The sequence below is a fragment of the Rhodanobacter sp. FW106-PBR-R2A-1-15 genome, from assembly GCF_058789735.1.
Genome location: NZ_JBYTEM010000003.1, coordinates 115,819 through 199,150, shown reverse-complemented (window position 1 = coordinate 199,150; position 83,332 = coordinate 115,819). Strand labels below are relative to the sequence as shown.

Below are 83,332 nucleotides of genomic sequence, written 5' to 3'. Positions count from 1 at the left end.
CCCGGCCCGGTCACCCCGTGCAGGTCGATGTTGTGCGGCATCTTGCTGTCCGGCGCGTTCTTCAGGTGGAACTCCACGGTGTCGCCCTGGCGCACGCGGATGAAGCTGCCCGGCACGGTGCCGCCGAAGGTCCAGAACGTGTAGCTGACGCCTTCGGAGATCGGCATCTCCTTCTCCACCACCTCCAGCTCGACGATCACCTTGGCCGGATGGTTGCGGTTGACCGGCGGCGGCACGTGCGGCGGACTGGTCAGCACGGCGTGGATCGGCTCGCCCTGCGGCGGACCGAAGTCGCCATGGGTGGCGGCGATCGCGGCGGGGCTGGGGCTGGCGTCAGCCTCCCCCACCGGCGATACCGCGGACGGCTTGCCGGAGCAGCCGGCAAGCGCCAACGCGCCTGCCGCGGCAAGAACAAGGAACAACGAACGTGACATGGGTGTCTCCCTGTGGTTTCTGCGCGCAGAGCCTAGGGAGGCGTCGCGAATCGCGCTTGACATATGTCATCCCTGCCGATGGAAAACGGCTACTGCGTCAAGCCGCCACAGCCGCCGCGGAGACGCTCACTGCGGCAGCAGATTCTTGCCGATCGCGCACAGCCTTTCGGGGTCGCGCAACACCATTTCGCGCCCCTCCAGTTCGATCAGGCCCTGCTGGCGGAACCGGCTGAGCACGCGGCTCACCGTCTCGGCCGCCAGCCGCAGGTAGTTGGCGATGTCGCCGCGCGACATGCTGAGATGGAAGCGCGTGCCGGAGAAGCCGCGTTCCTTGTAGCGCGCGGCCAGGTCGGTGAGGAAAGCAGCCATGCGCACGTCGGCATTGTGGTCGCCGGCCAGCAGGGTGGCCATGCCCAGCTCCTTGCTGATCAGCCGGAACAGCCGCTGCTGCACCGCCGGCATGCGCGTGGCCAGCGCGCTCATCGCGGGGAACGAGAAGCGGCAGAAATACGCAGTATCCAGCGCCATCGCATCGCACGGGAACCGATCCGGGTAGATCGCGTTGAGGCCGATCACCTCGCCGGGCAGGTAGAAGCCGAGCACCTGCTCGCGCCCGGCGGGATCGACCATGCTGGTCTTCACCGTGCCGGCGCGCACCGCGAAGATCGAGCGGAACGGATCGCCGGTACGGAAAATGTGCTCACCGGCATGGAATGGCCCGACGTGTTCGACCAGGCAATGCAGCTCGACCAGCTCCGGCTTGCCGTAACCTTCGGCGATGCACGCGCCGGAGAACGCACAGGTGCGGCAGAAGTGCGTCTCGTCGCCGTCGTCGGCGATCGGGCTGGGCGGTTCGGGCAGGCGGCCTGCCGGATGATTGCGGCGCATGGGGAACCTGTGGGGATCGCGCGTGGGGGCTCGGGCGTGATGGCGTCAGGTTGCAGCCATCACGTCAACATGAGGCGGAATATATCGCGATGATACGCAACGGCGGCGATTGCGGTGGCGATTGCCACGGGGCATGACGTCGCAGCAACGTCTACGCCCGGTTTTGCCGGCCCCGGAAAGAACAAGGGCCGGCATCACTGCCGGCCCCTGGCTTGCATCTGGCGCCCGAAGTTGGACTCGAACCAACGACCCCCTGATTAACAGTCAAGTGCTCTAACCGGCTGAGCTATTCGGGCGGGAGCTGCGTAGTTTGCTGAGCACCCGGCGAACTGTCAAGCCGCGCCGGACCGTCGCCGCGCTTCGTCAGGCGCTCAGCACCCGGTAGCACGGCACGTATGCGGTACCGCCGGGAAGCTTCATGCGGTGCTGGTCGACAAAGGCCTGCAGCAGCTTGTCCAGCGCCCGCATGATGTCCGCGTCGCCGTCGATGGCGAACGGGCCGTGCTGCTCGATCGCCTGTATGCCCTCTTCCTTCACGTTGCCGGCGACGATGCCGGAAAACGCCCGGCGCAGGTCGGCCGCCAGCTCGTGCCGCGGACGCTCGTGGTGAATCTGCAGTGCGCGCATCGCCTCGTGGGTCGGGCGGAACGGCTGCTGGAACTCCAGCGGAATCCGCAGCGCCCAGTTGAAGAAGAATGCATCCTTGGTGTCGAGCCGGTTGTGGCGCACTTTCTCCAGGCCCTTGATCATCATGCGCGCCACCGTTTCCGGGTCGTCCACGACGATCTGGTAATGCCGGGCCACCCCGTCGCCCAGGCTGAGCCGCAGAAAGCGGTCAATCTGCTCGAAATAGGCGGCCGACTGGCGCGGACCGGTGAAGATCAGCGGGAACGGCGTGCTGGCGTTGTCCGGGTGCAGCAGGATGCCGAGCAGGTAGAGGATCTCCTCGGCCGTGCCGACGCCACCGGGGAACACGATGATGCCGTGGCCCAGACGCACGAACGCCTCCAGCCGCTTCTCGATGTCCGGCATGATCACCAGGTGGTTGACGATCGGGTTCGGCGACTCGGCCGCGATGATGCCCGGCTCGGTGATGCCGATATAGCGGTTGTGCCGGCGCCGCTGCTTGGCGTGCGAGATGGTGGCGCCCTTCATCGGCCCCTTCATCGCGCCCGGGCCGCAGCCGGTGCAGATGTCCAGCCCGCGCAGGCCGAGCTGGTAGCCGACCAGCTTGGTGTAGTCGTACTCCTCGCGCGAGATCGAATGGCCGCCCCAGCACACCACCAGGTTCGGATCGACCTGCGGCTTGAGGATGCGCGCGTTGCGCAGGATCTCGAACACGCTCTGGGTCAGCGCAGCGGACGCGTCCAGGTCGAAGCCGATCTGTTCCAGCTGGGTCGACACGTACACGATGTCGCGCACCACCGCGACCAGCAGCTCGTTGATGCCGCGGATGATCTGGCCGTCCACGAACGCCTGCGCCGGCGCGTTGGACAGCTCGATCTTCATGCCGCGATCCTGCTGCAGCACCTGGATGTCGAAATCCGGGTACTGCTCCAGGATCGCGCGCGGGTCGTCGCTGACGTTGCCGGAGGTCAGCACCGCCAGTGCGCAACGCCGCAGCAGCACGTGCAGGCCCGAGCCGCTGGCACCGCGCAGGCGCGCCACTTCGTTGCGGGAAAGGACGTCCAGGCCGCCGATCGGCGAGATGCGGGCGCTGACGGTGCTGGTGGTACCGGAAGGATCGGCGTAACGGGTGTTCATCGAGTCTCCATAGTTCTTGCGCCATGCCCCGCTTTCCGCAGAGCCGGTCGCGTAGCTTCAGGCCATACGCCGAACAGGGTCAAGTGGTAGTCCCAAGTCCGCGCATTCGCACCGGCCAGAAAAAAGCCGGTGCCCTCGCGGGCACCGGCTGATCGCTTTCGGATCGAATCCTGAAGTCAGGATCAGAAGGTGTAGCGAAGAGTCAGCATGGCCGACCAGCGCGAGACGACACGGGTCGGGTTGCTGCCGGCGTCATAGCGGATCAGCTGCTGCGGCTGGTAGTTGCCGCTCTTGTCGGTCGGCAGGGAGTAGATGTACTGACCCTGCGCGTTGACGCCGTCATAACCGGCCAGCGTGCGCGTGTTGTACTGCGTGTTGACCGTCTGCCCCCATTTCTTGTCGAGCAGGTTCAGGAAGTTGTACACGTCCAGCCGTACCACGCCCTTGTTGCCCTTGAAGAGACCCGGGATCTCCTGCGAGAAGCTCATGTCGAGCTGGTTCACCCAGCCATAATGATCGCCATTGCGAGAGGCAATCTGGCCCCGATGCGCATTGAGGTACTTGTTGCCGGAGACGAAATCCTGGAACTGCTGGATCAGCTGGGGCGAAGCCTTGCCGTAGCTGACCTTCGAATCGCCGATCGTCGGGATATAGATCGGATCCTGGTAGAAGATGCCGTCGCCGTTGGCATCGCCGGAGAAGATCCAGCTGTAGGGCAAGCCGCTGTGGCCGCTGTAGAAGGCCGACACTGAGGTCTTGTAGTCACCGAAGAACGCGTGCTGCCAGGTCAGCGAGGCCTTCACCGTCCTGGCGGTGTTCCGGTCGGCGGTACCGGCCACTTCGTCGTTGACATTCTTGCGCACCACGTACTGGTAACCCGAGAAGGCCTGCGAGCTGTTGCCCGGGTTGACGTCCGTCGCATGAGTCATGGTGAAACTGACGTCGCCAAACCAGTTTTCCGAGAACGGCTTGGACAAGCTCAGCGTCAGGCTGTCCGACTTGCCCTTCTGGGTGTTGGTCAGCAAGGTCGATTGCCTGTCGAACGCCTTGTTGCGATTTGCGGCAGCATCCCTGCTTGACGCAGCCTGGCCCGGCCTGGCCCAGTACTGTTCGCGACCATCCGGCAACAGGCCGGTCGGAGCGCCGATATTGATCGCCTGGTAGAAGATGCCGTTGCGCACCTTGATGTGCTGCAACTCCACCGTGCCGACCATGCCCCACCACGGCAATTCGCGATCGAACGCCAGCGTGGCCTTCCAGACGCTCGGCAGCTTGAAGTTCGGGTCGATGGTATCGACCACTGCCGCCGGCTGGCTCTGCGTGCCTGTCGGAATGTTCTGGCCATAGGGGTTCGGGCTGAACGGTGCCGTCGCCGGATCGAACGAGGAGTAGCTCGCCACGGTCAGGCCGTTGTTCTGGTACGGGTTGGTCATCCACACCGTCGGCGGCACGGTCTGGAACAGGCCGACGCCGCCGCGCAGCTGCGTCATGCGCTCGGTGTCGAAGCTGTAGTTGAAGGCCAGGCGCGGCTCGACCACCTTGTTCTTGGTGCCCAGCTTGGTGTTGTTTGGGTAGCCGAAGGTCCGTTCGAAAGCCGCGTTGTACAGCGGTGCATGATTCGCATGCGGAATGTTCACGCGCACGCCGTAGGTCAGCGACAGGTTGTTGTTGACCTGCCAGGTATCCTGCAGGAACGGGCTGAACTGGCTGTAGGTCCAGGTCGCAGCCACGTCATTCAACGTGTAGCCCGGTGCCGGCTGGTACAGGTAATACGAGTCGTATTTGCCCTGGGCAAAGTTGTTCAGGCCGTAGAACGTGTAGTTGCCATGTTCGGTACGCCCGAACAGGTTGTAGATCTCGTTGCGCTGGTAGTCGATGCCGCCCTTGATCGTATGGTCGCCGAGATAGAACGTACCGGCGAGGAAGGCGGACCATTTCTTGGTGTTGATCGCGTTCTCGTGGCGATACTGGTCCTCGCCCAGATAGACAGACGGCCCCTTGCTGTTGGGCGACAGGTAGACCCTCACCTGCGGCTGGTTCAACGCGTTGCCCGCCAGTTGCTCGAACGACTGGTAGCTGATCTTCGCCTCGGTGGAGAAGTTGGGTGTCCAGTCGTCATAGAACTGCAGTGCGGCGTTCTTGGTCAGGCTGTTCTTGGTATACCAGTAGCTGCTCAGGCCAATGGTGTTGGACGAGTTGCCCTGCACGATTGGCTGGGTTTCCTTGGTGTACTGATAGGTCAGGCTCGCACGATGGTTGTCGGTGATGTTCCAGTCGATCTTGCCGAGATAGCGCTTGTCCTCCAGCGTGGTGCCACTGGCGCCAAGGCTGCCCGGCTGCAGACCCAATGCCTTGGCCGTATCGATAACCTGCTGCAGGTCGCCCGGGGAAACCCTGTTGGACGTCGACGGGCCGTTGCCCAGCGACGAGTCCAGACCATTCGCCGAATCGGCGCCGATGCCCACGGTCTTCTCCCGCTCGGCGGAGAAGAAGAAGAACAGCTTGTCCTTGATGATCGGGCCACCGACGGTCACGCCACCGGTCCAGTCCCGCTGATAGCCAGTGTAGTTGTAGCCCCGATCGCTGCTCTCCAGCCAGCCGGCGTCACCCACCATCTTGTTGGCGTTGCGGTAGGCGTAGTAGACCGACCCGTGGAACTCGTTGGTGCCAGACTTGGTCACTGCATTGATGTCGGCGCCCACCGTGTCCGACGTGACGTCGAAATTGGCGGTGGAGATGTTGTATTCACCGATTGTGTCGACCGAGATCGGCGACCCCTGGTACGGCAGGCCGTTGGCGTTGAGGCCAAACGGGTCGCCCTGGGAGATGCCGTCGACGCTGATGTTGTTGTAACGATTCGGCAGACCGGCCGCGGAGATCGAGCCGTCACCCTGATCCGTCACGTTGATGCGCGGATCGAGTCGCGCGATGTCGTCGATCGACCGGTTGCCCTGCGGCGTGGTCTCGAGCTTGCGCCCGGAGACGTTGGTCGAAAGACCCTTGTTGTCCGCCGAGAACGTCTGCGCCAAGGTCGATGCGGATACCGTCACCTCGCCAAGGTTCTTCGCCTCGGCCGTGCTCGCCGCCATCGTCAGGTTGATGGCTGAGGTCTGGCCCAGCTGCAGGTAAACGTTGTCCCGTTCGGACTGGCTCAGACCCGCCTTGGCTGCCGTGATGTCGAACGGGCCGCCTACACGCAGACCCTGTGCGGCATAGCGACCGTCGGAATCAGTCGTCACGATCTTGGTGGTACCCGACGGCACGTGCACGATTTGCACTGTGGCCCCAGTTACCGCTTGACCGTTGGCATCCACCACTCGGCCATTCACCGCGGATGAAGTCACATTTTGTGCCATAGCCGGTGCACCCGCCAGCAACGAGGCAATGGCAAACGGCAGGAGTTTGGCGCGAATTCGATTATTCATCACTTGGGTCGTCCCTCAGGCTCGCAACGAAAAAAAGACTCATGCTTGGGGTCAAGAACGCCGTCACGCCCGGCAGGTGCCAGGCGTGTACAGACGCGATGCGTAACCCCGGTTTTGGTATTGCTGCGGCCCCATGGAGCATGGACCCGCAAAAATTTCCGCTCGCTGGACCTTCCCGCCCGCGCGCTCGTTAAGCGATTTTAACGATATTGTGTGACATTTTTGTAACGGTCACACGACAACGGCGGTCATCGAATCTCCCTTGGTTGCAACGTGAATCCTTTCTGCTCAATGAGATAGAGCCAAGCTGGCGCCTTCATTGCGGCCAGGCCAGCGCCGTCGCCTATCTTGGATCATTCCCTTTTGCCGAGATAACGCGCACGTTTCGCCGGTTTCAGGTTGGCCAGGTCGAGCATCACCAGGCCGTCCACGCAGCCGGAGAAACCCGGGTCCTCGCCGAAGTCGAAGAACTGCACGCCGGCGGGTTCGACCAGATCGACATACTGGCGATACAGCACCGGCATGCTCACGCCCAGCGCGTCCAGGTGGTGTTTCAGCTTGCCCAGGCCGGCGACAGCGTCCAGCCCCTCCAGCGCCGTGCGCACCCCCTGCACCACTTCGGGCGAGACCACGAAGGGCTGGCGCGCCGCGGCCAGACCCGGTGCGCCGAAATAATGCTGATGCGCCGCGGCGATCCATTCGCGCGCCTCACGCGGCAGGCTCATCGACATGCTCACCGGGCCGAACAGATAGCGCAGCTCCGGGTGCCGCTGCAGGTACAGGCCGATGCCCTGCCACAACTGATCCAGCGCGCGCGAGCGCCAGTACGCCGGCGCAATGAAACTGCGCCCCAGTTCCAGCCCCTGCGCCAGGCGCGATTCCAGCGCTGGCGAATAGTCGAACAGACTGGAGGTGTACAGGCTGCCCATGCCGCGCTCGGCGATCAAGCGGCCGCCGTGGCCGAAGCGGTAGGCGCCGACGATGCGCAGCGCCTGCGGGTCCCACAGCACCAGGTGCTCGTAATGCGGATCGTAGGCGTCCAGGTCGCGCCGGGCGCCGGTGCCTTCGCCGACCTTGCGGAAGGTCAGTTCGCGCAGGCGGCCGATCTCGCGCATCACCGCGCTGTCGGGCGTCCCCATGAACAGCCACGCCTGCTTGCCGTCACCCAGGTCAGCCAGTTTCTCGCAGCGCGAGAGCTCCGCCGCGACCTCCGCGGCCGGCTCGGGCAAGGCCAGCGGCGCCTGGCCGCCGAACACCAGGCCGCGATGCTGGCCGACCCGGTAGACGTGCCGGCGCATCAGCTTGGCGGCCTGCTTCGGCGAGCCGCCGCTGCGCTGCGCAAGCTCCTCGGCGCTGACCAGCGCGCCGATGCTGAAACCGATCCGCCGCTTGCCGGGCGCCACCGCCTCGCGCGGCAGCATCGCTGTGCTCAGCGGCTTGGCCAGCATCGACAGGCCATAGAACATGGCCGAATTGCGCGCCGACACGTGTACCGGCAGCACCGGCGTCTTGCTGCGCAAGGACAACCGCGCGAAGCCGTCCGACCAGTGGCCGTCGCGCACGCCGCCGGGGCGCATGCGCGAGACCTCGCCGGCGGGGAACACGATCAGCGCCTCGCCATGTTCCAGCGCGCGATAGATGCCGCGCAGGCGCGAGGCGGCTCCCTTGCCGAACACGTCCACCGGCAGCAGCAACTGGCCCAGCTGCGGCACCGTCGCCAGCCAGTCGTTGCCGAGGATGCGCACGTCGCGGCGCACCGAGCCGATCAGCTGCAGCAGCGCCAGCGCGTCCTGCATGCCCAGCGGATGGTTGGCCACCGCCAGCAGCGGGCCGTCGATGGGAATGTTCTCGAGGTCGCCGGGGTTGACGTGGTGGCTGGTGCCGAGCACGTCCAGCACGCGATCGACGAAGTCGAAGCCTTCGGCACCACCGACCCGGGCCAGCACGCGGTTGAAGCCGTCTTCGTCGGCCAGCCGCCCCAGCATGCCCGCCATCGGTCGGCGCAGACGCGGGTATTGCGCCAACCAGGGCACTCGATCGACAAGGGACTGTTCGATGCTCAGCATGTCTGCCTCCTCGGGTTCCCCCCATCCTGCCGGCCTATTATGACAGCCGCACGATCATGCGAACCTTGCTCTGCGACAACAAAGCTTAAGGTCATCGTTTCAAACGCTCTCGTGCAGGAAGGCGGCCACGCCGGCCATGAACATCTGTACCGACAATGCGATCAGCAGCATGCCCATCACGCGCTCCAGCGCGGTGAGCACGCTCTCGCCGAGCCAGCGGAACAGGTAGGTGGCACTGAGCAGGATCAACGAGCTGGCCAGCCACGCCAGCAGCAGCGCGATGGTCCAGTCGGCGGTGCGGCCGGGCTGGGTGTTGGTCAGCAGCAGCAACGCGGCCATCGCCGAGGGGCCGGCCACGCCGGGAATCGCCATCGGCACGATGAACGGTTCGCCGCCGCCGGCCTTGCCGAAGATGCCGCTGCCGTCGGCCGGCGGAAACACCATGCGGATGCCGATCAGGAACAGCACGATGCCGCCGGCGATGCTGATCGACTCCTGCTTCAGCTGCAGCAGCTTGAGGATGTACTGGCCGCCGAACAGGAACACCAGCAGCACGCCCAGCGCGATCAGCAGCTCGCGCACCATCACCCGGCGCCGGCGCTTCGGCGGCACCTCCTTCAGCAGGCTCAGGAACAACGGGATGTTGCCCAGCGGGTCCATGATCAGGAACAGCAGGATGCCCGCCGACAATGTGGTCATCTGCGATTCCATCTCGACTCCCTTCTCGCTGGCAGCGCCGCAGCACCGCCGGTAAAACCATCAACCGGCCCGCAGGTCCAACACCGTGCCGCGTGCCGCGGCGCCCTGCACGCCGAGCAGGTACACCGCAGCGGCGGCGGCGGCGTCCGGCAACGGCCGCTGCAGGATGTCCTCGCCGAAATACGCCAGCTGCCGCAGCGCGGTGCGCATCGGCGCCGGCAGCATCGCATGGGTGCGCAGCGGACCGCTATCGGTCTCCTCGTGCAGGATCGCCACGAACCGTTCCAGCGCCGCCTTCGATGCGCCGTAGCCGCCCCAGTGCGCGCGCTGCAGCAGCGCGGGATCATCCAGCACGAACACCACCGCGCTGTCGGCAGCCTGGGTCAGCAGCGGCAGGCAGGCCTGGGTCAGTGCGAACGGCGCGTTCACGTTGACGTGCATCGAGCGCAACCAGGCATCGGGCTTGTGCATGCTGATCGGAGTCAGTCCGCCGAAGCTGACCGCCGCGTGCACGATGCCGTCGAGCCGGCCGAAGTCGCGTTCCAGCCCTTCGGCCAGCGTGGCGTAATCGCGCGGCGTGGCCACTTCCATGTCCAGCGGATGGATCACCGGCTCGGCCAGGCCCTCGGCCAGCATGGCGTCATACAGCTGTTCCAGCTGGCGCTTGCGCTTGCCGGTGATCACCACCGTGGCGCCGGCGCGCGACGCGGCCCGCGCCACCGCGCCGCCGAGCCCGCCGTAGGCGCCGGTGACCAGCACCACGCGATCGGCCAGGGTGTCGGCGGCCGGCTGCCAGCCCGTGGGCAGGCGCGACGTGCGCAGCGTCGTCAAGGCGCCACCCCGGCGACGTCGCAAGCCATGCGGGCCAGCTCGCCGGAGGACTTCAGGTCCTCGATGACGTCGCAGCCGCCGATCAGTTCGCCCTGGATGAACAATTGCGGAAACGTCGGCCAGTTCGAGAAGTGCGGCAGCGCCGCGCGAACCTGCGGATCGGCCAGCACGTTCACTGCATGGAACACGGCGCCGGCGTCGACCAGCGCCCTGGCCGCGCGGCTGGAGAAGCCGCACATCGGAAACTCGGGCGTGCCCTTCATGAAGAGCACGATGGGATGCTCGGCCAGCATCGACTTGATTTGCTCGTTGATGTCCATGGCTCGGTGTTTCATCTTTACAATGCAGGCAAGCCGGTATTGTATCAGTCACCCGTCGGCTGCCGTCCGCTGCGCCGACCTTTCCTCCCAGCCACCTCCAAGGAGCCCCATCATGGCGATCGAACTTCCTCCGCTGCCGTACGAAAAGAACGCACTGGAGCCGCACATCTCCGCCGAAACGCTGGAATACCACTACGGCAAGCACCACCAGGCCTACGTGACCAACCTCAACAAGCTGATCGAGGGCACCGAGTTCGCCGGTGCCCCGCTCGAGGAGATCATCCGGAAATCCTCCGGCGGTATGTTCAACAACGCCGCGCAGGTCTGGAACCACACCTTCTACTGGAATTCGATGAGCCCCCCCGCTCCTCAGGGCCGGGGCGGCGGCGCACCGAGCGGCAAGCTGGCCGACGCGATCAACAAGGCGTTCGGCTCGTTCGAGAAGTTCAAGGAGGAATTCAGCAAGTCCGCCGCCGGCAATTTCGGCTCCGGCTGGACCTGGCTGGTGCAGCGTCCGGACGGCTCGCTCGGCATCGTCAACACTTCCAATGCGGCCACCCCGATCACCGGCAGCGACAAGCCGCTGTTCACCACCGACGTGTGGGAGCATGCCTACTACATCGACTACCGCAACGCCCGCCCGAAGTACGTCGAGGCGTTCTGGAACCTGGTGAACTGGGAATTCGCGGCCGGCAACCTGGCCTGATTCTCCCCCGGCACAGACAGAAAAAACGGAGCCTGATGGCTCCGTTTTTTTGTGCCCCGCCGACCCCGCTCAACCGAGCGCGGACAACACCGGCGCCACCTGCGCCTCGCGCCCGAGCGCTGCGGCAATCGCGCCCAGCCGCGCGGCCAGTTGCCGGGCGTCCGGCGCGCACACCGTGGCATGGCCCACCTTGCGGCCAGGGCGGGCCTGCTTGCCGTAGTCGTGCCAGTGCGCGTCGACGGTGCGCAGCAGCGCGGACGCGTCGGGCAGCTCGCCGATCCAGTTGAACATGGCCGACGGGCTGCGCGCGCCGGTGTCGCCCAGCGGCAGGCCGAGCACCGCGCGCACGTGGTTTTCGAACTGGCTGGTATGCGCGCCCTCGATGGTCCAGTGGCCGGAGTTGTGCACGCGCGGCGCCATCTCGTTGCCGAGCAACTCGCCGTCCTTGACGAACAGCTCCAGCGCGAATACGCCGACGTAGCCCAGCCGCTCGGCCAACGTGCGCGCCAGCGCGGTGGCGCGCTGCTGCAACTGCCCGATGTCCGGCGCCGGTGCCAGGCTCATCGACAGCACGCCGTCGACGTGCCAGTTGCGGGTCAGCGGCCAGGTGCGGAAATCGCCGTCACGGCCGCGCACGGCAATCACCGACAACTCGCGCTCGAACGGCACCAAGGCTTCCAGGATCAGGCCATGCTTCGCCGCCTGGGCGCCCAGCGCGGCCCAGGCCGTCTCCGCATCCGTCAGCGCGTGCAGGCGGAACTGGCCCTTGCCGTCGTAGCCGAGCCGGCGCGTCTTGAGGATCGCCGGCACGCCGATCACGGCCAGCGCCTGATCCAGCTGCTGGCGCGTATCCACCGTCATGAAGTCGGGCGTGTGCAGGCCGCACTCGCGGAACAGGGTCTTCTCGGCCAGCCGGTCCTGCGCCACCGCCAGCGCCTGTGGCGCCGGCGACACCGCCACCCGTTCGGCCAGCCAGCGCGCCGTCCCGGCCGGCACGTTCTCGAAATCGAAGGTGACCACGTCGACCTGCGCGGCGAAAGCCTCCAGCGCGTCGTAGTCGGCCCAGTCGGCCACCACCAGCGGCGCAACCTGCCCCGCGCAGGCGTCGGCCACGTTGTCCACCACCAGCGTTTTTACGCCCAGTGGCGCCGCCGCCAGCGCCAGCATGCGCGCCAGCTGGCCACCGCCGAGTACGCCCAGCACGGGCTGCCGCCGATCGCTCATCGGCTCGGGTCCGGCTGTTCGAGCACGGCCTCGGTCTGGCGTGCGCGCCAATGCTCCAGCGACGTAGCCAGCGCCGGATCGTGCAGCGCCAGCACCGCGGCCGCCAGCAGGCCGGCGTTCACCGCGCCGGCCCGACCGATCGCCAGGGTGCCGACCGGAACGCCGGCCGGCATCTGCACGATCGACAGCAGCGAATCCATCCCGTTCAGCGCCTTCGACTGCACCGGCACGCCGAACACCGGCAGGCGGGTCTTCGCCGCCAGCATGCCCGGCAGGTGGGCCGCGCCGCCGGCGCCGGCGATGATCACCTGCACTCCGCGTGCCGGTGCCTGTTCGGCGTAGCTGAACAGCAGGTCCGGCGTGCGGTGGGCGGAAACCACCCGCACCTCGTGCGCCACGCCCAACTCGGTCAGCACGTTCGCCGCGTGCTGCATGGTTTCCCAGTCCGAACGCGAGCCCATCACCACGCCGACACGCGGCGCCCTGCTTGTTCCTGTCATGGCCGGGCCGTCCAAAAACGGCTATTGTAAGGGCTTTCCCCACTCCGCACATGCAAGCATGGACAAGCGTCTGCTCGATATCCTGTGCTGCCCGGTCAGCAAAATGCCCCTGCGTCCGTTGGGCAAGCGCGAGCTCGACGCGCTGAACGACGCCATCGGCGCAGGCAAGGTCGACACCGTCGCCGGCGCCGCCGTGCGCGAACGGATCGGCGAAGGCCTGATCACCACCGACCACAAGGTGATCTACCGGGTCGAGGACGGCATTCCGGTGATGCTGCCCGAGGAAGGCATCGGCACCGCCCAGCTGAACGGATTCCCCGCCGGTTGAGGCCGCACAACGCTTCCCGACGGGCGCCCGAGGCATGACACGGGCCCCCGCTTTGCCTTATCGTCAACGCCTGCGCGGCGCCTTCCCAGGTCGGATCGCGTACCAACGTTGCAGGGGTTGGCGATGAACGAAGCCAGTGATCCATCCCGAGTCATCCATCTCAGCCAGCGCCTGGACCCGGCCAGCGAGCGCGTCGGCGAGTTGCTCGCCTCTGTGCGCAACATCGCCGGCAAGCGCTTGCAGCAATGGGTCGGCAACGCCTTCGAGCACGTCGACGATGCCCTGTTCGACCTGGCCGAGAAGGCCGAGAACAACGCCGCGCAGATGCATTACTTCGACGGCATGCGCGAAGTGCGCAAGCGCCGGCCCGCGGTGGAGCGCAGCTTCCTCGGCGCGATCAACCGCCAGATCGGCGAGCTGATCCACCCGCAGCCCACGGGCAATCCGGCCTCGCCGTTCGGCACGCCCGAGCTGACGCTGGTGGCCGACAACGAGCTGGAGGAATCGCTGGCCATCACCAGCATGATCAGCAAGAACGACGCGCGCCTCGCGCGCGACCTGTTCGCGGTCAACCAGCGCCTGTCGGTGATCTGCGGCGGCCGCAAGATCGAGGATTCCAGCAACCCGGTGGCGCCGTCGATCCTGGCCCAGGCGTTCCGCCAGGCGCTGCACGAGCTCAGCGCCGACATGCGCGTCAAACTGATCATCTACAAGCTGTTCGATCGCTACGTGCTGTCCTCGCTGGAGGAGCTCTACCAGGAAATCAACACCGAGCTGGTCCGCGCCGGCGTGCTGCCGCAGCTGCGCCATGAAGCGCTGCGCGGTGATGCGACGGGCGCCGCGCAGGCAGCTGCCGAGACGGCCGGCGAGGCGACCGGCGAGATTCCCGGCGACCTGCTGCAGACCCTGCACGCGCTGTTCAGCGCGCGCCGCGGCCCGGCCACCGGCGGCAACGCCATGCATGCGATGCCGAGCGGGCCGCTGCCGTCGGCGAACGAGCTGCTGGGCGCGCTCAGCGTGCTGCAGAGCCAGATCGCCAGCGCCGGCCCGCTGCCATACGCGCAACCGGGCGATGCCGCCGCATTGAGCCGCGAGGTACTCCAGCTCAAGGGCCAGCTGCTGACCCAGCTGGGTGCGCTGCGCGGCGAGAAGCCCAGCCATGTCGCCACCATCGATGAAGACACCATCGACCTGGTCGGCATGCTGTTCGAATTCATCCTGGAAGACCGCAACCTGCCGGCCACGATGCAGGTGATGCTGGCGCGCCTGCAGATCCCGTATCTCAAGGCGGCGATTCTCGACCGCAAGCTGTTCGCGCACCGCCAGCATCCGGCGCGACGACTGCTGGATTGCCTGGCCGAGCAGGCCAAGGGCTGGTCCGAAGAATCCGACCGCGACCGTCGCCTGCACGACAAGGTGAAGTCGATCGTCGACCAGCTGCTGCACGACTTCGACGACGACATGGGCATCTTCGAACGCCTGCTGCTCGACCTGCAGCAGTTCCAGGATCTCAACAAGCGCCGCTCCGAACTGGCCGAGCAGCGTGTGGCCGAATCCACCCGCGGTCGCGAGAAGCTCGAGCAGGCGCGCCGCCGCGCCGCGCGCGAAATCCTCGACCGCGTGGGCGAGCACAGGCTGCCGCCGCTGGTGCACGGCGTGCTCGCCCGCGCCTGGGCCAACCATCTGGTGCTGACCCTGCTGCGCCAGGGCGAAAGCTCACCCGAGTTCAAGAGCGCGCTGCGCTTCGTCGACGACTTCATCGCCAGCACCAAGCCGGCGACCACGGCGGAAAGCCGGCAGGCATTGCGCCAGATGCTGCCCGGCATCGAGCGCGCGCTGCGCCAGGGCCTGGCGAACGTGGCGTTCCAGGAACAGGATATCGAGCGCCTGCTGGGCCAGTTGCACACCTATTACCGGCAGCGGCTCGGCGAAACCGTGGGCGCCACCGGGGCCGTGGCGGTCGAGGAGGATGCCGCGATGCTGGCGATCCCCGACAGCATCCAGCCGGTCATCGACCAGGGCACCACGCCGCCGGACAGCGTCGAGGAAGATCTCGCCGAAGCACCGCTGGACAGTCCGGAGTGGCACCAGGTGCAGGCGCTGCAACCGGGCACCTGGCTGGAGTTCTGCCTGCCCGACGAGGCGATGACCCGCGCCAAGCTGTCGTGGATCAGCCCGATGAGCGGTCGCTACCTGTTCGTCAACCGGCGCGGCCTGAAGGTGGCTGATTATTCGCCGCAGGAACTGACCGTGCTGATCACCGATGGCCGTGCCCGCCTGCTTGCCGCCAACGCGCTGTTCGATCGTGCGATGAGCGCGATCGTCAACAAGCTGAGCCAGCCGGATGCCCCCACGCCGCCGGCGGACGCCACCGCCGAATGATCGAAGCCTCGCCGTTTGCGGCTCCGGATGCCGCGCAGATCGCCGCCGACATCGACCTCGCCTTTGCCGAGGATCTCGGCCCGGGCGACGCCACCGCGGGGCTGCTGCCGGCCGCCGCCGGCGCCCATGCCGAACTGACCTGCCGCGACGCGGCGGTGATCGCCGGCACGGCATGGTTCGACGCCTGCTTCCGCCGCCTCGACCCCGCCGTGCGGATCGACTGGCAGGTGCGTGACGGCGAGCGGGCCGCCCCCGGCACGGTGATCTGCCGCCTGTCCGGGCATGCCCGCTCGCTGGTCACCGCCGAGCGCTCGGCGCTGAATTTCCTGCAGCTGCTGTCAGCCACTGCCACGGCGACCGCCGCGTACGTCGCCGCGGTCGCCGGCACCCCGGTGCGCGTGCTGGACACGCGCAAGACCATTCCCGGCCTGCGCGTCGCGCAGAAGTACGCGGTGCGCTGTGGCGGGGGCCACAACCAGCGCATGGGCCTGTACGACGCGGTGCTGGTCAAGGAAAACCACATCATCGCCGCCGGCGGCATCGCCGCCGCGGTACGGGCGGCGCGCCGCCTGCACCCGGACCTGCTGCTCGAAGTCGAGGTGGAGAACCTCGACGAACTGGAGCAGGCGCTGCAGGCCGGCGTGGACCGGATCATGCTGGACAATTTCGAGCCGGCGCAGATGCACGAGGCGGTGCGGCGCACCGCCGGCCGCGTGCCGCTGGAAGCCTCCGGCAACGTCGACCTGGGCACGATCGGCGAATACGCCCGCACCGGCGTGGACTTCATTTCGGTCGGTGCGCTGACCAAGCACGTGCACGCCGTCGACCTATCGCTGCGCCTGCAACTGGACTGAGAGGTTGTGTTTTTTTCGACCTCTCAGACCTCTCAGACCGGTCACGGCGAGGGCATGGCGAGGGCATGGATGCCCGAGTTGAGGCAACGCAGGAGCGGTTGCCCGACGGCCGGACATGAAACAGTCACGCCAGTGACTGTTTCATGTGAGCGAGTCCGGGCGTGTACCGGACTCGCGACAGAAGAAAACCACAGGAGGTGGTTTTCTTCACGAGCTCCGAGCCGAGCTTGCGCCCATCCGCCCGCGCCCACACACTGCAGGGATGAGCGATCTTTCCAATCTGTTGCTGCTGCTGGCGCTTGTCGCCGTGGTGGGGCTGTGGCTGAAACTCAGCACCGCGCGCGAACGCGCCGTGCGCGAAGCGCGCCAGCAATGCCAGCAACACGGCCTGCAACTGCTCGACGAAACGGTCGGCCTGCGCGCCGTGCGGCTGCGCCGGATCAACGGCTTGCGCAGGGTCGAGCGCTGCTACGGCTTCGAGGTGAGCATCGACGGCCACGACCGCGAGCCGGGCCGGCTGTGGATGATCGGCGACGCGCTCAGCAGCCTGAGCCTGCCCACCATCGAACTGCTGCCGCAGGAAGAAGCCGCGGCACGGAGCACTGCGGCCGTGTCCGGCAAGGTGGTGCCGCTGCGTCCGCGCAACCGGCTGAACTGAGTACGAGTGAAGCCCCGCCGCGCACGTTGAGCGCGGCAGCCCGTTGCTACTTGACCACGCGCAGGTGCGGCGTGCTGCGTTTCGGCTTGTCGCCACCGGCATCGGCAGCACCCGGCGCCGGCGTGGGATCGTCAGGTTCAGGAGCGGGTGGCGGCGTGTCGCCGCCCTCTTCCTCGGCCGGAAACATCATGCCCTGGCCGTTCTCCTGCGCATACAGCGCCAGCACCGCCGGCACCGGAATCTGGATCGCCTGGCTGACCCCGGAAAAGCGCGCCTCGAAGCTGATCCACTCGTTGCCGAGGTCGAGGTTCGCCACCGCGCGCATGGCCAGGTTGAGCACCACCTGGCCGTTCTTGACCACCTGCGGCGGCACCCGCACACCGGCGACGCCGGCGTCGACCAGCACGTACGGAGTCAGGTTGTTGTCGCTGATCCAGTCGTAGATCGCCCGCAGCAGGTACGGGCGGTTGGAGCTCATCGGCGCCGCTTCATTCTTGCTCATGGATTTGCCGCATCGCCTTTTCCTGATCGGTCATGCTGCGCGCAAAACCCTGACTGTGGAACAAACGCTCGCCGTAATCGACCACCGGCTTGCCCTCACGCCCCAGTTCCACGCCCAGCCACGGCAGCCGCCAGATCACCGGAGCCACCAGGCAGTCGGCCAGGCTCATCTCCGGATTGAGGAAGAATTTCGCGGCCTTGAACAGCGGCACCGAAGCCAGCAGGTGCCCGCGCAAGCGCTTGCGCGCCGCGTCCGCGGGTCGGCCGCCGGCGCGGATGATGTCCACCTCGGTCAGCCAGTCCTTTTCGATGCGCACCGCGGCCACCCGCAGGCGCGCGCGCGACTGCGGGTCGATCGGCATCAGCGGCGGGTGCGGGTAGCGCTCGTCGAGGTATTCGCAGACCACCGAGGTGTCGAACAGGGTCAGGTCGCGATCGACCAGGGTCGGCGTGCTGGCATACGGATTCAGGTCGACCAGGTCTTCCGGCGGCCGCGCCGGATCCACCAGTACCCGCTCGTAGCTGACCCCCTTGGCGGCCAGCACCAGCCGGGCGCGGTGACACTGCACGTCGTCGGCGGTGGTGTAAAGCGTCAATACGCTGCGTGAGCGGGCGCTTGGGACCATGCGCAATTCCCCATCGGTGAGACGACTGCGGCGGCTCGTGGCCGCCGCAGTCGGATAATGCCAACCAGGCTGCTCAGTGGACGTCCTTCCAGTATTCCTTCTTCAGCATGGCGGCCAGGAAGGTGAAGAACGCCAGGAACAGCAGCACCCAGACGCCGTAATGATGGCGCTGCAGGGCAGCCGGTTCGGAAGCATATTCCAGGAAGGTGGTCAGGTCACGGCTGGCCTGCTGGAACTGCGCCGGGGTCAGCTTGCCTGGCTGCGACAGCACCAGTTTCTCGACCCTGGCGTCCTCGCCCGGCTTGGCCTCGGTCATCACCGCGGTCTGCAGGCCCTGCAGCTCCCACAACGGGAACGGCATCGACGCGTTCGGGAACACCGTGTTGTTCCAGCCCACCGGGCGGTTCGGGTCCAGGTAGAACGAGTTGAGGTAGGCGTAGACCCAGTCGGCGCCCTTGGCGCGCACTTCCAGCGAGAGATCCGGCGGAGCCTTGCCGAACCACTTGGTGGCGTCGGCCTCCGGCATGTGCGAGACCACGGTCTCACCGAACTTGGCGCCGGTGAAGTTGAGGTTCTGCATCACGTCCTGTTCGGTCAGCCCCAGGTCGCTGGCGATCCGCTCGTAACGCATGTACTTCAGCGAGTGGCAGCCAACGCAGTAATTGAAGAACAGCTTGGCGCCGCGCTGCAGCGAGGCCTGGTCCTGCACGTTGGTGCCGGCATGGGGCAGGCCGCCGCCTTCCGCCGCCTGCGCCGGCGCACCGCCGACGACCAGACCGAACGCCAACGCCACCGGGAAGATGTACCGCTTCATTAGCAGCTGCCGCTTAGTCATGCGTCGTCACCCGTTCCGGAACCGGCTTGGTCTTTTCCCAGCCGTAGTATGTGTAGACCCAAAGGAATGCGAAGAACCCGAAGTAGATCAGCGTCATCACGCGGCCGAACAGGTTCTCCCAGAACGTCACATCGACATCGCCGAACCACGCCGGGATCACTTCGGCGGTAACGCCCGCGCCGACCGCGCCCAGCATGATGTACGACACCACGAACAGCCCCAGCGCCACCTTGAAGCCGGTGCCGCGGTAGCGGACCGACTTGACCTTGCCGCGGTCGACCCAGGGCAGCAGGAACAGCACCGCGATCGCACCGAACATCGCGATCACGCCCCACACGGCCGAGCCGAGGAAGGACGGAATCATGCGCACGATCGCGTAGAACGGGGTGAAGTACCACACCGGTTTGATGTGCGACGGCGTCGCCAGGTTGTTCGCCGGGATGAAGTTGTCGTGCTCGAGGAACCAGCCGCCGAAGGTCGGCGCGAAGAAGATGATGAACGCGGCGATCAGCAGGAACGCGCCCACGCCGACCAGGTCCTTCACCGTGTAGTACGGGTGGAACGGGATGCCGTCGGTCGGCTTCAACGCATCCCAGCGGTTGCCCTTGGGACCCTTCTTGATCTCCACGCCGTCCGGGTTGTTCGAACCCACCTCGTGCAGCGCGGCCAGGTGCAGCACCACCAGCAGCAGCAGCACGATCGGCAGCGCGACCACGTGCAGCGCGAAGAAGCGGTTGAGCGTGGCGTCGGCCGGCAGGAAGTCGCCCATGATCCACTCGACCAGGTCGCCGCCGACGTAGGGAATGGTGCCGAACAGCGAGATGATCACCTTGGCGCCCCAGAACGACATGTTGCCCCACGGCAGCACGTAGCCCATGAACGCCTCGGCCATCAGCACCAGGAAGATCAGCATGCCGAGCAGCCACACCAGCTCGCGCGGCTTCTTGTACGAGCCGTACATGATGCCGCGGAACATGTGCAGGAACACCACCACGAAGAACAGCGAAGCGCCGGTGGAGTGCATGTAGCGGATCAGCCAGCCCCACTCCACGTCACGCATGATGTACTCGACCGAGGCGAAGGCTCCCGCCGCGCTCGGGTTGTAGTTCATGGTGAGGAAGATGCCGGTGACGATCTGGTTGACCAGCACCAGCAGCGCCAGCGAACCGAAGTAGTACCAGAGGTTGAAGTTCTTCGGCGCGTAGTACTCGGTCATGTGCTTGCGGTACATCGGCATCATGCCGGGTGCACGCTCGGTGACCCAGTCGCCGATGCTCGTGAATACGTTGGCCATTAGCCAGCCTCCTTCGGATCCACGCCAATCTGGATGGTGCTGTCGTCGATGAAGTGGTACGGCGGCACCGGCAGGTTCTTCGGCGCCGGCACGCCGGCGTAGACGCGGCCGGCCAGGTCATAGCGCGACTTGTGGCAGGGGCAGTAGAAACCGCCCTTCCAGTCCGGGTCGAACGGCTCGGGCTTGATCTCCGGCACGAAGTCGGGCACGCAGCCCAGGTGCGTGCAGATGCCGATGACCACCAGCCATTCCGGCTTGATCGAGCGCGCTTCGTTCTGCGCGTACTTCGGCTGCTGGTCGGCGGAGCCGCCGTCGGACTTGGGGTCCACCAGGCGAGAGTCGACCATCGGCAGCGTGGCGAGCTGCGCCTTGGTGCGGTTGAGCACGAACACCGGCAGGCTGCGCCACGACACGGTGAGCATCTGCCCCGCCTCGATCTTGGCCAGCGACTGGGTGACCGGAGCACCAGCGGCCTTGGCGCGCGCGCTGGGTTCCCACGACTTGATGAAGGGCACAGCCGCCGCGACGATTCCGATGCCACCAACCACCGAGGTGGTTGCTGTCAGAAAACGACGGCGGCCATGATCGACGACTTCGTTCGCCATCAGGCTCTCCGGTACTTGCAATGCCATGCCAGGTGGGGTTTGGGACCCCGCAAAAAATCGCGTTAGTGTAGCGTCAGGCCCCGCCCCGTACAATAAACCGCATCGCGGCGAAGTCCAGCCGCCGCAACACTCGACACGATTGCCGGGACCTCTCCTTTCGACATGAAACATGCCGCCGGCACGCTCCTCTTCATCGCGCGCTTCGCCATCCTCGGACTGGCCATGGCTTTCGTGGTCGGCCTGTTCTGGCCCGGCAGCGGCGGGCGCCTGCGCGAACGTTTCGGCCTGAGGTCGGCGACACCGTCCGCCACGCCGGCCTCCCCGGGCCGCGGCCCGGTCTCCTACGCCGACGCGGTGGCGGCCGCGGCGCCCTCGGTGGTCAACATCTACGCCAACCGGATCGTCACCGAGCAGGCCGTGCGGATGTACGACAACCCGGTGCTGCAGCAACTGTTCGGGGGCCAGCCCACCACCTTCCAGCATCGCGAACAGACGCTCGGCTCCGGCGTGATCGTCAGCGCGCAGGGCCAGGGCTACGTATTGACCAACAACCACGTGATCGCACGCGCCGCCGACATCCAGGTGCTGCTGTACGACGGCCGCATCGCCAAGGCCAGCCTGGTCGGCGCCGACGAGGAATCGGACCTGGCGGTGCTGAAGATCGACGCCAGCAACCTGCCGGTGATCCACATCGCCGGACAGCCGCTGCGACCCGGCGACGTGGTGCTGGCGATCGGCAACCCGCTCGGCCTCAACCAGACCGTCACCATGGGCATCGTCAGCGCGATCGGCCGCCAACTGAACAGTTCCAGCGCCGAGGATTTCATCCAGACCGACGCGGCCATCAACCTGGGCAACTCCGGCGGCGCGCTGGTCAACGCCGAGGGCGAACTGGTCGGCATCAACACCCTGCTGATCGGCAAGGCCGCCGGTGCCGAAGGCATCGGCTTCGCCATCCCGGTCACTACCGCCAAGAAGGTGCTGGACCAGATCATCGCCACCGGCCACGTGGTGCGCGGCTGGCTCGGCGCCGACTACGCGTTCGTGCCGGTGGCCGCCAACGGCGGTCTGCCCGGGGCGGCGCGCGGCGCCCTGGTCACCATGGCCTATCCCGGCAGCCCGGCCGCGCTGGCCGGCATCCGCCCGCGCGACATCCTGCTGCGCATCGGTAGCGACGACATCCTCGACCCGACCGACCTGCGCCGGCGCGAGGCGGCGCTCAAGCCAGGCAGCACGGTGACGATCTCCGGCCTGCGCAACGGCAGCCCGTTCCATCTCGAAGTCACGCCGGTTCAGCGCCCCGCCTTGAGCGCCGGCAGCATGCCGGACAGCTGATCTTCAGCCCGGCCCGCGCGACGCCAGCGGCGGGTGGATCGCCGTGCCATAGCGCCGGCGCAAGGTGCCTACCCGCTCCACGTAGACCTGGGTCTCGGCGTACGGCGGCACACCCTTGTAGCGCTGCACCGCACCGGGACCGGCGTTGTAGGCGGCGGCGGCGAGCCGCTCGTTGCCGTCGAAGTCGCGCAACAGCAGGCTCAGGTAGCGCGCACCGCCGCGGATGTTCTGATCGGAGTTGAACGCGTCCAGCACGCCCATGTCGCTGGCCGTGCCGGGCATCAGCTGCATCAGCCCCTGCGCGCCCTTGAGCGACAGCGCGCGCGGGTTGAACGCGCTCTCGGCGTGGATGACCGCGCGCAGGAACGCCTCGTCGACGCCGTACTCGATGCTGGCGGCACGGATGGTGTCGGCATACGCGGTGAGGTTGAGCGACACGCTGCCCCAGCGGATGGTCGAATGCAGATTGCAGGCGGCACAGGTAGCGATGTAGGTGAACAGCATGGTCACCGCGCGCCCCTTGCCGCCGGCCGGCGCCAAGTTGGTGTACTCCACGCTGCCGTCCGCGCGCACGATGCGGTACACCGCACCGCGCAGGACCCGGTCGGCCGGGTTGTCCGCCGCCGGCGCGGCCGCCGGCGCTTCGCGATAGTCCCACCGGCCGGGTTTGCCGGCGGCGGCCGGAAGCTTCGCGCTGCTCACCGCCGAGCCTTGCACCGCGGCCAGCGACACCTGCTCCGCCGGGGCTTCGCCGATGCGGCGCGCGCTGGTCTCGACCGTGCCGCGCACGCCGGTCAGCGAGGTCGCCTCGGCACTGTCCGCCGCCAGGCGGCGCGCCGTGGGCGCGGCCGAGCCAGGTACCTTGTCCAGCGGCGCCCGACGGCGTGGCGCGGGCGCGGCGTAACTGCTGATCGCCTTGCAACCGCGGTAGCCGGCCTTGCTGCTGCTGAACACTGCTTCGCCGCTGACACCAGTGCACTGGTAGAGGACACCGGCCCGCACCGCCGGCCACCACAGCAAGGCACAGCCGAACGCGATCCCGCAAAGGATCGAACGTGTTGGGAAGCCCCCGGCAGGCCGATCGGCGCTTCCCCCTTGGCTTGCGACGCCGAACATGGGCGCAGTGTGCCGCCGGCGGACGCCAGCGCCAAGTGCGAACCGGCGATTCCGTGCGCCATGCAGCGTTCCGGGCGCCTGCAGGCACCGGCCACACCGCGCGCCTGCTCCGCAAGTGATTGATCCGCCATGCCGAATTGCTGGCGGCGGCGCCACCAGGAGGGTAGACTGCGCGGTTCACCGGATGGCGCGTCCGGCCTCACGAACCACGGTACCCCACGCCCATGAGCGGCAAACTTTTCATCAAGACCCACGGCTGCCAGATGAACGAGTACGACTCGGCCAAGATGGCCGACGTGCTCAAGGCTTCGCACGGGCTGGAACTGACCCAGGACGAGTCCGAGGCGGACGTGATCCTGATCAACACCTGCTCGATCCGCGAGAAGGCGCAGGAAAAAGTCTTCAGCCAGCTCGGCCGCTGGAAGCAGCACAAGAAGGACGGCAAGCCGGTGCTGATCGGCGTCGGTGGCTGCGTGGCCTCGCAGGAAGGCGAGGCGATCGTCAAGCGCGCGCCCTACGTGGATCTGGTGTTCGGTCCGCAGACGCTGCACCGGCTGCCCCAGCTGATCGAGGCTCAGCGCGCCAGCGGCAAGCCACAGGTGGACATCAGCTTCCCTGAGATCGAGAAGTTCGACTGCCTGCCCGAGCCGCGTGCCGAAGGCCCCACCGCATTCGTCTCGATCATGGAAGGCTGCTCGAAATACTGCAGCTACTGCGTGGTGCCCTACACCCGCGGCGAGGAGATCAGCCGGCCGTTCGACGACGTGCTGGTGGAAGTGGCCAAGCTCGCCGCGCAGGGCGTGCGCGAAGTGAACCTGCTGGGCCAGAACGTCAATGCCTACCGCGGCCCGACCTTCGACGGCGGCATCGCCGACCTCGCCGTGCTGATCCACGCCATCGCGCAGATCGAGGGCATCGGCCGCATCCGCTTCACCACCTCGCATCCGCTGGAGTTCTCCGACTCGCTGATCGAGGCCTACGCCAACGTGCCGCAGCTGGCGAATTTCCTGCACCTGCCGGTGCAGGCCGGCTCCGACCGCATCCTCTCGGCGATGAAGCGCGGCTACACCACGCTGGAATTCAAGCAGAAGATCCGCAAGCTGCGCGCGGTGCGGCCGGACATCTGCGTGTCGTCCGACTTCATCGTGGGCTTCCCCGGCGAGACCGACGAGGATTTCGGCAAGACCATGAAGCTGATCGACGACGTCGGCTTCGACCAGAGCTTCTCCTTCATCTTCTCCGCCCGCCCCGGTACGCCGGCGGCCAAGCTCGCCGACGACACGCCGATGGCGGTGAAGCACCAACGCCTCGAACGCCTGCAGGCCGCGATCAACGCCAACGCGAAGAAGATCAACGAGGCGATGGTCGGCAGCGTGCAGCGCGTGCTGGTGGAAAAGCCCAGCACGCGCAACCCGCACGAACTCAGCGGCCGCACCGAGAACATGCGCTACGTGAACTTCGCCGGCCACCCGCGCCTGATCAGCCAGTTCGTCGACGTGGTGATCACCGACGCGATGAGCAATTCGCTGCGCGGGCGGGTGAAAACAGCCGACGCCGCGACCGCTTGACTCCGTCCCTCGCATGCCGACGCCGCCCCCGAAAGCGGGAGTCCGGCTTGAGCTTGATGCTTCGACGAAATGGATTCCCTCTGTCGCGGGAATGACGCCCACAGGAACACGCATTCGACACGTATCCATGACCAACGGCCTCAACCAGCGCGATTTCACCCTCGACCCCGAAGACAACGCCCGGCTCGCCAACCTGTGCGGGGCGTTCGACGAGCACCTGCGCCAGGTGGAGCTGCGCCTGGGCGTGGAGATCAACCACCGCGGCAGCATCTTCCAGGTGATCGGCGAGGAGGCGCCCGTGCGCGCCGCCGAGAAGGTGCTGCGCGCGCTGTACGCCAGCACCGGGAGCGAGATGCTGACCGGTGCGCAGATCAACCTGCAGCTGGCCGAATCAGGCATCGATGCGATCACCGAGGCGGCCGTCGAAGGCGCCCAGGAGGTGGTGATCAAGGTCAAGCGCGGGGTGATCAAGGGCCGCGGCCCGAACCAGGCGCGCTACCTGCACGCGATCGCCAGCCACGACATCAACTTCGGCGTGGGCCCGGCCGGCACGGGCAAGACCTACCTGGCGGTAGCCAGCGCAGTCGAGGCGCTGGAGGCGAACCGGGTACAGCGACTGATCCTGGTGCGCCCGGCGGTCGAGGCCGGCGAGAAGCTCGGCTTCCTGCCCGGCGACCTCAGCCAGAAGGTCGACCCCTATCTGCGCCCGCTGTACGACGCGCTGTACGAGATGCTCGGCTTCGAGAAGGTGGCCAAGCTGATCGAGCGCAACGTGATCGAGATCGCCCCGCTGGCCTACATGCGCGGGCGTACCCTGAACGATTCGTACGTGATCCTCGACGAGGCACAGAACACCACCGTCGAGCAGATGAAGATGTTCCTCACCCGCATCGGCTTCGGCACGGTGGCGGTGATCACCGGCGACGTCACCCAGGTCGACCTGCCGCGCAGTACCCGTTCGGGCCTACGCCAGGCGGTCGAGGTGCTGCGCGGGGTCACCGGCATCAGCTTCACCTTCTTCACCTCGCGCGACGTGGTGCGCCACCCGCTGGTGGCGAAGATCGTGCGCGCCTACGAGGCGTTCGAGGAAGAAGCCGGGATCCGGGATTCGGGATTGGAGATTCGGGAAAAGCCGAAACCGGCAACCTGATCTTCATCGCAGCCACGGATACCCGACATGCCGCACACCGCTCTTCCGAATCCCGAATCCCGAATCCCGAATCCCGTTCTCGTCCACCTCGGCTACGCCGTGCCGCGCGCCGGCCTGCCCGCGCCGGCCAGCTTCCGCCGCTGGGTCGAGGCGGCGCTGCGCGGGGCGAAGCGGCGCAAAGGCGCCGAGCTGGCGATCCGTATCGTCGATGCCCACGAAGGCCGCGCGCTCAACCGCGATTACCGCGGCAAGGACTACGCCACCAACGTGCTGTCGTTCCCCGCCGAGCTGCCGCCCGGCGTGGCGCTGCCGCTGATCGGCGACCTGGCGATCTGCGCCCCGGTGGTGCTGCGCGAGGCCGCCGAGCAGGGCAAATCGCCGCGCGACCATTGGGCCCACCTCACCGTCCACGGCGTGCTGCACCTGCTCGGCTACGACCACACCGAGGAGGCCGAAGCCGAAGCGATGGAAGCGCTGGAAACCCGCGTCCTGGCCGGCCTCGGCATCGCCGACCCCTACGCCTGAACGCTTTGCTCCCTCCCCTGCAACGCAGGGGAGGGTCGGGGTGGGGTGCGCTTTTGATCTTCCCCGCCACCCGCCGCCACCTCCTTCCAGCCTCCCCCTGCCCGCAGGGAAAGCAGCAACAGCGCGCTTGTGCCCTGAACCGTCACGTTTTTTCCGCTAGAATCGGCCTTCCGCCCGGTTTCGGGCAGACCCCCAACGAGTAATGAGCGACGACCCTGGCAGTACCAGCGGCCCGGCCCACCGAACCTGGTGGGATCGACTGGGCCACATGTTTTCCGGCGAACCGCGCAACCGCGACGAACTGATCGAGGAACTGCGCTCCGCCCAGACCAACGGACTGCTGTCCGTGAACACCCTCACCATGGTCGAGGGTGCGATCAAGGTCACCGAACTGAGCGTGGACGATGTGATGGTGCCGCGCATGCAGATCGTGATGCTGGCCGCCGAGTCGCCGCTGCCCGATGTCCTCGCCGCCGTGGTCGAATCCGGCCACTCGCGCTTCCCGGTGCACGGCGAGGACAAGGACGAGATCCTCGGCATCCTGCTGGCCAAGGACCTGCTGAAGTACTTCGGCGCCGCCGAGCACTTCGACATCCGCGCCATCCTGCGCCCGGCCGTGCTGATCCCCGAGTCGATGCGCCTGAACGTGCTGCTGGAGGAATTCCGGCTCAGCCGCAACCACATGGCGCTGGTGGTCAACGAATACGGCGGCGTCGCCGGCCTGGTCACCATCGAGGACGTGCTGGAGCAGATCGTCGGCGAGATCGACGACGAGCACGACGACGAGGAAGAACCCGAACTGATGCATGAACAGCCCGGCGGCGACTGGCTGGTCAGCGCGCTGACCCCGATCGAGGACTTCAACGAACAGACCGGCGCCGATTTCCCCGACGAGGAATACGACACCGTCGGCGGCATGGTCACTGCCGAGTTCGGCCACCTGCCCGAGATCGGCGAGGAAGTCGCCGTCGGCGGCTACCTGTTCCACGTCACCGAAGCCGACGACCGCCGCGTGCAGGCCTTCCGCGTGGTCAAGCAGTAGCACCGCATGAAACTGGTCGGCCGCCACCTCCTGCTGCTCGCGCTGTTGCTGCTGGCCGCGCTTTCGCCCGCCCACGCCGGCATCGCCAACGCCCCCGGCGCGAACCTCGAGGTGTCGCTGGTCACCTACGGCCCTGGCGAAACCTACTGGGAACGCTTCGGCCACGACGCGATCGAGCTGCGCGACACGGTCTCCGGCGAGGCGGTCAACTTCAACTACGGCGTGTTCGACTTCAGCGAGAAGAACTTCTTCGTGAATTTCGCCCGCGGCCGCATGCATTACCTGATGGACGCGGGGCCCAGCGCGCAGGATGAGAGCTACTACGTCGAGGCCGGCCGCTCGGTCACCCGTCAGACGCTGGCGCTCGGCCCCGCGCAGGCCGCCGCGCTGCGCGACTACCTGCTGTGGAACCTGCGCCCGGAAAATGCCGGCTACGCCTACGACTACTACGTCGACAACTGCACTACCCGCGTGCGCGACGCGCTGGACAAGGCGCTGGGCGGCGTGCTGGCAACGTCATTGAAGGCGCATGCCGGCGGCATGACCTACCGCCAGCAGACCGTGCGCCTGATGAGCGCACAGCCCTGGCTGGCGCTGCTGCTCGATCTGGGTCTGGGACCGTATGCCGACCAGCCGTTGAATGCCTGGCAGGAAAGCTTCCTGCCCGAGGTGCTGCAGGCGCAGTTGCGCGAGGTGCGCGTCGACGACGGCCATGGCGCCCTGCATCCGCTGCTGCGCGACGAGCAGCTGGTCTCGCCCAACCGCCTGCAGGCGCCGCCGGCGGCCGCGCCCGACCTGCGCCCGCCGCTGGCGCTGGCCGGCCTGCTGCTGGCCGGGTTGATCGTGCTCGCCCGCCGCGGCTGGCCGACCGGTTACGCCCTGCTCGGCACGCTGTACCTGCTCGCGGCCGGCATGACCGGCCTGCTGCTGCTGGTGCTGTGGACGCTGACCACCCACCACTCGGCGTGGGCCAACGCGAACCTGCTGCTGTTCAACCCGCTCGCGTTCGTGCTGCTGCCGACACTGTGGCGCGCGCAACGCGGCCTTGCCGCCTCGCGTTTCATCGACGGCGTGATCGCGCTGCAACTGCTCGCCTGCATGGTCGCCGTGCTGCTGCACCTGCTGCCCGGCATCGCGCAGCAGAACCAGCCGTGGCTGCTGTTCGCCCTGCCGTGCTGGCTGGCGCTGGCGTGGAGCCTGCGCCGCCGCTGATGCAATTGCCGCGCCCCACCGCGCGGGGCATCATGCGTGCATGAACCCGACCACGCCGCCCGCCGCGACCCCGACCAACCTGCCGATGGTGGTCAACTGCGTCGCCTACCGCAACAACGGCACGCGGATCGGCGAGGTCACCATCGACACCATCAGCGAGGTGTTGGCCGAGCCCGACACCTTCGTCTGGGTCGGCCTGTACGAGCCGGACGAGACCTTGCTGGGCAAGATCCAGGATGAGTTCGGCCTGCACGACCTGGCGATCGAGGACGCGCACGCCGCGCACCAGCGCACCAAGCTGGAAACCTACGGCGACTCGCTGTTCCTGGTGGTGCAGACCGCGCAGCTGGTCAACGGCGAACTGGCGTTCGGCGAAACGCACATCTTCTTCGGCCCGCGCTACCTGGTCACCGTGCGCCACGGCGCCTCGCAATCCTACGCACCGGCGCGGCGCGGCTGCGAGCAAACGCCGGAACTGCTGGCGAACGGCCCCAGCTACGGGTTGTACGCCGTGCTCGACTTCATCGTCGACAACCTGCTGCCGATCGTGCGCGACTTCCGCGAGGAGGTGCAGCAGCTCGAACACGACATCTTCGGCGAAACGTACAAGAGCAGCACGGTGCGCCGGCTGTACGACATGCAACGCGACCTGATGACGCTGCGCCTGGCGGTGGCGCCGCTGCAGGACATCGTCAACCAGCTGATCCGGCTGCACCCAAACCTGATCCCCGAAGTGCTGCAGGCGTACTTCCGCGACGTCTACGACCATGCCTTCCGCGTCAACGAGGCGATCGGCGCGATGCGCGAGATGCTCACCGCGGCGATCAACGTCAACCTCTCACTGGTCAGCCTGCGCCAGAACGAGGTGATGAAGAAGCTCGCCGGCTGGGCCGCCATGCTCGCCGCGCCGACCCTGCTGACCAGCTGGTACGGCATGAACTTCACCCACATGCCCGAGCTCGCCCAGCCCTGGGCCTATCCCGGCATCATCGTGGTGGTGGGCGGCGTCGTCGGCGGCATCTACCTCGGGCTCAAGCGCGCGAAATGGCTGTAACGCGACCGGCGGTTGTCGCTGTCATGCGGAACGTCCAAGATGTCCGCCGGCCTTCCCCCGGACGCGATCATTGATGAACGACTCCCGCAGCCACATTCCCGCCGACGCCGCCGCGCCGGTGGAAACCCTCTACGAAGGCCGCTGGCTCAGCCTGCGCAAGCGCGGCCGCTGGGAATACGCCGAGCGCAACAACCCCGGCGGGGCGGTGATCATCCTGGCGGTGACGCCGTCGGACAAGGTGCTGTTCGTCGAGCAGTACCGCGTGTCGATCCTGCAGAACACCATCGAGATGCCGGCCGGCCTGGTCGGCGATCTGGCTGGTCAGGCCGACGAGAGCGCCCAGCTGGCCGCGCGGCGCGAGCTGGAGGAAGAAACCGGCTGGCGCTGCCAGCGGGTGGAGTTCGTCCATCGCGGCCCGTCGTCCTCGGGCATGAGCACCGAGATGATCACCTTCGTGCGTGCGTGGGAACTGGAAAAGGTCGGCCCCGGCGGCGGCGACGACACCGAGAACATCACCGTGCACGAGGTGCCGCGCCGCGAAGCGGGCGCCTGGCTGTTCGCGCGCGCCGCCGAAGGCTATTCGATCGACCCCAAGCTGTTCGCCGGGCTGTGGTTCATCGAGCACGCCAACGGCTGAGTGCACCGGCCGCGACGGGCAGGACCGCTCACCAGGTGCGCACGTCGACCACGCTGATGGTGAAACTGCTCATGCCGGACTGGTAGCGGAACAGCCGGCCCAGGTCGAAGTGCACGGTTTCGCCCGGGGCGATGTTGGAGGTGCCGGCCGGCCACGCCTGCTTGCTCTGGATGACGGAACCGGCATCGTCCTTGATGTCGATGCGGATCTGCGCGGCCGAGGCCGCGGCGCAGTTGTTGACCAGGTCGCCGCGCAGGCTCATCCGTGTCGACGTTCCGGTGTTGTTGACCCCGGGCTTGAAGTCCTTGACGGCGAAGTCCTTCGGAGTGCAGTTGGCCTGGGCGGCCAGCGGGGCGAACAGGAGTACCGCGGAGAGGAGGAGCGTCTTCATGAGTTTGGGGCCATCCCGATGCATGCCTTCGATGCGGGCATGGAAAAAGATCGGCACGCGGCGGGGATTCTTTAGCCGACGGCGCCGCCCGGCACCGCGGCGCGGCGGCGGGATCGCGGCATGGCGCTCAAGTTCTGCGTGGTGGTGTCGATAGAGGGTGGTTCTGTTTCCCGCGTTGCGGTTCCCCCACTGTCCGATGGAGTTCCCCCCATGAAGGCCCTCGTTGTTTCCGCCGTGTTGCTGTTCGCCCCGCTGGCTGCCCAGGCCGCCTGCGCACCTGGCGATTTCGCCATCAAGGATTTCAAGCCCGGCGTCGCGGCATCGCGCCTCAGCCTGCGCGGCGATCTGGTCAACAACTGTGCCGCGGCCTCGGCCGCGCAGATCCGCATCGAGGTCAAGGACGCCGGCGGCAAGGTGCTGCAGAGCAAGCAGGGCTGGCCGGCCGGCACCGCCAACATCGCCCCGGGCGAAACCGTGCACTTCGACCTGGGCCGGCTGTTCCGCTACCAGGCGGACATGGACAGCTACACCGTCAGCGTGGTCGACGTGCGCACCTGGTGATACTGCCGGCAGCGTGACGCAAAAAGGCTCCTTGCGGAGCCTTTTTGGTATCCGCCGCTGCGCAGCGCTCCGCGCCAGCGGGCCTTCAGTGCAGCACGAACAGCTTGTCGAAACCGGCCACGCGCAAGGTGCCACGCAGCTCGCCGGAGGCGTTGACGATGCGGATGTCGGCGCGGTCGGCGCCGGCGTGTTCGCGCAGCAGCAGCAGCATGCCGAGCGCCGAACTGTCCATGCCGGTGACCTCGCCCAGGTCGATCACGTAGCTGCGCGCGGGCTTGCCGCTGCCCAGGCAGGCGTCGTGGAAATCGCGGTGGATGCTGAAGTCGAAACGCTCGCCCAGCTGCAGGGTCAGGCAATCGAGTTCGCTGTCGTGGTGGACGATCATGTGGCAATCCTCAGAAGAGTTCGATTTCGCCGGCGTCCATGGTGTTCTGTAGCGCCGGGCCGCGCGAGCGCAGGCGCGCCTTCTCGCGCTGGATCGCCAGCCGGCTGCGCACGCGCTGGGCGCGTTCCTCCAGCGCGTCGGCCTCCAGCGAAGCGCAGGCCAGCTCCTCGATGTCGCGGGTGCATTCGGTGGTGACTTCCTGCAGCTCGGTCAGCCGGGTGCGGGTCTGGCTGATCAGCTGGCTCAGGATGTCCTCGAACTGCAGCGAACGGATGGTGGTGGAGACGTCGCTGCCGAGGCCGCGATTGATTTCCACCGCCTGGTCGGCCACCGCGCTGGTGCGCGCGTCGCTCTCGGTGACATGGGCGGTCATCGCGTCGATGCCGCCCTTGGCCGACAAGGCCACGTTGAGGTCCTGCGAGGCCATTGCGCCGATCAGCCCGCGCAGTTGCTCCATCGCCGAGCGCGCGCGCTCGACGTGGCCGCCGATCTGCTCGTTGAGCTGGTTGGAGTTGCTCGCCAGGTTGCGGATCTCGCCGGCCACCACCGCGAAGCCGCGACCGGATTCGCCGGCGCGCGCGGCCTCGATCGCGGCGTTCAGCGCCAGCAGGTTGGTCTCCTCGGCGATGGTATTGACGTTGCGCAGCAGGCCGAATACCGCGTCCATCTCCTTCGCCATGCCGTCGATGCGGTAGACGATGCGCAGGCTCTCGCGCGACATCTGCACGATCATGCCGACGAAGTGCTCCAGCAGGTCGCCGGTGCGCGCGGCGAAATCCTGCACCGACACGTCGCCGTCCTGCACCTCGATGATCTGCTTGAGCAGCGACTGCTGCAGCGCGGTCTTGCTGGACAGGCCGTCGAAGCCGCCGCCCAGCTCGGACACCGCGTCGCGCAGCAGGTCCAGGCCCTGATGCAGCTCGCGGGTGGCATGGCCGAGCTCGTCGACCAGCGCGCTGCGCACATCCTCCAGCGCCTCGCGTACCGGCTCGGCGCGCGCGCCGGCAACAGTCTGCGCAACCGGCGGCGCGGCGGGTCGTGTCGGCACGGCCCAAGCCAAGGTCAGCGCAACCACCAGCAGCGGCGCCAGCCAGGCGGGGTGCCAGGCCAGCGCCAGCAACAAGGCGACGGCGCTGGCGATCCAGCCCACAAGCTGGTGTCGGAACAACGAGGCAGGAGTGAATGACATGGTCCAGTATCCGCGGGTCAGGCGCCGCTGGCGCCGGTATGGGGTCGGCGGGCCAGCGCCAGCAGGCGTGCCGCCATGTGGTCGATCGGCTGCATCTCGGCGGCGGCATCCAACTTCCAGGCGGCGCCGGGCATGCCCCACACCACCGAACTTGGCTCGTCCTGCACCAGGGTGGCGGCGCCGGCCTGGCGCAACTCCAGCAAACCGCGTGCGCCGTCGTCGCCCATGCCGGTGAGCAGCGTGGCGATGGTGGCGGCGCCGGCGCTGGCCGCCAGCGAGCGGAACAGCACATCGACGCTGGGGCGGTGCCGGTTCACCGGCGGGCCGTCGTGCAGCCGGCACACGTACTTGGCGCCGTCCCACATCACCAGCAGGTGGTGGCTGCCGGGCGCGATGTAGGCATGGCCGGACTGGACCGGCTGGCCGTCCTGCGCCTCGCACACGCGCATCGCCGAGCAGCGGTCCATGCGCGCGGCGAACGGGCCGCTGAAGGCGGCGGGTATGTGCTGGGTCACCAGGATCGGCGGCGCGTCAGGCGGCATCGCCTCCAGCACCACACGCACCGCTTCGGTGCCGCCGGTGGAGGCGCCGATCGCGATGATCGGGCTGCCGCCGCGCGTGCCCGTGGTCTGCACGCGCGGCAGCACCGCATCGGCCGACAACCGCGGCGCCACGTCCAGCTTGCGCACCGTGGTGCGCGCGCGCGGCCTGGCCAGCGCCGCCAGCTTGACCTTGGCGCAGATCTCCTGCGCGCCGTCGCCGAAGCTGGACGCGAGGTCACTGCTCGGCTTGGCGAAGAAGTCCACCGCGCCCAGCTCCAGCGCACGCAGCGTCACGTCGGCCCCTTCCGTGGTCAGCGACGACACCATCACCACCGGCATCGGTCGCAGCCGCATCAGGTTTTCCAGGAAAGTCAGCCCGTCCATGCGCGGCATCTCGACGTCCAGGGTCAGCACGTCGGGGTTGAGTTGCTTGATCTTCTCGCGGGCGATCAGTGGGTCCGCCGCCGTGCCGACCACCTCGATGCCCGGATCGCAGGCGAGCATGGCCGACATCAGCTTGCGCACCAATGCGGAATCGTCGACTACCAGAACACGCACTCTATCCATTGCTCACCTTGCCATGCAGCCACGGCCCCGTCGCCCGCGACGGTCGCCCGGTCGATCGCCACGCCGGAACCACGGCGCTAGAACAGCTCGACCTCACCCTTTATCGGATCGTTTGCCAAACGCTTGAGGTAGCCGCGCTCGTCGGCCACCAGCGCCACGTCGTCGCTGCGGCGCAACTGGCGCACGCGGACCCGGCCGCTGTGCGGGAAGAACTGCACCTGGCGCGGGTAGACGTCGCCCAGGTCCTCCGCCGCCAGCTGCAGCCTTTCGGCCTCGATGTAGCGGTGCACGAAGTCGATGTTGCGCTGGCCCACGTCGCTCAGCTGGGCCAGCACGCGGCCACCGCCGAACACCTTCACGCGCAGGTTCGCGCGCTGGCCGCCCGCCTTCAGGATGGCGTTGATCAGCTGCTCCATCGCGTCGCTGCCATAGCGCGCCGCGCGCCCGTTGGCCGACGACCAGCTGTCGCGCTCGCCGGTGGGCTCGGGCAGCATGAAGTGGTTCATGCCGCCGACGCCGCGTTCCGCGTCGTGGATGCAGGCCGACACGCACGAACCGAGCACGGTGCTGACCAGCTCGTCGCTGCCGCTCACGTAGAACTCGCCCGGCAGCACCCGCACCACCATGCGGCCCTGGGTCGGGTCCCAGAACCGGCGCAGGTGCTCGAAGCCGGGCATGGCCTCGGGCAGCGTGGCGCTACGGCGCTCGACCGTCACTACCGGCGTCATCCGCGCTTCCGGTAGACGGTGCGGCCGATCAGCTCGAAATCGTCGTTGATGCCGTGCAGCGACTCGGAATGGCCGAGGAACAGGTAGCCGCCCGCCGGCAGCAGCGCGGCGTAGCGGCGAAACAGCTGCTGCTTGGTCGGCTGGTCGAAGTAGATCACCACGTTGCGGCAGAAGATCGCGTCGAACGGACCGCGCATGGGCCACTCGTGCAACAGGTTCAGCGGCTGCACGCTCACCAGTTCGCGCAGGCGCGGATGCACACAGGCGAAGCCTTCATATTCGCCGGCGCCGCGCAGCATCCAGCGGCGCCGGCGTTCGTCGCTGACGCCGGCCAGCCGTTCCAGCGGGTAGACGCCGTTGCGCGCGGTTTCCAGCGCCTGCGGCGACAGGTCGGTGGCGAGGATCTTCGCATCCAGGCCCGCCCCGCCATGGCGCTCCAGCGCCTCGGCCAGCACCATCGCCAGCGCGTACGGCTCCTCGCCGGTAGAACAGCCGGCGGACCAGATCCGCAGGCGGTCGCCGCTGCGGCGCTTCTGCTGCAGCCATTGCGGCAGCAATTCGTCGACCAGCAGGTCGTAATGATGCTGCTCGCGGAAGAACGAGGTCACGTTGGTGCTGATCACGCTGGCAAGGTTGTCCAGCTCGCTGTCCGGGTCGCGCCGCAACAGCTCGCAATAGGCGCCGAAGTGGTGCAGGCCCAGCGCGCGCAGCCGCCGCGCCAGGCGCCCCTGCACCAGCTGGCGCTTGTGCTCGCCCAGCGAGATGCCGCAATACTCGTGGACGAACTCGCGCAGGAAGCGGAACTCGGCATCGCCGAGCAGCACCGCGCCGCCGTCCGCCGGCACCGGATCGCCTCCGATCGCGCCGGCGACGGCGCCCATGCTCAGAATTCCTTCCAGGCGCCAGCGTCCGCCGTCTCGGCGGCGGACGCCATCCGCGGCGGCGTCTTGCGCACGGCGGCGAACACCGCCTCGGTGGCCCGGGTCACGTCCTTCGCGCGATCCTGCGGCGCGGCCTCCTTCGCGGCGCCATCGCCGGCCAGGTGGAAGAAGCCGACCTGCTGGGATAGTTCGCCGGCCTGTTCCTGCATGGCGCGGGCCGCCGCCGAGGCCTCCTCGACCAGCGCGGCGTTCTGCTGGGTCATCTCGTCCATCTGCATCACCGCGTTGTTGACCTGGTCGATACCGGCCGACTGCTCCTGGCTGGCCGCGGCGATCTCGGCCACGATGTCGGTGACCTTCTTCACGCTCTCGACGATCTCGGCCAGCGCCTTGCCGGACTGGTTGACCAGCTCCGAGCCGCTCTTCACCTTCTCCTCGCTCTCGGCGATCAGGCCCTTGATCTCCTTCGCCGCGCCGGCGCTGCGCTGCGCCAGGCTGCGCACCTCGCTGGCCACCACCGCGAAGCCGCGGCCCTGCTCGCCGGCACGCGCCGCTTCCACCGCCGCGTTCAGCGCCAGCAGGTTGGTCTGGAACGCGATCTCCTGGATCAGCCCCACGATGTCGCCGATCTTGCGGCTGGAGGCGTCGATCTCGCCCATCGCGGCAATCGCCTTGCCGGCCACCTCGCCGCCGCGCTCGGCCTGCTCGCGCGCGCCGCGGGCGAGCTGGTTGGCGTGGCTGGCGTTCTCCGCGTTCTGCTTCACGGTGGAGGTCATCTCCTCCATCGACGAGGCGGTTTCCTCCAGGCTGGAGGCCTGCTCCTGCGTGCGCTGGCTGAGGTCGTCGTTGCCACGCGCGATCTGCTGCGCGGCGCTGCTGACCGCATCGGAGCCGTGGCGCACCTCGCCCACGATCGCGCCGAGGCGCTCGTCCATGACGCGGAAGGCCTCCAGCAGCCGGCCCAGCTCATCGTGCCGCCCGACCCTGATCGCATGGCCCAGCTGGCCTTCGGAAATGGCATGCGCCACCTTCACCACATGCGCCAGCGTGCCGCTGATCGAGCGCACCAGCAAGGTCGACACCAGCAGTGCGAGCAGCAGGCCGCCAATAAGCGCGGCGAGCACCAGCAGCCGCACCACCTTGTAGCGGCCGACCTGGGTCTGGTACGTCTGCTTCACCTCGTCGCTCTGCGCCTGCGTGAGCTTGTCGAGCGTGTCCACGCGCAGCATCAGCTGCGGGCGCACCTGCATTTCCAGCAGGTCGCTGGTGCCTTCATCGGCCTGGCGCAGGGCATCGTAGATGTCCTTCAGGCCGCTCTCGTACTCCGCGTCGGTGGCGCGGTAGGCCTTGTACTTCGCCGCGATCTGCGGGCTCATCGGCAGCGCCGACAGCTGCTTGTCGATCCCGGCGACCTCCTGCTGGAGCTTCTCGGACTCCGCAACCTTCTGCCTCACCTGGTCAGGCTTCTTGATCGCCCCCGCCGCCTCGCCGAGCACGACGAAGTTCATCAGCGACCTGGCGCGCAAGGTGGCCATCAGCTGCGCCGGCACCATACCCTCCTCGTAGCTGTGGCGCAGGCCCTCGTTCTGCCATTGCATCATGCCGAGGCCGACCGCCGCGCCCGCCGCGAGCATCAGCCCGAGCAGCGCGAACGTGCCGATCAGGCGCGCCTTGACGGACAGCGTCGGCAGCCTGGTAAAACGTGCCATGAATTTCTTGATGTTCATCGTGATTCCCGGATCGGATCAGGCGGCAACTTCGACATCCCGGACGTCCGTCAGCGCGGCGTCCAGGGTTTCAACGTCTTCCGGACGCATCAGCTTCTCCACGTCCAGCAGCATCACCATGCGTTCGGCATGGGTGGCCAGGCCCTTCAGGTAGCGGGTGTCGACGATCGCGCCCATGTCGGGCACCGGCCGGATCGCCGCCATGTCGATGTCCACCACGTCGGACACCGCATCCACCACGATGCCGAACAGGCGCTCGGCCACCGCCACGACGATCATCACCGTGCTGTCGCCGTAGCTCTCACGCTCGAGCCCGAAGCGCAGGCGCAGGTCCATCACCGGCACGATCGCGCCGCGCAGGTTCAACACGCCGAGCACATAGGCGGGCGTCTGCGGAATGCGGGTGACCCGCGTCCAGCCGCGGATCTCGCGTACCGTCAGGATGTCGACGCCGTACTCCTCGCCAGCCAGGCTGAAGGTGAGCTGCTGCACGGTGGGCGCCGTGTCCGCGTTGTTTTCATGCATGGATCGTCTACCTTGTGAGGGGTGTCTGCAGGCACCCGGCCTCGATGCCTGTATCGGCCTTGCCAGGGAGGACTTGAGTACAGCGCAGTCGCCGGGCAAAACCGCTGCTGCCGGCCTCGCGGCAGCAGCGGCAGCAGCGGCAGCAGCGGCAGCAGCGGCAGCAGCGGCGGCAGCGGCAGCGGCAGCGGAAAACGGCTACGCCCAGAGCTTGTGAAGAAAACCACATCCTGTGGCTTTCCTCAGTCGCGAGTCCGGTACACGCCCGGACTCGCTCACATGCGTTGCCTCAACTCGGGCATCGGGCAACCGCTCCCTGCGTTGCCTCAACTCGGGCATCGGGCAACTGCTCCTGCGTTGCCTCAACTCGGGCATCCATGCCCTCGACATGCCCTCGCCGTGGCCGGCCTGAGCGGTTGAAAAAATCACAACCTCTCAGAACTCGGTCCAGCCGCCGGCCGCCGCGGTCGACCGGGTCGGTTCGGCCGTGCGAGTCGCCGGCTTGCGCGGCAACGCCACCACGCGCGCCGAGGCCGGCGCCGCCTGCGCGGGCTTTGCCGGCGCGCCGTCCAACCGGAAGAACCTCATCTGCCGCTGCAGTTGGCCGGCCTGCTCCTGCATCGCCCGCGCCGCCGCCGCGGCTTCCTCCACCAGCGCCGCGTTCTGCTGGGTCACTTCGTCCATCTGCATCACCGCGCGGTTCACCTGGTCGATGCCGGCCGACTGCTCGTGGCTGGCTGCCGCGATCTCCGCCACGATGTCGGTGACCTTCCTCACGCTGTCCACGATGTCCGCCAGCGCCGCACCGGACTGCTCCACCAGCGCGCTGCCGGCCTGCACCCGATCCACGCTTTCGCCGATCAGCACCTTGATTTCCTTCGCCGCCGCTGCGCTGCGCTGCGACAGGCTGCGCACCTCGCTGGCCACCACCGCGAAGCCGCGGCCCTGCTCGCCGGCGCGTGCCGCCTCCACCGCTGCGTTCAACGAGAGCAGGTTGGTCTGGAACGCAATCTCGTCGATCAGACCGACGATATCGGCGATCCGGCGGCTCGATGCGCTGATCTCGCCCATCGCCGCCACTGCCTGCGCCACCACCTGGCCGCCGCGCTCGGCCTGTTCGCGCGCGCCGTTCGCCAACTGATTGGCGTGGCTGGCGTTCTCCGCGTTCTGCCTCACGGTAGAGGTCATTTCCTCCATCGACGAGGCGGTTTCCTCCAGGCTGGAGGCCTGTTCCTGCGTGCGCTGGCTCAGGTCGTCGTTGCCCTTGGCGATCTGCTGCGCGGCACTGCTCACTGCCTGCGAGCCATGTTGCACCTGGCCCACCACCTCGATCAGTTTCAGGTGCAGCCGTTGCATCGCGTGCATCATGCTGCCCGACGCCAGCTTCACGCCCTCGGCGCCTTCCACCGACAGATTGCCGTCAGCCATGCGGCCCACCATCTTCACCGCGAATGTCGGCTCGCCGCCGATGCTGCGACGAATGCTTTGCATGGTCAACCACACCACCAGCACCACCAGCAGCGCCATCAACGCCACCCTGGCCATGCGCACTTTCATCATGTGCACGAATTGCGCATCGACCTCGTCGAGGTAGGCGCCGGCGCCAAAGTGCATGCCCCAAGGCTTGTACAACGCCGAGTAGGTGATCTTGCCCACGATCTTCTTGCTGGTGGGCTTCGGCCAGTCGTAATAGGTGACGCCGCTGCCGTCCCGAGCGTCCACTTCGCGCATCAGCTGGAAGATCGGCTTGCCATTCCGGTCCACCATGTCGCGTACGCTCTTGCCGAGCCTGTCCAGCATTATCGGATGCTCGGCCAGCGTGTAGTCGTCGCCGAAGGCGAACACGTAGCCTGCACCATCGCCCCACCGCATGTCGTGGATCTGCGCCAATGCGCGCTTCTGCGCCTCGGCCCGACTCAATTCGCCCCTGGCGGCACGTTCATCCCAGGCCGTGGCGATGGAGATCGCCGATTCCACGTTGTTTTGCAACGCCCCCTGCACGCCACGCACCAACAGATCGCGGCCCTGGAAGGTGTTCATCACAGTGAGCGCGACCAAGCCGACCAGCACCACGGCCACCACCAGCATCACCTTGATATTGAGACTCAAGCGATGAAAAAAGTCGTGCACATTGGAAAACATGCCTCCCTCCCGTTGGAGTATGCGGACCCCATGGCCTCGATTGATTTGATACCCTCCTTCACGTCGATGACGGCTCCCTGGCTGCTTGGCACAGACCGGCCGACTCCTGCGCTCAGGGCTTGTGAAGAAAACCACTTCCTGTGGTTTTCTTCCGTCGCGAGTCCAGTACACGCCCGGACTCGCTCACATGAAACAATCACTGGCGTGACTGTTTCAAGCCCGGCCATCGGGCAACCGCTCCTGCGTTGCCTCAACTCGGGCATCGGGCAACTGCTCCTGCGTTGCCTCAACTCGGGCATCCATGCCCTCGCCATGCCCTCGCCGTGGCCTCGCCGTGGCCGGCCTGAGAGGTTGAAAAATCACGACCTCTCAGGCAGCGGCCTTGCTGCGCTGTCCCAGCCGCACCACGCCGCCCACGTCGACGATCAACGCCACCGAGCCGTCGCTGAGGATGGTTGCGCCGGAGATGCCCTGCACGCGGCGGTAATGCGCATCCAGCGACTTGATCACCGCCTGCTGCTGGCCCAGCAGGTCGTCCACCAGCAGGCCCATGCGCCGGCCGGCGTCCTCGATCACCACCACGATGCCGCGTTCGATCTCGGTGACCGCGTCGGCGCAACCGAAGGCGCGGTGCAGGCGCATGATCGGCAGGTATTCCTCGCGGAAATGAAACACCTCGCCGCCGCCGGTGATCCGGCGCACCGCCTCTGGCTTGAGCCGCAGCGACTCGACGATCGAGGTCAGCGGCACGATGTAGCGCTCATCGCCCACCGCGGTCACCAGCCCGTCGATGATCGCCAGGGTCAGCGGCAGCGCGATGGTGAACACGCTGCCCTTGCCCGCTTCGCTCTTCACGCCGACGCTGCCGCCGAGATCGCGCACGTTGCGCCGTACGACGTCCATGCCGACGCCGCGGCCGGACAGGTCGGTGGCCTGCGCGGCAGTGGAGAAGCCCGGCTGGAAGATCAGCTCGGCTACCTCGGCGTCGCTGGGTTCCTGGCCGGCGCCGAGCAGCCCGCGCTGCTGCGCCTTGGCCACGATGGCGGCGCGGTTGAGCCCGGCGCCGTCGTCGCTGATCTGCACCACGATGTTGCCGCCTTCGTGGTAGGCGTTGAGCTTGAGCGTGCCGTTCTCCGGCTTGCCGGCGGCCTTGCGCTGCGCCGGCAGCTCCAGGCCGTGGTCGATCGCGTTGCGCACCAGGTGCACCAGCGGGTCGCCGATCTTTTCCAGCACCGTCTTGTCCAGCTCGGTATGTTCGCCGTGCAACTCCAGCCTGACCTGCTTGCCGAGCTTGCGCTCCAGGTCGCGCACCAGCCGCGGGAAGCGGTTGAACACCGAGCCGATCGGCAGCATGCGGATGCGCATCACGCTCTCCTGCAGCTCGCGGGTGGTGCGTTCAAGCTGCAGCAGGCCTTCGCGCAGGCGCTCCAGCTGCGACGGCCGGAAATTCTCGCCGATGTCGCTGAGCATCGACTGGGTGATCACCAGCTCGCCCATCATGTTGATCAGCGCATCGACCTTGTCGACGCCCACGCGGATCGAACTGCCTTCGCCGGAAGCGGCGCGAACGGTGGCCGTCTCGCGCGCCGGCGGCGCAGCAGCTGCGGGCACGGGTGCCGTTGCCGGCGCGGCCATCGCCAGCGGATCCGCCGCGGTCGCCGACGTCTCCCCGGGCAACGCCTCGATGGCCAGTTCGCAGTCGCCGTCGAGCCAGTCGAACACCGCGTCGACGTCGCCGCGCGCCACCGCGCCGTGCAGGCGCAGCTCCCAGCCCAGGTGGCACTGGCTGGGATCGAGCTCGGCCAGCCGCGCCGGCGCACTGTCGAGTACGAACGCGCGCCGCACCTCCAGCCGACCCAGCTGCTCCAGCTCGCGGAACAGCCGCAGCGGATCATTGCCGGTCTGCAGCAGGTGCGGCAGCGCGACGAAACGGATGTCCCAGCCGCTTGCCGATGCGACTCCGGACGCGACCGCGGCGGGCGCCGCCACCGCCTCGCCACTGGCCAGGCGCAGCAGTTCGCCGCGCAGCGCCTCGCTGTCGGCATCAGCTGCCGGCTGGCCGCCGGCGGATCGCGCCAGCATCGCGCGCAGGCAGTCGACCGAGCGTAGCAGCAGGTCGACCAGTGCCGTATCCACCGCGCGGCGCTCGCTGCGCACTTCTTCGAGCAGCGATTCGGCCACGTGGGTGAACGCGGCGACGTCGGCGAAGCCGAAGGTCGCCGCGCCGCCCTTGATCGAATGCGCCGCGCGGAAGATCGTGTGCACCAACTCGTGGTCGGTCGAACCCGAGTCCAGCGCCAGCAACGCCGCCTCCATCGCGTCGAGCCCTTCCAGGCTTTCCTCGAAGAAGGTCTTGTGGAACTGGGTCAGGTCGACCGTCGCCATCGGCGTTTCCTCAGCCCAGCACGCGCTTGACGGTGGCCAGCAGCTGTTCCGGGTCGAACGGCTTGACCAGCCAGCCGGTGGCGCCGGCCGCCTTGCCTTCCATCTTCTTCTCGGTGTGCGACTCGGTGGTCAGCATCAGGATCGGCACGCCCTTGTAGGCATCCATCGCACGCAGCTCGCGCACCATCGCGATGCCGTCCATCACCGGCATGTTGACGTCGGCCAGCACCAGGTCGAACGAGCTGCCGCGCGCGACGTCCAGCGCCAGCTGCCCGTTCTCGGCCTCGGCCACCTCGTGTCCCGCGCCGCGCAGGGTGAACGCCACCATGCCGCGCATCGAAACCGAATCGTCCACCGCAAGAATCTTTGCCATGCTGCCACCTCGTTCAGGCCGGCCCCGCGGCCGGCAGTTCCAGAATCCGCGCCAGGCCGAGCAGGCCGGCCGCCTCGTTGAAAGCCGCGCTCGCGCCACGCCACGCCAGCGCGCCGTCGCGTGACGCAAGCTCACGCCGCAGCAGCACCAGCAACTGCAGCGCCGCGGTGTCGACGCGCTCCACCGCGCTGGCGTCCAGCACCACACCGGCGCCGCGTTCGAGCGCTCCGACCAGCTCCGCCTGCAGCGCGGCCTGGGCGGCGAGGCGGCAGTCCGCGGGCAGCACCACCGCGGCCGCGCCGTCCGGCGCCGCTGGCCGCTCGTCCTGTTTCTGCGTCGCCGCTCGTTTGCCGGCCATGCCGCCGCTCCACGCGCGCTCGTTGGCGCTGACGAATTGCTTATCGGCCACCGGTGCGATCGCTTTAGGGCGCCTCGGCAACCTTCGTCACCCAGGCGAAGGCCGCCTGCAGACCCTTGCAGGACAACGGCACTGAATCCCTGCTTGCGCAGCAATGGCGAGCGAAAATGCCGGCGGCGCATCCGCCGTGCGTCCGCTGCCGACCGCGGCTCAAGTTCGGCCGCGCGCGGCCGATGTCCTGCAGGACGGACCCGATCGCCCACCGCCCCGCGCGCAGGAACCGACTTGATCATCCAACCGACCAGCCTGGCCGCCCTCACCTGGGCCGGTGCCGCCTCCGGCACCACGGCGCAAAGCTGGCACATCGGCACGGTGCTGTCGGCGCGCCCGCTGGGGGTGAATCCGCAGGGCCTGCTGGTGCTGCAGGTTGGCGCGCTCGCGGTGGAGACGGAGCTGCCCGGCGGCCAGTTGCCGGCGCAGTTCCAGGTGCGCGTGCTGAGCTTGGGCGCGCAGCCGCAACTGGAGATGCTGCCGCAGCCGGCCGACGCCACCTTCCAGCGCGTGCTGCGCGAGCGCCTGCCGCAGCAGAACGGCTACGCGCCGCTGCTCGCCACGCTGGGCACGCTGGCGCAACGACCGGTGCTGCGCCAGTTGCCGCCGGAGCTGCGCACGGCGCTGGCGCTGCTCGAGCAATCGCTGCGCACGCCGGCCGAAATCACCCGTGGCGAAGGCCTGCGCGAGGCCATCAATCGCAGCGGACTGTTTTTCGAGTCGCGCCTGGCCAGCCCGCACGGCAACCTGGCAGCGCTGGCCGAGGACGACTGGAAAGGCGCGCTGCTGCGCCTGGCCGCGCTGCTCGACCGTCGCGCGCCGGCGCCCGTGCCAGCCAACCGCAACGATGCCGCGCCGCCGATGCTGCAGCGTGGCATGCATGCGCAGCCGCGCGTGCCGCTGCCGCTGGCGCCCGCCGACGATGGCGTGGGTCCGCTGCTGGACCGCCTGCATGGCGAGGTGAAGGCGGCGCTGGCGCGGGTGGAGGTGGCCCAGCTGGACGCCAGCGCCAGCCCGCTGCCAGCCTGGATGATCGAGATTCCGCTGCAGGGCGAGGATGGCCGCGACGTGCTGCAACTGCAGCTGGAGCTCAGCATCGATCCCGCCGACGGCGGCCACGGCTGGACGCTCGGTTTCGCGCTGGACCTGCCCGCGCTGGGCCCGCTGCAGGGCGAGCTGCAACTGCGCGAACCGCGGCTGACGGTACGCCTGTGGGCCGAGCAGATGGAAACCGCGCAGCGGCTGGAACGCCAGTTCGGCCCACTGCGCCAGCGGCTGGCCGCCTGCGGCGTACTGCTCGACCAGCTGAGCTGCCAGGTCGGCCTGCCGCAACCGCCGGGCCGGCACAGCGCCGTGCTGCTGCAGGCCACCGCATGAACGCGCCGCCCTACTCGCCCCCGCGCCGAGTCAGCCTGCGGCTGGCCGGCGCCAACCAGGCCGAGACCAGGCCGATGCCGCCCGAGGCACTGGAAGCGCTGCTGGCACGCGCGCAGGTGCTGGGCCTGCCGCTGCATCACGATCCGCAGATCGCCGCATTGCTGGCTTCGCTGCGCCTGCGCGATGACGTGCCGGCGTTGCTCTACGCGGCAGCGGCCTCGGTATTGGCCGCGGTGTACGACGCGGCGGAAGAATGACCGCCCCGATCCACGTTCAGGAACCGGCCGGATGCATCTGCAGCACCAGCTTCGCCTCGTCGCGCGACAGGCCGCAGCGGCTGACCAGTTGCTCGACGTCGGCGCCTTCGCGCGCCAGCCGCTGGGCCAGTTCATAGGACTGCCGTAGCGGCGGCTGTTCGGCCCGGCCGAGCTGGCGCTCCAGCCGCCCCAGCACCGTCACCAGCATCGAGGTCGGCACGTCGGTGCAGGCGAAGCCCGCCTCGTGCGACAGCGCAGCGACGCGCCGCTGCAGCTCGCGCAACTGGCGCCCGCCATGCCACAGCAGCAACGACTGCGCCAGCGCCAACAGCAGCAGCACGGCCACGCCAAGCTCAAGCCACATGGCTGCCGCCATCGTCCGCCCGGCACAGCCGGCGCACGTCGAGCAGGGCCACGAAACCGCCCTGCCAGGCCAGCACGCCGCTGACCGGGTCGTCGTCGCGACTGGCGCGACCCGGCGGCGGCGGCGCGATGTCGATGCCGTCACTGCACAGCAGCTCGCCGACCGCATCCACGCGCAGGCCGACCCGCTGGCCCGCCTGCGACAACATCACCACGCGCACGCTTGCCGGGTTGGCCTCCGGCAGCGCCGGCAGGCCGAGCCGGCGGCGGCCGTCCATGACCGGCACGATGCGCCCGCGCAGGTGGCGTACGCCGAGCAGGTCGGCGGCGGCGCCCGGCACCGGGGTCAGGTCGCCGTCGCGGATGACTTCGCCGACCTCGTCCAGCGGCGCTGCATACAGCTGCGCGCCGATGCGGAACGACAGCCAGTGGCGGGCGGGCGGCGCGGACGCGGGGGCGGGGGCGCTCATGCTTGTGCTCCTTGGCAGGGTAAGGCATTCATCGGCTTCACTTGCTCATGCCGGCCTGGTGCGCACTGCCGGCGACCGGTGACGGCGCGGGAGTTCCCGCGGCGTCCGCCGGCGCGCGCGCGGTGGCCTGCTCGCCACTGGTGACGCGCACGGTGGGCAGCACGTCGGACGTCGGCGGCGGGTCCGCCAGGCCGGCGAGCTGGCCGACGTTCTCCGGGGCGGCGCGGTCGCGCGGCGCGGTCGGGTGGTCGCTCATCACCACCACCACCACGCGCCGGTTCTGGTTGCGGCCCTCCACGGTGGCGTTGTCGGCGATCGGGCGCGTCTCGCCCCAGCCGATGATGCCCAGTCGCGCGGGGGCGATCCCGCTGGTGGAAAACAGCCGCGCCACGCTGGCCGCGCGCGCCGCCGACAGTTCCCAGTTCGACGGGTACAGCGTGTTGCTGATCGGCATGTCGTCGGTGAAGCCTTCCACCCGCAGCGGGTTGCCGAAGCTGGCCAGGATCGCCGCCAGGTCGTGCAGCACCTCGGTGGCCGGCTCCGACAGCTGCGCCACGCCGCTGGGGAACAGGATGTCGGTGCGGATCTCGATCTCCAGCCAGTCGGGCTTGTGCCGCACCACCACCAGCTTGCGGTCGATCAGCGGCTGCAGCGCCTTGCGCACCTGGTCCTCGATGCGCCCCAGGGTTTCCGGCGGCTTCGCCTTGTGGCCCGCTTCGCGCCCGCTGCCGCCGCTGGCCGGCACCGGATGCGGCGGGATGGGCACCGCGATCGGCACGATCGACGAACCGGACTGCCCGCTCGGCGCGGCGATCGCCGGGGCGATGTTGTGCGGCCGGATCTTGGTCGGCGGCAGCGGCGCGATGGCGCGGCTGGAGCCGTTGAACGCCTCGATCAGCGACTCGGACATGACCCGGAACTTGCCCTCGTTGACCACCGAGACCGCGTACATCACCACGAAGAACGCCAGCAGCAGGGTCATCAGGTCGGCGTAGGGAATCGCCCAGGCCTCGTGGTTCTGGTGCTCCTCGTGCCGTCGCCTCCTCATGGGACATAACCCTGCAGGCGCGCCTCGATCTGCCGCGGGTTGTCGCCCTGGGCGATCGACACCAGGCCCTCGATCAGGATCTCGCGCATCCGCGTCTGTTTACTGATCAGGCCCTTCAGCCGTGCCGCCATCGGCAGCATGAACAGGTTGGCCAGCGCCACGCCATAGATGGTGGCCACGAACGCGGCGGCGATGCCGTGGCCGAGCTTGCTCGGGTCGGCCAGGTTCTGCATCACCGCCATCAGCCCCATCACCGCGCCGATGATGCCCAGCGTGGGCGAGTAGATGCCGGCCATCTCGTACACCTTGGCGCCGGCCAGGTCGATCGACTCGCGGGTTTCCAGGTCCACCTCGAGCACGCTGCGGATGGCCTCCGGCTCGCCGCCGTCGACCAGCAGCTGCAGCCCCTTGCTGACGAACGGGTCGGGCTCCGCCTCGATCTGCGGTTCCAGCCCGAGCAGGCCCTGCCGGCGCGAGATCTCGCTCCAGCCGACGATGCGGCTGATCAGGTCGCCCGGCTGGTGCTGCGGCGGCCGGTAGATCATCGAAAGCATCTTGAACGCATGCCTGAGCACCTTGCCCTGGGTCTGCACCAGCAAGGCGGCGGCGGTGCCGGCAAAGACGATCACGAACGCCGCGGCGTTCCACAGCGCACCCACGGTGGAGCCCTTCAGGATGGTGCCGAGGATGATCACCACGAAGGCCAGAATGGTGCCGATGATGCTTACCAGATCCATGCCGATCAGCCGGTCGATTGCAGTGAAGTGGAAGGTTGGTCGTCGTCACCGGCCAGGCCGGCCAGACTGGCCAGGTCCATCACCAGCGCCAGCCGGCCATCGCCGGTAACGGTGGCGCCGGCGATGCCCGGCACGCCGCCGAACAGCGGCCCCAGCGGCTTGACGATGACGTCCTCGCGACCGAGCACCTCGTGCACCAGGCAACCCAGCCGCCGGTGGCCGATGTGCAGCACCACCACGTGGCGGCCCGCCGCCGCCGGCGCCCCGGCCCAGCCGGTGAGGTCGAGCAGCGGCAGCGCGCGGCCGCGATGGCGGGCGACCAGGCGGCCGTCCAGCAGGCAGTCCTGGCCCGCGTCCAGCTCGAACACCTCCGCCACGTTGCCCAGCGGCAGCGCGAACAGCCGCGTGTCCACGCGCACCATCAGCACGCGCAGCACCGCCAGGGTCAGCGGCACGGTCAGCTCCAGTTCGCTGCCGTGGCCCAGCTGCGAGCGCACCTGCAAGGTGCCGCCGAGTTCGGCCACACGGGTCTTCACCACGTCCATGCCGACGCCGCGGCCGGAGATGTCGGACACCACCGCGGCGGTGCTGAAACCCGGGCGGAAGATCAGCTCGTAGCATTCGGCCTCGCTCAGCCGTGCGGCCTGCACGGCGTCGATCACGCCCTTCTCGACCGCCTTGCGGCGCAGGATCTCCGGGTCCATGCCGCGACCGTCGTCGCGCACCGCGATCACGATGCGCTCGCCGCGCTGGCTGGCCGACAGGCACACGCGCCCCTTGCGCGGCTTGCCGGCCCGCTCGCGCTCGGCCGGCAGCTCCACGCCGTGGTCGAGCGCATTGCGCAGCAGGTGGATCAGCGGGTCGGCCAGCGCCTCGACCAGGCCGCGGTCGAGGTCGGTGCCCTCGCCTTCCAGCACCAGTTCCACGTCCTTGCCGAGCTGGCGCGCCAGGTCGCGCACGATCCGCGGGAAGCGCTGGAACAACCGGCCCACCGGCTGCATGCGCATGCCCATCACCGCGCCCTGCAGCTCGTCGGTGACCCGATCCAGCTCGTTCGCCGCCGCGGCCAGGGCGTCGCTGCCGTGGCGCGCGGCCAGGCTGAGCAGGCGGTTGCGCAGCAGCACCAGTTCACCGGCATGGTTGACCAGGAGGTCCAGCCGCGCGGTGTCGACCCGCACGCTGTTCTCCACCGGCGCCGCGTGGTGTGCGGGCGCCGCGGCCGGGGTGGTGGTGGCGGCATTGGACGGGGTGCCGGGCGCGGCCGGCGCGGGTACGGCGACCGGCGCCGGCATCGGCGCAGCCGGCTGGCCGGGTTTGCCGTGCAGCGTATCCAGCAGGGCCTCGAACTCGTCGTCGTCGATCGTCCTCGTCGCCGACGCCGGTGGCGCGGCGGGCAACGGCGCCGGCGCAACCGCGCCCGGCGCGGCGTTGCCGTACATGCTGTCCAGCAGCGCCTCGAACTCGCTGTCGTCGATGCTGCCGCCGGCGGCGGCGACCGGCGGCGCCGGCGCAGCGACCGCCACCGGTCGGGCTTCCGGCAGCAGCGCGGCCAGCAACGCCGGCGGCGGCATCTGCAGCGGCGCGGCGGCGCCCACGGCGGCCATCATGCCGTTGAGCAGGTCCAGCGCGTGCAGCAGCGCGTCCATCTGCACGGCGCCCAGCACCAGCTTGCCGTTGCGCGCCTCGTTGAGCAAGTCCTCGGCGTGGTGGCACAGCAGCACCATCGGCTCGAGGGCGAGAAAGCCGGCGCCGCCCTTGACGGTGTGAAAGGCGCGGAACACGGCATTCAGCAGCTCGCCGTCGCCCGGCGCCGCCTCCAGCCCGACCAGCTGCTCGTCCAGGCGCTGCAGCAGTTCGCCCGCCTCGACCAGGAAGTCCTGGCGCAACTCGTTGTCCAGTTCCGCATCCATGGCCGGTGCGCTCAGAAGCCGAATTCGCTCAGCAGGCGGTCGGCATCCTCCTGACTGGACACCTTGGCCGCGCTGGCCGGCGCCTCGCTGCCGGCCAGCGCGCCGGTCAGCCGCACCAGTTCCAGCAACGAGGATTCGACCGTGCCGATGAAGCTGGCGACCTTCTTGATGCGTTGCCCGGTAAGGTCCTGCCACGACTGCGCCAGCACCATGTCGGCCAGGCCTTCGCGGCAGCTGCCGGCGAAGGCCACCGCCTCGCGCGCCAGCACCGCGGCGGCGTCGTTGCCGTTGGTCCACTCGAGCACCTGGCCGGCGTTGCGCGTCAGCGATTCGGCCTGGGGCCGCATGCGATCGGCGAAATCGAGGCTGCGGTGGGCCGCCTGCGCGCTCATCTCCAGCACGTCCTGCAGATGCTGGCGCGCGTCGGCCACGATGCCGGGCACGCCCTCCTGGGCCAGTTCGCCGCCAAGCCGGCGCACCGCGTCGTGCAGGTCGCGGGCCAGCTGGCCGAGCGCGCGGAACAGGCGCTGCTCGCGCTGGCGCACCATCACGTCCAGCGCCTGCTCGAACGCCGGGCCCTCGGGACTGTTCAGCAGATCACGCAGTTCCGGCGGCAGCATCTCGTCGATGGCAAGGGGGGAAGTGACGTTCATGCGCTGACTCCGCTGGCGGCGATCCGTTCGAAGATCTTGGTGAGCTTTTCCTTGAGCGTGACCGCGGTGAACGGCTTGACGATGTAGCCGTTCACGCCGGCCTGTGCGGCGGCGATGATCTGGTCACGGTTGTTCTCCGCGGTGACCATCAGCACCGGCAGGCATTTCAGCGCGTCCTCGCCGCGGATCGCGCGCAGCAGGTCGATGCCGGTCATGTTCGGCATGTTCCAGTCGGTCACCACCAGGTCGAACGGCTGGCTGCGCAGCATCGCCAGCGCGCTCTCGCCGTCGTCGGCCTCCTGGATCAGCGGGTTGCTGAAGCCAAGCTCGACCAGCAGGTTGCGGACGATCCGACGCATGGTGGAAAAGTCGTCCACCACCAGGATTTTCATGTTCTTGTCCAAACGCTTTCTCCACGTGCGGTACAGGCCGAGGTCCGGCCGCGGGGATTCATGGGGTTCTAAGAGCCTGTTTATGACCTCCAAGTGCTCCGCGCCGGGAACTGTTTGCGCGCAGGCCAAGGAAGAACGAGGGAGTGGACGTCCGTCCACGACCGAGTGATGACGCCGGCATGCGGGCAAACAGACCCGGCCCGAAGGGTTGCCATCGAGTGGCCGCCATGCGGCAGCGCGCGGCTTGGCCTGACAGCCAGTCAGGCGCTGCGCCACGCACTACCACCTGGCGGCCACTCGATGACAACGCGGAGTACTTGGAGGTCATAAACAGGCTCTCAGCTTCGCCACCCGGTGAGCCGGGCACGCAGCCGGATCACCGCCTGGCCGTGGATCTGGCACACGCGCGACTCGCTCACGCCGAGCACGGCGCCGATTTCCTTGAGGTTCAATTCCTGCTCGTAGTACAGCGACATCACCAGCTGCTCGCGCTCGGGCAGGCCGCCGATCGCCCCGGCCAGCGCCTCGCGCATGCCGTCGCGCTCGACGTTCTCGGCCGGCCCGAGGCTGCCTTCGTCGACCACGTCGAGCACCGTGCTTTCCTCGCCGTCGTCCGACGCAGTGAGGCTGAGCAGGCGCACGCAGGCCGCGTCGGCCAGCACCTGGTGGTACTCCTCCGCGCTGATCCCGAGCCGGCGGATCACCTCGGCGTCGTCCGCCTCGGCGCCGGTCTCGGTTTCGATCTGGCGGATCGTCTCGGCCACCTCGCGGGTCTTGCGGTGCACCGAGCGCGGGGTCCAGTCGGTGCGGCGCAATTCGTCCAGCATGGCGCCACGGATGCGGATGCCCGCATACGTCTCGAAGCTGGCCCCCTTGTCGTGGGCAAAATGGCGCGCCGCCTCCAGCAAACCGATCATTCCCGCCTGGATCAGGTCACCCACGTCGACGCTGGCCGGCAACCGCCCCATCAGGTGATAGGCGATCCTCCGCACCAGCGGCGCGTGCCGACGCACCAGTTCGTCGGCACTCTCGCGGGAGAGTTGCAGATATTCCGAAGCCACGCTCATCTCGGCATCCCACCCACCGGTGTTGTCCGGCCAGCAAAAAAAGCAATCCGGTCGAGACCTGCGCGGTCGGGCTCCACCCACTTATCGGCCGCGGTGGCCAATCGCTTGAATGCCAGTGCGGAATGGCTGGACGGCCACAGGTCGACCACCGCGCCTTGGCGGCGGATGGCCTGGCGCAGGCGCTCGTCGTGCGGCACCCAGCCGCCGAACTCGATCACCACGTCGAGGAAGCGGTCGCTGACCCGCGCCAGCTTCTGGTGCAGCGCCCGCGCGTCGCCCTCGTTGCGCACCATGTTGGCGACCATGCGGATGCGCCGCACGCCGAAGTCACGGCTGAGCACCTTGGTCAAGCCGTAGGCGTCGGTCAGCGACGCCGGCTCGTCGCACACCACCACAATCACCTCGGCGGCGGCCGCGGCGAACATCGTCACGTTGTCCGACAGGCCGGCGGCGGTATCCACCAGCAGGTATTCCGGCGGCTGCGCCAGTTCGTCGAAGGCGCGGATGATCGCCGCATGCTCGCCGCTGGAGAGCTGCGCCAGCCGACGCGCGCCGGAGCCGGCCGGCACCACGCGCAGGCCGCGCGGCGCGCTCAGCATCAACTCGTCCAGCGTGCACTCGCCGTCGAGCAGGTGGCCGATGTGGCGCGACGGCGTCAGGCCGAGCATCACGTCGACGTTGGCCAGGCCCATGTCGGCATCCAGCAGCACCACGTCGCGCCCGGCCACCGCCAGCGCCACGCCCAGGTTCACCGCCACCGTGCTTTTGCCCACGCCACCCTTGCCGCCGGCCACCGCGATCGTGCGGCAGTGCCGGCGCGCAGCAGGCGCCGCGGCCAGCAGGCTGCTGGCCTGGTGCGCGGACGGCGGCTCCGCGGCGGGCCGGCTGGTCATCGCCGCCAACATCTGCTGCAGCCCGGAAGCCTGATCCATCGCCAATACTCCGCTCATGCGCCGGCCACCGCGAAGCCGAAGCGTTCGGCCATCAGGCCGTCGTCGGGCGCCGGCAGCCTCATCGACTGCGCGGCGCGGCACACCAGCACGCGCGCATCCGCCGCGGCGATGTCCTCGGGCACGCGCTGGCCGTCGGTGGTGTACTCCAGCGGCAGCCGGTGACGGATCAGCACCGACAGCGCGCCGCCCAGCACCGGCGCCTCGTCCAGCTTGGTCAGGATGCAGGCCTGCGGTTTCAGCGGCAGGTAGGCGCGCACCGCCTCGTCCAGCGCCTGCGACTGCGCGTTCGCCGCCAGCACCAGGCAGGTGCGCAGGCCGCCGGCGTCGGCGAGGATTTCCAGTTGCTGGTTGAGCCGCGGGTCGCTGCCGGCGACGCCGGCGGTATCGATCAGCACGGTATGGCTGCCGCGCAGCATCTCCAGCACCTTGCGCAGGCTCGCCGCGTCGTAGGCCGGGTAGACCCGCGCGCCGAGCAGCCGGCCGTAGTGCTCCAGCTGCGCGGCGGCGCCGATGCGGTAGTGGTCGGTGCTGACCAGCGCCACCTGGTCGGCGCCGTGACGCATCACCGCGCGGGCGGCCAGCTTGGCGATGGTGGTGGTCTTGCCCACGCCGGTCGGCCCGACCAGCGCGACGACGCCATTGTCATCGCCGGACAGGTCGCGGCCGCTCACCGCCAGGCTGCGGCTGAGCATGCCCAGCGGCAGGTAGCGCGCCTGCTCGGCGTTGATCTGCTCGGGCAGTCCGGCCACCAGCGTGCGCGCCACGTCGGGCTCGATGCCCAGCCGGGTCATCTCGCGCAGGATCCGCGCGCGCAGCGGCTGGCACCGCTCCATGTCGTTCCAGGCCAGGCTGGACAGCTGCATCTCCAGCATCTCGCGCAGGCTGCCGAGTTCGCTGCGCAGCTGCGCGGTGTCCTGTGCCGCCTGTTCCATCAGCGGTCGCATCGCCGGCATCTCGTTGGCCGGCGCCGCCGGCAGCGGCACGGCGGCCTTGCGCTGACGCGGCGCGACCGGCGCGGCCACCTCGACGGGCGCCGCATGCACACCGGCTGCCGCCGTCTCCGTTTCGGCCGCTGCCGCCGCGATCGGCGCGCCATGCCGCACAGCCTCACGCACCAGCGATTCGTCGTAGTCAATCGCGGCGACCAGCTCGATGCCTTCGTCCAGTCGGCGGGTGGACAGGATCACCGCCTCCGGTCCCTGCTCCTCGCGCACTTCGCGCATCGCCTGGCGCATGTCCGGCGCCACGAAACGTTTGATCTTCATTGCTCGCTCCGCGAGCGGGATTCGGGATTCGGGATTCGGGATTCGCAAAAGCCGTTCGCGCCAGTTCGTAGCGCACCCGCTCTTTCCGAATCCCGAATCCCAAATCCCAAATCCCGGCTCCTAGTCATCGCCCCAAGGCCTGTACCAGTCGCACCCGGCGGTTGTCGGGCACTTCGTTGTAAGCGAGTACGTGCAGGTTTTGTGCCACGTGGCGGGTGAAGCGTGCGAGCCATGGCCGCAGCAGCGGCGCGACCAGCAGCACCGCGGGTTCGCCGCTCAACTCCTGGCGCCGCGCGGCGTCGGCCACGCTCTGCTGCAGGCGGTCGGCCAGGCCCGGTTCCACCGCGGCGCCGGCCACGCCGCCGCCGGACAGCGAGCCCAGCAGGATCTGTTCGAGCTCGGGCGCCAGCGTGATCACCGGCACTTCGGTGCCCAGCCCGGTGATCTCCTGCACGATCTGCCGGCCCAGCGCCACGCGTACGGCGGCGGTCAGAACGCCGGGATCCTGACTCTGCCCGGCGTGCTCCGCCAAGGATTCGACGATGCTGCGCATGTTGCGGATCGGCACGCGCTCGGCCAGCAGGTTCTGCAGCACCTTGACCACCACGCCCAGCGTCAGCCGCTTCGGCACCAGGTCCTCGACCAGCTTCGGCGCGGTGGCGGCGAGCCGATCCAGCAACTGCTGCACGTCCTGGTGGCTGAGCAGTTCGTGCGCGTGGCCCTGCAGGATGTGCGACAGGTGGGTGGCGATCACCGTGGCCGGGTCGACCACGGTGTAGCCGTAGCTCTGCGCCAGCTCGCGCTGGCCGCTCTCGATCCACACCGCTTCCAGGCCGAACGCCGGATCCTGCGTGGCGATGCCCTGCAGCGTGCCGTGCACCTGGCCGGGGTTGATCGCCATCAGCCGCTCGTTGTGCACCTCGGCCTCGCCCATCGGCACGCCCATCAGGGTGATGCGATACGTGTTCGGGCCCAGGTCGAGGTTGTCGCGGATATGCACCGCCGGCACCAGGAAGCCCAGCTCCTGCGACAGCTTGCGGCGCACCGACTTGATCCGCCCCATCAGCTCGCCGCCCTGGTGCACGTCGACCAGGGGGATCAGCCGGTAGCCCACCTCCAGCCCCAGCGGATCGACGCTGGCCACGTCTTCCCAGCCCAGCTCGACGCGCTCGGGCGCCACCGTGGGGGCCGGCTTCTCGGCGGTCGACTCGGCCAGCCTGGCGCGCGTTTCGCGCTCGCGCTTCAGCAGCAGCCACGCCACGCCGCCGCAGCTGGCGCCGAGCAGCAGGAACGCCACGTTCGGCATGCCGGGGATCAGCCCCATCACGGTCAGCACCGCCGCCGCCACGCCGAGCGCGCGCGGCTGGCCGAACACCTGGCCGATCACCTGCTTGCCCATGTCCTGCGACTTGGACACGCGGGTGACGATGATCGCCGTCGCCACCGACAGCATCAGCGCCGGCACCTGCGCGACCAGGCCGTCGCCGATGGTCAGCAAGGTATAGGTCTTGGCCGCCTCGCCAGCCGACAGGCCGTGCTGCATCACGCCGACGAAGAAGCCGCCGACGATGTTGATGATGAGGATCAGGATGCCGGCGGTGGCGTCGCCGCGCACGAACTTCGAGGCGCCGTCCATCGAGCCGTAGAAGTCCGCCTCCTCGCGCACTTCCTGGCGACGCTCGCGCGCCTGATCCTGGGTCAGCAGGCCGGCGTTCAAGTCGGCGTCGATCGCCATCTGCTTGCCGGGCATCGCGTCCAGGGTGAACCGCGCGGTCACTTCCGACACGCGGGTGGCGCCCTTGGTGACCACCACGAAGTTGATGATGGTGATGATCGCGAACACCACCAGGCCCACCGCGAAGTTGCCGCCGATGACGAACTCGCCGAACGCCTCGATCACCTTGCCGGCCGCGCCGGGGCCGTCGTGGCCGTGCAGCAGCACCACGCGGGTGGAGGCGATGTTCAGCGCCAGGCGCAGCAAGGTCGCCATCAGCACCACGGTGGGAAACGCGGCGAACTCCAGCGGGCGCATCACGTAGACCACCGCCAGCAGGATCACCAGCGACAGCGCGATGTTGAAGCTGAACAGCATGTCGAGCAGGAACGGCGGCAGCGGCAACATCAGCATCGCCAGCATCACCAGCATCATCACTGGCGCGCCAAGACCCCGTCGCGCAAGTTGTTTGAAGTTGCCTAGTACGTCTGCACCCGTCATGGATTTGACTCGTCGTTATTCGCGGTAAGGCCCCATCAGGTCGGGGTCGACCTCGGGGGTTGGCGCTGCCGGTGGTGCCTCGCCCTGCGCCGTGGCCTGCTTCAACTGGTAGACGTAGGCCAGCACCTGGGCCACCGCCACATACAGCGCGGCGGGGATTTCCCGGCCCAGTTCAGTCGTGGCATACAAGGCGCGTGCCAACGGCGGCGCTTCGACCAGCGGGATGCGGTGGCTGCCCGCCACCAGGCGGATCTGCTGGGCCAGCACGTCGACGCCCTTGGCGATCACCCGCGGCGCGCCGGTGCGGCCTTCGTCGTAGCGCAAGGCCACCGCGAAGTGGGTGGGGTTGACCACCACCACATCAGCCTTGGGCAGTTCCTCCATCATGCGGCGGCGCGCCTGCGCCTGCTGCACCTGGCGGATGCGTCCCTTTATTTCGGGGTTGCCCTCGCTTTCCTTCATCTCATCCTTGATCTCCTGCCGGGTCATGCGCAGGTTCTTCGTGTGGTCGAACTTCTGGTACAGCGCGTCGATGCCACCGATCAGCGCCAGCATGGAGCCGAACCACAGCGCGGCGCGGCCTAGCAGGCTGATCGACTGCGCGATGCCGGCCAGCACCGGGCCGCGGCCGGTGGCTTGCAGCTCGCTCTGCCAGTGCCGCAGCAGCAGCACCAGCACCGCACCGATGAACAGCAGCTTCAGCAGCGCCTTGCCCAGCTCGACCAGACCGCGCATGGCGAAAATCTTGCCCAGTCCCTTGATCGGGTCGAGCCGCTCGAATTTCGGCTGCAGCGCCTGCGCGCTGAAGTTCAGCCCGCCCAGCAGCAGCGGTGCGGCCAGCGTGGCCAGCATCGTGGCCAGCGCCACCGGCCAGAACAGTCCCAGCGCCTCGTATACCACCGCATGCAGCGTGCGGCCCGGCAGGTCATCGCTGAACAAGGCGTCGCGCGAGTAGTGCATACCCAGCGAGAAAATTCGCCTGGCATGCGCGAACGCCTGCTCGCCACCGCTCATCAGTGCCGCCACGCCGGCCAGCACCACCATGGCGCCGGACAGGTCGCGCGAGCGCGGGACCTCGCCTTTCTCGCGCGATTCGCGAAGTTTCTTCTCGGTTGGCTGTTCGGTTTTTTCCTGGTCGCTGTCGTCGCTCACGGATCAACCTCCCAGCAGGTTGCGCATCAGCGACCAGGCGTCGTCCTGCAACGCCGCGAATGCGCCCGGCAAGCTGCGCAGCGCCAGCCACAAGGCGATGAAACCCAGCGACACGGTGATCGGAAAACCCACCGCGAACAGGTTCATCGACGGCGCCGCGCGGCTGATCGCGGCAAAGCCGACGTTCACCACCAGCAGCGAGGTCATTGCCGGCAGGGCGACGCGCACGGCACCGGAAAACAGCTCTGCTGCGAAACTGGCCACCGCGTGCAGGCCGCTGGCGTCGATCGCTGGCATGCCCGGCGGCAGGCTGTGGAAGCTGTCGGCAAGCAGCGCGATCAGGCGCAGATGGCCGTCCATCGCGAGGAACAGCAGGGTCACCAGCAGCAGGTAGAACTCGCTCAGCACGTTCGCGCTGCCGCCGGCCTGCGGGTTGACCACCTCGGCGAAACCCAGGCTCATGCTCTGTCCCACCAGCTCGCCGCCGAACGACACCGCCTCGAACACCAGCTTCAGCACGAAGCCCACCGCCGCGCCGACCAGCACCTGCCCCGCCATCGTCGCCACGCCGTCGCCGCTGAGCGGATCGATCGTCGCCGGCGCCAACGGCGCCAGCACCAGCGACAGCACCACCACCACGCCGATACGGATCCGCGCCGACACCACCGTCGCACTGAACACCGGCGCCACCAGGCACAGCCCGCTCACCCGGCCGACCGCCCAGAACAGGCTGCCCAGCCACGTCGGCAACTGCGCCAGGTCCAGCGCCGTCATCTGACTGCGCCCGGCAGGCTCTCGATCAGCTGCGCGGTGTACTGCACCAGCAGGCGCAACATCCACGGCCCGGCGATCAGCGCCACCAGCGCCATCGCGATCAGCTTGGGGATGAAGCTGAGCGTCATCTCGTTGATCTGCGTGGCCGCCTGGATCACGCCCACCAGCAGACCCACCACCAGTGCGGCGAGCAGCAGCGGCGCGGCCACCAGCATCGCCACGTACAGCGCATGCTGACCGATTTCCATGATGGATTCGGGGGTCATGCGCGGGTTCCAATGGCGTGCTTCGCCGCAGCGGCGGTGGAGAGCTGTCGTGCCTGCGCCTGTAGGAGCGCACTCGTGCGCGATGCTCTTGCTTCGTTCGAGGTGAGAGTTTTTAGAGCCAAGAGCTTTCGTGCGCCTGCGGCGCCCGAGTTACTTCTCTTTTGCTTGTCCAAAAGAGAAGTAACCAAGAGAAAACGACACCCCGCTTGGCGCTTGCCGGGCATCCTGCCCGGCAAGTCCGTGAGCCGAGGCCGGGCTTTTCGAGCGGGCTCCTGCCCGCGCGAAAAGGCGTTGCCATCCCTGGCAACGCCCGCTGCGCGGCCTGTCGACCCCGCCTCACCGCCGCGCAAGGGACCCCGGGTAGAGCAGCGGGCCATCCTGGCCCGCACTCGGTGATGAAGCGAAAAGCAACAGCCACAGCAAAACGCCGCTCCGCTGTTGCCTTGCTCTTGATCTGGCTCCTCTGAAGAGTGCGCGCAGGATGCGCGCCGCTCTACCCGGGGTCCCCTCTGCAGCGGCGGGCGGGCGAAGGAGAAGCCCGCAGGGTGGCCGGCAGGGATGCCGGCCAGTTTGTCGTCAGGGCAGGATGCCCTGTCGACAAACCCCGTAGCCCGCACGCGAACCTTGCGGGCAGGATGCCCGCAAGGCGCGGAAGCGGGGTGGCCTTTCTCTTGGGTTACTTTCTCTTTGGCCACGCAAAGAGAAAGTAACTCGGCTGCCGAAGGCAGACGAAAGCTCTTCGCTCTGAAGCTCCAGCTCGCCCGCGCAGTGCATAAGCGAGAGCATCGCCCGCGAGCGGGTTCCTACAGGTGGAGGTGTGGTCTGCGATAATCGCGCCATGGTCGCAGGCCTCTCGCGATCATTCCATCACCCACGCGGAACCGGCACGCCATGAACGAACCACGCTGGGATCGACTGCTGATCAATGCCACCCTGGCCACGTTCACCGGCGACGCGCCCTACGGTCTGATCGAGCAAGGCGCGATCGCGCTGCACCACGGCCGCATCGCCTGGGTCGGCCGGCAGGGCGAGCTGCCGGACGCGCCGGACGCGCTTGCCGCCACGGTGGAATCGCTGGACGGCGCGCTGGTCACGCCGGGGCTGGTCGACTGCCACACGCATCTGGTGTTCGGCGGCGACCGCGCACACGAGTTCGAGTTGCGCCTGAACGGCGCCAGTTACGAGGACATCGCCCGCGCCGGCGGCGGCATCGTTTCCAGCGTCAACGCCACCCGCAGCGCCAGCGAGGAGCAGCTGTTCGCGCAATCGCTGCCGCGCGCCCGCGCGCTGCTGGCGGATGGCGTGACCACGCTGGAGATCAAGTCCGGCTACGGACTGGAGCTGGACAGCGAGCGTCGCATGCTGCGCGTGGCGCGGCGGCTCGGCCGCGAGCTGGGCATCACGGTGCGCACCAGCTTCCTCGGCCTGCATGCGCTGCCGCCTGAATACCGCGAGCGGCGCGACGACTACGTGGCGCTGGTCGCAGACGGCATGCTGCCCGCGCTCGCCGCCGAAGGCCTGGTCGACGCGGTCGATGCATTCTGCGAAGGCATCGGCTTCAGCCGCGAGGAAACCCGCCGCGTGTTCGAGCGCGCGACGCAACTCGGCCTGCCGGTGAAGCTGCACGCGGAGCAATTGTCCGATCATGGCGGCGCCGCCCTGACCGCCGAATTCGGCGGGCTGTCGGCCGACCACCTGGAGCACCTGAGCGCAGCCGGCATCGCCGCCATGGCGCAGGCCGGCACCGTCGCGGTGCTGCTGCCCGGCGCGTTCTACGCGCTGCGCGAGACGCAACTGCCGCCGGTCGCGGCGCTGCGCGAACGGCGTGTACCGATCGCGATCGCCACCGACTGCAACCCCGGCACCTCGCCGCTGCTGTCGCTGCGGCTGGCTGCCGGCATGGCCTGCACGCTGTTCCGGCTCACTCCGGAAGAAGCACTGCGCGGGGTGACCATCAACGCCGCCCGCGCCCTGGGGCTGCACGATCGGGGCACGCTGGCGGCGGGCCAGCGCGCCGACCTGGTGGCGTGGAACGTGCGCCAGCCGGGCGAGCTGTGCTACTGGATCGGCGGCAGCCTGGCGCGCCGGGTCTACGTGGCAGGCGAACCCGTTTTGCGGCACAAACCGTCCAGCTGTTCGAGCAACGCCGCGTAAAACGCGTCCGGCAGCTGCGCCTGCACCGGCACCCGCCACCAGTTCGGCCGGGCGAAACGGCGGCACTTGACCGCATCCTTGTCGGTCATCAGCAGCGGCAGGCCATCGCCGAAATCCAGTTCGGCCGCGACGAAATCGTGATGGTCGGCGAACGCATGGCCGATCACCTCGATGCCGTGCCCGCGCAGGCTGTCGAAGAAGCGCCGCGGATTGCCGATCGCCGCCACCGCGTGCACGCGCTGGCCGGCAAAACCCGCCAGTGCCTGCGTGCGGCTGCCGTCTAGCGCCATCGCCTCGCCGCCGTGCAGCTGCATCGGATACTCGCCGGCTTCGGCCGCGCCGCCGTTGCACACGCGCAGGTCGACACGGCGCAGCCGGTCCAGCGGCTCGCGCAGCGGCCCGGCCGGCAGCAGCCGGCGGTTGCCGAAACGGCGCACGCCGTCGATCACGCAGACCTCCACGTCGCGCGCCAGGCGGTAATGCTGCAGGCCGTCGTCGGCGATCAGCACGTCGCAGCCGGCATCCAGCAGCAGCTGCGCCGCTGCGGGGCGGTCGCGCCCCACCGCCACCGGCACGCCGCCGGCGCGGATCAGGCAGGGTTCGTCGCCGACCTGCGCCGGGTCGGGCGCGTCGCCGAGCAGCAGCGGTTCGCGCTGACTGCCGCCGTAGCCGCGGCTGACCACGCCGGGCCGGCAACCGCGCTCGCGCAGGGCGCGGGCCAGCGCGATCGTCAGCGGCGTCTTGCCGGTGCCGCCCACCGTGAGGTTGCCGATGACCACCACCGGCACCGGCAGACGCACGCTGTGCAACCAGCCGCGCCGGTAGAGCGCGCCGCGCAGGCGGATCACGCCGCCGTACAGCGCTGCCAGCGGCGCCGTCCACCATGGGGCACGGCCGTTGCCGTACCAGGCCGATTCGAGCGTGTCGATCAGCGCCATGGAATGGCCTCAGTCGCTGCCCTGGTTGATCGCATGATCGTGGAACTGCATCCGGTGCAGCGCGGCGTACTGCCCGTCCAGCGCGACCAGCTCGGCGTGCGTGCCACGCTCGATGATGCGGCCCTGCTCCATCACCGCGATCTGGTCGGCACCTTCCACGGTGGACAGGCGGTGCGCGATCACCAGCGTGGTGCGGTCGCGCATCAGCCGCTGCAGCGCCTGCTGGATCAGCTGCTCCGATTCGGTGTCGAGCGCGCTGGTGGCCTCGTCCAGCACCAGGATCGGTGCGTTCTTGAGGATCGCGCGGGCGATCGCGATACGCTGGCGCTGGCCGCCGGACAGCGTGTTGCCGCTCTGCCCGACCGGTGTGTGGATGCCTTGCGGCAGGCGCGCGATGAACTCCATCGCGTTCGCTGCCTCGGCGGCGGCCACGATCTCCGCCTCGCTGGCGCCGGCCAGTTCGCCGTAGGCGATGTTGTTGGCCACGGTGTCGTCGAACAGCACCACGCTCTGCCCGACCCAGGCGATCTGCCGGCGCAGCGAGGCCAGCGTGTACTCCCGGTAGTCCTCGCCGTCCAGCACGATGCGCCCGGCGCTGGGCTCGTAGAAGCGCGGCAGCAGGCTGACCAGGCTGCTCTTGCCGCTGCCGGAGCGGCCGACCAGGGCAGTTACCGTGCCGGGCGTGCAATGCAGGTCGACGCCGCGCAGGGCCTCGAAGTCGTTGCGCGGGTAGGTCAGCCGCACGTCCTCGAAACGCAGGTCGCCACGCGTGCGCGTCAGCTCGCGCGAACCCTGGTCGAGCTCCGGTGGCATGTCGATGACCCCGAACAGATCCTCCGCCGCGGAGATCCCTCGCTGGATGTTCGCCTGTACGGTGGCGAGTCGCTTCAGCGACGGCATCATGGCGCCCATCGCGGTGAGCACGGCGATGAAAACGCCCGAAGAAATCTGATCGATGACACCCGGCCGCGTGCCCAGGAACACCAGCACCGCGAGCGCGAACGCCGCCACCGTCTGGATCGCGGTGCTCGAGCTGGCATTGGTTGCCGCAATCTTCAGGTTGAGCCGGCGCGCGCGATGGGTGACCTCATCGAAACGGGTCGCTTCATGCTGCTGGCCGCCGTAGATGCGCACCTCGCGATGGGCACCCACCGATTCCTCCACCGTACCGGTGACCGAACCCATGCTGCCCTGGATGCGCCGGCTGATCTGCCGGTAGCGCCGGCTGACCACGGTGGCGATCAGCATGATCGCCGGGATCATTACCAGCAGCGCCAGCGTGAGGTAGGCGCTGTTGTGCAACATCACGTAGAACATGCCGATCACGGTGACGCCTTCGGTCACCGCGATCTTCACCGCATCGGTCGAGGCCGAGGCGACCTGTTCGCTGGTGTAGGTGATGCGGGAAATCTGCTGGCCGGACGGCTCACGGCCAAAGAAGGTCGCCGGCAGGCGCAGATAGGACGCAAACACGTCGTGCTGTATCGCCTGCACGATGTTGCGTCCGATGTAGGAGATGCCGTAGCTGCTGACGAAAGTGCCGATGCCGCGAATCGCGAAGATGGCCAGGATCCAGATCGGCATCCAGAAAATCAGGTACGGATCCTTGTTCAGGAACAGCTCGTCGAACATCGGCCTGAGCAGGTTGGTGAAAACCGCCAGGCCACCGCCGTCCACCGCCATGCCGACCAGTGCGATCAGGCCCACCGCCCAGTAAGGCCGGGTGTAGCCAAGCAGGCGCTTGTAGACGCGCCGACTCTCGGCATCCCACACGCCGATCCCGCCGCTGCTCACCGGCCGTTACCCGGCTTGCTTGGCGTGGTGGCAATCGACAGCCGGGTGAAGCCGAGCTGGCCCAGCGCGTCCATCGCGGTGACCACGTTCTGGTTGGGCGTCATTGCGTCGGCGCGGATCGTCACTGGCCGCGCGCGATCGTCGCCCGCATTGCGCGCGATGGTCTGCTTCAGCGCCTCGATGCCCTCGCCCATCACCTCGTCGCTGCCGACGTAGAAGCGACCGTCGCGGTCGATCATGATGGTGAGCGCCTGCGTATCCAGGTCGCGGTCCGGCGTGCTCGCCTGCGGCAGGGTGACCTGCATGCGCGAGTGCTGGATGAACGTGCTGGTCAGCACGAAGAACATCAGCAGGGTCAGCAGCACGTCGATCAACGGGATCACGTTGATCTCGAACTCGTCGCCGCGGCGGTCGTCGCCGATACGCATCGGTGCGCCTCAGCCCACGCTCGGGGTTGCCGGCGCGCGCCGCGGACGCACCGGCGCGGTGGCTGCAGCTGGGGCCAGGGTCAGCTCATCGAGCAGCGCCGTGGCCTGCTTTTCCATCTCTATGCGGTAGCCGGCCACGCGCGAGCGGAAGTAGCGGTGCAGCACGTAGGCGGGAATCGCCACGGTCAGGCCCGTCGCGGTGCAGATCAGCGCCTCGCCGATGCCGCCGGCCATCCGGGCCGGATCGCCGATGCCGCCGGCCATCACTTCCATGAACATGCGGATCAGGCCGATCACCGTGCCGAACAGGCCCAGCAGCGGGCCGATCAGCGCGATCGTGCCGAGCGTGTTGAGGTAGCGCTCCATCCGGTGGACCACGTGCCGGCCGGTGTCCTCGATGCGCTCCTTGATCAGCTCGCGCGACTGCCGGCGCACCACCAGGGCGGAGGCCAGCAGTTCGCCCAGCGGCGAGCCGTTGGCCAGGTTCTCGAGATGCTGCGGGTCGAGCTGGCCGGAGCGCACCCACTGGCGCACCTCGTCACCCAGGCCCGGTGGCAGCACCGACTTGCGGCGCAGCGTCCAGCAACGCTCCAGCACGATCGCCAGGGCAATCGCCGAGGAGATCAGGATGGGCACCATCGCCCAGCCGCCAGCCAGCAGAATTTCCAGCACTTTTCGACCCCGACGCGCGACCTGACAGGAGCGCGCATGATAGCAGCGTCGCCCCGTCGTACTGCGGCACGCGTGGCATTCCCCGCCGCGGCTCACTCGCGCCAGTAGCGCGCCTGTCGCTGACGCCAGCCTGGCTCGCGCCGCGGCGGCGCGTCGGCGGAGAAATCCAGCGCCATCGCGCCCTGCCGGGCCGTGTCGAACACCGGCACCTGCGCGTCGGCGTAGCGCGACAGCACCTGCGCCCTGGGGTGGCCGAAGCGGTTGCGCCAACCCGCCGACACCAGCGCCAGACGCGGCCGCACGGCGGCGATGAAGGCGGCGCCGGATGAGGTCCCGCTGCCGTGATGCGGTACCAGCAGCACCGTCGGCGGCCCCGCGCCGAGCGCCGCCGCCACCTGCGGCTCGGCCGCGGAGCTGATGTCGCCGGTCAGCAGCAGGCGTCCGCCGCCGCCCTCGACCAGCAGCACGCAGGAGCTGTCGTTGTCGCGGTCACCCGCGCCGGGAGCCGGGTTCAGCACGCGAAAGCGCACGCCGTCCCACTGCCACGCCTGACCGGCCACGCACTGCTGCATCGGCAGGTGCAGCCGCGACGGCTCGCCGGCGTAGCGCGACGCCCGCGGAAACGCCTTCGCCACCGCCTCGGCACCGCCGGCATGGTCGTTGTCGCCGTGACTGACCATCAGCATGTCGACCCGCCCCAGGCCCAACGCATGGATCGACGGCAGCACCACCGCCTCGCCCAGGTCGAAGCCGGACGGGTAGCGCGCGCCGGCGTCGTACACCAGCACGTGACTGCGGGTGCGCAGCAGCACGGACTGGCCCTGCCCCACGTCGAGCACCCAGACCTTGAACGCACCCTCCGGCGGCGACGGGTTCGGCGGCCACAGCAGCGGCAGGAACAGCAGCAGGCCAAGCCAGCGCAGTGGCACGCCACGCGGCAGGAACAGCCACAGCGCACCGAGCACGGCCAGCAGCAGCGCATGCGCCTGCACCGCCGGCAGGTACCACTGCGCGCCGGGCCAACCGGCCATCTGCTCCAGCAGCCACCATTGCGCGTGCGCAATGCGCGCCGCCAGCCACAGCACCGGCGCGGCCAGCGGCGGGCACAGGCCGAGCAGCAGCATGCCGGACAAGGCGCACGGCACGATCACGAAGCTGACCAGCGGCACCGCGACCAGATTGGACAAGGCGCCCACCAGCGAGGCCTGGCCGAAGAACCACAGGGTCAGCGGCAGCAGCGCCACCGTCATCAGCAGCTGCCCGGCCGACAACTCGTGCAGAAACGCGCGCAGGCCGCGGCCGCGCGACTGCAGGCACAGCATCAGGAACGCCACGCCCACGAACGACAGCCAGAAGCCGGCCGCCAGCACCGCCAGCGGATCGGCCAGCAGGATCGTGATCAGCGCCAGCGCCAGCGAATGCGCACCGCTCGCGCCGCGGCGGCTGCAGCGCGCCAGCGTTACCACCGCGATCATCAGCAGGGTGCGCACCGTGGGCAAGCCGAAGCCGGCCAGCGCGCTGTACAGCGCGGCCACCAGCAACGCCGCGGCGGCCTGCGCCTGCACCCGCGGCAGGCGCAGGCCCAGCCGCGGCCACAACGCGTAAACCAGCCAGGCCAGCCCCACCCCGAATACGGCCGCCACGCCGACGTGGAAGCCGGAAATAGCGATCAGATGCGATACGCCATTCGCGCGCGCCACCGCCCAGTCGCGCTGCTGCAGCCCGCGCGTGTCGCCAACCGTAAACGCTTGCAGCAAGGCCGCATCATGCCGGTCGCGCACGCGCGCCGCGATACCGCGGGCCACCGCGTCACGCACGCCGTCGACGCACCAGCGCGCGACGGCCAGCGGCGCGTTGTCCGGATCGTCGCGGACGTAGCCGGTGGCGACGATGCCGCGCTCCAGCGCCGAACGCTCGCTGTCGGCGCCACCGGGGTCGAGCAGCCCGCGCGGCCGCTTCAGGCGCAGCGACAGCCGCCAGCGCGAGCACGGCCGCAGCGGCGGCGCATCCTCGTACCAGGCCACGGTGACGCGGCCGCGCAGCGCAACCGGCTGGCCGTCCAGCGTGGCCTGCTCCACCTTAAAGGTGAAGCGGCTGGCGTCCGGCTGCGCCAGTGGCAACTCGGCGATCGTGCCGATGACCGCAAGATCGCGCCCTTCCAGCGCCCGCGGCAGGCGTGCGTCCATCGCCAGACCACCACGCCAGGCCGCCCAGGCGATGCCGGCCAGCAGCCAGGCCAGCCAGCGCCAGCGCGGGCAGCGCCAGGCCAGCCCTGCGGCCATCAGCAACAGCAAGCCCAGGCACCAGGACGGCGGTAATTGCGGCAACCATTGCACCAGCAGCACGCCGGCCAGCAAGGCCGGCGCCGCCATGATTGCCGTCGTTCGCGTCATGCCGCCGGCCCGTCCCTTCCTGGAAGAAGCCGAGCCTAACGTGACGCGTGACGCGATGCGGATGAAAAACGCGTAGGCGCAGGCCGGAAAGTGTGCCCGCCGGATCCCCTCCCCTGCGCAGCAGGGGAGGGTCAGGGAGGGGTCGCACTTGATCCTTCGCGCACGCCGGCCTCCCGTTCGCAGGGGTGAGGAGCCGAGCGTCAGGCTTTCGGGCTTTCCTGCAGCACGCCGTTGTGCAGCACCAGGGTGCGGTCCATCTTTGCCGCCAGCTGCGGATCATGGGTGACCAGCACGAAGCTGGTGCCGATCTCGCGGTTGAGTTCCAGCATCAGCGCGTAGACCTGCGCGGCGTTGCCCTCGTCGAGGTTGCCGGTCGGCTCGTCGCCGAGCACGCAGGCCGGTCGGGTCACCAGCGCGCGCGCCACCGCGCAGCGCTGGCGCTCGCCGCCGGACAGCTCCGACGGTTTGTGCTGCGCGCGCCCACCCAGCCCGACCCGCTCCAGCAGCGCGACCGCCTGCTTCTGCGCCTGCGCGATCGAGGTGCCGCGGATCAGCAGCGGCATGCACACGTTCTCCAGCGCGGTGAACTCGGGCAGCAGGTGATGGAACTGGTAGATGAAGCCGAGCGAGCGGTTGCGCACGCGGCCGCGCTCGGCGTCGGACAGTTTCGACAGCACGCGGCCATCCACTTCCACCTCGCCCGCGGTGAGCGTGTCGAGTCCGCCGATGATGTGCAGCAAGGTGCTCTTGCCCGAACCGGAGGCGCCGACGATCGCCATCGTCTCACCACGCTTCAGGGTGAAGCTGACGTCGCTCAACACCTCGGTGCGCAGGCCGCCTTCGGCGTAGGTCTTGGCGACGCCGCTGGCGCGCAGCACGTGTTCGGTCGCGGGTTTCATGACGGCCTTATTCATAGCGCAACGCCTGCGCCGGCTGCGTACGCGAGGCGCGCCATGCGGGATAGAGGGTGGCCAGCAGCGAGAACGCGAAGGTCAGCAGCGCGGTCCAGCCCACGTTGTACCAGTCCAACCGGCTCGGCACCTCGCTGATGTAGTAGACGTCCGGCGACAGGAAGGTGACGTGGAAGGTGTGCTCGATCCACTTGATGATGCCCGGCAGTTTCCACGACAGCAGCGAGCCGAAGCCGACGCCGAAGCCGATGCCGACGAAGCCCACCAGCACGCCTTGCACCATGAACATGCCCATGATGCTGCGCGGGGTGGCGCCGAGCGTGCGCAGGATCGCGATGTCGGCCTGCTTGTCGGTGACCAGCATCATCAGCATGGAGATCAGGTTGATCACCGCGACCAGGATGATCAGCGACAGGATGATGAACATCACCATCTTTTCCATCGACAGCGCGGCGAACAGGTTCGCATTGGTGTCCATCCAGGTCTGCACCCGGTAGATCTGGCCGAGCTGGTCGGCCAGCTCGCGCGCGACTGGACGGGCGTTGAACAGGTCGTCGAGTTTCAGCCGGATGCCGGTAGGGCCGCTGAGGTCGTTGAGCTTCTCGGCGTCGCCCATGTTGACCAGCGCCAGGCCGGAGTCGAACTGCTCCATGCCCAGCTCGAACGTGCCCACCACGTGGAAGACGCGCATGCGCGGCACGCTGCCCATCGGCGTGGCGCGCAGCTGCTGCACCGCCATGGTGACGCGGTCGCCCACGGTGACGCCGAGCGTCATCGCCAGTTCGCGGCCCAGCACGATGTTCCAGCTGCCCGGGGTGAGCTGATCGAGCTTGCCCTCGAGCATGTGCTTGTCGATGTCGACGACCTTCGGCTCCTGCGCCGGCTCCACGCCGCGCACCAGCGCGCCGCTGGAGCGCCGCGCCAGCAGCATCGCCTCGCTCTCCACGTAAGGCGCGGCGCCCAGCACGTGCGGATTCGCCTCGGCGATCTTCAGCGCGCGCGACCAGTCCTGCACGCTCTCGCCGACGCCGGACACGGTGGCATGCGAGATCGCGCCGAGGATGCGCGAGCGCATCTGGTAGTCGAAGCCGTTCATCACCGACATCACCGTAATCAGCGCGATCACGCTGATCGCGATGCACACGATCGACACGGTGGAGATGAAGGAGATGAACTGGTTGCGCCGCTTGGCGCGGGTGTAGCGCAGGCCGATGAACAGTTCGAGCGGTCGGAACATGGGCGGGTCGCTGGTGGGAATTGCAGGGCGGGCCGCCCGGTCGCCCATTATCGGGCATTCGCTCGGACCGTGCTGCGGCAGCAAAGTTGCCGGCCGCTCACAGTCGCGGCAGCGCCTCGCCCGGCTGGACCGTGGCCAGTCGCATGCGCAGGCGCCGGCGGATGTCTGTGTCGCTGTTGTCCGGCCCCAGCAACAGCACCTGCATGCCGCGCTCCGCCGTATGCAGGCGCAGCAGCACGAATCCGCCGAGCACGCGGAACGAGGCCAGCGTGGCCGGTAGGTCGACATGATCGTGCAGGCGCAAGCTCCAGGCATGCTCGGCGCTCCAGCCGGCCGCCACCACCGGGCTGCTGTTCATGCGGCGCAGCGCCTGCCAGGTCGTCAGCACCACCAGCATCGCCAGCAGCAGTTCCAGCCATGTCGGCAGCGCGCTCAGCGCCACCGCGAGCAGGGCCAGCGCCGCGACCAGCAGCAGGGCCCGCCGCAGCCATCGCGACGGCCGGTACTCAAAGCCGATGGCGGGCGCGGATGTCATCGATGATCGCCTGCCAGTCCGCCCGCTGCGGACGCGCATGGCCCATCACCCAGTCCCACAGGTCCGGATCCTGCACGTCGAGCAGTTCGTCGAATGCCTGCCGCTGCGCTTCGTCGGCGCCGGCAAAGCGATCGTCCAGCCAGCCGCCAAACAGGGCGTCCAGCTCGCGGGTGCCGCGGCGGGCGCGCCAGCGCAGGCGCTTGATGCGTGCTTCATCCATCATCAGGCTCGGTCGTTATCCATGCATGCGAAGTGTAGCCGTTGCGCCAGAACGCGACAGGCCGCGCATGGCGGCCTGTCGCTTGCCGGCGTGGGCAGCGTGCTCAGGCCGAGCGGCGCTCCACCATCAGCTTCTTGATCTCCGCGATCGCCTTGGCCGGGTTGAGGCCTTTCGGGCAGGTGCGCGTGCAATTCATGATGGTGTGGCAGCGATACAGCTTGAATGGGTCTTCCAGGTCGTCCAGACGTTCGCCGGTGGCTTCGTCGCGCGAGTCGACGATCCAACGCTGGGCCTGCAGCAGGATCGCCGGGCCCAGGTACTTGTCGCCGTTCCACCAGTAGCTCGGGCAGCTGGTGGAGCAGCAGGCGCACAGGATGCACTCGTACAGGCCGTCGAGCTTCTTGCGGTCCTCCGGCGACTGCAGGCGCTCCTTGTCGGGCATCGCACTCTGCGTGCGGATCCACGGCTTGATCGACGCGTACTGCGCGTAGAAGTGGGTGAGATCGGGCACCAGGTCCTTCACCACCGGCATGTGCGGCAGCGGGTAGATCTTCACGTCGCCCGCGGCCATCTTGTCGATCGCGCAGATGCACGCCAGCGTGTTGGTGCCGTCGATGTTCATCGCGCACGAACCGCAGATGCCCTCGCGGCAGGAGCGGCGCAAGGTGAGCGTCGGGTCGATCTCGTTCTTGATCTTCAGCAGCGCGTCCAGCACCATCGGGCCGCACGCGGCCAGGTCGACCTCGTAGGTGTCGATGCGCGGGTTCTGGTCGTCGTCCGGACTCCAGCGGTAGATGCGGAAGGTGCGCGGCTTCTTCGCGTCCTTCGCCGGCCAGTGCTTGCCCGGCTGGATCTTGGAATTCTTGGGTAGCGAAAACTCTGCCACAGTGGCTCTCCAGTCCGGGTATCAGTAAACGCGCTTCTTCGGCGGCACCACCTCGACCTCGTCGGTCAGGGTGAACATGTGCACCGGGCGGTAGTCGAAGCTGGTCTTGCCGCGTTCGTCCACCTTCACCAGGGTGTGCTTCATCCACTCGGCGTCGTTGCGTTCGGGGAAGTCCTCGCGCGCGTGGGCGCCGCGGCTTTCCGGGCGCTGCTCGGCCGAGTGCATGGTGGCCACCGCCTGGTCGAGCAGGTTGGCCAGCTCCAGCGTCTCGATCAGGTCGGAGTTCCATACCATCGAGCGGTCGCTGACCTTCACCTGCTTGAACGAGTCGTGCACCTTGTCGATCTTCGTGCAGCCTTCCTTCAGTGTCTCGCCGGTGCGGAACACGGCGGCGTCCGCCTGCATGGTGCGCTGCATGTCGAGGCGGATCTGCGCGGTGGGCAGCTCGCCGTTGGCGTGGCGCAAGCCATCGAAGCGCGCCAGCGCCTTGTCCAGCGCGCTGGCCGGCAGGTCCTTGTGCGCGGCGCCGGGCTGGATCAGTTCGGCGCAGCGATGCGCCGCCGCGCGGCCGAACACCACCAGGTCGAGCAGCGAGTTGGAGCCGAGGCGGTTGCCGCCGTGCACCGACACGCAGGCTGCCTCGCCGATGGCGAACAGGCCCGGCACCACGGCGTCGATGTCGTCGCCCTTCTTCTGCACCACTTCGCCGTGGTAGTTGGTGGGAATACCACCCATGTTGTAGTGCACGGTGGGCAGGATCGGGATCGGCTCCCGGGTCACGTCCACGCCGGCGAAGATGCGCGCCGACTCGGCGATGCCCGGCAGCCGCTCGTGGATCACCTCGGCGCCCAGATGCATCAGGTTGAGGAAGGCGTGGTCCTTGTGCTCGCCCACGCCGCGGCCTTCGCGGATCTCGATGGTGATGGCCCGGCTGACCACGTCGCGCGATGCCAGGTCCTTGGCGCTGGGCGCATAGCGCTCCATGAAGCGCTCGCCGTTGGAATTGGTGAGGTAGCCGCCTTCGCCGCGCACGCCCTCGGTGATCAGGCAGCCGGCGCCGTAGATGCCGGTGGGATGGAACTGCACGAACTCCATGTCCTGCAACGCCAGGCCGGCGCGCAGCACCATGCCGCCGCCGTCGCCGGTGCAGGTGTGCGCCGAGGTGGCGCTGAAATAGGCGCGGCCGTAGCCGCCGGTGGCCAGCACCACGGCCTGGCCGCGGAACACGTGCAGCGTGCCCTCGTTCATGTCCAGCGCCAGCACGCCGCGGCAGACGCCTTCCTCGTCGAAGATCAGGTCGGTGGCGAAGTACTCCACGAAGAACGTGGCGTCATGCGCCAGCGCCTGCTGGTACAGCGTGTGCAGGATGGCGTGGCCGGTGCGGTCGGCGGCGGCGCAGGTGCGCTGCGCGGTGCCCTTGCCGTAGTGCGTGGTCATGCCGCCGAACGGGCGCTGGTAGATATGGCCGTCCTCGGTGCGCGAGAACGGCACGCCGTAGTGCTCCAGCTCGATCACCGACTGCGGCGCGTTCTTGCACATGTATTCGATCGCGTCCTGGTCGCCCAGCCAGTCGCCACCCTTCACGGTGTCGTAGAAGTGGAAGCGCCAGTCGTCCTCGCCCATGTTGCCGAGCGCGGCGGCAATGCCGCCCTGCGCCGCCACGGTGTGCGAGCGGGTGGGAAACACCTTGGTGACGCAGGCCGCCTTGAGGCCCTTCTCGGCGAGGCCGAAGGTGGCGCGCAGGCCGGCGCCGCCGGCGCCGACCACCACCACGTCGTACTTGTGCTGCTGGATCTTGTAGCTTTCCACGGTCTTAGACTCCCAATGCGATGCGCAGCACGGCCAGCACGCCCGCAAGCGCGCCCAGCACCGCGAGGAACTTGATCGCCACCAGCAGCACCACTTCCTTCCAGCGGGTGTGCACGTAATCCTCGATCACCACCTGTAGGCCGAGCACGGCATGCCAGAACGCGGTGACCACGAACAGAATCAGCAGCAACGCATTCCACGGCTTCGCCACCGCGGCCTTCGCCGAGGCGTAGTCGGCGTGCAGCAGCGAGAGCACGGTGACCAGGAACCACAGGCCGAGCGCAATCAGCGCGGCAGCGGTGACGCGCTGCACCCACCAGTGATCCGCACCGTGCTGCGCCGAGCCAAGGCCACGCGCAAACTTCATGGGATGGCGCAGCTGGCTGCGCACGTCGTCGGTACCCACGCGCAGGTTCATGCCACACCCCCAATCAGTACGAAGGCCCAGATGACGACCGTCAGCACGACGCTGCCAACCACCGACAACCAGCTCGAACGCACGAACTGCGGGATCGCGTAGCCTGCGCCGGTGTCCTGCACCAGGTGGCGGATGCCGTTGCACAGGTGATAGCTGAGCGCCCAGCTCCAACCCAGCAGGAGGATCAGGCCGAGCGGGCTGCCGATGCAGATCCTGAACTGCGCAAAAGTCGCCTCACCGGAGGCCAGCGCCAGAAGCCCCCACACCACCAGCAGAGTGCCGATGGCCAGCGCGATGCCGGTGGCGCGATGCAGGATGGAGGTCACCATCTGTATCTGCCACCTGTAAACCTGCAGGTGCGGGGAGAGCGGTCGTTGCGTATCTGCCATGGCGGCTATCCTGTGTGGAATCGCTGGTGCTCATGCCGCACCTTCCCCTGTCCTGATACGCGACGACGACATGCGTCGCGCGACCGTTCAGAAGTCGATACAGCGTCCGTTCTTTTCCCAATCACCGTAACGCGTGGGATCCGGAGCCGGTCGCTCCTCCGACGCCTTGTCCGCTGCCGGGCCCGCAGGCACGGCTGTCGTTTCCGCCGGAACGGAAACTGGTGTGGATTCGGCTGGAGAGAAGGTATCGGACATGGTTTTTGAAAGCCGGTAAAGGTTAATACTTGCAGCAATGCAGTACAACCATGCACACCGCGTCGACGCCACGGAATCATCGCGTCACCACTTGTGCCCCGATCCGCCTGCCCCCAGCTGCGCCAACCTCATGCCGACACATCTTCCCGCCGAAACCCTGCTGCTCGAAGGCCACGACGCGCCGGCTTTTGCGCAGGCGCAATTCAGCAGCGCCATCAATTCGCTCGCCACCGGCCACTGGCAATTCAGCGCATGGCTCGATCCGCAGGGGCGCGTACGCGCACTGTTCCATCTGGCCCGGCTCGCCGACCAGCGTTACCTGCTGCTGCTGCGTGGAGGCGATGCCGCGACGATGGCCGATGCACTGCGTCGCTTCGTGTTCCGCGCGAAACTTACCGTGACGGCGCTGCCGCCGCGCGCGCTCGCCACCGGCCCGGCATTGCCGCTGCATGCGGTCATCGACGGCGGCGAAAGCGTGTCGCTTGGTGGCGACACGCACAGCCTGCGCATCAGCGCCGTCGGTGCGGGCGACGACGCGTGGCGACTGCCGCAATTGCATGCAGGCTGGCCGTGGCTGCCGACGCCTTTGCTGGGCGAGTTGTTGCCGCCGGCCCTGTCGTTGCATCGTCTGCAGGCCGTCACCATCGACAAGGGTTGTTACCCGGGTCAGGAAATCGTCGCGCGGCTGCATTTTCGCGGCGGCCACAAACGCCACCTGCATCGCGTCACTTTGTCGCAAGCAACGACCGCCGGCAACGCATTGCATCGTGACGGGCGCGTGGTCGGTTGCGTGCTCGACGTGGTCGCGACGAACGACGGCAACGAAGCGCTCGTCGTACTTGCCGACGACATCGCGGCGCAGCTTTCCAGCGCGCATCCGCAGCCATTCGACGATGATCTCGTGCTCGGCATCATCACGTCGTGGCCAGCGTGAACGATGGACTGTCGACGCAGGTGAATCGCGCGTACAGCACTCGTCAACGGATCGTGAGCGTCGACTGAACTTCGCACCCGCGGCACTTGCCAGCGGCGAATTCCGCCACTAGGCTCCGCCGATCGAATATCGCGGCACCCGGAACACGGGGTGCCGATACACGCGACGAACCGGAAGAATCCGAATCGGCGCGACCCGGCAGAAACAACGCCGGATGGAACACCGCCTCGCAGCCAACGAGTGCGTCGTAGTCGAAGGCAACACGGCCGAACGGCCGCGCAACGCCCGACAACATCAAGCTCCCCCGATCGGCATGACCTGCCGCTCGACCCGCCACATTCCCGTGGCAAAGCGTCACGGCCACAAGTTTCGGCCATGGCGATTGATCCAGGTGGAACGGCCTGCCCGCCCGTCCACCGCAACGGCGTTCGAAGCCGCGGTCTGCTTCGCGCGTACAGCACGTTGGAGGCAGAACCATGAAACTTTCCATGCTGTTGTGGCTGACGACCCTGATGCCCCAGCCCGCCGCCGACCAGGCTTGCCTGGCCACCACTGTCTACCTCGAGGCGCGCAGCGAGTCGACCAATGGTCAGCTCGCCGTGGCGGAAGTGGCGCTGCGTCGCCGCGACCGCGGCCGCTGGGGCAACACCGTGTGCAAGGTGGTGAGCTCACCTCACCAATTCGCCACCACGACCACACCCGGCTCGTTCGAGATCACCAACCTGGAAGCCTTCGGCAAGGCGTGGCAGGTGGCCGGCATGTCGATCCAGAACTGGCAACTGCCGGTGGCGCAGCGCCGCATACTGGTGCCGCGCGCCGACCACTTCGCCTCGACTGCAGTCTCGCCGGCCTGGTCGCACAACCGCCCCAGCGTGACCATCGGCGAGCATGCGTTCTACGCGGTGAACTGAGGATCAGTCCTTGCGGTCATCCATGATCGCGAGAGTCCAATGGGCGGCCTTCCCTGGCTGCACTTCCGAACAATTCAGCGACCGCTTGTGACCGCATGAACGAAAAAGTCCCTCTTGCGAGGGCCTTTTCATTTGGACGTCCAGACGTCCGTACGCGAACTACTCAGCGCGCATAGACATGATCGCCGCGCACCTCGACATAGTCGCCGCTGCGGACGCCGGGGTTCTCGCGCTGGGTCACCGTGGCGTACTGGCCGTCGTCCAGTCGCACCACGATGCGCCAGGCGACGTCGCTGCCGCTGTTGCGCTTGCCGACCTGGTTGCCGACGACGCCACCGACCACCGCGCCGGCCACGGTGGCGGCCTTGCGGCCATCGCCCTTGCCGACCGTGTTGCCGAGCACCCCGCCGGCCACCGCGCCGATGATCGCGCCCAGCGTGCCGCCATTGCCGCTGCCGCCGTCGAGGTAGACCTGCTGCACTTCCTGCACCACGCCGCAGGCCTGGCAGCGCACACTGCGGTCGCCATGACCGTAACCGCTCTGTCCCTGATAGCCGCGGTTGTAGTTGCCGTCATTGCCATACGGCGAGGTTGCGCAGCCGCCGAGGGCCAGCCCAACGCTCATTGCGGCGGCCATGGCGAATTTGCTGGTCAGTGCATTCATGGGTTCGTTCCTCTCCGGGGTTGCTTCAGTGGGCGTCGGACACAGCCGTCACGCCTTCCTGCACCTGCACCCGGTCGCCCGGGTCATGATCCATCCGCACAGTGCGGGTGACGCCGTTGTATTCATAACGGACGTCGTAACCGACGATCTTGCTGCTGGTGTTGTTGACGGTTTCGCATTTGCGCTCCACCGTCGAGCTGACCTGGGCATGCTGGCGGCTGGCCTGGATGCGGTTGCCGGCATAGCCGCCGCCGACCGCACCAGCCACCGTGGCCAGCGTCTTGCCCTTGCCGCCACCGACCTGGTTGCCGACGAGGCCGCCAACGACGGCGCCGATCGCGGTACCGGCAATGCGGTTCTCGTCCGTCGGCGGCGTGGTGTGCGTGACCGTCTCGTCATGGCAGACCTGTTTCGGATTGTTCACCGTCGAACGCACCGGGTCGACGCTGACCACCTTGGCATACTTGACCCTGGCGTCCGCGCTGCCGCCCGCGTCGGCAGAGGCATTGGAAGCGCCCGCATCCGCATTGCGGTTGCAGGCCGATAGGCCAGTCGCGAGTACCGCCGCGATGGCGACATTGAGTACATTGGCTGTCAACCTGTTCATCACGATCCTCTCCTCCGTTTTTGTTTGGCGACATGGCGGGATGCCCCTCGGCACCGGCGCAAATACCTGCGTGGCCATTGAACGGTTGTCCAACTGAATCGCAGCTAGCTCACGCTCGTTACATTATCTTCACGCCAGCCACGCGGGACCCTCTGCCAGTGCACGAAAAACGCAACCCGTACCCGCTCGTCGACAGCCACGTGCACCTCGACGACGAGGCGTTCGCCGGCGACCGCGAGGCGGTCGTCGAACGCGCCCGCCGCAACGGCGTCGACACGCTGGTGGTGCCCGCCGTCGACGCCCCAAGCTGGCCGCGGATCCGCCAGCTCTGCGCCCGCCACGCCGGTGCCTACCCCGCCTACGGGCTGCATCCGCTGTTCCTGACCGCGCACGCGCCGGAACAGGTCGATGCGCTGGCCGCCTGGCTGAACGAAAACCGTCCGATGGCGGTCGGCGAGATCGGCCTGGACTTCCACCTGGACACTCCCGACCGCGAGCTGCAGCGACACTGCTTCTCGCGCCAGCTGCAATTGGCCCGCGAGCATGACCTGCCGGTGATCGTGCATGCCCGCGGTGCGCTGGAGGAAGTCATCCTAACCCTGCGCCGCAGCGGCAACCGGCGCGGCGTGGTGCACAGCTTCTCCGGCAGCGAGCAGCAGGCGCACCAGTTGTGGGAGCTGGGCTTTCAGCTCGGCATCGGCGGCCCGGTGACCTACGAGCGAGCGCAGCGCCTGCGCCGGATCGTGGCGCGCATGCCGATCGAATTCCTGCTGCTGGAGAGCGACGCCCCGGACCAGCCGGACGCTACCCACCGCGGCGGGCGCAACGAACCGGCCCATGTGATCGAAGTCCTGCGCTGCATCGCGACGCTGCGCGATGCGCCGGAAGCGGAGATCGCCGCCACCACCAGCGCCAACGCCCGTCGCCTGTTCGGGCTCGGCTGAGAGCTTGCGGATTTTTCGACCTCTCAGACCGGCCATCGATGGCCGGACATGAAACAGTCACGCCAGTGACTGTTTCATGCGAGCGAGTCCGGGCGTGCAACGGACTTGCGACAAGAAGAAAACCACAGGAGGTGGTTTTCTTCTCAAGCTCCGACGCATAGGCCATCCGTCACTTGCCAGCGACAGCCCAGGTTTGCTAGTTTTTATTTCACTGGTGAAATATGAGTCAGTGAAATGGCGCGTCTGACAAACTGCATCGCGCTGATGGACGAAGGCATCGGCCGGATCAGCCGGATCATCCCGCAAATGCCGGCCAGCGAAGCGCGGCTGTGCCGGCTGATGCTGATGCTGGGCAACCACATCGAGGAAGAGCTCGAGTTCAAGCTGAAGCCGCACAAGCTCAACCATAGCGAGTTCCTGACCCTGATGATCCTGTACAGCCGCCCGGACGGCAGCTCCACGCCGGGCGAGCTGTGCGAGTACACCTCGCAGGGCGCCACCAACATGACCCGCATCGCGAACGCGCTGGTCAAGCGCCGGCTGATCACCCGTGGCGTCAGCGAGGAGGATCGCCGCCGCGTGCTGATCCGCATTGCCCCGGCCGGGCGGCGTTTCGTGCAGAAGATGCTGCCGCCGATGTTTCCCCGCATCGCCATCATGTTTGCCGGCTTCAGCGATACCGACAAACGCCATCTTGATCGGTTGCTGCGCAAGCTGGCCGGCAATCTTGGCCAACTGGGCGAGAGCCGCCTCCCATGAAGGAAACCCCGATGAATCACGCCCCGCTCCGCGGTCGCGCGGTGCTGGCCGCCGCGCTGGCGCTGGCGCTGGCCGGCTGCGCCGCCGCGCCTGCCAGGCTCGGCCAGCCCGTGCTGCGCGACGATGTGCCGCTGGCCGGCCTGCAGGCTCCCACCCGCGCCGGCTGGCCGGCCGCCCAATGGTGGCGCCAGTACGACGACCCGCAGCTGGACGCGCTGATCGAGCGCGCCATGCGGGAATCACCGGACCTGGCGCTGGCGCAGAGCCGCGTGCGCAACGCCGAGCAGTCGGCGAAGCTGGCCGCCGCGCAGCTCGGGCTCACGGTCAACGGCAGCGCGCAGGTGACGCGCGAGCGGCTGAGCGATCACGGCCTGATCCCGAGCCAGTTCCTCGGCTTCAGCTGGTACAACCAGGCCGACCTCGGCGTGCAGCTGCGGTACGACTTCGACTGGTGGGGCAAGAAGCGCGCGACGATGGAAGCCGTACTGGACCAGGCGCGCGCCGCCGAAGCGCAGCACAGCGCCGCCGCGCTGGCGATCCAGTACGCCATCGCCGATACCTACTTCGGCTGGCAGGCCGACCAGGCGCGGCTGCAGCTGGCCGACCGGTTGCTGGCCACGCAACAGCAGTTCGCCGATATCGCCGAGCTGCGCGTGCACCAGGGCGTGGACCTGCCCGATGAAGCACAGAAGGCCCAGGCCCAGCTGGCCGCGGTGCGCGAGATACGCGTGGCGCTCGACGGCTCGGCGCAGATCCGCCGCGCCGCACTGGCCTCGCTGCTCGGCGTGGCGCCGGCCGAATTGCCCGAGCTGCAGCCGCGGCCGCTGCCGACGATCGAGCGCGGCGTGCCGGCGAACGGCGGGCTGGACCTGATCGCGCGCCGCCCCGACATCGCCGCCAGCCGCTGGCAGGTCGAGGCAACGCTGAAGCAGACCGACGCCGCGCGCGCCGAGTTCTTTCCCGACATCAGCATCACCGCTCTGGCCGGTCTGTCCAGCATCGACATGGGCAAGCTGCTCACCGCCGGCAGCCGCGCCTTCGAGCTGACCCCGGCGCTGCATCTGCCGATCTTCACTGGCGGTGCGCTCGAGGCGAACTACGGCGTGAGCAAGGCCCAGCTCGACGCCGCCGTGGCGCAGTACGACAGCACCGTGCTGGCCGCCGCGCGCGAGGTAGCCACGCAGGCGCTGGGCGCCGAACAGCTTGCCGCGCGCCAGCGCGAACAGCAGGCTCAGCTGGACGCCGACCAGCGTCTGCTGGCGAACGCACAGGCGCGGGCCCGTCAGGGCGTGCGCGACCTGCGCGAGAGCCTCGGCGCGCAAGCCGCGCTGCTGCTGCAACGCGACGCCGCCACCCAGTTGCAGGCGCAGGCGGTGAGCACCGACCTGGCCCTGATCAAGGCGCTCGGCGGCGGCTACCGCAGCACCGACGATGCCGCCACCCCCTCTTCCGTTACCGCCGGAGCCGCCCACCATGAGCGCCACTGAATCCGCCAAGTCCTCCGCCGAGGCCAACGACAGCGGCATGGCCGCGAAGGACCCGGCCAAGCGCCGCCGCTCGTTGCTGGTGGTGACCGGCATCTTCGTGCTCGCCGCGCTGGGCTGGTTCCTGCTGTGGTTCTTCGTGTTCTCCACCCGCGAGAAGACCGACAACGCCTACGTCGGCGGCAACCAGGTGGCGATCTCGGCCCAGGTGCCAGGCACCGTGGTGGCGATCCTCGCCGACGACACTCAGCGCGTCGAGGCCGGCCAGGTGCTGGTGAAACTGGACAGCACCGATGCCGACACCCGCCTGGCGCAGGCGCGCAGCACACTGGCCCAGGCCGTGCGCGGCGTGCGCCAGCAGACCAGCTCGGCGAGCAGTGCCGACGCCCAGGTGGTTGCCGCGAAGCTCGACCTGAAGAAGGCCGAGGCGGACCTGCAGCGCCGCCTGCCGTTGATCGCCGCCCAGGCCGAATCGCCGGAGATCGTGCAGCATCTGCGCGACGGCGTGGAGCAGGCGAACGCGGCGGTGAACGCCGCCGAGGCGCAGTCCGCCGCGGCGCACGCCGCGATCGAGGGTACCGACGTGGCGCAGAACCCGGTGGTGCTGCAGGCCCGCGCGAATTTCCGCGCCGCCTGGGTCGCCGCGCAGCGCAACGCGATCTACGCACCGGTGTCCGGCTACGTGGCCGAGCGCAGCGTGCAGCTGGGCAACAGCGTGCAGCCGGGCCAGCAGCTGATGACCGTGGTGCCGCTGCACGACCTGTGGATCGACGCCAACTTCAAGGAAGGCCAGCTGCGCCACATCCGCATCGGCCAGCCGGCGAAGGTCGTCTCCGACCTGTACGGCAGCGATGCCGTCTACCACGGCAAGGTGGTCGGCCTGGGTGCCGGCACCGGCAGCGTGTTCTCGCTGCTGCCGGCGCAGAACGCCACCGGCAACTGGATCAAGGTGGTCCAGCGCGTGCCGGTGCGCATCGCGCTGGACAACCAGGAACTGGACCAGCATCCGCTGCGCATCGGCCTGTCCACCGACGTCACCGTCGACATCCGCCATGACCAGGGCAGCGTACTGGCCAGCGCGCCGACGCAGCAGCCGGTGGCGCAGACCAAGGTCTACGACCAGATGGCCAGCCAGGCCGACGCGGAAGCGGAGCAGATCATCCGCGCCAACCTGCCCCGCAGCACCGCCGCGAACTGAGCCTCAGCATGGCCGCCACGCCGAACGACGCCGCACCCGACGCCCCGCTGCAGCCGCTGCATGGCGGTCCACTGGCGCTGCTCACCATCGCCGTTGCGTTCAGCACCTTCATGGAGGTGCTGGACATGACGATCGTCAACGTCTCCGTGCCGCACATCGCCGGCAGCCTTGGCGTGAGCCCCAGCGAAGGCACCTGGACGATCAGCTCCTACGCGCTGGCCAGCGCGATCATGCAGCCGCTGACCGGCTGGCTGGCGCGCCGCTTCGGCGAGGTGAAGACCTTCGTCGGCTCGGTGCTGCTGTTCGTGATCTTCTCGATGCTGTGCGGCCTGGCCACCAGCATGCCGGTGCTGGTGATCGGCCGCCTGCTGCAGGGCGCCGGCTCCGGCCCAATGGTGGCGCTGTCGCTGACCCTGCTGCTGTCGAACTATCCGAAGGAAAAGCAGGGCATCGCGCTGGCGCTGTGGGCGATGACCGTGGTGGTGGCGCCGATCTTCGGCCCGATCCTGGGCGGCTGGCTAACCGACAACTTCTCCTGGCCGTGGATCTTCTTCATCAACCTGCCGGTCGGGCTGGCGGCGGCCGTGGTCACCTGGGGTTTGCTGCGCAAGCGCGAAACGAAGACCTACAAGGCACCGATCGACATGATCGGCCTGGCCCTGCTGGTGGTCGGTGTGGGCGCGCTGCAGTTCATGCTGGACAACGGCAATGACCACGACTGGTTCGCCTCGCCGATGATCCTGGTGCTGGGCCTCACCGCGCTGGTCTGCATCACCTTCCTGATCGTGTGGGAGCTGCACGCGAAGCACCCGGTGGTCGACCTGTCGCTGTTCCGGCAACGCAATTTCACGGTGGGCGTGGTCAGCCTGTCGCTGGGCATGTTCGCGTTCTTCGGCATCAACGTGGTGTTCCCGCTGTGGCTGCAGATCACCCTGGGCTACACCGCCACCTGGGCCGGCCTGGCCACCGCGCCGGTCGGCGTGCTGGCGTTCCTGATCGCGCCGGTGCTGGGCAAGAACATGCACCGGCTGGACCTGCGCGCAGTGGTGACGTTTTCGTTCCTGGTGTTCGCCGGCACCTCCTACTGGTTCTCCACCTTCGACAGCTCGGCCTCGTTCGCCGCCCTGGTGGTGCCACGCTTTGTGATGGGTCTGGCGATCCCGTGCTTCTTCATCCCGCTGAACCAGGTCTATCTGTCCGGCCTGCCGATGGAGCAGATCGCCAGCGCCACCGGCCTGGCCAACTTCTGCCGCACGATCGGCTCCAGCGTGTCCACCGCGGTCATGGTGACGCTGTGGCAGCACCGCGGCGACTCGCACCACGCCAGCCTCACCGAGTACGTCAGCCCGGGCCACCCGGCCACCACCGGGTTCCTCGGTCAGCTGACGCACGGCGGGCTGTCGCACACCCAGAGCCTGGGCCTGATCGATCGGCTGCTGACGCGCGAGGCGCTGACCCTGGCGGTGAACGACGTGTTCTGGGCCAGCGCGATCCTGTTCATGCTGCTGATCCCGCTGCTGTGGTTCGCCAAACCGCCGTTCGGCAGCACCGGCGGCGCGGTCGGTCATTGAACAGCCTGCTCTGGAAATGCTGCGGCCGATGGCCGCAGCATGAAAATCCGCCACTGGCTGGTGCGGCGCAATATCTTCTGCTAGCGTGCGCCGCATGGCACAAGCAAAGCGCACCATCAAGAAGTATCCAAACCGGCGTCTCTACGACACGGAGATCTCCAGCTACATCACGCTGGAAGAGGTCCGCCAGCTGGTCCTGGACAACGAGGACTTCGAGGTCCGCGACGCCAAGACCGGCGAGGACCTGACCCGTTCGGTGCTGTTGCAGATCATCTCCGAGCATGAGGACAAGGGGCAGCCGATGCTGTCGCCGCAGCTGCTCAGCCAGATCATCCGCTTCTACGGCGACTCGCTGCAGGGCTTCATGGGCCCCTACCTGGAGCGCAGCCTGCAGGTCTTCCTCGACCAGCAGAACCAGTTCCGCAGCCAGCTCAACAGCCTGATGGGGCAAACCCCCTGGAACACGCTGAACGATCTCACCGAACGCAACCTCGCCGCATTCCAGGCGCTGCAGCGGGGGCTGATGGACACCGCCGCCAAGGTCATGCCCACCCCGGCGGCGCCCAGCCGCAGCGGCAAGAAATCCGGCTGAGGCACCTGACTCCCACGGCGCGCTTCGGCGCGCCGTTCGTTTGCACCCCATTCTGGTCGCTGCAGCACAGCACGTGCTGCCATGCGGCATGGCACACCGATGACCCCGAACATGACTCGCACCAACCCTTCTTCACGCCTCGCCCTGGTCACCGGCGGCATCGGCGGCCTCGGCACGGAAATCTGCCGTCAGCTGGCCCGCGCCGGGCGCAAGGTGATCGCGCTGGACCTGGCTTCGCGCGCGGAGCGCGTGGCCGCGTTCCACGATGAGCTCGCCGACTTCGGCGGCGCCATCGCGTTCGAGCCGGTCGACGTCAGCGACTTCGACGGCTGCCGACAACTGGTCGAAC

84 protein-coding genes and 1 tRNA gene (1 of these 85 cut by a window edge) are annotated in these 83,332 nt (G+C 68.3%); 26 read left to right on the top strand and 59 right to left on the bottom strand.

Going from position 1 to position 83,332, the window contains the following annotated elements:
- The 9 genes from AC3WTD_RS03330 to grxD form a co-directional block, all read right to left on the bottom strand.
- Positions 1-434: multicopper oxidase domain-containing protein (locus AC3WTD_RS03330; protein ID WP_492612900.1), on the bottom strand; the 434-nt coding region annotated here is incomplete at its 3' end.
- A 126-nt stretch (positions 435-560) separates the two neighbouring features.
- Entirely contained in the window at positions 561-1,322 is a 762-nt protein-coding gene (locus AC3WTD_RS03325) for a helix-turn-helix domain-containing protein (protein WP_027492053.1), read from the bottom strand.
- A 219-nt stretch (positions 1,323-1,541) separates the two neighbouring features.
- Positions 1,542-1,618 (bottom strand) — tRNA-Asn (locus AC3WTD_RS03320).
- A 67-nt stretch (positions 1,619-1,685) separates the two neighbouring features.
- A complete protein-coding gene (gene ppnN, locus AC3WTD_RS03315; protein ID WP_027492054.1) occupies positions 1,686-3,086 on the bottom strand; it encodes a nucleotide 5'-monophosphate nucleosidase PpnN in 1,401 nt (466 codons plus the stop codon).
- A gap of 182 nt (positions 3,087-3,268) precedes the next feature.
- Positions 3,269-6,511 (bottom strand): TonB-dependent receptor, encoded by a 3,243-nt coding sequence (locus tag AC3WTD_RS03310; protein ID WP_492612899.1) that lies wholly within the window; start codon positions 6,509-6,511, stop codon positions 3,269-3,271.
- A gap of 353 nt (positions 6,512-6,864) precedes the next feature.
- The gene (olsF, locus tag AC3WTD_RS03305) at positions 6,865-8,577 is read right to left on the bottom strand and encodes a bifunctional ornithine lipid synthase OlsF (RefSeq protein WP_027492056.1); all 1,713 of its coding nucleotides are present in this window, start codon (positions 8,575-8,577) and stop codon (positions 6,865-6,867) included.
- Positions 8,578-8,676: 99 nt separating this feature from the next.
- Positions 8,677-9,276: a YhgN family NAAT transporter gene (locus AC3WTD_RS03300; protein WP_027492057.1), complete on the bottom strand. Its 600-nt coding sequence runs from the start codon at positions 9,274-9,276 to the stop codon at positions 8,677-8,679.
- 60 nt (positions 9,277-9,336) lie between these two features.
- Positions 9,337-10,107 (bottom strand): SDR family NAD(P)-dependent oxidoreductase, encoded by a 771-nt coding sequence (locus AC3WTD_RS03295; protein ID WP_492612898.1) that lies wholly within the window; start codon positions 10,105-10,107, stop codon positions 9,337-9,339.
- Positions 10,104-10,427 carry a Grx4 family monothiol glutaredoxin gene (grxD, locus tag AC3WTD_RS03290; protein WP_027492059.1) on the bottom strand — a complete coding sequence of 108 codons (324 nt, stop codon included), beginning with the start codon at positions 10,425-10,427 and terminating at the stop codon, positions 10,104-10,106. Before grxD ends, AC3WTD_RS03295 begins: the two co-directional genes overlap by 4 nt.
- 112 nt (positions 10,428-10,539) lie before the next feature.
- Here grxD and AC3WTD_RS03285 point away from each other — a divergent pair, with 112 nt between their 5' ends.
- Positions 10,540-11,133, top strand: coding sequence for a superoxide dismutase (locus AC3WTD_RS03285; RefSeq protein WP_027492060.1), 594 nt, complete (start codon positions 10,540-10,542; stop codon positions 11,131-11,133).
- Between the two features lie 69 nt (positions 11,134-11,202).
- On the opposite strand, the gene AC3WTD_RS03280 is transcribed toward AC3WTD_RS03285, so the two are convergent.
- Positions 11,203-12,357 (bottom strand): 5-(carboxyamino)imidazole ribonucleotide synthase, encoded by a 1,155-nt coding sequence (locus tag AC3WTD_RS03280; protein ID WP_027492061.1) that lies wholly within the window; start codon positions 12,355-12,357, stop codon positions 11,203-11,205.
- Positions 12,354-12,857, bottom strand: a complete 504-nt coding sequence (gene purE / locus AC3WTD_RS03275; protein WP_027492062.1) for a 5-(carboxyamino)imidazole ribonucleotide mutase — start codon at positions 12,855-12,857, stop codon at positions 12,354-12,356. Before purE ends, AC3WTD_RS03280 begins: the two co-directional genes overlap by 4 nt.
- Positions 12,858-12,915: 58 nt before the next feature.
- Here purE and AC3WTD_RS03270 point away from each other — a divergent pair, with 58 nt between their 5' ends.
- From AC3WTD_RS03270 to AC3WTD_RS03255, 4 genes are all read left to right on the top strand, one after another.
- Positions 12,916-13,185 carry a Trm112 family protein gene (locus tag AC3WTD_RS03270; protein WP_027492063.1) on the top strand — a complete coding sequence of 90 codons (270 nt, stop codon included), beginning with the start codon at positions 12,916-12,918 and terminating at the stop codon, positions 13,183-13,185.
- Positions 13,186-13,308: 123 nt separating this feature from the next.
- Positions 13,309-15,567: a DUF1631 domain-containing protein gene (locus AC3WTD_RS03265; RefSeq protein WP_027492064.1), complete on the top strand. Its 2,259-nt coding sequence runs from the start codon at positions 13,309-13,311 to the stop codon at positions 15,565-15,567.
- Positions 15,564-16,421: a carboxylating nicotinate-nucleotide diphosphorylase gene (nadC, locus tag AC3WTD_RS03260; RefSeq protein WP_492612897.1), complete on the top strand. Its 858-nt coding sequence runs from the start codon at positions 15,564-15,566 to the stop codon at positions 16,419-16,421. Before AC3WTD_RS03265 ends, nadC begins: the two co-directional genes overlap by 4 nt.
- Positions 16,422-16,683: 262 nt before the next feature.
- A complete protein-coding gene (locus tag AC3WTD_RS03255) occupies positions 16,684-17,079 on the top strand; it encodes a DUF3301 domain-containing protein (RefSeq protein ID WP_027492066.1) in 396 nt (131 codons plus the stop codon).
- Positions 17,080-17,125: 46 nt separating this feature from the next.
- Here AC3WTD_RS03255 and AC3WTD_RS03250 read toward each other — a convergent pair whose 3' ends face one another.
- From AC3WTD_RS03250 to petA, 5 genes are all read right to left on the bottom strand, one after another.
- Positions 17,126-17,581 (bottom strand): ClpXP protease specificity-enhancing factor, encoded by a 456-nt coding sequence (locus AC3WTD_RS03250; RefSeq protein ID WP_027492067.1) that lies wholly within the window; start codon positions 17,579-17,581, stop codon positions 17,126-17,128.
- Entirely contained in the window at positions 17,568-18,206 is a 639-nt protein-coding gene (locus tag AC3WTD_RS03245; RefSeq protein WP_235642356.1) for a glutathione S-transferase N-terminal domain-containing protein, read from the bottom strand. The genes AC3WTD_RS03250 and AC3WTD_RS03245 overlap by 14 nt, the downstream gene beginning before the upstream one ends.
- A 73-nt stretch (positions 18,207-18,279) precedes the next feature.
- Positions 18,280-19,020, bottom strand: a complete 741-nt coding sequence (locus AC3WTD_RS03240) for a cytochrome c1 (protein ID WP_492612905.1) — start codon at positions 19,018-19,020, stop codon at positions 18,280-18,282.
- Positions 19,021-19,033: 13 nt separating this feature from the next.
- On the bottom strand, positions 19,034-20,335 hold the full coding sequence (locus AC3WTD_RS03235; protein ID WP_492612896.1) for a cytochrome b: 1,302 nt from the start codon (positions 20,333-20,335) through the stop codon (positions 19,034-19,036).
- Positions 20,335-20,940 carry a ubiquinol-cytochrome c reductase iron-sulfur subunit gene (gene petA, locus AC3WTD_RS03230; protein ID WP_008439063.1) on the bottom strand — a complete coding sequence of 202 codons (606 nt, stop codon included), beginning with the start codon at positions 20,938-20,940 and terminating at the stop codon, positions 20,335-20,337. The genes AC3WTD_RS03235 and petA overlap by 1 nt, the downstream gene beginning before the upstream one ends.
- A 162-nt stretch (positions 20,941-21,102) precedes the next feature.
- Here petA and AC3WTD_RS03225 point away from each other — a divergent pair, with 162 nt between their 5' ends.
- Positions 21,103-22,275, top strand: a complete 1,173-nt coding sequence (locus tag AC3WTD_RS03225; protein WP_492612895.1) for a S1C family serine protease — start codon at positions 21,103-21,105, stop codon at positions 22,273-22,275.
- A gap of 3 nt (positions 22,276-22,278) precedes the next feature.
- Here the strand turns inward: AC3WTD_RS03225 and AC3WTD_RS03220 are convergent, their stop codons facing one another.
- Positions 22,279-23,295: a lytic transglycosylase domain-containing protein gene (locus AC3WTD_RS03220; protein ID WP_492612894.1), complete on the bottom strand. Its 1,017-nt coding sequence runs from the start codon at positions 23,293-23,295 to the stop codon at positions 22,279-22,281.
- A gap of 320 nt (positions 23,296-23,615) precedes the next feature.
- On the opposite strand from AC3WTD_RS03220, the gene miaB reads away from it, so the two are divergent.
- The 7 genes from miaB to AC3WTD_RS03185 all read left to right on the top strand — a co-directional run bounded on the left by miaB (position 23,616) and on the right by AC3WTD_RS03185 (position 30,579).
- A complete protein-coding gene (miaB, locus tag AC3WTD_RS03215) occupies positions 23,616-24,959 on the top strand; it encodes a tRNA (N6-isopentenyl adenosine(37)-C2)-methylthiotransferase MiaB (protein WP_492612893.1) in 1,344 nt (447 codons plus the stop codon).
- A gap of 127 nt (positions 24,960-25,086) precedes the next feature.
- On the top strand, positions 25,087-26,109 hold the full coding sequence (locus AC3WTD_RS03210) for a PhoH family protein (protein ID WP_492612892.1): 1,023 nt from the start codon (positions 25,087-25,089) through the stop codon (positions 26,107-26,109).
- A gap of 27 nt (positions 26,110-26,136) precedes the next feature.
- Positions 26,137-26,634 carry an rRNA maturation RNase YbeY gene (gene ybeY / locus AC3WTD_RS03205; protein ID WP_051257526.1) on the top strand — a complete coding sequence of 166 codons (498 nt, stop codon included), beginning with the start codon at positions 26,137-26,139 and terminating at the stop codon, positions 26,632-26,634.
- 202 nt (positions 26,635-26,836) lie between these two features.
- Positions 26,837-27,676, top strand: coding sequence for a CorC family transporter (locus AC3WTD_RS03200; protein ID WP_027492075.1), 840 nt, complete (start codon positions 26,837-26,839; stop codon positions 27,674-27,676).
- Positions 27,677-27,682: 6 nt separating this feature from the next.
- On the top strand, positions 27,683-28,888 hold the full coding sequence (locus tag AC3WTD_RS03195; protein ID WP_492612891.1) for a lipoprotein N-acyltransferase Lnb domain-containing protein: 1,206 nt from the start codon (positions 27,683-27,685) through the stop codon (positions 28,886-28,888).
- Between the two features lie 40 nt (positions 28,889-28,928).
- The gene (locus tag AC3WTD_RS03190; protein WP_492612890.1) at positions 28,929-29,942 is read left to right on the top strand and encodes a magnesium and cobalt transport protein CorA; all 1,014 of its coding nucleotides are present in this window, start codon (positions 28,929-28,931) and stop codon (positions 29,940-29,942) included.
- Positions 29,943-30,015: 73 nt separating this feature from the next.
- Complete coding sequence (locus AC3WTD_RS03185) at positions 30,016-30,579, top strand: NUDIX hydrolase (RefSeq protein WP_027492078.1); 564 nt, start codon at positions 30,016-30,018, stop codon at positions 30,577-30,579.
- Positions 30,580-30,607: 28 nt separating this feature from the next.
- Here AC3WTD_RS03185 and AC3WTD_RS03180 read toward each other — a convergent pair whose 3' ends face one another.
- The gene (locus tag AC3WTD_RS03180) at positions 30,608-30,970 is read right to left on the bottom strand and encodes a hypothetical protein (protein ID WP_027492079.1); all 363 of its coding nucleotides are present in this window, start codon (positions 30,968-30,970) and stop codon (positions 30,608-30,610) included.
- A gap of 210 nt (positions 30,971-31,180) precedes the next feature.
- Between AC3WTD_RS03180 and AC3WTD_RS03175 the strand changes: the two genes are divergently transcribed.
- Positions 31,181-31,531 (top strand): hypothetical protein, encoded by a 351-nt coding sequence (locus AC3WTD_RS03175; RefSeq protein WP_027492080.1) that lies wholly within the window; start codon positions 31,181-31,183, stop codon positions 31,529-31,531.
- An 85-nt stretch (positions 31,532-31,616) separates the two neighbouring features.
- Here the strand turns inward: AC3WTD_RS03175 and AC3WTD_RS03170 are convergent, their stop codons facing one another.
- The 11 genes from AC3WTD_RS03170 to AC3WTD_RS03120 all read right to left on the bottom strand — a co-directional run bounded on the left by AC3WTD_RS03170 (position 31,617) and on the right by AC3WTD_RS03120 (position 43,381).
- Entirely contained in the window at positions 31,617-31,916 is a 300-nt protein-coding gene (locus tag AC3WTD_RS03170; protein WP_007507420.1) for an STAS domain-containing protein, read from the bottom strand.
- Positions 31,917-31,926: 10 nt separating this feature from the next.
- Positions 31,927-33,105 (bottom strand): methyl-accepting chemotaxis protein, encoded by a 1,179-nt coding sequence (locus AC3WTD_RS03165; RefSeq protein ID WP_027492081.1) that lies wholly within the window; start codon positions 33,103-33,105, stop codon positions 31,927-31,929.
- 17 nt (positions 33,106-33,122) lie between these two features.
- Positions 33,123-34,214 (bottom strand): protein-glutamate methylesterase/protein-glutamine glutaminase, encoded by a 1,092-nt coding sequence (locus AC3WTD_RS03160; RefSeq protein ID WP_027492082.1) that lies wholly within the window; start codon positions 34,212-34,214, stop codon positions 33,123-33,125.
- A 77-nt stretch (positions 34,215-34,291) separates the two neighbouring features.
- On the bottom strand, positions 34,292-34,942 hold the full coding sequence (gene cheD / locus AC3WTD_RS03155) for a chemoreceptor glutamine deamidase CheD (protein WP_492612889.1): 651 nt from the start codon (positions 34,940-34,942) through the stop codon (positions 34,292-34,294).
- Entirely contained in the window at positions 34,939-35,823 is an 885-nt protein-coding gene (locus tag AC3WTD_RS03150) for a CheR family methyltransferase (RefSeq protein ID WP_492612888.1), read from the bottom strand. The genes cheD and AC3WTD_RS03150 overlap by 4 nt, the downstream gene beginning before the upstream one ends.
- A gap of 2 nt (positions 35,824-35,825) precedes the next feature.
- Positions 35,826-37,550, bottom strand: a complete 1,725-nt coding sequence (locus tag AC3WTD_RS03145; RefSeq protein ID WP_492612887.1) for a methyl-accepting chemotaxis protein — start codon at positions 37,548-37,550, stop codon at positions 35,826-35,828.
- A gap of 18 nt (positions 37,551-37,568) precedes the next feature.
- The gene (locus AC3WTD_RS03140) at positions 37,569-38,075 is read right to left on the bottom strand and encodes a chemotaxis protein CheW (RefSeq protein WP_027492086.1); all 507 of its coding nucleotides are present in this window, start codon (positions 38,073-38,075) and stop codon (positions 37,569-37,571) included.
- A gap of 432 nt (positions 38,076-38,507) precedes the next feature.
- Positions 38,508-40,214: a methyl-accepting chemotaxis protein gene (locus tag AC3WTD_RS03135; protein ID WP_492612886.1), complete on the bottom strand. Its 1,707-nt coding sequence runs from the start codon at positions 40,212-40,214 to the stop codon at positions 38,508-38,510.
- 369 nt (positions 40,215-40,583) lie between these two features.
- The gene (locus AC3WTD_RS03130) at positions 40,584-42,599 is read right to left on the bottom strand and encodes a chemotaxis protein CheA (protein ID WP_492612885.1); all 2,016 of its coding nucleotides are present in this window, start codon (positions 42,597-42,599) and stop codon (positions 40,584-40,586) included.
- A 10-nt stretch (positions 42,600-42,609) separates the two neighbouring features.
- Positions 42,610-42,972: a response regulator gene (locus tag AC3WTD_RS03125; RefSeq protein ID WP_027492089.1), complete on the bottom strand. Its 363-nt coding sequence runs from the start codon at positions 42,970-42,972 to the stop codon at positions 42,610-42,612.
- A gap of 13 nt (positions 42,973-42,985) precedes the next feature.
- A complete protein-coding gene (locus tag AC3WTD_RS03120; protein ID WP_235642358.1) occupies positions 42,986-43,381 on the bottom strand; it encodes an STAS domain-containing protein in 396 nt (131 codons plus the stop codon).
- 234 nt (positions 43,382-43,615) lie between these two features.
- Between AC3WTD_RS03120 and fliK the strand changes: the two genes are divergently transcribed.
- The gene (gene fliK, locus AC3WTD_RS03115; protein ID WP_492612884.1) at positions 43,616-44,758 is read left to right on the top strand and encodes a flagellar hook-length control protein FliK; all 1,143 of its coding nucleotides are present in this window, start codon (positions 43,616-43,618) and stop codon (positions 44,756-44,758) included.
- Positions 44,755-45,015, top strand: coding sequence for a hypothetical protein (locus AC3WTD_RS03110; RefSeq protein ID WP_027492092.1), 261 nt, complete (start codon positions 44,755-44,757; stop codon positions 45,013-45,015). Before fliK ends, AC3WTD_RS03110 begins: the two co-directional genes overlap by 4 nt.
- Positions 45,016-45,031: 16 nt before the next feature.
- Here AC3WTD_RS03110 and AC3WTD_RS03105 read toward each other — a convergent pair whose 3' ends face one another.
- The 14 genes from AC3WTD_RS03105 to fliQ form a co-directional block, all read right to left on the bottom strand.
- Positions 45,032-45,379, bottom strand: a complete 348-nt coding sequence (locus AC3WTD_RS03105) for a DUF2802 domain-containing protein (RefSeq protein ID WP_027492093.1) — start codon at positions 45,377-45,379, stop codon at positions 45,032-45,034.
- Positions 45,369-45,848, bottom strand: coding sequence for a chemotaxis protein CheW (locus AC3WTD_RS03100; RefSeq protein WP_492612883.1), 480 nt, complete (start codon positions 45,846-45,848; stop codon positions 45,369-45,371). Before AC3WTD_RS03100 ends, AC3WTD_RS03105 begins: the two co-directional genes overlap by 11 nt.
- Positions 45,849-45,885: 37 nt before the next feature.
- Positions 45,886-46,896, bottom strand: coding sequence for a flagellar motor protein MotD (gene motD, locus AC3WTD_RS03095; RefSeq protein WP_492612882.1), 1,011 nt, complete (start codon positions 46,894-46,896; stop codon positions 45,886-45,888).
- Positions 46,893-47,633, bottom strand: coding sequence for a flagellar motor protein (locus tag AC3WTD_RS03090; protein ID WP_027492096.1), 741 nt, complete (start codon positions 47,631-47,633; stop codon positions 46,893-46,895). The genes motD and AC3WTD_RS03090 overlap by 4 nt, the downstream gene beginning before the upstream one ends.
- Positions 47,634-47,638: 5 nt before the next feature.
- Positions 47,639-49,543, bottom strand: a complete 1,905-nt coding sequence (locus tag AC3WTD_RS03085; RefSeq protein WP_492612881.1) for a chemotaxis protein CheA — start codon at positions 49,541-49,543, stop codon at positions 47,639-47,641.
- 11 nt (positions 49,544-49,554) lie between these two features.
- Positions 49,555-50,196, bottom strand: a complete 642-nt coding sequence (locus AC3WTD_RS03080; protein ID WP_492612880.1) for a protein phosphatase CheZ — start codon at positions 50,194-50,196, stop codon at positions 49,555-49,557.
- Positions 50,193-50,600, bottom strand: a complete 408-nt coding sequence (locus AC3WTD_RS03075) for a chemotaxis response regulator CheY (protein ID WP_027492099.1) — start codon at positions 50,598-50,600, stop codon at positions 50,193-50,195. The genes AC3WTD_RS03080 and AC3WTD_RS03075 overlap by 4 nt, the downstream gene beginning before the upstream one ends.
- A 326-nt stretch (positions 50,601-50,926) precedes the next feature.
- A complete protein-coding gene (locus AC3WTD_RS03070; RefSeq protein WP_027492100.1) occupies positions 50,927-51,655 on the bottom strand; it encodes an RNA polymerase sigma factor FliA in 729 nt (242 codons plus the stop codon).
- Positions 51,652-52,605, bottom strand: a complete 954-nt coding sequence (locus AC3WTD_RS03065) for a nucleotide-binding protein (protein ID WP_492612879.1) — start codon at positions 52,603-52,605, stop codon at positions 51,652-51,654. Before AC3WTD_RS03065 ends, AC3WTD_RS03070 begins: the two co-directional genes overlap by 4 nt.
- On the bottom strand, positions 52,602-53,873 hold the full coding sequence (gene flhF / locus AC3WTD_RS03060) for a flagellar biosynthesis GTPase FlhF (protein ID WP_492612878.1): 1,272 nt from the start codon (positions 53,871-53,873) through the stop codon (positions 52,602-52,604). Before flhF ends, AC3WTD_RS03065 begins: the two co-directional genes overlap by 4 nt.
- Positions 53,874-53,997: 124 nt before the next feature.
- The gene (gene flhA, locus AC3WTD_RS03055; protein ID WP_027492103.1) at positions 53,998-56,088 is read right to left on the bottom strand and encodes a flagellar biosynthesis protein FlhA; all 2,091 of its coding nucleotides are present in this window, start codon (positions 56,086-56,088) and stop codon (positions 53,998-54,000) included.
- A gap of 15 nt (positions 56,089-56,103) precedes the next feature.
- A complete protein-coding gene (flhB, locus tag AC3WTD_RS03050; protein WP_027492104.1) occupies positions 56,104-57,240 on the bottom strand; it encodes a flagellar biosynthesis protein FlhB in 1,137 nt (378 codons plus the stop codon).
- Between the two features lie 3 nt (positions 57,241-57,243).
- A complete protein-coding gene (gene fliR, locus AC3WTD_RS03045) occupies positions 57,244-58,014 on the bottom strand; it encodes a flagellar biosynthetic protein FliR (protein ID WP_027492105.1) in 771 nt (256 codons plus the stop codon).
- Complete coding sequence (gene fliQ, locus AC3WTD_RS03040; RefSeq protein WP_492612877.1) at positions 58,011-58,280, bottom strand: flagellar biosynthesis protein FliQ; 270 nt, start codon at positions 58,278-58,280, stop codon at positions 58,011-58,013. Before fliQ ends, fliR begins: the two co-directional genes overlap by 4 nt.
- 891 nt (positions 58,281-59,171) lie before the next feature.
- Between fliQ and hutI the strand changes: the two genes are divergently transcribed.
- A complete protein-coding gene (gene hutI / locus AC3WTD_RS03035; RefSeq protein WP_492612876.1) occupies positions 59,172-60,434 on the top strand; it encodes an imidazolonepropionase in 1,263 nt (420 codons plus the stop codon).
- On the opposite strand, the gene lpxK is transcribed toward hutI, so the two are convergent.
- The 14 genes from lpxK to AC3WTD_RS02965 all read right to left on the bottom strand — a co-directional run bounded on the left by lpxK (position 60,371) and on the right by AC3WTD_RS02965 (position 73,319).
- Positions 60,371-61,372: a tetraacyldisaccharide 4'-kinase gene (lpxK, locus tag AC3WTD_RS03030; RefSeq protein WP_492612875.1), complete on the bottom strand. Its 1,002-nt coding sequence runs from the start codon at positions 61,370-61,372 to the stop codon at positions 60,371-60,373. The two genes, hutI and lpxK, sit on opposite strands and share 64 nt — an antisense overlap.
- Positions 61,373-61,381: 9 nt before the next feature.
- Positions 61,382-63,166: a lipid A export permease/ATP-binding protein MsbA gene (gene msbA / locus AC3WTD_RS03025; RefSeq protein ID WP_492612874.1), complete on the bottom strand. Its 1,785-nt coding sequence runs from the start codon at positions 63,164-63,166 to the stop codon at positions 61,382-61,384.
- Positions 63,163-63,594 carry an ExbD/TolR family protein gene (locus AC3WTD_RS03020; RefSeq protein ID WP_492612873.1) on the bottom strand — a complete coding sequence of 144 codons (432 nt, stop codon included), beginning with the start codon at positions 63,592-63,594 and terminating at the stop codon, positions 63,163-63,165. Before AC3WTD_RS03020 ends, msbA begins: the two co-directional genes overlap by 4 nt.
- 9 nt (positions 63,595-63,603) lie before the next feature.
- Positions 63,604-64,266 (bottom strand): MotA/TolQ/ExbB proton channel family protein, encoded by a 663-nt coding sequence (locus AC3WTD_RS03015; RefSeq protein WP_492612872.1) that lies wholly within the window; start codon positions 64,264-64,266, stop codon positions 63,604-63,606.
- 92 nt (positions 64,267-64,358) lie between these two features.
- The gene (locus tag AC3WTD_RS03010; protein WP_492612871.1) at positions 64,359-66,659 is read right to left on the bottom strand and encodes a DNA internalization-related competence protein ComEC/Rec2; all 2,301 of its coding nucleotides are present in this window, start codon (positions 66,657-66,659) and stop codon (positions 64,359-64,361) included.
- Positions 66,660-66,859: 200 nt separating this feature from the next.
- Positions 66,860-67,558: a lipoprotein-releasing ABC transporter ATP-binding protein LolD gene (gene lolD, locus AC3WTD_RS03005; protein ID WP_492612870.1), complete on the bottom strand. Its 699-nt coding sequence runs from the start codon at positions 67,556-67,558 to the stop codon at positions 66,860-66,862.
- A gap of 7 nt (positions 67,559-67,565) precedes the next feature.
- Positions 67,566-68,807 carry a lipoprotein-releasing ABC transporter permease subunit gene (locus tag AC3WTD_RS03000; protein WP_027491863.1) on the bottom strand — a complete coding sequence of 414 codons (1,242 nt, stop codon included), beginning with the start codon at positions 68,805-68,807 and terminating at the stop codon, positions 67,566-67,568.
- A gap of 97 nt (positions 68,808-68,904) precedes the next feature.
- Positions 68,905-69,342 carry a protein YgfX gene (locus AC3WTD_RS02995; protein WP_492612869.1) on the bottom strand — a complete coding sequence of 146 codons (438 nt, stop codon included), beginning with the start codon at positions 69,340-69,342 and terminating at the stop codon, positions 68,905-68,907.
- Positions 69,314-69,562 carry an FAD assembly factor SdhE gene (locus AC3WTD_RS02990; protein WP_008434632.1) on the bottom strand — a complete coding sequence of 83 codons (249 nt, stop codon included), beginning with the start codon at positions 69,560-69,562 and terminating at the stop codon, positions 69,314-69,316. The genes AC3WTD_RS02995 and AC3WTD_RS02990 overlap by 29 nt, the downstream gene beginning before the upstream one ends.
- 103 nt (positions 69,563-69,665) lie before the next feature.
- The gene (locus AC3WTD_RS02985; RefSeq protein ID WP_492612868.1) at positions 69,666-70,448 is read right to left on the bottom strand and encodes a succinate dehydrogenase iron-sulfur subunit; all 783 of its coding nucleotides are present in this window, start codon (positions 70,446-70,448) and stop codon (positions 69,666-69,668) included.
- A 21-nt stretch (positions 70,449-70,469) separates the two neighbouring features.
- Complete coding sequence (sdhA, locus tag AC3WTD_RS02980; RefSeq protein ID WP_027491859.1) at positions 70,470-72,257, bottom strand: succinate dehydrogenase flavoprotein subunit; 1,788 nt, start codon at positions 72,255-72,257, stop codon at positions 70,470-70,472.
- Positions 72,258-72,261: 4 nt separating this feature from the next.
- Entirely contained in the window at positions 72,262-72,675 is a 414-nt protein-coding gene (gene sdhD, locus AC3WTD_RS02975; RefSeq protein WP_027491858.1) for a succinate dehydrogenase, hydrophobic membrane anchor protein, read from the bottom strand.
- The gene (gene sdhC / locus AC3WTD_RS02970) at positions 72,672-73,064 is read right to left on the bottom strand and encodes a succinate dehydrogenase, cytochrome b556 subunit (RefSeq protein ID WP_027491857.1); all 393 of its coding nucleotides are present in this window, start codon (positions 73,062-73,064) and stop codon (positions 72,672-72,674) included. Before sdhC ends, sdhD begins: the two co-directional genes overlap by 4 nt.
- A gap of 87 nt (positions 73,065-73,151) precedes the next feature.
- A complete protein-coding gene (locus AC3WTD_RS02965; protein WP_081666553.1) occupies positions 73,152-73,319 on the bottom strand; it encodes a DUF1674 domain-containing protein in 168 nt (55 codons plus the stop codon).
- Between the two features lie 130 nt (positions 73,320-73,449).
- On the opposite strand from AC3WTD_RS02965, the gene ygfZ reads away from it, so the two are divergent.
- Both ygfZ and AC3WTD_RS02955 read left to right on the top strand, forming a co-directional pair.
- Entirely contained in the window at positions 73,450-74,253 is an 804-nt protein-coding gene (gene ygfZ / locus AC3WTD_RS02960; protein ID WP_492612867.1) for a CAF17-like 4Fe-4S cluster assembly/insertion protein YgfZ, read from the top strand.
- A 476-nt stretch (positions 74,254-74,729) separates the two neighbouring features.
- A complete protein-coding gene (locus AC3WTD_RS02955) occupies positions 74,730-75,164 on the top strand; it encodes a cell wall hydrolase (protein WP_492612866.1) in 435 nt (144 codons plus the stop codon).
- A 163-nt stretch (positions 75,165-75,327) separates the two neighbouring features.
- Here AC3WTD_RS02955 and AC3WTD_RS02950 read toward each other — a convergent pair whose 3' ends face one another.
- Together AC3WTD_RS02950 and AC3WTD_RS02945 are read right to left on the bottom strand one after the other, a co-directional pair.
- Positions 75,328-75,828: an outer membrane lipoprotein gene (locus tag AC3WTD_RS02950; RefSeq protein WP_027491854.1), complete on the bottom strand. Its 501-nt coding sequence runs from the start codon at positions 75,826-75,828 to the stop codon at positions 75,328-75,330.
- 25 nt (positions 75,829-75,853) lie between these two features.
- Entirely contained in the window at positions 75,854-76,435 is a 582-nt protein-coding gene (locus AC3WTD_RS02945) for a glycine zipper 2TM domain-containing protein (RefSeq protein ID WP_492612904.1), read from the bottom strand.
- A gap of 158 nt (positions 76,436-76,593) precedes the next feature.
- Between AC3WTD_RS02945 and AC3WTD_RS02940 the strand changes: the two genes are divergently transcribed.
- From AC3WTD_RS02940 to phbB, 7 genes are all read left to right on the top strand, one after another.
- Positions 76,594-77,379 carry a TatD family hydrolase gene (locus tag AC3WTD_RS02940; RefSeq protein ID WP_492612865.1) on the top strand — a complete coding sequence of 262 codons (786 nt, stop codon included), beginning with the start codon at positions 76,594-76,596 and terminating at the stop codon, positions 77,377-77,379.
- A 234-nt stretch (positions 77,380-77,613) separates the two neighbouring features.
- Entirely contained in the window at positions 77,614-78,138 is a 525-nt protein-coding gene (locus AC3WTD_RS02935; protein WP_027491852.1) for a MarR family winged helix-turn-helix transcriptional regulator, read from the top strand.
- A gap of 11 nt (positions 78,139-78,149) precedes the next feature.
- On the top strand, positions 78,150-79,625 hold the full coding sequence (locus AC3WTD_RS02930; RefSeq protein WP_492612864.1) for an efflux transporter outer membrane subunit: 1,476 nt from the start codon (positions 78,150-78,152) through the stop codon (positions 79,623-79,625).
- A complete protein-coding gene (locus AC3WTD_RS02925) occupies positions 79,612-80,820 on the top strand; it encodes an HlyD family secretion protein (RefSeq protein ID WP_492612863.1) in 1,209 nt (402 codons plus the stop codon). The genes AC3WTD_RS02930 and AC3WTD_RS02925 overlap by 14 nt, the downstream gene beginning before the upstream one ends.
- An 8-nt stretch (positions 80,821-80,828) precedes the next feature.
- The gene (locus AC3WTD_RS02920) at positions 80,829-82,391 is read left to right on the top strand and encodes a DHA2 family efflux MFS transporter permease subunit (RefSeq protein WP_492612862.1); all 1,563 of its coding nucleotides are present in this window, start codon (positions 80,829-80,831) and stop codon (positions 82,389-82,391) included.
- A 94-nt stretch (positions 82,392-82,485) separates the two neighbouring features.
- Entirely contained in the window at positions 82,486-82,983 is a 498-nt protein-coding gene (gene phaR, locus AC3WTD_RS02915) for a polyhydroxyalkanoate synthesis repressor PhaR (RefSeq protein WP_027493883.1), read from the top strand.
- Between the two features lie 111 nt (positions 82,984-83,094).
- A protein-coding gene (phbB, locus tag AC3WTD_RS02910; RefSeq protein WP_492612861.1) for an acetoacetyl-CoA reductase crosses the window boundary here: on the top strand, positions 83,095-83,332 show its beginning. It continues 524 nt past the right edge of the window; only the first 238 of its 762 coding nucleotides appear in the window; the start codon lies at positions 83,095-83,097; its stop codon lies off the right edge, out of view.

What these genes read in the sequence shown, in the direction of transcription:
- miaB (WP_492612893.1), top strand. Translation starts at nt 23,616, where the DNA reads ATGAGCGGCAAACTTTTCATCAAGACCCACGGCTGCCAGATGAACGAG.
- AC3WTD_RS03185 (WP_027492078.1), top strand. Translation starts at nt 30,016, where the DNA reads ATGAACGACTCCCGCAGCCACATTCCCGCCGACGCCGCCGCGCCGGTG.
- AC3WTD_RS03170 (WP_007507420.1), bottom strand. Translation starts at nt 31,916, where the DNA reads ATGATCGTCCACCACGACAGCGAACTCGATTGCCTGACCCTGCAGCTG.
- AC3WTD_RS02965 (WP_081666553.1), bottom strand. Translation starts at nt 73,319, where the DNA reads ATGTCCGATACCTTCTCTCCAGCCGAATCCACACCAGTTTCCGTTCCG.
- AC3WTD_RS03190 (WP_492612890.1), top strand. Translation starts at nt 28,929, where the DNA reads ATGAACCCGACCACGCCGCCCGCCGCGACCCCGACCAACCTGCCGATG.
- AC3WTD_RS03250 (WP_027492067.1), bottom strand. Translation starts at nt 17,581, where the DNA reads ATGAGCAAGAATGAAGCGGCGCCGATGAGCTCCAACCGCCCGTACCTG.
- AC3WTD_RS03265 (WP_027492064.1), top strand. Translation starts at nt 13,309, where the DNA reads ATGAACGAAGCCAGTGATCCATCCCGAGTCATCCATCTCAGCCAGCGC.
- AC3WTD_RS03180 (WP_027492079.1), bottom strand. Translation starts at nt 30,970, where the DNA reads ATGAAGACGCTCCTCCTCTCCGCGGTACTCCTGTTCGCCCCGCTGGCC.
- AC3WTD_RS03135 (WP_492612886.1), bottom strand. Translation starts at nt 40,214, where the DNA reads ATGTTTTCCAATGTGCACGACTTTTTTCATCGCTTGAGTCTCAATATC.
- AC3WTD_RS03200 (WP_027492075.1), top strand. Translation starts at nt 26,837, where the DNA reads ATGAGCGACGACCCTGGCAGTACCAGCGGCCCGGCCCACCGAACCTGG.
- AC3WTD_RS03300 (WP_027492057.1), bottom strand. Translation starts at nt 9,276, where the DNA reads ATGACCACATTGTCGGCGGGCATCCTGCTGTTCCTGATCATGGACCCG.
- AC3WTD_RS03150 (WP_492612888.1), bottom strand. Translation starts at nt 35,823, where the DNA reads ATGGGCGCCGTCGCCGGCGCGATCGGAGGCGATCCGGTGCCGGCGGAC.
- AC3WTD_RS03240 (WP_492612905.1), bottom strand. Translation starts at nt 19,020, where the DNA reads ATGAAGCGGTACATCTTCCCGGTGGCGTTGGCGTTCGGTCTGGTCGTC.
- purE (WP_027492062.1), bottom strand. Translation starts at nt 12,857, where the DNA reads ATGACAGGAACAAGCAGGGCGCCGCGTGTCGGCGTGGTGATGGGCTCG.
- petA (WP_008439063.1), bottom strand. Translation starts at nt 20,940, where the DNA reads ATGGCGAACGAAGTCGTCGATCATGGCCGCCGTCGTTTTCTGACAGCA.
- AC3WTD_RS03310 (WP_492612899.1), bottom strand. Translation starts at nt 6,511, where the DNA reads ATGAATAATCGAATTCGCGCCAAACTCCTGCCGTTTGCCATTGCCTCG.
- AC3WTD_RS02920 (WP_492612862.1), top strand. Translation starts at nt 80,829, where the DNA reads ATGGCCGCCACGCCGAACGACGCCGCACCCGACGCCCCGCTGCAGCCG.
- sdhD (WP_027491858.1), bottom strand. Translation starts at nt 72,675, where the DNA reads ATGAACCTGCGCGTGGGTACCGACGACGTGCGCAGCCAGCTGCGCCAT.
- AC3WTD_RS02990 (WP_008434632.1), bottom strand. Translation starts at nt 69,562, where the DNA reads ATGGATGAAGCACGCATCAAGCGCCTGCGCTGGCGCGCCCGCCGCGGC.
- ppnN (WP_027492054.1), bottom strand. Translation starts at nt 3,086, where the DNA reads ATGAACACCCGTTACGCCGATCCTTCCGGTACCACCAGCACCGTCAGC.
- AC3WTD_RS03080 (WP_492612880.1), bottom strand. Translation starts at nt 50,196, where the DNA reads ATGAACGTCACTTCCCCCCTTGCCATCGACGAGATGCTGCCGCCGGAA.
- fliQ (WP_492612877.1), bottom strand. Translation starts at nt 58,280, where the DNA reads ATGACCCCCGAATCCATCATGGAAATCGGTCAGCATGCGCTGTACGTG.
- AC3WTD_RS03065 (WP_492612879.1), bottom strand. Translation starts at nt 52,605, where the DNA reads ATGAGCGGAGTATTGGCGATGGATCAGGCTTCCGGGCTGCAGCAGATG.
- lpxK (WP_492612875.1), bottom strand. Translation starts at nt 61,372, where the DNA reads ATGGCGCTGATCGACACGCTCGAATCGGCCTGGTACGGCAACGGCCGT.
- AC3WTD_RS02995 (WP_492612869.1), bottom strand. Translation starts at nt 69,342, where the DNA reads ATGACATCCGCGCCCGCCATCGGCTTTGAGTACCGGCCGTCGCGATGG.
- cheD (WP_492612889.1), bottom strand. Translation starts at nt 34,942, where the DNA reads ATGACGCCGGTAGTGACGGTCGAGCGCCGTAGCGCCACGCTGCCCGAG.
- AC3WTD_RS03145 (WP_492612887.1), bottom strand. Translation starts at nt 37,550, where the DNA reads ATGAACATCAAGAAATTCATGGCACGTTTTACCAGGCTGCCGACGCTG.
- AC3WTD_RS03225 (WP_492612895.1), top strand. Translation starts at nt 21,103, where the DNA reads ATGAAACATGCCGCCGGCACGCTCCTCTTCATCGCGCGCTTCGCCATC.
- AC3WTD_RS03070 (WP_027492100.1), bottom strand. Translation starts at nt 51,655, where the DNA reads ATGAGCGTGGCTTCGGAATATCTGCAACTCTCCCGCGAGAGTGCCGAC.
- AC3WTD_RS03100 (WP_492612883.1), bottom strand. Translation starts at nt 45,848, where the DNA reads ATGAGCGCCCCCGCCCCCGCGTCCGCGCCGCCCGCCCGCCACTGGCTG.
- AC3WTD_RS02935 (WP_027491852.1), top strand. Translation starts at nt 77,614, where the DNA reads ATGGCGCGTCTGACAAACTGCATCGCGCTGATGGACGAAGGCATCGGC.
- AC3WTD_RS03105 (WP_027492093.1), bottom strand. Translation starts at nt 45,379, where the DNA reads ATGTGGCTTGAGCTTGGCGTGGCCGTGCTGCTGCTGTTGGCGCTGGCG.
- AC3WTD_RS03010 (WP_492612871.1), bottom strand. Translation starts at nt 66,659, where the DNA reads ATGACGCGAACGACGGCAATCATGGCGGCGCCGGCCTTGCTGGCCGGC.
- AC3WTD_RS03245 (WP_235642356.1), bottom strand. Translation starts at nt 18,206, where the DNA reads ATGGTCCCAAGCGCCCGCTCACGCAGCGTATTGACGCTTTACACCACC.
- flhA (WP_027492103.1), bottom strand. Translation starts at nt 56,088, where the DNA reads ATGACGGGTGCAGACGTACTAGGCAACTTCAAACAACTTGCGCGACGG.
- AC3WTD_RS02930 (WP_492612864.1), top strand. Translation starts at nt 78,150, where the DNA reads ATGAATCACGCCCCGCTCCGCGGTCGCGCGGTGCTGGCCGCCGCGCTG.
- AC3WTD_RS03285 (WP_027492060.1), top strand. Translation starts at nt 10,540, where the DNA reads ATGGCGATCGAACTTCCTCCGCTGCCGTACGAAAAGAACGCACTGGAG.
- phaR (WP_027493883.1), top strand. Translation starts at nt 82,486, where the DNA reads ATGGCACAAGCAAAGCGCACCATCAAGAAGTATCCAAACCGGCGTCTC.
- AC3WTD_RS02925 (WP_492612863.1), top strand. Translation starts at nt 79,612, where the DNA reads ATGAGCGCCACTGAATCCGCCAAGTCCTCCGCCGAGGCCAACGACAGC.
- AC3WTD_RS03090 (WP_027492096.1), bottom strand. Translation starts at nt 47,633, where the DNA reads ATGGATCTGGTAAGCATCATCGGCACCATTCTGGCCTTCGTGGTGATC.
- AC3WTD_RS03255 (WP_027492066.1), top strand. Translation starts at nt 16,684, where the DNA reads ATGAGCGATCTTTCCAATCTGTTGCTGCTGCTGGCGCTTGTCGCCGTG.
- lolD (WP_492612870.1), bottom strand. Translation starts at nt 67,558, where the DNA reads ATGAAACCCGCGACCGAACACGTGCTGCGCGCCAGCGGCGTCGCCAAG.
- AC3WTD_RS03085 (WP_492612881.1), bottom strand. Translation starts at nt 49,543, where the DNA reads ATGGATGCGGAACTGGACAACGAGTTGCGCCAGGACTTCCTGGTCGAG.
- AC3WTD_RS03020 (WP_492612873.1), bottom strand. Translation starts at nt 63,594, where the DNA reads ATGCGTATCGGCGACGACCGCCGCGGCGACGAGTTCGAGATCAACGTG.
- AC3WTD_RS03270 (WP_027492063.1), top strand. Translation starts at nt 12,916, where the DNA reads ATGGACAAGCGTCTGCTCGATATCCTGTGCTGCCCGGTCAGCAAAATG.
- AC3WTD_RS03160 (WP_027492082.1), bottom strand. Translation starts at nt 34,214, where the DNA reads ATGGATAGAGTGCGTGTTCTGGTAGTCGACGATTCCGCATTGGTGCGC.
- AC3WTD_RS03195 (WP_492612891.1), top strand. Translation starts at nt 27,683, where the DNA reads ATGAAACTGGTCGGCCGCCACCTCCTGCTGCTCGCGCTGTTGCTGCTG.
- motD (WP_492612882.1), bottom strand. Translation starts at nt 46,896, where the DNA reads ATGAGGAGGCGACGGCACGAGGAGCACCAGAACCACGAGGCCTGGGCG.
- AC3WTD_RS03110 (WP_027492092.1), top strand. Translation starts at nt 44,755, where the DNA reads ATGAACGCGCCGCCCTACTCGCCCCCGCGCCGAGTCAGCCTGCGGCTG.
- AC3WTD_RS03235 (WP_492612896.1), bottom strand. Translation starts at nt 20,335, where the DNA reads ATGGCCAACGTATTCACGAGCATCGGCGACTGGGTCACCGAGCGTGCA.
- AC3WTD_RS02950 (WP_027491854.1), bottom strand. Translation starts at nt 75,828, where the DNA reads ATGAATGCACTGACCAGCAAATTCGCCATGGCCGCCGCAATGAGCGTT.
- ybeY (WP_051257526.1), top strand. Translation starts at nt 26,137, where the DNA reads ATGCCGCACACCGCTCTTCCGAATCCCGAATCCCGAATCCCGAATCCC.
- nadC (WP_492612897.1), top strand. Translation starts at nt 15,564, where the DNA reads ATGATCGAAGCCTCGCCGTTTGCGGCTCCGGATGCCGCGCAGATCGCC.
- grxD (WP_027492059.1), bottom strand. Translation starts at nt 10,427, where the DNA reads ATGGACATCAACGAGCAAATCAAGTCGATGCTGGCCGAGCATCCCATC.
- AC3WTD_RS03280 (WP_027492061.1), bottom strand. Translation starts at nt 12,357, where the DNA reads ATGAGCGATCGGCGGCAGCCCGTGCTGGGCGTACTCGGCGGTGGCCAG.
- AC3WTD_RS02945 (WP_492612904.1), bottom strand. Translation starts at nt 76,435, where the DNA reads ATGAACAGGTTGACAGCCAATGTACTCAATGTCGCCATCGCGGCGGTA.
- olsF (WP_027492056.1), bottom strand. Translation starts at nt 8,577, where the DNA reads ATGCTGAGCATCGAACAGTCCCTTGTCGATCGAGTGCCCTGGTTGGCG.
- flhF (WP_492612878.1), bottom strand. Translation starts at nt 53,873, where the DNA reads ATGAAGATCAAACGTTTCGTGGCGCCGGACATGCGCCAGGCGATGCGC.
- ygfZ (WP_492612867.1), top strand. Translation starts at nt 73,450, where the DNA reads ATGCCGACACATCTTCCCGCCGAAACCCTGCTGCTCGAAGGCCACGAC.
- AC3WTD_RS03130 (WP_492612885.1), bottom strand. Translation starts at nt 42,599, where the DNA reads ATGGCGACGGTCGACCTGACCCAGTTCCACAAGACCTTCTTCGAGGAA.
- AC3WTD_RS03175 (WP_027492080.1), top strand. Translation starts at nt 31,181, where the DNA reads ATGAAGGCCCTCGTTGTTTCCGCCGTGTTGCTGTTCGCCCCGCTGGCT.
- AC3WTD_RS02955 (WP_492612866.1), top strand. Translation starts at nt 74,730, where the DNA reads ATGAAACTTTCCATGCTGTTGTGGCTGACGACCCTGATGCCCCAGCCC.
- AC3WTD_RS03325 (WP_027492053.1), bottom strand. Translation starts at nt 1,322, where the DNA reads ATGCGCCGCAATCATCCGGCAGGCCGCCTGCCCGAACCGCCCAGCCCG.
- AC3WTD_RS03165 (WP_027492081.1), bottom strand. Translation starts at nt 33,105, where the DNA reads ATGTCATTCACTCCTGCCTCGTTGTTCCGACACCAGCTTGTGGGCTGG.
- AC3WTD_RS03000 (WP_027491863.1), bottom strand. Translation starts at nt 68,807, where the DNA reads ATGTTCCGACCGCTCGAACTGTTCATCGGCCTGCGCTACACCCGCGCC.
- AC3WTD_RS03210 (WP_492612892.1), top strand. Translation starts at nt 25,087, where the DNA reads ATGACCAACGGCCTCAACCAGCGCGATTTCACCCTCGACCCCGAAGAC.
- hutI (WP_492612876.1), top strand. Translation starts at nt 59,172, where the DNA reads ATGAACGAACCACGCTGGGATCGACTGCTGATCAATGCCACCCTGGCC.
- sdhC (WP_027491857.1), bottom strand. Translation starts at nt 73,064, where the DNA reads ATGGCAGATACGCAACGACCGCTCTCCCCGCACCTGCAGGTTTACAGG.
- AC3WTD_RS03125 (WP_027492089.1), bottom strand. Translation starts at nt 42,972, where the DNA reads ATGGCAAAGATTCTTGCGGTGGACGATTCGGTTTCGATGCGCGGCATG.
- fliR (WP_027492105.1), bottom strand. Translation starts at nt 58,014, where the DNA reads ATGACGGCGCTGGACCTGGCGCAGTTGCCGACGTGGCTGGGCAGCCTG.
- AC3WTD_RS03140 (WP_027492086.1), bottom strand. Translation starts at nt 38,075, where the DNA reads ATGCATGAAAACAACGCGGACACGGCGCCCACCGTGCAGCAGCTCACC.